103 protein-coding genes, 1 tRNA gene and 1 pseudogene (2 of these 105 only partly in view) are annotated in these 113,568 nt (G+C 66.4%); 46 read left to right on the top strand and 59 right to left on the bottom strand.

The genetic code is table 11. From position 1 onward, the window contains the following. The 3 genes and pseudogenes from CFB50_RS23190 to CFB50_RS23180 all read right to left on the bottom strand — a co-directional run. A pseudogene (locus tag CFB50_RS23190) lies at positions 1-271 on the bottom strand (cytochrome-c peroxidase); its annotated part reaches 212 nt to the left of the window's first position; the annotation flags it as partial. 92 nt (positions 272-363) lie between these two features. Then, positions 364-1,131 (bottom strand): Tat pathway signal protein, encoded by a 768-nt coding sequence (locus CFB50_RS23185; protein WP_089448400.1) that lies wholly within the window; start codon positions 1,129-1,131, stop codon positions 364-366. Between the two features lie 30 nt (positions 1,132-1,161). Further along, complete coding sequence (locus CFB50_RS23180; RefSeq protein WP_089447391.1) at positions 1,162-1,983, bottom strand: hypothetical protein; 822 nt, start codon at positions 1,981-1,983, stop codon at positions 1,162-1,164. Positions 1,984-2,373: 390 nt separating this feature from the next. Here CFB50_RS23180 and CFB50_RS23175 point away from each other — a divergent pair, with 390 nt between their 5' ends. Both CFB50_RS23175 and CFB50_RS23170 read left to right on the top strand, forming a co-directional pair. Continuing rightward, the gene (locus CFB50_RS23175; RefSeq protein WP_089447390.1) at positions 2,374-2,697 is read left to right on the top strand and encodes a cupin domain-containing protein; all 324 of its coding nucleotides are present in this window, start codon (positions 2,374-2,376) and stop codon (positions 2,695-2,697) included. A 128-nt stretch (positions 2,698-2,825) separates the two neighbouring features. Next, positions 2,826-3,551, top strand: a complete 726-nt coding sequence (locus CFB50_RS23170; RefSeq protein WP_069252887.1) for a glutathione S-transferase — start codon at positions 2,826-2,828, stop codon at positions 3,549-3,551. A gap of 167 nt (positions 3,552-3,718) precedes the next feature. Here the strand turns inward: CFB50_RS23170 and CFB50_RS23165 are convergent, their stop codons facing one another. The 5 genes from CFB50_RS23165 to CFB50_RS23145 form a co-directional block, all read right to left on the bottom strand. Beyond that, on the bottom strand, positions 3,719-5,251 hold the full coding sequence (locus CFB50_RS23165) for an amino acid permease (protein WP_089447389.1): 1,533 nt from the start codon (positions 5,249-5,251) through the stop codon (positions 3,719-3,721). A 102-nt stretch (positions 5,252-5,353) separates the two neighbouring features. Next, a complete protein-coding gene (locus tag CFB50_RS23160; protein ID WP_089447388.1) occupies positions 5,354-5,818 on the bottom strand; it encodes an Lrp/AsnC family transcriptional regulator in 465 nt (154 codons plus the stop codon). A 98-nt stretch (positions 5,819-5,916) separates the two neighbouring features. After that, a complete protein-coding gene (locus CFB50_RS23155; RefSeq protein WP_089447387.1) occupies positions 5,917-6,675 on the bottom strand; it encodes a dimethylarginine dimethylaminohydrolase family protein in 759 nt (252 codons plus the stop codon). A 209-nt stretch (positions 6,676-6,884) separates the two neighbouring features. After that, positions 6,885-8,135, bottom strand: a complete 1,251-nt coding sequence (locus CFB50_RS23150) for a DUF1479 domain-containing protein (protein ID WP_089447386.1) — start codon at positions 8,133-8,135, stop codon at positions 6,885-6,887. Between the two features lie 110 nt (positions 8,136-8,245). After that, positions 8,246-8,635: a VOC family protein gene (locus tag CFB50_RS23145; RefSeq protein WP_089447385.1), complete on the bottom strand. Its 390-nt coding sequence runs from the start codon at positions 8,633-8,635 to the stop codon at positions 8,246-8,248. A 71-nt stretch (positions 8,636-8,706) separates the two neighbouring features. Between CFB50_RS23145 and CFB50_RS23140 the strand changes: the two genes are divergently transcribed. Next, on the top strand, positions 8,707-9,684 hold the full coding sequence (locus CFB50_RS23140; RefSeq protein WP_089447384.1) for a helix-turn-helix domain-containing protein: 978 nt from the start codon (positions 8,707-8,709) through the stop codon (positions 9,682-9,684). Positions 9,685-9,774: 90 nt separating this feature from the next. On the opposite strand, the gene gltA is transcribed toward CFB50_RS23140, so the two are convergent. The 7 genes from gltA to CFB50_RS23105 all read right to left on the bottom strand — a co-directional run bounded on the left by gltA (position 9,775) and on the right by CFB50_RS23105 (position 15,705). After that, positions 9,775-11,076, bottom strand: coding sequence for a citrate synthase (gltA, locus tag CFB50_RS23135; protein ID WP_069251133.1), 1,302 nt, complete (start codon positions 11,074-11,076; stop codon positions 9,775-9,777). A gap of 66 nt (positions 11,077-11,142) precedes the next feature. Continuing rightward, complete coding sequence (locus tag CFB50_RS23130) at positions 11,143-11,412, bottom strand: FAD assembly factor SdhE (protein ID WP_039358259.1); 270 nt, start codon at positions 11,410-11,412, stop codon at positions 11,143-11,145. A gap of 6 nt (positions 11,413-11,418) precedes the next feature. Further along, a complete protein-coding gene (locus CFB50_RS23125) occupies positions 11,419-12,120 on the bottom strand; it encodes a succinate dehydrogenase iron-sulfur subunit (RefSeq protein WP_011355743.1) in 702 nt (233 codons plus the stop codon). Positions 12,121-12,141: 21 nt separating this feature from the next. Next, a complete protein-coding gene (gene sdhA / locus CFB50_RS23120; RefSeq protein ID WP_069251132.1) occupies positions 12,142-13,917 on the bottom strand; it encodes a succinate dehydrogenase flavoprotein subunit in 1,776 nt (591 codons plus the stop codon). Between the two features lie 3 nt (positions 13,918-13,920). Further along, positions 13,921-14,289 carry a succinate dehydrogenase, hydrophobic membrane anchor protein gene (sdhD, locus tag CFB50_RS23115; RefSeq protein ID WP_011355745.1) on the bottom strand — a complete coding sequence of 123 codons (369 nt, stop codon included), beginning with the start codon at positions 14,287-14,289 and terminating at the stop codon, positions 13,921-13,923. Positions 14,290-14,293: 4 nt separating this feature from the next. Beyond that, positions 14,294-14,710: a succinate dehydrogenase, cytochrome b556 subunit gene (gene sdhC / locus CFB50_RS23110; protein ID WP_069251131.1), complete on the bottom strand. Its 417-nt coding sequence runs from the start codon at positions 14,708-14,710 to the stop codon at positions 14,294-14,296. Positions 14,711-14,880: 170 nt separating this feature from the next. Next, positions 14,881-15,705 carry a GntR family transcriptional regulator gene (locus tag CFB50_RS23105; protein ID WP_039358249.1) on the bottom strand — a complete coding sequence of 275 codons (825 nt, stop codon included), beginning with the start codon at positions 15,703-15,705 and terminating at the stop codon, positions 14,881-14,883. A gap of 288 nt (positions 15,706-15,993) precedes the next feature. Between CFB50_RS23105 and CFB50_RS23100 the strand changes: the two genes are divergently transcribed. The 5 genes from CFB50_RS23100 (at position 15,994) to acnA (ending at position 23,163) form a co-directional block, all read left to right on the top strand. Further along, positions 15,994-16,980 carry a malate dehydrogenase gene (locus CFB50_RS23100; protein WP_069251130.1) on the top strand — a complete coding sequence of 329 codons (987 nt, stop codon included), beginning with the start codon at positions 15,994-15,996 and terminating at the stop codon, positions 16,978-16,980. 184 nt (positions 16,981-17,164) lie between these two features. Continuing rightward, positions 17,165-18,172 carry an HpcH/HpaI aldolase/citrate lyase family protein gene (locus CFB50_RS23095; RefSeq protein ID WP_089447383.1) on the top strand — a complete coding sequence of 336 codons (1,008 nt, stop codon included), beginning with the start codon at positions 17,165-17,167 and terminating at the stop codon, positions 18,170-18,172. Positions 18,173-18,403: 231 nt separating this feature from the next. Continuing rightward, on the top strand, positions 18,404-18,919 hold the full coding sequence (locus tag CFB50_RS23090) for a hypothetical protein (RefSeq protein WP_069251128.1): 516 nt from the start codon (positions 18,404-18,406) through the stop codon (positions 18,917-18,919). 22 nt (positions 18,920-18,941) lie between these two features. After that, entirely contained in the window at positions 18,942-20,393 is a 1,452-nt protein-coding gene (locus tag CFB50_RS23085; protein ID WP_089447382.1) for a bifunctional 2-methylcitrate dehydratase/aconitate hydratase, read from the top strand. Between the two features lie 52 nt (positions 20,394-20,445). Beyond that, positions 20,446-23,163, top strand: a complete 2,718-nt coding sequence (gene acnA / locus CFB50_RS23080; protein WP_089447381.1) for an aconitate hydratase AcnA — start codon at positions 20,446-20,448, stop codon at positions 23,161-23,163. A gap of 123 nt (positions 23,164-23,286) precedes the next feature. Here the strand turns inward: acnA and CFB50_RS23075 are convergent, their stop codons facing one another. Genes CFB50_RS23075 through CFB50_RS23065 form a run of 3 tightly spaced genes read right to left on the bottom strand, consistent with a single transcriptional unit; the run spans position 23,287 to position 24,475 of the window. Further along, the gene (locus tag CFB50_RS23075) at positions 23,287-23,724 is read right to left on the bottom strand and encodes a DUF1801 domain-containing protein (RefSeq protein WP_089447380.1); all 438 of its coding nucleotides are present in this window, start codon (positions 23,722-23,724) and stop codon (positions 23,287-23,289) included. Then, the gene (locus tag CFB50_RS23070; RefSeq protein ID WP_089447379.1) at positions 23,721-24,152 is read right to left on the bottom strand and encodes an SRPBCC family protein; all 432 of its coding nucleotides are present in this window, start codon (positions 24,150-24,152) and stop codon (positions 23,721-23,723) included. Before CFB50_RS23070 ends, CFB50_RS23075 begins: the two co-directional genes overlap by 4 nt. Continuing rightward, complete coding sequence (locus tag CFB50_RS23065; protein WP_041493622.1) at positions 24,152-24,475, bottom strand: ArsR/SmtB family transcription factor; 324 nt, start codon at positions 24,473-24,475, stop codon at positions 24,152-24,154. The genes CFB50_RS23070 and CFB50_RS23065 overlap by 1 nt, the downstream gene beginning before the upstream one ends. 643 nt (positions 24,476-25,118) lie before the next feature. Here CFB50_RS23065 and CFB50_RS23055 point away from each other — a divergent pair. Then, entirely contained in the window at positions 25,119-26,852 is a 1,734-nt protein-coding gene (locus tag CFB50_RS23055; RefSeq protein ID WP_089447378.1) for a S53 family peptidase, read from the top strand. Positions 26,853-26,957: 105 nt separating this feature from the next. On the opposite strand, the gene CFB50_RS23050 is transcribed toward CFB50_RS23055, so the two are convergent. The 5 genes from CFB50_RS23050 to CFB50_RS23030 form a co-directional block, all read right to left on the bottom strand. Beyond that, on the bottom strand, positions 26,958-28,376 hold the full coding sequence (locus CFB50_RS23050; protein ID WP_089447377.1) for an MFS transporter: 1,419 nt from the start codon (positions 28,374-28,376) through the stop codon (positions 26,958-26,960). Between the two features lie 221 nt (positions 28,377-28,597). Next, a complete protein-coding gene (locus CFB50_RS23045; protein WP_069251120.1) occupies positions 28,598-29,434 on the bottom strand; it encodes an ABC transporter permease in 837 nt (278 codons plus the stop codon). Between the two features lie 37 nt (positions 29,435-29,471). Further along, positions 29,472-30,728 carry an ABC transporter permease gene (locus CFB50_RS23040; protein ID WP_179254250.1) on the bottom strand — a complete coding sequence of 419 codons (1,257 nt, stop codon included), beginning with the start codon at positions 30,726-30,728 and terminating at the stop codon, positions 29,472-29,474. Between the two features lie 111 nt (positions 30,729-30,839). Then, positions 30,840-31,886 (bottom strand): ABC transporter substrate-binding protein, encoded by a 1,047-nt coding sequence (locus CFB50_RS23035; RefSeq protein ID WP_069251119.1) that lies wholly within the window; start codon positions 31,884-31,886, stop codon positions 30,840-30,842. 77 nt (positions 31,887-31,963) lie between these two features. After that, positions 31,964-33,070, bottom strand: coding sequence for an ABC transporter ATP-binding protein (locus tag CFB50_RS23030; protein ID WP_089447375.1), 1,107 nt, complete (start codon positions 33,068-33,070; stop codon positions 31,964-31,966). A gap of 108 nt (positions 33,071-33,178) precedes the next feature. Between CFB50_RS23030 and pdxR (CFB50_RS23025) the strand changes: the two genes are divergently transcribed. Then, positions 33,179-34,702: a MocR-like pyridoxine biosynthesis transcription factor PdxR gene (gene pdxR, locus CFB50_RS23025; RefSeq protein ID WP_089447374.1), complete on the top strand. Its 1,524-nt coding sequence runs from the start codon at positions 33,179-33,181 to the stop codon at positions 34,700-34,702. A gap of 36 nt (positions 34,703-34,738) precedes the next feature. Here pdxR (CFB50_RS23025) and CFB50_RS23020 read toward each other — a convergent pair whose 3' ends face one another. From CFB50_RS23020 to CFB50_RS23000, 5 genes are all read right to left on the bottom strand, one after another. Further along, positions 34,739-35,773, bottom strand: a complete 1,035-nt coding sequence (locus CFB50_RS23020) for a lipase secretion chaperone (protein ID WP_089447373.1) — start codon at positions 35,771-35,773, stop codon at positions 34,739-34,741. A 3-nt stretch (positions 35,774-35,776) separates the two neighbouring features. Then, entirely contained in the window at positions 35,777-36,871 is a 1,095-nt protein-coding gene (locus CFB50_RS23015; RefSeq protein WP_089447372.1) for an esterase/lipase family protein, read from the bottom strand. A gap of 228 nt (positions 36,872-37,099) precedes the next feature. Continuing rightward, positions 37,100-39,232, bottom strand: a complete 2,133-nt coding sequence (locus CFB50_RS23010) for a TonB-dependent copper receptor (RefSeq protein ID WP_089447371.1) — start codon at positions 39,230-39,232, stop codon at positions 37,100-37,102. Between the two features lie 82 nt (positions 39,233-39,314). Continuing rightward, positions 39,315-39,683, bottom strand: coding sequence for a DUF2946 domain-containing protein (locus CFB50_RS23005; protein WP_089447370.1), 369 nt, complete (start codon positions 39,681-39,683; stop codon positions 39,315-39,317). A 155-nt stretch (positions 39,684-39,838) separates the two neighbouring features. Then, positions 39,839-40,375 carry a cytochrome b gene (locus CFB50_RS23000; RefSeq protein ID WP_046549930.1) on the bottom strand — a complete coding sequence of 179 codons (537 nt, stop codon included), beginning with the start codon at positions 40,373-40,375 and terminating at the stop codon, positions 39,839-39,841. Positions 40,376-40,600: 225 nt separating this feature from the next. On the opposite strand from CFB50_RS23000, the gene CFB50_RS22995 reads away from it, so the two are divergent. Continuing rightward, a complete protein-coding gene (locus tag CFB50_RS22995; RefSeq protein WP_069252882.1) occupies positions 40,601-41,239 on the top strand; it encodes a Pr6Pr family membrane protein in 639 nt (212 codons plus the stop codon). Between the two features lie 48 nt (positions 41,240-41,287). Here CFB50_RS22995 and CFB50_RS22990 read toward each other — a convergent pair whose 3' ends face one another. After that, complete coding sequence (locus tag CFB50_RS22990; protein WP_089447369.1) at positions 41,288-42,022, bottom strand: peptidoglycan DD-metalloendopeptidase family protein; 735 nt, start codon at positions 42,020-42,022, stop codon at positions 41,288-41,290. A gap of 434 nt (positions 42,023-42,456) precedes the next feature. Between CFB50_RS22990 and CFB50_RS22985 the strand changes: the two genes are divergently transcribed. Next, positions 42,457-42,777, top strand: a complete 321-nt coding sequence (locus CFB50_RS22985) for a hypothetical protein (RefSeq protein ID WP_069251111.1) — start codon at positions 42,457-42,459, stop codon at positions 42,775-42,777. 122 nt (positions 42,778-42,899) lie between these two features. On the opposite strand, the gene CFB50_RS22980 is transcribed toward CFB50_RS22985, so the two are convergent. The 5 genes from CFB50_RS22980 to CFB50_RS22955 all read right to left on the bottom strand — a co-directional run bounded on the left by CFB50_RS22980 (position 42,900) and on the right by CFB50_RS22955 (position 47,931). Continuing rightward, positions 42,900-43,241, bottom strand: a complete 342-nt coding sequence (locus tag CFB50_RS22980) for a DUF4148 domain-containing protein (RefSeq protein ID WP_089447368.1) — start codon at positions 43,239-43,241, stop codon at positions 42,900-42,902. A gap of 199 nt (positions 43,242-43,440) precedes the next feature. Beyond that, positions 43,441-44,853: an NADP-dependent phosphogluconate dehydrogenase gene (gndA, locus tag CFB50_RS22975; protein WP_039358189.1), complete on the bottom strand. Its 1,413-nt coding sequence runs from the start codon at positions 44,851-44,853 to the stop codon at positions 43,441-43,443. 97 nt (positions 44,854-44,950) lie between these two features. After that, the gene (locus tag CFB50_RS22970; protein WP_069251110.1) at positions 44,951-45,592 is read right to left on the bottom strand and encodes a DUF938 domain-containing protein; all 642 of its coding nucleotides are present in this window, start codon (positions 45,590-45,592) and stop codon (positions 44,951-44,953) included. Continuing rightward, positions 45,589-46,485: an NAD-dependent protein deacetylase gene (locus CFB50_RS22965; protein WP_089447367.1), complete on the bottom strand. Its 897-nt coding sequence runs from the start codon at positions 46,483-46,485 to the stop codon at positions 45,589-45,591. The genes CFB50_RS22970 and CFB50_RS22965 overlap by 4 nt, the downstream gene beginning before the upstream one ends. 1,047 nt (positions 46,486-47,532) lie before the next feature. Beyond that, the gene (locus tag CFB50_RS22955; RefSeq protein WP_179254215.1) at positions 47,533-47,931 is read right to left on the bottom strand and encodes a lysozyme inhibitor LprI family protein; all 399 of its coding nucleotides are present in this window, start codon (positions 47,929-47,931) and stop codon (positions 47,533-47,535) included. A gap of 184 nt (positions 47,932-48,115) precedes the next feature. Here CFB50_RS22955 and CFB50_RS22950 point away from each other — a divergent pair, with 184 nt between their 5' ends. Both CFB50_RS22950 and CFB50_RS22945 read left to right on the top strand, forming a co-directional pair. Next, the gene (locus CFB50_RS22950) at positions 48,116-49,075 is read left to right on the top strand and encodes an LLM class oxidoreductase (protein ID WP_089447365.1); all 960 of its coding nucleotides are present in this window, start codon (positions 48,116-48,118) and stop codon (positions 49,073-49,075) included. 299 nt (positions 49,076-49,374) lie between these two features. After that, positions 49,375-51,855, top strand: coding sequence for a mechanosensitive ion channel domain-containing protein (locus CFB50_RS22945; protein WP_089447364.1), 2,481 nt, complete (start codon positions 49,375-49,377; stop codon positions 51,853-51,855). Between the two features lie 13 nt (positions 51,856-51,868). On the opposite strand, the gene CFB50_RS22940 is transcribed toward CFB50_RS22945, so the two are convergent. Continuing rightward, on the bottom strand, positions 51,869-52,702 hold the full coding sequence (locus CFB50_RS22940) for a CerR family C-terminal domain-containing protein (RefSeq protein WP_089447363.1): 834 nt from the start codon (positions 52,700-52,702) through the stop codon (positions 51,869-51,871). 92 nt (positions 52,703-52,794) lie between these two features. Here CFB50_RS22940 and CFB50_RS22935 point away from each other — a divergent pair, with 92 nt between their 5' ends. From CFB50_RS22935 to CFB50_RS22900, 7 genes are all read left to right on the top strand, one after another. Continuing rightward, positions 52,795-53,916: an HlyD family secretion protein gene (locus CFB50_RS22935; protein WP_089447362.1), complete on the top strand. Its 1,122-nt coding sequence runs from the start codon at positions 52,795-52,797 to the stop codon at positions 53,914-53,916. Beyond that, a complete protein-coding gene (locus CFB50_RS22930) occupies positions 53,909-55,495 on the top strand; it encodes an MDR family MFS transporter (protein WP_069251104.1) in 1,587 nt (528 codons plus the stop codon). The genes CFB50_RS22935 and CFB50_RS22930 overlap by 8 nt, the downstream gene beginning before the upstream one ends. A gap of 13 nt (positions 55,496-55,508) precedes the next feature. After that, positions 55,509-56,996, top strand: a complete 1,488-nt coding sequence (locus CFB50_RS22925) for an efflux transporter outer membrane subunit (RefSeq protein ID WP_089447361.1) — start codon at positions 55,509-55,511, stop codon at positions 56,994-56,996. A 329-nt stretch (positions 56,997-57,325) separates the two neighbouring features. Continuing rightward, positions 57,326-58,861, top strand: a complete 1,536-nt coding sequence (locus CFB50_RS22920; protein ID WP_089447360.1) for a catalase — start codon at positions 57,326-57,328, stop codon at positions 58,859-58,861. A gap of 77 nt (positions 58,862-58,938) precedes the next feature. Continuing rightward, a complete protein-coding gene (locus CFB50_RS22915; RefSeq protein WP_089447359.1) occupies positions 58,939-59,550 on the top strand; it encodes an ankyrin repeat domain-containing protein in 612 nt (203 codons plus the stop codon). 716 nt (positions 59,551-60,266) lie between these two features. Further along, positions 60,267-62,099, top strand: a complete 1,833-nt coding sequence (locus CFB50_RS22905; protein ID WP_089447358.1) for a S53 family peptidase — start codon at positions 60,267-60,269, stop codon at positions 62,097-62,099. Positions 62,100-62,233: 134 nt separating this feature from the next. After that, on the top strand, positions 62,234-62,542 hold the full coding sequence (locus CFB50_RS22900; RefSeq protein WP_256979208.1) for a hypothetical protein: 309 nt from the start codon (positions 62,234-62,236) through the stop codon (positions 62,540-62,542). A gap of 131 nt (positions 62,543-62,673) precedes the next feature. Here the strand turns inward: CFB50_RS22900 and CFB50_RS22895 are convergent, their stop codons facing one another. Beyond that, positions 62,674-63,324: a pyridoxamine 5'-phosphate oxidase family protein gene (locus tag CFB50_RS22895; protein WP_089447357.1), complete on the bottom strand. Its 651-nt coding sequence runs from the start codon at positions 63,322-63,324 to the stop codon at positions 62,674-62,676. Positions 63,325-63,637: 313 nt separating this feature from the next. On the opposite strand from CFB50_RS22895, the gene pdxR (CFB50_RS22890) reads away from it, so the two are divergent. Further along, positions 63,638-65,104, top strand: a complete 1,467-nt coding sequence (gene pdxR / locus CFB50_RS22890) for a MocR-like pyridoxine biosynthesis transcription factor PdxR (protein WP_089447356.1) — start codon at positions 63,638-63,640, stop codon at positions 65,102-65,104. 22 nt (positions 65,105-65,126) lie between these two features. On the opposite strand, the gene CFB50_RS22885 is transcribed toward pdxR (CFB50_RS22890), so the two are convergent. The 7 genes from CFB50_RS22885 to CFB50_RS22855 form a co-directional block, all read right to left on the bottom strand. After that, on the bottom strand, positions 65,127-66,677 hold the full coding sequence (locus tag CFB50_RS22885) for a phospholipase D family protein (protein WP_089448399.1): 1,551 nt from the start codon (positions 66,675-66,677) through the stop codon (positions 65,127-65,129). Between the two features lie 260 nt (positions 66,678-66,937). Further along, positions 66,938-67,013, bottom strand: a tRNA-Ile gene (locus tag CFB50_RS22880). 129 nt (positions 67,014-67,142) lie between these two features. Further along, on the bottom strand, positions 67,143-69,563 hold the full coding sequence (gene rpoD, locus CFB50_RS22875) for an RNA polymerase sigma factor RpoD (RefSeq protein WP_089427997.1): 2,421 nt from the start codon (positions 69,561-69,563) through the stop codon (positions 67,143-67,145). An 88-nt stretch (positions 69,564-69,651) separates the two neighbouring features. Beyond that, positions 69,652-71,529 (bottom strand): DNA primase, encoded by a 1,878-nt coding sequence (gene dnaG, locus CFB50_RS22870; protein ID WP_089447355.1) that lies wholly within the window; start codon positions 71,527-71,529, stop codon positions 69,652-69,654. Between the two features lie 69 nt (positions 71,530-71,598). Further along, positions 71,599-72,045: a GatB/YqeY domain-containing protein gene (locus CFB50_RS22865; RefSeq protein WP_089447354.1), complete on the bottom strand. Its 447-nt coding sequence runs from the start codon at positions 72,043-72,045 to the stop codon at positions 71,599-71,601. A 197-nt stretch (positions 72,046-72,242) separates the two neighbouring features. Continuing rightward, positions 72,243-72,455 (bottom strand): 30S ribosomal protein S21, encoded by a 213-nt coding sequence (gene rpsU, locus CFB50_RS22860; protein WP_006479415.1) that lies wholly within the window; start codon positions 72,453-72,455, stop codon positions 72,243-72,245. 107 nt (positions 72,456-72,562) lie between these two features. Continuing rightward, on the bottom strand, positions 72,563-73,783 hold the full coding sequence (locus CFB50_RS22855) for an NAD(P)/FAD-dependent oxidoreductase (protein WP_089447353.1): 1,221 nt from the start codon (positions 73,781-73,783) through the stop codon (positions 72,563-72,565). A 130-nt stretch (positions 73,784-73,913) separates the two neighbouring features. Here CFB50_RS22855 and tsaD point away from each other — a divergent pair, with 130 nt between their 5' ends. Further along, positions 73,914-74,954: a tRNA (adenosine(37)-N6)-threonylcarbamoyltransferase complex transferase subunit TsaD gene (tsaD, locus tag CFB50_RS22850; protein WP_089447352.1), complete on the top strand. Its 1,041-nt coding sequence runs from the start codon at positions 73,914-73,916 to the stop codon at positions 74,952-74,954. Positions 74,955-75,052: 98 nt separating this feature from the next. On the opposite strand, the gene folE2 is transcribed toward tsaD, so the two are convergent. The 4 genes from folE2 to CFB50_RS22830 form a co-directional block, all read right to left on the bottom strand. Then, complete coding sequence (folE2, locus tag CFB50_RS22845; protein WP_006486446.1) at positions 75,053-75,862, bottom strand: GTP cyclohydrolase FolE2; 810 nt, start codon at positions 75,860-75,862, stop codon at positions 75,053-75,055. 154 nt (positions 75,863-76,016) lie between these two features. Beyond that, positions 76,017-77,921: a 1-deoxy-D-xylulose-5-phosphate synthase gene (gene dxs / locus CFB50_RS22840; protein WP_069251093.1), complete on the bottom strand. Its 1,905-nt coding sequence runs from the start codon at positions 77,919-77,921 to the stop codon at positions 76,017-76,019. Between the two features lie 81 nt (positions 77,922-78,002). Beyond that, a complete protein-coding gene (locus CFB50_RS22835; protein WP_069251092.1) occupies positions 78,003-78,887 on the bottom strand; it encodes a polyprenyl synthetase family protein in 885 nt (294 codons plus the stop codon). Beyond that, positions 78,884-79,177 (bottom strand): exodeoxyribonuclease VII small subunit, encoded by a 294-nt coding sequence (locus CFB50_RS22830; RefSeq protein ID WP_006479428.1) that lies wholly within the window; start codon positions 79,175-79,177, stop codon positions 78,884-78,886. The genes CFB50_RS22835 and CFB50_RS22830 overlap by 4 nt, the downstream gene beginning before the upstream one ends. Positions 79,178-79,458: 281 nt before the next feature. Between CFB50_RS22830 and CFB50_RS22825 the strand changes: the two genes are divergently transcribed. Both CFB50_RS22825 and CFB50_RS22820 read left to right on the top strand, forming a co-directional pair. Beyond that, a complete protein-coding gene (locus CFB50_RS22825) occupies positions 79,459-80,565 on the top strand; it encodes an aromatic ring-hydroxylating oxygenase subunit alpha (RefSeq protein ID WP_089447351.1) in 1,107 nt (368 codons plus the stop codon). A 117-nt stretch (positions 80,566-80,682) separates the two neighbouring features. Continuing rightward, the gene (locus CFB50_RS22820) at positions 80,683-81,552 is read left to right on the top strand and encodes a sulfurtransferase (RefSeq protein WP_089447350.1); all 870 of its coding nucleotides are present in this window, start codon (positions 80,683-80,685) and stop codon (positions 81,550-81,552) included. Between the two features lie 54 nt (positions 81,553-81,606). On the opposite strand, the gene CFB50_RS22815 is transcribed toward CFB50_RS22820, so the two are convergent. The 3 genes from CFB50_RS22815 to polA form a co-directional block, all read right to left on the bottom strand. Then, positions 81,607-82,482, bottom strand: a complete 876-nt coding sequence (locus CFB50_RS22815) for a dienelactone hydrolase family protein (protein ID WP_089447349.1) — start codon at positions 82,480-82,482, stop codon at positions 81,607-81,609. A 390-nt stretch (positions 82,483-82,872) separates the two neighbouring features. Then, on the bottom strand, positions 82,873-84,207 hold the full coding sequence (locus CFB50_RS22810) for an NAD(P)/FAD-dependent oxidoreductase (RefSeq protein WP_089447348.1): 1,335 nt from the start codon (positions 84,205-84,207) through the stop codon (positions 82,873-82,875). Between the two features lie 270 nt (positions 84,208-84,477). Beyond that, on the bottom strand, positions 84,478-87,231 hold the full coding sequence (gene polA / locus CFB50_RS22805; RefSeq protein WP_089447347.1) for a DNA polymerase I: 2,754 nt from the start codon (positions 87,229-87,231) through the stop codon (positions 84,478-84,480). A gap of 1 nt (position 87,232) precedes the next feature. On the opposite strand from polA, the gene CFB50_RS22800 reads away from it, so the two are divergent. Both CFB50_RS22800 and CFB50_RS22795 read left to right on the top strand, forming a co-directional pair. Further along, positions 87,233-87,991, top strand: a complete 759-nt coding sequence (locus CFB50_RS22800) for a TIGR00730 family Rossman fold protein (protein ID WP_039358092.1) — start codon at positions 87,233-87,235, stop codon at positions 87,989-87,991. Between the two features lie 389 nt (positions 87,992-88,380). Beyond that, entirely contained in the window at positions 88,381-88,677 is a 297-nt protein-coding gene (locus CFB50_RS22795) for a hypothetical protein (protein ID WP_089447346.1), read from the top strand. 274 nt (positions 88,678-88,951) lie between these two features. Here the strand turns inward: CFB50_RS22795 and CFB50_RS22790 are convergent, their stop codons facing one another. Continuing rightward, positions 88,952-89,911 (bottom strand): GlxA family transcriptional regulator, encoded by a 960-nt coding sequence (locus CFB50_RS22790; RefSeq protein WP_089447345.1) that lies wholly within the window; start codon positions 89,909-89,911, stop codon positions 88,952-88,954. 95 nt (positions 89,912-90,006) lie between these two features. Here CFB50_RS22790 and CFB50_RS22785 point away from each other — a divergent pair, with 95 nt between their 5' ends. Together CFB50_RS22785 and CFB50_RS39595 are read left to right on the top strand one after the other, a co-directional pair. Then, positions 90,007-90,297, top strand: coding sequence for a hypothetical protein (locus CFB50_RS22785; RefSeq protein WP_089447344.1), 291 nt, complete (start codon positions 90,007-90,009; stop codon positions 90,295-90,297). Positions 90,298-90,320: 23 nt separating this feature from the next. After that, entirely contained in the window at positions 90,321-90,476 is a 156-nt protein-coding gene (locus CFB50_RS39595; RefSeq protein ID WP_174945185.1) for a hypothetical protein, read from the top strand. 424 nt (positions 90,477-90,900) lie between these two features. On the opposite strand, the gene CFB50_RS22775 is transcribed toward CFB50_RS39595, so the two are convergent. Beyond that, positions 90,901-92,427 (bottom strand): AMP nucleosidase, encoded by a 1,527-nt coding sequence (locus CFB50_RS22775; RefSeq protein ID WP_069252880.1) that lies wholly within the window; start codon positions 92,425-92,427, stop codon positions 90,901-90,903. Between the two features lie 129 nt (positions 92,428-92,556). On the opposite strand from CFB50_RS22775, the gene CFB50_RS22770 reads away from it, so the two are divergent. From CFB50_RS22770 to CFB50_RS22750, 5 genes are all read left to right on the top strand, one after another. Further along, positions 92,557-92,952 (top strand): hypothetical protein, encoded by a 396-nt coding sequence (locus tag CFB50_RS22770; RefSeq protein ID WP_039358086.1) that lies wholly within the window; start codon positions 92,557-92,559, stop codon positions 92,950-92,952. Between the two features lie 101 nt (positions 92,953-93,053). Next, on the top strand, positions 93,054-94,052 hold the full coding sequence (locus tag CFB50_RS22765) for a homoserine kinase (RefSeq protein ID WP_089447343.1): 999 nt from the start codon (positions 93,054-93,056) through the stop codon (positions 94,050-94,052). After that, complete coding sequence (locus CFB50_RS22760; RefSeq protein WP_089447342.1) at positions 94,043-94,852, top strand: BPSS1780 family membrane protein; 810 nt, start codon at positions 94,043-94,045, stop codon at positions 94,850-94,852. The genes CFB50_RS22765 and CFB50_RS22760 overlap by 10 nt, the downstream gene beginning before the upstream one ends. Before the next feature lie 186 nt (positions 94,853-95,038). Next, a complete protein-coding gene (locus tag CFB50_RS22755) occupies positions 95,039-95,491 on the top strand; it encodes a MarR family winged helix-turn-helix transcriptional regulator (RefSeq protein WP_089447341.1) in 453 nt (150 codons plus the stop codon). A 156-nt stretch (positions 95,492-95,647) separates the two neighbouring features. Beyond that, positions 95,648-96,067 carry an organic hydroperoxide resistance protein gene (locus CFB50_RS22750; RefSeq protein WP_011355825.1) on the top strand — a complete coding sequence of 140 codons (420 nt, stop codon included), beginning with the start codon at positions 95,648-95,650 and terminating at the stop codon, positions 96,065-96,067. A 113-nt stretch (positions 96,068-96,180) separates the two neighbouring features. Here the strand turns inward: CFB50_RS22750 and CFB50_RS22745 are convergent, their stop codons facing one another. Continuing rightward, positions 96,181-96,357, bottom strand: a complete 177-nt coding sequence (locus CFB50_RS22745; RefSeq protein ID WP_069251078.1) for a DUF3563 family protein — start codon at positions 96,355-96,357, stop codon at positions 96,181-96,183. 81 nt (positions 96,358-96,438) lie between these two features. Then, positions 96,439-97,548 (bottom strand): extracellular catalytic domain type 1 short-chain-length polyhydroxyalkanoate depolymerase, encoded by a 1,110-nt coding sequence (locus CFB50_RS22740; RefSeq protein ID WP_089447340.1) that lies wholly within the window; start codon positions 97,546-97,548, stop codon positions 96,439-96,441. Between the two features lie 248 nt (positions 97,549-97,796). On the opposite strand from CFB50_RS22740, the gene CFB50_RS22735 reads away from it, so the two are divergent. The 4 genes from CFB50_RS22735 (at position 97,797) to CFB50_RS22720 (ending at position 100,878) form a co-directional block, all read left to right on the top strand. Then, positions 97,797-98,495: a phosphatase PAP2 family protein gene (locus tag CFB50_RS22735; protein ID WP_089447339.1), complete on the top strand. Its 699-nt coding sequence runs from the start codon at positions 97,797-97,799 to the stop codon at positions 98,493-98,495. A gap of 137 nt (positions 98,496-98,632) precedes the next feature. Continuing rightward, entirely contained in the window at positions 98,633-99,433 is an 801-nt protein-coding gene (modA, locus tag CFB50_RS22730) for a molybdate ABC transporter substrate-binding protein (RefSeq protein WP_089447338.1), read from the top strand. Between the two features lie 10 nt (positions 99,434-99,443). Then, positions 99,444-100,121 carry a molybdate ABC transporter permease subunit gene (gene modB / locus CFB50_RS22725; RefSeq protein WP_069251074.1) on the top strand — a complete coding sequence of 226 codons (678 nt, stop codon included), beginning with the start codon at positions 99,444-99,446 and terminating at the stop codon, positions 100,119-100,121. Between the two features lie 55 nt (positions 100,122-100,176). Further along, entirely contained in the window at positions 100,177-100,878 is a 702-nt protein-coding gene (locus tag CFB50_RS22720) for a sulfate/molybdate ABC transporter ATP-binding protein (protein ID WP_089447337.1), read from the top strand. A 77-nt stretch (positions 100,879-100,955) separates the two neighbouring features. On the opposite strand, the gene CFB50_RS22715 is transcribed toward CFB50_RS22720, so the two are convergent. The 3 genes from CFB50_RS22715 to CFB50_RS22705 form a co-directional block, all read right to left on the bottom strand. After that, positions 100,956-101,792: a TOBE domain-containing protein gene (locus tag CFB50_RS22715; RefSeq protein WP_089447336.1), complete on the bottom strand. Its 837-nt coding sequence runs from the start codon at positions 101,790-101,792 to the stop codon at positions 100,956-100,958. A gap of 48 nt (positions 101,793-101,840) precedes the next feature. Beyond that, a complete protein-coding gene (locus tag CFB50_RS22710; protein ID WP_089447335.1) occupies positions 101,841-103,475 on the bottom strand; it encodes a CHAD domain-containing protein in 1,635 nt (544 codons plus the stop codon). A 126-nt stretch (positions 103,476-103,601) separates the two neighbouring features. After that, a complete protein-coding gene (locus CFB50_RS22705) occupies positions 103,602-103,985 on the bottom strand; it encodes a tautomerase family protein (protein ID WP_089447334.1) in 384 nt (127 codons plus the stop codon). A gap of 115 nt (positions 103,986-104,100) precedes the next feature. Here CFB50_RS22705 and CFB50_RS22700 point away from each other — a divergent pair, with 115 nt between their 5' ends. From CFB50_RS22700 to CFB50_RS22680, 5 genes are all read left to right on the top strand, one after another. Continuing rightward, positions 104,101-104,958: a LysR family transcriptional regulator gene (locus tag CFB50_RS22700; protein ID WP_039358052.1), complete on the top strand. Its 858-nt coding sequence runs from the start codon at positions 104,101-104,103 to the stop codon at positions 104,956-104,958. Positions 104,959-104,999: 41 nt separating this feature from the next. Continuing rightward, the gene (locus CFB50_RS22695; protein WP_089447333.1) at positions 105,000-105,923 is read left to right on the top strand and encodes a DMT family transporter; all 924 of its coding nucleotides are present in this window, start codon (positions 105,000-105,002) and stop codon (positions 105,921-105,923) included. 67 nt (positions 105,924-105,990) lie between these two features. After that, the gene (locus CFB50_RS22690; RefSeq protein ID WP_089447332.1) at positions 105,991-106,770 is read left to right on the top strand and encodes a sensor histidine kinase; all 780 of its coding nucleotides are present in this window, start codon (positions 105,991-105,993) and stop codon (positions 106,768-106,770) included. A 76-nt stretch (positions 106,771-106,846) separates the two neighbouring features. Then, positions 106,847-108,190 carry a hemolysin family protein gene (locus CFB50_RS22685; RefSeq protein ID WP_069251067.1) on the top strand — a complete coding sequence of 448 codons (1,344 nt, stop codon included), beginning with the start codon at positions 106,847-106,849 and terminating at the stop codon, positions 108,188-108,190. Between the two features lie 22 nt (positions 108,191-108,212). Beyond that, positions 108,213-108,797, top strand: a complete 585-nt coding sequence (locus tag CFB50_RS22680) for a thiamine phosphate synthase (protein ID WP_089447331.1) — start codon at positions 108,213-108,215, stop codon at positions 108,795-108,797. Positions 108,798-108,867: 70 nt separating this feature from the next. On the opposite strand, the gene CFB50_RS22675 is transcribed toward CFB50_RS22680, so the two are convergent. Continuing rightward, on the bottom strand, positions 108,868-110,520 hold the full coding sequence (locus tag CFB50_RS22675; RefSeq protein ID WP_089448398.1) for a DUF3459 domain-containing protein: 1,653 nt from the start codon (positions 110,518-110,520) through the stop codon (positions 108,868-108,870). Positions 110,521-110,829: 309 nt separating this feature from the next. Between CFB50_RS22675 and CFB50_RS22670 the strand changes: the two genes are divergently transcribed. Together CFB50_RS22670 and CFB50_RS22665 are read left to right on the top strand one after the other, a co-directional pair. Continuing rightward, a complete protein-coding gene (locus CFB50_RS22670; RefSeq protein ID WP_089447330.1) occupies positions 110,830-111,537 on the top strand; it encodes a class I SAM-dependent methyltransferase in 708 nt (235 codons plus the stop codon). Between the two features lie 125 nt (positions 111,538-111,662). Next, the gene (locus CFB50_RS22665) at positions 111,663-112,331 is read left to right on the top strand and encodes a glutathione S-transferase (RefSeq protein ID WP_089447329.1); all 669 of its coding nucleotides are present in this window, start codon (positions 111,663-111,665) and stop codon (positions 112,329-112,331) included. A 24-nt stretch (positions 112,332-112,355) separates the two neighbouring features. On the opposite strand, the gene CFB50_RS22660 is transcribed toward CFB50_RS22665, so the two are convergent. Then, positions 112,356-113,009 carry a DUF1345 domain-containing protein gene (locus tag CFB50_RS22660; RefSeq protein ID WP_089448397.1) on the bottom strand — a complete coding sequence of 218 codons (654 nt, stop codon included), beginning with the start codon at positions 113,007-113,009 and terminating at the stop codon, positions 112,356-112,358. 139 nt (positions 113,010-113,148) lie between these two features. On the opposite strand from CFB50_RS22660, the gene CFB50_RS22655 reads away from it, so the two are divergent. After that, positions 113,149-113,568 carry the 5' portion of a metallophosphoesterase gene (locus CFB50_RS22655; protein WP_089447328.1) on the top strand. It continues 312 nt past the right edge of the window, so only the first 420 of its 732 coding nucleotides appear in the window; it begins with the start codon at positions 113,149-113,151; its stop codon lies beyond the right edge, outside the window.

Below are 113,568 nucleotides of genomic sequence, written 5' to 3'. Positions count from 1 at the left end.
CCGGATACCACTTCGCGGGGTCGGTATCGCGCTGCACGTAGAAGCGCAGCGCGTCCTTCAGCGTTTGGAAACGGCCGTTGTGGAAGAACACTCGGCGCAGTGACGTGTTATGCAGCGAAGGCGTCTTGAACAACCCGCAGTTCGCGCGGTCCGCCACCTGGTCCTTCCGTACGGGGCCGCACAGCCCTAGGTCGTAGTAGTCGGGATTCGCGTTCGCGCGCAATTCGCGGTTACGCGGCACGCCGAGCGCCTCGAACGTGAAGTCGGTCAGCGCGTGGCACGCAACCAAAAACGAAAGGACATGACGATTCCGGAATTGAAGAGGTGGATGAACGGGAAATGCTCCGCGAACGTCCGGCGGCTTCAGCCGTTCGGGTATTCGCGCTTGATCAGGTCGAGCCGCAGCATGCCCAGCTGCACGCCGACGTTGCTCAGCAGGTAGAGATCGCGGCGCCGCAATGCGGGCATCTGCGCGGACACGTCGTAAAGCGACGGCAGCGTCAGGCCCGCCGGCACCGCGGCCTGCATCCCCGCGGCATTCGACACGCGCACGGCAAGCGACGCCTGATCCGTATGGGTGACGACACCGACGTTGCCGAGTGCCGCAGCCGGGCCGGCCTGCTTGACGATCGCGGCAGCGACGCCGTCTGGCGTCGGTATCGGGCTGCCGGCGGCCAGGGCCGGGGTCGCGATCGACGTCACGCCGGCCGTCAGCCCGTATTTCGACGCGAGCACGCTCGCGACTTCCTGCTGCGCGAAGATCCGCACGGCAACCTTCTGGCGCAGCAGGAACACGGCGCCGGCAATCGCCTCGTTCACCGGGCCCGGCACCGGCGCGGCACCGGACGACGCCGCAGCGCGACTGCCGAAGCTGAATGCGGCAATCGTGTTGATCGCCGTGTTCTGGACGGTCGGCGGCATCCACGAGAAAAACGTATCGAACAGGTAACCGGTCTCGTCGGTGGCGGCTGCGCGGTCGTTCAGTTCGTTCGTCAGCTTGCCGAGCATCTGGCGTTGCAGTTCGGCGTCTGAAACAGGCGCGTCGCTCGCGAAGGCCGGCGTATTGGCGGCACCGGTCGCGGCCAGCGCGGAAGCGGAAACGGAAGCGAGAAAATGGCGGCGGGTCTGCATGGTCATCGGAATCGGGAGAAAGAAAGCGCGTCAGCCCTTCGGGAACGCCTGCATCGTCGCGCCGATCGCGCGGCCGAGCATCTGCGCATACATGTCGTGCACGAGGTACAGGCTGCGGTTACGCGTCCACGGCTGGCCCGACTGCGGGTCGTAAAGCGTCGGCAACGCCACCTCGGCAACCGCGGCCGCCTTCATGCCGACCTGTTGCGAGGTCTGGATGCAGCGCTTCGCGTGATCCCGATGACCGACCACCGCGACGCTGCCCATCGCGGCCGCGCCGCCCGCACGCGACACGGCCTCGGCGGCCACGCCCGCCGTACTGAGGTACACGATCGTGCCGTCGCTCGCGATCACGGGCTCGATCGACGACAGCACGTCGGCGCCCATCCCGTATTTCGACACGAGAAAGCGCGCAATCTCCCACTGCGCGTAGACCTTGACCGGTTTCAGTTGCCGAATACGGTAGACGGCGTCCGCGAGCGCTTCGTTGACGGGCCCCGGATCGGGCAGCGCGGACTGGTTGCCGCCCGTGCTCGACGTATTGCCGCTTGCCGCGTTCGGGCGATTGCCGAAGCTGTACGCGACGATCGCGCCGACCTGGGCCGCCGGCATCGACGGCAAGTCCCAGGTAAAGCCGACGTCGGTCAGCGCCGGCTGGATCGCGCCGACCGTCGCGGCATCGCCGAGCTGCCTATTCAGCTTCGCGGACATTTGCACGGCCAGCGCCGCGTCGGTCACGGGTGCCGACGTAACGTCGTCGCCACCGCACGCGCTCAGCAGCGGCACCGCCGCGACGGCCGGCGCGGCGGCCAGGAATTTTCTGCGTGAAGCAGCCAGCGGATTCAGTTTCATAAGAAATACGAAATGATGCGAATAACGTCGACGGGATACCTCGGCGTCGCATTCACGGTCACGGGAAATGGCAATCGGGCGGGTCGCGCAGGTGGGCGACGGACGGCAGTGCCGCAGCGCGGATCGAATCGCTGCGTCTCTGTCGATTGACGAGGCCGGATCGTAGTCGGTGTTTATTAAATTGCGGTGAAGCTCACGATAGAATCCGCGCAATCGCATCGTCGTTTCACGGATGGACACCGCTGTTTCATGTATGGCGAGCGCCCGCGTGACTCGTTCCACGGATGGCGATCGCGCGTCCCGCGCGCCGTATGACGCCCCGGCATTTCGCGCTACGATGGCACGACCCGTATGGCCCGATCCCCACGATCCAGACCCGGAGCCCCCGCCATGAAGCTCGGCCTGAACGAATCGCTCGCCCGCCTCGACGAAGAAGGCACGCTCTTCACGACGCTGTTTCGCCACGGCACGCTCGACGTCGAGCTGTACCGGCCGTGCATCGAGGACAAGCAGAAGCCGCATACGCGCGACGAGGTCTACGCGATCGCCACGGGCACGTCGCGCTTCGTCGTCGACGGACGCGAATGCGAAGTCGCGGCCGGTGATGTGTTGTTCGTCCCGGCACACGCCGAGCACCGCTTCATCGGCTTCTCCGACGACTTCTCGACGTGGGTGTTCTTCTACGGCCCCGAAGGCGGCGAGCGCGGCGCGTAACGCACGACGCACGCGGCACTTTTCCTGCGATCGCCTAGACTGTCTATTCGCAGCGGGTGGCGCGCGACGCGTGGCCGCCCGGTCGTCACGATGCCGGTGGCAGCCGGCTCAACGAACGGGAAAACAGCATGCGATACGAACTGTATTACTGGCCCGAGATCCAGGGCCGAGGCGAGTACGTGCGGCTCGCGCTCGAAGCGGCCGGAGCCGACTATGTCGACGTCGCGCGCGAATCGGGCCGCGGCATGGGCGTGCCGGCCATGATGCGCATGATGGACAGCACGAAGGCGGAATGCGTGCCGTTCGCGCCGCCGTTCCTGAAGGCCGGCGACGTCGTCATCGGGCAGACCGCGAACATCCTGCTGTTTCTCGGCGCGCGGCTGGGGCTCGCGCCCGACGACGAAGCCGGCCGGCTGTGGGTGCACCAGCTTCAGTTGACCGTCGCCGATTTCGTCACCGAGATCCACGACACGCACCATCCGATCGCAAGCGGCCTCTACTACGAGGATCAACAGGCGGAAGCCGCCGAGCGTGCCGCCGATTTCCTCGAAAACCGGCTGCCGAAATTCCTCGGTTACTTCGAGCGTGTGCTCGACCAGAATCCGCACAAGAGCGGCTACCTCGCCGGCAATGCACTCAGCTATGCGGACCTGTCGATGTTCCAGTTGATCGAGGGCCTGCGCTACGCGTTTCCGAAAGCGATGAAGCGTGCGGAGCGGAAGATCGCGGCGCTGGTTGCACTGCACGACCGTGTTGCACTGCATCCGCCTGTCGCGCTCTATCTCGAGTCGGAACGCCGCATCCCGTTCAACGACATGGGCATCTTCCGGCACTATCCGGAGCTGGACAAGTAACGCCGGCACGGCATCCGCACCGCTTCCTTCATGCAGGGCGGCGGATGCCCGCTGCTCACGCGGCGACCGGCGTCTCGTGCAGATGACGCCACACGCTAGCCGCACGCATCGGAGCCCGCCGGACAAAACATGCCGGCTCCCGTTATCGCGCTTTCGGTACCAGGCAGTCAGTGCGACTGCCCGTGCTGCGTGGCCGCTGCATCGACGGTCTCGACCGAGCGCGTCAGCCACGGCCCGATGTCCATCTCCTCGTAGCGCACGAGCCGGCTCTTGCGCGCACGGCGATACGCCCACCAGATCGCGACGAACAGCGGAATCCACACGTAGATCGACAGCACTTCCATCCAGTCGATGCGGGCCGCGAAGAACGCCTGGTAATCCTGCCCGAGCGAAATCACGATGCAGATCGCGATCGCGAACAGCGGCCCGAACGGGAACCATTTCGCGCGGTACGGCAGCTGATCGAGCCGGTAGCCCTGCTTCAGGAACCCCTTGCGGAACCGGTAATGGCAGACCGCGATGCCGAGCCACGCGATGAAGCCCGTGATGCCGACCGTGTTCAGCAGCCACAGGTAGATGCTCTGGTTGTTGGTCAGCGACGTGAGGAAGCACAGCCCGCCGACGGCCATCGTCGCGTACAGCGCGTTGCGCGGCACGCCGCCCGGCGACAGCGTCGCGAACATCGCCGGCGCGCGCCCTTCCGCCGCGAGGTTGTACAGCATCCGCGTCGCCGCGTAAGTCCCGGAATTGCCGGCCGACAGCACGGCCGTCAGGATCACGAGATTCATCGCGCCGGCCGCAAGCCGGAAACCCGCGTGGCTGAACACCAGCGTGAACGGGCTCACGCCGATATCGGTCACGTCGCTCTTCAGCAGGTTCGGGTCCGTGTACGGCACCAGCAGCCCGATCACGAAGATCGCGAACACGTAGAACAGCATGATCCGCCAGAAGATCTGCTTCACCGCACGCGGGATCGTCTTGCGCGGGTTTTCCGATTCGCCGGCCGTGATCCCGACCAGCTCGGTGCCGAGAAACGAGAAGCCCGCGATCAGCGCGACGCTCATCATCGCGTGCACCCCGCCGACGAACGGTGCGTCGCCCGTCGTGAAGTTGCGCAAACCGACCGGATGCCCGTTCCCGATCAGGCCGGCGGCGATCAGCAGCCCGGCCGCGATGAACGCGACCACGGTGACGACCTTGATCAGCGAGAACCAGTATTCCGATTCGCCGAAACCGCGCACCGAGAGCGTATTCAGCAGGAAGATCAGCACGAGGAAACCCGCGCCCCACCAGATGCCGGGTACGGTCGGAAACCAGTAGCGCATCACGATCTGCGCGGCGACCAGCTCGATCGCGATCGTCACGGCCCAGCTGTACCAGTAGGTCCAGCCGAGCGCGACGCCGAAGCCTTCGTCGACGTACTTCTCGCCGTAGATCGCGAACGAGCCCGATACCGGCATCAGCGCGGCCATCTCGCCGAGGCCCGTGACGACGAAGTACACCATCAGCCCGATCGCGATATACGCGGCGATCGCCCCGCCCGGCCCCGCCTGGGCAACCGACGCACCCGACGCGACGAACAACCCCGTGCCGATCGAGCCGCCGATCGCGATCATCGCGATGTGGCGGCCCTGCAGACGGCGCTTCAGCGTCGTTCCGGACGGTGCGGCCGTCTCCGCTGCCGCTTGCAAAGCATCCATAGTGTTCACCCTGGTTCGATTGGAGCCTGACAATTTGCTTCGGAATGCAAATCGTCAGGCCCGGTCATTTGCGTCGAAACCGGCCCTTCCCGGCCGGCCGCATCACACGACGCTGCGCTTGATCGCCTGCAGTTCGGCCGTCGTCACGATCTTCTCGATCCGGAACCGCGGGCTTTCCAGCCACACGTTCGCGATCCGCCGGTACTCGTCGAGATCCTCGCACGCGAGCCGCACGAGAAAATCGAACGTGCCGCTGACGAGCCAGCAATCGAGCACGGCCGGATTCGTCCGCATTTCGTCCTCGAACGGCGCCTGCGAACGCCCGTGGTCTGCCAGCGTGATCTGCGCGATCACGACGATCGGCTTGGTCGCGCGCGGCGCCTTGATCACGGCACGGTACCCTTCGATCACGCCGAGCGCCTCGAGCCGCTCCACGCGCGCCTGGCACGGCCGCGGCGTGAGGTTCACGAGTTCCGACAGCTTCCGGTAGGAAATCCGCCCGTCGGTGCGCAGGATGTCGAGGATCCGGAGATCGATCTTGTCGAGCTGCATCTTCTTGTCGGTCATCCGCGTTCGCTCCGGTCGGGTCGTGGCTGGTGCGCGGAACGTCTCCTGTACCGCGCGGGGGCCACATTATCCGGCCGAAGCGGCCGCGCGCCAATCGGCTAGAACCGCAGCGACAGGCAGGTCAGGCCGCCGTCCATCTTGCGGAACTCGCTCGTATCGATCACGTGCAGCGGCAGCCCGAGCGACGCGATCGCGTCGTGCACGCGCGGGTAGCCGGCCGGGGTGATCAGCGTGCCGTTCACGCGCAGCGTGTTGCCCGCGTATTCGTCGGCGGCCGAGATCGCGATCCGGCGATAGTCGGCGAAGGCCGGATGCCCGGCCAGCGCTTCGGTCACGAGCAGCGTGTCGTCGCCGAGCGCGTTGACGACCGACTTGAGATGCAGGCCGGCGCCCACCGGCACCGCGACGACCGAATAGCCGTAGCGCGATACGAGCGATTCGAACGCGGCGATGCCTTCGGCGTCGGTACGGCCCGTCAGGCCAATGTAGAAGCGCTTGCCGACCTGCATCACGTCACCACCGTCGAGGCGGCCGTCCTGCATCGGCAGCAGGTCGCGATGCGCGGCCAGCGCCGCTTCGATATGCACCGTCTCGCCACGCCGCGCCGGCGCACCGGGGCGCGTGATCACCGCGAATTCCGGCGTCACGACCGCGGTGTCCTCGACGAAGTGCGAATCGGGGAACGCGTCCAGCGGCGGCAGCTCGGTCAGCTGGACGCCGAGCGTGCGCAGCGCTTCGCAGTAAGCATGGAACTGGGTGAGCGTCTTGTCGTAGTCGGGCGCGCCGAGTTCGGCGGTGGTCAGGCCCGCGCCACAGGACGGCGCGGGGCGACGAACGATCGCTTGCGTGAATTGCATCGACTCCTCCATGGTCAGCGCCGCACCCGTGCTTCACACGGGGCGGCTGCGTTGTGTCCGGACCATTATCGGAAGCCAAATTGCGCAATTCGCGTCGATTTCGGCGGCGCCGACAGCCGATTGCGTCGAATTGCGCGCGGCGCGCAGCGGATTCGGCAGCCCGCCGTTCGCCGCCTGGCGAGCCGCCGCTTTCACGGGCGGCACGCTTGCTACACGCCCGCCCCGAACCCCATCTGCGAACGACCGAGCGCCGTGAGATCGTCCTCCCCGCCCCGCCCGTCGAATTCGACCTCGAAATGATCGGCCGGGAAATCGGGCGGGCTTTCGCCGCGCAGGAACGCAGCGCGCTGGCGCTGCAGGTACGCGTCGTTCTTCGCGCAACCGGGCGCGGCCGCGATGTACATCACGTTGCTGTCGCCGCTGCCGCGGTGCGCATCCTCGACCGCGTGCACGACGTCGCCGTGCCAGAACACCGCGTCGCCCGGCTCCATGTGCGGGATCGGCACCAGCGCGTCGAGCAGCAGCGCGTGCCATTCGGGCCGGATCGACAGCGCGCGGCCCGGGCGCGCGCCGCAGAGGTCGTCGTCGGCCACGTCGTCCTGCAGCGCACGCAGCACGACGTAGGCCATCGCGTTCGCCACCGGGATCAACTGCAGCGTGCCGTCGCCGGGCCCCTGCGGCGTCAGTGCGGTCCAGCCCTGGAACGTGCGGAACATCGAGCACACGGCCGGCGACGGAATCTCCTCGACGTCGGGACGGAACGCCGCATCGAACGGATCGTAATCGCGCCAGCGGCCGGCCAGCACGTGACGGTAGACCTGCCGGAAATTCGCGCCGAGCCAGCGCTCGACCGAACCGCCGTCGACATGCGGCGACAGCCCGAGCGACGTCGAGCCGGGCGGGCGGCGGCGAATCCGGTCCGCATAGGCCGGCACCTGGTCGGGATCGAAGTGCGTGCGGCCGCCGTCCGCGTGCCGCCACAGGCGGTTCAGGAACACGCGCGCCTGGGTCAGGGCCGGCGACTGGCGCGCGGCCACCTGCGGCTTCGACCAGTAGACGCCGTAGATCTGCGGCTTGCCCGACGCGAGGTTGCCGAAATAGCGGTCCTCGGCACGTGCGTGCAGCCGCTCGGTGAAACGGTTCGCGTTCAGGTACGCGCCGATCTCGTCGTTCCAGTCGCACGCCTGCTGCGGATCGAATACGCCACGGATCACGACCGCGCCATGCGTGCGGATCGCGGCAATCGCGTGCGGATCGACGGCCCCGCCCGCGATGTCCGCGAACGGCACCACCGGAATCACGTCATGACCATGCGCATGCGCACGCCGAATCGCGTCGACCTGCCGCGCGATATCGCCCTCAAGTTCGCGGAACGTGGCCGCATAACCGGGCAAGTCGGCGCACAGCGCCCTTTTCGCGTCGCGAATCGCGGCAGGCAGGTCGTCAATCGTCAGTTGCATCGTGGTCTCCTCGCTGACAGGTGTCGTGATGTGCTGTCAGCGTACGGCCGGCGCGCGGTCGCGATTACCACTATCCAGCCAACTATCGATACAATCCGGACAACCGTGTGTCACTCCGGACGATGGCAGACCACGCACAGCTTGTTGCCGTCCGGATCGCGGAAATACGCGCCGTAGTAGTCGCGGTGATAGTCCGGCCGCAGGCCCGGCGCCCCTTCGCAGGTGCCTCCGTGAAGCAGCGCGAGCGCGTGACAGCGATCGACGTGCGCGCGGGTCTGCGCAACGAACGCGATCGTGTGGCCATTGCCCGGTTCGGGCGCGCGGCCGTCGAGCGGCTGGCCGAAGAAGAACAGCGGCCGGTCGGTGTCAGGCGGCATCCAGCCCGACCAGCCGTCCGGCTCGCGGAATTTCAGGCGCAGCCCGAGTTCCGCGAACAGCGGCGCGTAGAAATCGTAGGCGCGCGCGGTGTCGGACACCCCCACGCAAACATGTGAAAACATGGCATCGCTCCGTCGTGACGATCGCCCACGATCATGCCACGGTGCGATGCCGCTCTCCCCCGGAGGCCGCGATGAAACCGCAGTACGAGCACGTGACGTTCGCCCCCGGCTGTTCGATCCGCGTCTATCACCGTCAGCTCGCGCGCATTCCGTTCGAATGGCATCACCATCCCGAATACGAGCTGACGCTGACGCTCAACAGCCGCGGCCGGCGCTTCATCGGCGATCACGTCGCGCACTACGCGGACGACGACCTGGTGCTCGTGCCGCCCAACCTGCCGCATACCTGGTCGTCGAATGCACGCATCGATCGCGATGCGCCCGAAGTCGCGCTCGTCATCTGGTTCGACGGCGACTGGGCGCGGCGCCTGGCCGACTGTTGCCCCGAATACGTACCGCTGCGCTCGCTGTTGCGGCGTGCCGCACCGGGCTTGCGCTTCGACACGGACGCGGCCCGCGCGATGCGCGCAAGGTTGCCGCAGTTGCTCGATCCGTCGCCGCGCACCCGGCTCGCGGCGGCACTCGACACGCTCGCCGATCTCGCGGAAGCCGGCAGCGAACCGCTCGCCACCGCACACGCGTACGACCGGGCCGACGGCACGACCCCGCCCGCCAACGTCGCCGCCCCGGAAGCCGAACGCCTCGACCGCGTGCTCGATGCGATCGACCGGCACTTCCACGAGCCGTTGCGCATCGACGCGCTCGCCGCCACCGCGCACATGTCCGAACGCACTTTGCAGCGCCTGTTCGTCCGGCATCTCGGCGAAAGCGTCGGCCGCTACGTGCAGCGGCTGCGGCTTGCGCACGCGTGCCGTCATCTCGTCGGCACCGACTGGCCGATCGCGACCGTGGCCGCGCGCTGCGGCATTCCGAATGCCGCGAACTTCAATCGCCAGTTCCTCGCCGCACGCGGGATGACGCCCGGCGCATACCGGCAATTCTTCGTGCAGCACGGCCACGCGCCCGATGACGACGCACCCGCACTCGACACGCGCCCGCCGTCGCTTGAGCGCTGCGCCGGCCCGGGCGAAGCTCGGCCGCACAAATGAAAACACCCCGACGGGATGACCCGTCGGGGTGTCGTGGCGTTGCGATCGCCCGACGCGAGCGGCCAGCCGGCCGTTCGCGCCGCGCACGACTTAACGTGCGTTGAGCGGCTTCGCTTCGCGCGGCGTATCGCCGATGAACAGCTGACGCGGACGGCCGATCTTCTGTTCCGGATCGCCGATCATTTCGTTCCACTGTGCGATCCAGCCGACCGTACGTGCCATCGCGAAGATACACGTGAACATCGACGTCGGGATGCCCAGCGCGCGCTGGACGATGCCCGAGTAGAAGTCGACGTTCGGGTACAGCTTGCGCGACACGAAGTATTCGTCTTCCAGCGCGATTTTCTCGAGCTGCATCGCGAGCTTGAACAGCGGGTCGTCGTGCAGGCCCAGTTCGTTCAGCACTTCGTAGCACGTTTCGCGCATCAGCTTCGCACGCGGGTCGTAGTTCTTGTACACGCGATGACCGAAGCCCATCAGCTTCACGCCCGAATTCTTGTCCTTCACCTGCTTGATGAATTCGGGGATGTTGTCCGGCGAACCGATCTGCTCGAGCATGTTCAGCGCGGCTTCGTTCGCACCACCGTGCGCCGGGCCCCACAGACAGGCGATACCGGCAGCGATACAGGCGAACGGGTTCGCGCCCGACGAGCCGGCCAGACGGACGGTCGACGTCGATGCGTTCTGCTCGTGGTCGGCGTGCAGGATCAGGATGCGGTCGAGCGCGCGGACGAGCACGTCGTTGACCTTGTACTCTTCGCACGGGTTCGAGAACATCATGTGCATGAAGTTCGCGCTGTACGACAGCGAGTTCTTCGGATACACGAACGGCTGGCCGATGCTGTACTTGTACGCCATCGCGACGAGCGTCGGCAGCTTCGCGATCATGCGGATCGCCGACACGTCACGGTGACGCGGATCGTTGATGTCGAGCGAGTCGTGGTAGAACGCCGACAGCGCGCCGACTGCAGCGACCAGGATCGCCATCGGGTGTGCGTCGCGACGGAAGCCACGGAAGAAGAAGTGCATCTGCTCGTGCACCATCGTGTGCTTCGTGACGGTGTCGACGAATTCCTTTTTCTGCGCTGCGTTCGGCAGTTCGCCCTTCAGCAGCAGGTAGCAGCTTTCGAGGAAGTCCGCGTTTTGCGCGAGGTTGTCGATCGGGTAGCCGCGGTACAGCAGCTCGCCCTTGTCGCCGTCGATGTACGTGATCGCCGAATTACAAGCTGCCGTCGACATGAAGCCCGGGTCGTACGTGAACTTGCCGGTCTGGCCGTACAGCTTGCGGATGTCGATCACGTCCGGGCCCATCGTGCCCTTGTAGATCGGCAGTTCGACGCTCGGCGAGTTGTCGCTGAACGATAGCGTGGCTTTAACATCAGACGGAGTCATGGCACATCCTCAATCGAAATAAAGAAACGGGATTCGATAACGGGCACAACGCGTTACACCTTGGCGTTACACGTTGCGCAGCATCTCCAACAGCCGGTGAATATCCGGGCTGTCTAGGTCGCCTTCTGGTTCCTTGCGCGCGAGGAGCAAGTCCATCAGGTCGTTGTCGCTCAGATCGAGCAGGCGCGACAACGCGCCTACGTCTGCATCGGTGAGGTCATGCTCGTATCTGCTGAAGAAACGCTCGAAAATGATGTCGTTCTCCAGCAGACCCCGCCGCGCACGCCAGCGAAGGCGTGCGCGACGGTGCGGGTCGGATTGATGCGAATCGCTCATCTCGACTTAAACAGCGCGGCGGACCATCAGTTCCTTGATCTTGCCGATCGCCTTCGTCGGGTTCAGGCCCTTCGGGCAAACGTCGACGCAGTTCATGATCGTGTGGCAACGGAACAGACGGTACGGGTCTTCCAGGTTGTCGAGACGCTCGCCGGTGGCCGTGTCGCGGCTGTCCGCGATGAAGCGGTAAGCCTGCAGCAGGCCGGCCGGGCCGACGAACTTGTCCGGGTTCCACCAGAAGCTCGGGCACGACGTCGAGCAGCTCGCGCACAGAATGCACTCATACACGCCGTCGAGCTCGTCGCGCTCTTCCGGCGACTGGAGGCGTTCCTTCTCCGGCGGCGGCGCGTCGTTGATCAGGTACGGCTTGATCGAGTGGTACTGGTTGAAGAAGTGCGTCATGTCGACGATCAGGTCACGCACGACGGGCAGCCCCGGCAGCGGACGCAGCACGATCTTCTGCGGCAGGTCGTTCAGGTTCGTCAGGCACGCGAGACCGTTCTTGCCGTTGATGTTCATCGCGTCCGAACCGCACACGCCTTCACGGCACGAACGGCGGAACGACAGCGTCTCGTCCACGGCCTTCAGCTTGACCAGTGCGTCGAGTAGCATGCGCTCGTGCTCGAGCTCCAGTTCGTACGTCTGCATGCGCGGCGCTGCGTCCTTGTCCGGATCGTAGCGGTAGACTTCAAAAATGCGTTTTGCCATTTCGGATTCCTTTGACTCGGCTTAGAACGTGCGCGGCTTCGGCGGCACGGATTCGACCGTCAGCGGCTTCATTTGAACCGGCTTGTAGTCGAGGCGATCGCCTTCGCTGTACCACAGCGTGTGGCGCAGCCAGTTGTCGTCGTCGCGGTGTTCGTAGTCGCTGTGCGCGTGTGCGCCACGGCTTTCCTTGCGCGCTTCCGCCGACACCATCGTCGCGCGGGCCACTTCGATCAGGTTCTCCAGCTCGAGCGCTTCGACGCGCGCGGTGTTGAACACCTTCGACTTGTCCTTCAGGTGGATGTTTTCCACGCGCGCCTTCAGGCCGGCCATCTGGTCGACGCCTTCCTTCAGCAGCTCCGACGTGCGGAACACGCCTGCGTGCTTCTGCATCGTCGCGCGGATGTCGTTCGCGACGTCCTGCGTGTACTCGCCCGAGCTCGACTTGTCGAGCTTGTTCAGGCGCGCCAGCGAGAACTCGCCTGCATCGGCCGGCAGCGGCTTGTGTTCCTTCTGGTTCTTCACGTGCTCGACGATGTGGTTGCCGGCCGCACGGCCGAACACCACGAGGTCCAGCAGCGAGTTCGTGCCGAGGCGGTTCGCGCCGTGCACGGACACGCACGAGCATTCGCCCACTGCGTAGAAGCCGTTGACCGGATCCTTGTGACCGCGCGACGTGCCGACGACCTGACCGTGGATGTTGGTCGGGATGCCGCCCATCTGGTAGTGGATCGTCGGGACGACCGGGATCGGTTCCTTGATCGCGTCGACGTTCGCGAACTTCAGCGCGATTTCGCGGATCGACGGCAGACGCTTCATGATCGTCTCGGCGCCGATGTGCGACAGGTCGAGCAGCACGTGATCCTTGTTCGGACCCACGCCGCGGCCTTCCTTGATTTCCTGGTCCATCGAACGCGACACGAAGTCACGCGGCGCCAGATCCTTCAGCGTCGGCGCGTAGCGCTCCATGAAGCGCTCGCCGTTCGCGTTGCGCAGGATACCGCCTTCGCCGCGCACGCCTTCGGTGATCAGCACACCCGCGCCGGCCACGCCGGTCGGGTGGAACTGCCAGAACTCCATGTCCTGCAGCGCGATGCCCGAACGCGCCGCCATGCCGAGGCCGTCGCCGGTGTTGATGAACGCGTTGGTCGATGCCGCGAAGATCCGGCCTGCGCCGCCCGTCGCGAACAGCGTCGTCTTGCCTTCCATGATGTAGACGTCACCCGTCTCCATCTCGAGGGCCGTCACGCCGAGCACGTCGCCGTCCGCGTCGCGGATCAGGTCGAGCGCCATCCATTCGACGAAGAACTGCGTCTTCGCTTCGACGTTCTGCTGGTACAGCGTGTGCAGCAGCGCGTGACCGGTACGGTCGGCGGCCGCGCAGGCGCGCTGGACCGGCTTCTCGCCGTAGTTCGCGGTGTGGCCGCCGAACGGGCGCTGGTAGATCGTGCCGTCCGCGTTGCGGTCGAACGGCATGCCGAAGTGCTCGAGTTCGTACACGACGTTCGGCGCTTCACGGCACATGAACTCGATCGCGTCCTGGTCGCCGAGCCAGTCGGAGCCCTTGATCGTGTCGTAGAAGTGGAAGTGCCAGTTGTCTTCGCTCATGTTGCCGAGCGACGCACCGATACCGCCCTGCGCGGCCACCGTGTGCGAACGGGTCGGGAACACCTTCGACAGCACGCCGACCGACAGGCCCGCGCGCGACAGTTGCAGCGCTGCGCGCAAGCCGGAGCCGCCTGCGCCGACGATCACGACGTCAAACTTGCGGCGCGGGAGGGAAGTTTTGATTGCAGCCATTCTTTACACTCTCCAGAGAATCTGCGCGGCGTAGCCCGCACATGCGAGCAGCCAGACGATGGTCAGCGATTGCAGCAGCAGGCGCACACCGACGGGCTTCACGTAGTCCATCCAGATGTCGCGCACGCCGACCCATGCGTGGTAGAAGAGGGAAAGCAGCATCACGAAGGTCGCGAGCTTCATCCATTGCGCGGCGAAGATCGAGGCCCAGCCTTCGTACGAGAAATCGTGCGCGCCGAAGAACAGGACGAGCAGAATGACCGTGTAGACCGCCATGATCGTGGCGGTGATGCGCTGCGCAAGCCAGTCGCGCAGGCCGTAATGTGCGCCGACGACGAGGCGCTTCGAGCCGATTCGGTTATTGGCTGCCATTTTCTTAGAATGCTCCGAACAGTTTGAGTGCCATGGCGATCGTCAGCGCGATCGAGACGACAAAGACGACGACTGCCGTCCGCTTGCCGCCTTCCTTCGTGACGGCGTCGTGGTTGACGTCCATCAGCAGGTGGCGAATGCCGGCGCAGAAATGGTGGAAGAAGGCCCACGACAGTGCGAGGACGATCAGCTTGACGATAATGTTGGAGAGGAACTGCTTGAAGACTTCGAAGCTGAGCTCGGAGGTGAGGCTCTGGTCGAAGAGGAACAGCAAGAACGGCAGGAACAGGAACAGCAGCGCGCCGCTGACTCGATGGAGAATCGACAAAGTCGCTGCCAGCGGCATGCGATATTTCATCGTGATATCGGCGAGTCCGATGTTCCGGTATTCCGGCCTCGGCTTTCTTACTGCATCAGTCATGCTAGACCCCTACTATGTTGTCACACTAATCCGCGATTTTAGCGCCTTTTTATATCGCGCTGCAGCGAAAGTCTGCTCTGGATAGTTGCGCGAACAAGAACAAAGGCGGCCCGAAACGTGCTTCGCGAACGTGGGGAACGCGAACGCACTCGGCTTGAGCCGATACACCGTCAACTCAAGTCATTCTGATAGTAGTACCCGGTTGTGACATACCAGCCGCGACGCACTTCCACCGGCCGGTCTCCGTATGTATAGGACACACGCTCGACCGACAGCAACGGGAAACCTGCCGGCACGTGCAGCAGGTCGGCCACCGCCGGCTCCGCCGCTACCGCGCGGATCTTTTCCGTCGCGCGGATCATCCGCGTGCCGAACTCCGTCTCGAACATCGCGTAGAGCGGCCCCTTGTACTCGCTCAGCCGCTCGAACGTGAGCCCGCGGAACATCGCGCCCGGCAGCCAGATCTCGTCCAGCACCGTCACTTCGTTCTCGAACTCCAGCAGGCGGCGCACCTGCACGACGGGATCGGCCGGCTTCAGGTCGAGTTGCCGCGCGATCTCGGCCGGCGCGCGCAGGCGCCGGCATTCGAGCAGGCGGCTCACGTGCGGATGCTCGGCACCGTCGTCGGCCAGCAGCCGCAGGAAGCGGAACTGCGCACGATCTTCATTGTGCGTTGCAACAAAAGTGCCCTTGCCCTGCCGCCGGACCACGAGGTTTTCGGCGGCCAGCTCGTCGATCGCCTTGCGGACGGTGCCCTGGCTGACCTTGTAGCGGGCCGCGAGCTCCACCTCGCTCGGGATGATCTCGCCCGGCTTCCACTCGCCGGTTTCGAGACTTTGCGTGATCAATGACTTAATCTGCTGGTATAACGGGCTGAACGTCGGCGACGGAGCCGCCGCAGGCGAAGGTGCGGGATCGCTCGCGCCCGGCTGCCCTGGGCCGCCTGCGCCGGTCTGATTCGCGGTATTCGCCTGGTTCGATGTCATGGCGCGCATTTCATCACAAACCGCACTTTTAAGTCCACTCAATTTCCGCAAAACATCTGTCTTATATAAGACATATGATACCGTTTGACTTTGAGCCGGACGGCTCCTACACTCCGGGTCGAGCAAGGGTTCGCGGGTGCAAAAGCGCGTCCCCGGCTACGTGCCACGGCCGTCTCCAGGTTCACCGCGTCTGCCATCGCGAGTCCTCCGCCCTGCTTCAATGCAACACTCAGCACAACGCGCATAGAATGGCGTTTTCGCGAGTGTCCAACGCTTCACCCGTCCTGGAGATTTTCAATGGCTAAGCCCGCAAAGCGCGTTGCCGTCACCGGCGCCGCAGGTCAAATCGCTTACTCCCTGCTGTTCCGCATCGCGAACGGCGACCTGCTCGGCAAGGACCAGCCGGTCATCCTGCAACTGCTCGACCTCCCGCAAGCCCAAGGCGCCGTCAAAGGCGTCGTGATGGAACTCGACGATTGCGCGTTCCCGCTGCTGTCGGGCGTCGTGATCACCGATGATCCGAAGGTCGCATTCAAGGATGCCGACGTCGCACTGCTGGTCGGCGCACGTCCGCGCTCGAAGGGCATGGAGCGCAAGGACCTGCTGTCGGCAAACGCCGAAATCTTCACGGTTCAGGGCGCTGCGCTGAACGAAGTCGCGAGCCGCGACGTGAAGGTGCTGGTCGTCGGCAACCCGGCGAACACGAACGCCTACATCGCGATGAAGTCGGCACCGGATCTGCCGAAGAAGAACTTCACGGCCATGCTGCGCCTCGACCACAACCGCGCGCTGTCGCAGCTCGCAGCGAAGTCGGGCAAGCCGGTCGCATCGATCGAGAAGCTCGCCGTGTGGGGCAACCACTCGCCGACGATGTACCCCGACTTCCGCTTCGCGACCGCCGAAGGCGAATCGCTGCTGAAGCTGATCAACGACGACGTGTGGAACCGCGACACGTTCATCCCGACCGTCGGCAAGCGCGGCGCGGCGATCATCGAAGCGCGCGGCCTGTCGTCGGCAGCGTCGGCAGCGAACGCAGCGATCGACCACGTGCGTGACTGGGTCCTCGGCACGAACGGCAAGTGGGTCACGATGGGCATCCCGTCGGACGGCTCGTACGGCATCCCCGAAGACATCATCTACGGCGTGCCGGTCACCTGCGAAAATGGTGAATACAAGCGCGTCGAAGGCCTGGAAATCGACGCGTTCTCGCGCGAGAAGATGGACGGCACGCTGGCCGAGCTGCTCGAAGAGCGCGATGGCGTCGCCCACCTGCTGAAGAACTAAGCATCAAGCACCTCGCCGGGCGGCCCTCGGGCAGCCCGGTTTCGGCCCGGGCCGGCATGCCGCCGGCCCGGCCGACCGATCCGATCCGCGCCCGTTTTGCCGCCCCGCGCTTGCCGCACACAGGCCCAGAACGCGTCCGAATCCGATTTTCTCCACGTTGACCCGCTTCCCTGACGTAGACGAGATGGCCGCGCTCACTCCCGCACAAGTGCTGTACGACGGGGCGTCCCCGCCCGCGATCCTGCCCTGCTGTGATCATTACGCGGGCAGCGAAAAGCTGATGCGCAAGTCGCTCGCGCTGCAGGCCGAGCTGGGCCCCGTGTTCGACATCACGCTCGACTGCGAAGACGGCGCCGCCGTCGGCCAGGAAGCCGCGCACGCGGCGCTCGTCACCGACATCCTCGGCAGCGACGAGAACCGCTTCGGCCGCGTCGGCGTCCGCATCCACGACTTTTCCCACCCGCACTGGCGCGACGACGTACGCATCGTGCTGCGTGCGGCGCGCGCCCCCGCCTACATCACGCTCCCGAAGATCGCGAGTGCCGCCGACGCAGCCGAAATGACCGCGTTCATCGAAGGCACGCGCCGCGAGCTCGGCATCGCGCAGCCGATTCCCGTCGACGTGCTGGTCGAGACGCACGGCGCGCTCGCGCAGGCGGCCGCCCTCGCCGCGCTGCCGACGGTCGGCACGCTGAGCTTCGGGCTGATGGATTTCGTCTCCGCGCACCATGGCGCGATTCCCGATTCCGCGATGCGCTCGCCCGGCCAGTTCGAGCACCCGCTCGTGCGCCGCGCGAAGCTGGAAATCGCCGCGGCCTGCCACGCGCACGGCAAGACGCCGTCGCACAACGTGACGACCGAGGTGCGCGACATGAGCGTCGTCGCCGCCGATGCACGCCGCGCGCGCGACGAATTCGCGTTCACGCGGATGTGGAGCATCCACCCCGCGCAGATCCGCCCGATCGTCGACGCATTCGCGCCGCGCACCGACGAGGTCGCGCTGGCCGCCGAGATCCTGCTGGCCGCGCAGGCCGCCGACTGGGGCCCGACGCGCCACGGTGATACGCTGCACGATCGCGCGAGTTACCGGTATTACTGGTCGGTGCTGCGCCGCGCGCGGGCCACCGGCCAGCCCGTGCCGGCCGAGGGCGCGCCGCTGTTCGGCCCGGCCGCCGAGGGCAGCGCGGCGTAAGCCGCGCGCCGCCGGCCGATACACGAGTTTCATGCATTCGACGAGGCGCGAACCGGATAGAGGTTTGCGAAACGACAAAAAACGTAACGGAGCCCGAAAACCTGATATACACGCGGCCAAATAGGTGAAAATAGCGGCCGCTGCGCGCTTTCGGGGCGCGTGCAGTTTCAAACCGGCCGGCGGCGCAGACTGCCGGCCCTTGTCAACTGATTATCGAAAGGTTCTGACTCCATGAAGAAACTCCTGATCGCTACCGCCATCGGCGCCTTGTCCGCCACGATGCTGGTGTCGGCTCCGAGCGCGTTTGCCCAGGGTACGACCACGACGACCGCGAAGAAGGCAACGGCCAAGCGCCCGGCGCCGGCCAAGCGCATCATCCCGCGCAGCAAGAAGGCACAGGCACGTGCCGCAGCCAAGGTTGACACGGTGCCGGACGGCGCAGTCAAGTGGTCCTGCAAGGAAGGTCTGTCGTTCGACCTCGCCGGTGACATGAAGCGCGACCAGGTCGTCACGGTTCACTGGGCGAAGAAGAACTACAAGCTGCCGCGTCAGGCCACGACGACGGGCGCCGACACGTTCTACGATCCGGCCGCAGGCTTCAAGCTGGTCGTGATCCCGACCAAGGCGATGCTGTTCTCCGACGCGAACGGCGGCGAACGCCTCGCGGACGAATGCGTGACGCCGGAAATGGCGCAAGGCACGCCGGCACCGACGCAGTCGAACGAGCTGAAGCCGGCAACGAACTAAGCGCGTTCCCATCGGCCCCTCGATGTCCGCCCCGGTCTCCAACGTCCGCCCTGCTCCGGATACGGTACTCGTCGATATCGTCGACTACGTGCTGAATGCCGGCATCGACAGCGCGCTCGCGCTGGAGACGGCGCGTCATTGCCTGATCGACACGCTCGGCTGCGGACTCGAGGCGCTGTCCTACCCTGCCTGCACCAAGCTGCTCGGCCCTGTCGTGCCCGGCACGATCGTGCCGAACGGCGCGAAGGTGCCCGGCACGTCCTTCCAGCTCGATCCCGTCCAGGCCGCCTTCGGCATCGGCGCGATGATCCGCTGGCTGGACTTCAACGACACCTGGCTCGCCGCCGAATGGGGTCATCCGTCCGACAACCTCGGCGGGATCCTGGCGACGGCCGACTGGCTTTCCCGCACGGCCGTCGCGGCCGGCCGGAAGCCGCTCACGATGCGCGACGTGCTGGTCGCGATGATCCAGGCCCACGAGATCCAGGGCTGCCTCGCACTCGAGAATTCGTTCAATGCGGTCGGGCTCGACCACGTGCTGCTCGTGAAGGTCGCGTCGACGGCCGTCGTCGGCCGGCTGCTCGGGCTCACGCGCGACGAGCTGATCAACGCGGTGTCCAACGCGTTCGTCGACGGCCACGCGCTGCGCACCTACCGCCACGCGCCGAACACGGGCTCGCGCAAGTCATGGGCGGCCGGCGACGCAACCTCCCGCGCGGTGCGCCTCGCGCTGATCGCGAAAACGGGTGAAATGGGCTACCCGTCGGCGCTCACCGCCAAGACCTGGGGCTTCTACGACGTGCTGTTCGACGGCAAACCGTTCCGCTTCCAGCGCCCGTACGGCACGTACGTGATGGAAAACGTGCTGTTCAAGATCGCGTTCCCCGCCGAATTCCACGCGCAGACGGCCGCCGAGGCCGCGCTACAGCTGCACGCGCAGCTCGCTGCCGCGGGCCGCACGACCGACGACATCAGCCGGATCACGATCCGCACGCACGCGGCCGCGATCCGCATCATCGACAAGCAGGGCCCGCTCGCCAATCCGGCCGACCGCGACCACTGCATCCAGTACATGGTCGCCGTGCCGCTGCTGTACGGCCGGCTGACCGCGGCCGACTACGAAGATTCGGCCGCCGCCGATCCCCGCATCGACGCGCTGCGCGCGAAGACCGTGTGCGTCGAGGATCCGCAGTTCACGAAGGATTACCACGACCCGGACAAGCGCTCGATCGCGAATGCACTGACGATCGAGTTCACGGACGGGTCGAAGCTTGCCGAGGTGGCGGTCGAATACCCGCTCGGCCACCGGCGGCGCCGGGCCGAAGGCGTCCCGCTCCTGGTCGAGAAGTTCCGGACCAACCTTGCCCGCCGCTTCCCGGCAAAGCAGCAACAAGCGATTCTCGACGTGTCGCTGGACCAGGCAAAGCTCGAAGCGATGCCGGTCGATGAGTACGTCGATCTGTACGTGATATAGCCGTCATTTACAGGACACGTAGTTTCCTAGCCTTAAACCCAGGAAAATCACCATGGCCCACAATCTCCACAAGACCCTCAAGGAATTCGACAGCGGTTCCGGCAAAGGCAAGTTCTACTCGCTGCCGCAGCTGGGCAAGGAACTGAAGACGAAGATCGAACGCCTGCCGGTGTCGATCCGTATCGTGCTCGAGTCCGTGCTGCGCAACTACGACGGCAAGAAAATCACCGAAGAGCACATCGCGCAGCTCGCGAACTGGAAGCCGACCGAGAAGCGCGTCGACGAGATTCCGTTCGTGGTGTCGCGCGTCGTGCTGCAGGACTTCACGGGCGTGCCGCTGCTCGCCGACATCGCGGCCATGCGCGGCGTCGCGGAGCGTACCGGCAAGAACCCGAAGAAGATCGAGCCGCTGGTCCCGGTCGATCTCGTCGTCGATCACTCGGTGCAGATCGACTACTTCCGCCAGAAGGACGCGCTCGACCTGAACATGAAACTGGAATTCCAGCGCAACAACGAGCGCTACCAGTTCATGAAGTGGGGCATGCAGGCATTCGACACGTTCAAGGTCGTGCCGCCGGGCGTCGGCATCGTCCACCAGGTGAACCTCGAATACCTCGCGCGCGGCGTCCACAAGAAGACGGACGGCGGCGACACCGTGTACTACCCGGACACCCTCGTCGGCACCGACAGCCACACGACGATGATCAACGGCATCGGCGTGGTCGGCTGGGGCGTGGGCGGCATCGAGGCCGAAGCCGGCATGCTCGGCCAGCCGGTGTACTTCCTGACGCCGGACGTCGTCGGCGTCGAGCTGAAGGGCAAGCTGATCGAAGGCGTGACGGCCACCGACCTGGTGCTGACCATCACCGAAATGCTGCGCAAGGAGAAGGTCGTCGGCAAGTTCGTCGAATTCTTCGGCGAAGGCACGAAGTCGCTGTCGCTGCCGGACCGCGCGACGATCGGCAACATGGCGCCGGAATACGGCGCGACGATGGGCTTCTTCCCGGTCGACGAAAAGACGATCGAGTACTTCGAAGGCACGGGCCGCACGAAGGCGGAAATCGCCGCGTTCGAAAACTACTTCAAGGCGCAGAAGCTGTTCGGCATCCCGAAGGCCGGCGACATCGACTACACGAAGGTCGTGACGCTGGATCTGGCAACGGTCGCGCCGTCGCTGGCCGGCCCGAAGCGCCCGCAGGACCGCATCGAGATCGGCAACGTCAAGTCGACGTTCACCGACCTGTTCTCGAAGCCGGTCGCGGAAAACGGCTTCGCGAAGAAGGCCGAAGATCTGGCCACGCAATACACGACGAGCAACGGCGTCGACGTGAAGAACGGCGACGTGCTGATCGCCGCGATCACGTCGTGCACGAACACGTCGAACCCGAGCGTGCTGCTGGCCGCCGGCCTGCTCGCGAAGAAGGCGGTCGAGGCCGGCCTCACGGTCGATCCGAAGATCAAGACCTCGCTCGCGCCGGGATCGCGCATCGTCACCGAGTACCTGACGAAGACGGGCCTGCTGCCCTACCTGTCGAAGCTCGGCTTCGAAGTCGCGGCCTACGGCTGCACGACCTGTATCGGCAACGCGGGCGACCTGACGCCGGAGTTGAACGAAGCGATCACGAAGAACGACATCGTCGCGGCAGCCGTGCTGTCGGGCAACCGTAACTTCGAAGCGCGCATCCACCCGAACATCCGCGCGAACTTCCTCGCGTCGCCGCCGCTGGTCGTCGCCTACGCGATCGCCGGCAACATCACGCGCGACCTGATGACGGAACCGGTCGGCAAGGGCAAGGGCGGCCGCGACATCTACCTCGGCGACATCTGGCCGACGAGCGAAGAAATCCACGCGCTGCTCAAGTTCGCGCTCGACCCGAAGAAGTTCGAGGACAACTACTCGAAGCTGACCAAGAAGGGCGACCTCTGGAGCAAGATCGAGGGCGAATCGGGCCAGGTCTACGACTGGCCGAAGTCGACGTACATCGCCGAGCCGCCGTTCTTCGGCAACGACTTCTCGATGGAACCGGCTGCGTCGATCCCGACGGTCAAGGGCGCGCGCGCACTCGGCATCTTCGGTGACTCGGTCACGACCGACCACATCAGCCCGGCAGGCTCGATCAAGGAAGACTCGCCGGCAGGCAAGTGGCTGAAGGAAAACGGCGTGCAGAAGGCCGACTTCAACAGCTACGGCTCGCGCCGCGGCAACCACGACGTGATGATGCGCGGCACGTTCGCGAACGTCCGGATCAAGAACCTGATGATCCCGGCGAAGGCAGACGGCACGCGCGTCGAAGGCGGCCTGACGATCCACCAGCCGAGCGGCGAACAGCAATCGATCTACGATGCAGCAATGCAGTACGTTGCCGCCGGCACGCCGACCGTCGTGTTCGCGGGCGAAGAGTACGGCACGGGCTCGTCGCGCGACTGGGCCGCGAAGGGCACGCAACTGCTCGGCGTGAAGGCCGTGATCGCACGCAGCTTCGAGCGCATCCACCGCTCGAACCTGGTCGGCATGGGCGTGCTGCCGCTGCAGTTCAAGGGCGCGGACAGCGTCCAGTCGCTCGGCATCACCGGTGAAGAGACGTACGACATCGAAGGCCTCGGCGACGACTTCAAGCCGCAGCAGGACGTCACGCTCGTGATCCATCGCAAGAACGGTGAAACGCAGCGCGTGCCGGTGCTGCTGCGCATCGATACGCCGATCGAAGTCGACTACTACAAGCACGGCGGGATCCTGCCGTTCGTGCTGCGCTCGCTGCTCGCAGCGTAAGCGCCCTGCACCTTGCAGGTGCCGCAGCCGCCTCGCGGGCGGTTGCGGCCGATTTGGATGCCCGACCTCGTGTCGGGCTTTTTTTGCCTGCGCGCTACGCTGCGTGACCGGTCGTGCAGCGCGTCATGCCGCCTTGTCGGCCCGCGCCTTCGTGCCTGTGCCCGCTCGCCGGGTGTTCTTCTTCAGATGCGTGCGGTTGTAGTCGATCGCCGCGCGCACCAGATTCTTCAGTGCCCGCTTGTCGAGCTTGTCGCCTTCGAAGAAATCGATCGCGCGCCGCGCATTGCCGTCGAGGCCGTCGTTAAAGAGCTTGTCGGGATCGGGCAGCTGCGCGCCGTGCATGAAGGTCAGCTTCACCTTGCCCTTGTGCGCATTCGCCACCGCGATCATCCCGTCGCACGACCATACGGGGCTGCCCATCCATTTCCATTCCTCGACGATGCCCGCCTGCGCGTCGAGGATCGTCTGGCGCAGGTCGGCGAAGGTCTTGCCGCGCCAGTCGGCGATGCCGGCGATCAGCGCGTCGATACGCTCCGACGGCGTGAGATCCGTTGTGCTCATGCGCGCGCCTCCGTGCCTTCGTCGGGGCGCGCCAGCACCTGTTCGAGCGAGTCGAAGAACCGGACCCAGCCGTGCTGCGCACCGCGGTACGCCTGCTCCTGGTCGGTACGGAAGCCGACCTGCTCCATCCGCAGGTGCGTGCCGTGCGGCGTCGGCGTGAGCGTCCACGTGACGACGCTTTCGAGGCCGTACGCGGCCCACGTATAGGACAACGCATGCGGCGGCTCGATCGTCAGGACCGTGCAGTCGACCGAGCCCCAGTCCGCACGGAAGCTGAAGGCGCGGCCCGCGACGGGCTCGAAGTCGCTCTTCATCAGCCACGCCTCGATCAGGTGCGGTTGCGTGAGGGCGCGCCAGATCTTCTCCGGCGGATGAGGCAGCTCCCGGTCGACGACGACGGAGCGCGTTTCGGTGGTGGCCTGGTTCATTACTGGTCCATCCTTTTCAGAAGATCTTCGAGGGCATCGAACCGGTTCTGCCAGAAGCCCGCCATCTGGCTCGTCCAGTCGATCAACGGGGCCAGCGCTTGAGGCTGTGCGCTGTAGTGCGTCTGCCGGCCTTCGTGACGGTCGCTCACGAGCCCGGCCTGCTTCAGGACGCCCAGATGCTTCGAGACGGCCGGCTGCGAGACGCCCGCATGGGCCGTCAATGCGGCAACCGTCAGCTCGCCGTCCGCGCACAGCCGCTCGAAGAGTGCGCGGCGCGTGGGATCGGCAAGTGTCCTGAAAAGCATGTCGTGTGCGTTCTGCATGTCCAAATCCATAACCCGATGGTTATGGATTGAAGCATATCCGCTGATCGACGCACGTCAAGGCGGAATTTCGCGAATGACGCCGCGCGATCTTGCGCGGGCCCGCCGTCCGCCGCGCCGGGGTGTGGACGTCCCCGGATTCGAGCCTTTCCTCTAATCCGCAATTGCCGCATGCGATCCGTAAGTCGCCTGCAAGACTGCCGGAAGCACCGTTCCACAGTTCGGGAAACGTTTGCGATCGACCGGCCCCTTTCTTGTGCACGCGCGAATCCGTTCCTGCCGCGTCGCTTCGTTTGACCACATAGTGCGACGCGGCACGCGGCAACGACCGGTCGCGCGCGATGCGTTCACGCGGCGATCCGCTCCGCGATCGCGCACGTTCCGGCGTCGCGACGAGCGACTCGTGCGTGCGAGCGTCGCGCATTGCCGCGCCGTCGTATCGCGAACCGGTTCCGCTCGCCGCTGCCGCAATCGCCTGCGCGCATGACGCAGCGCATGCGCGCACCCGCGCCGATGTCAGAACTGACAGCTATGGAAAATGGCAGCTACCTGAACGGCAGCGACGCCCTACGCTCGTCACCGCTCGCGACCCCACAAGGGTCGAGGGCTCCAGCAACGTCGTCTCTCCTAAAAAGGACTCCCGATGAAAAGGAACGCCTGGTTTGCCCTGCCCCTGCCGTCGCCCCGCCGCCTTGCGTGCGTGGCACCGCTCGTGTTCGCCGCCGCTGCGGCGCATGCGGCGACGGACTGGGTCGACACCCATACGAAGGCCTTTCTGACCGGCACGCAGTTGATGGCGCGCAGCGCGGCGCCGTCGCTCGAACTCGCGGCCGGCGAAACGACCGACGTCGTCGTCAGCCTGAAACTGCGCAATGCCGCGCAGCTCAAGCAACTGTCGCGCGACGTGAACCGGCCGGGCAGCGCGCATTACCGCCAGTACCTTACGCACGAACAGTTCCTCGCCAACTACGCGCCGACCGAAGCGCAGGTGAAGTCGGTCGTCGACTATCTGCACAAGAGCGGCTTCGTGAACGTCGAGGTCGCACCGAACCGGCTGCTGGTATCCGCACGCGGCACGGCCGGCACCGTGAAGACCGCATTCAACACGTCGCTCGTCCACTTCGAATACGCGGGTCACTCGGGCTTCGCGAACACGTCGACTGCGCAGGTGCCGCGCGCGCTCGGCGACGTCGTCGGCTCGGTGCTCGGGCTGCAGAGCGTCGCACACGCGCGGCCGCTGCTGCACATCGGCAACGTGTCGAAGCCGCAGGCGCTCGCGGCCGGCACGGCGACCGGCCACTATCCGAAGGAATTCCCGGGCCTCTACAACGCGACCAGCGTGCCGACCGCCGCCGGCGTGACCGTCGGCATCATCACGATCGGCGGCGTGTCGCAGACGCTGCAGGACCTGAAGCAGTTCACGTCGAGCAACGGTTACGGCACGGTCTCCACGCAGACCGTCAAGACGAACGGTACGGGCGGCAGCTACACCGACGACCAGGACGGCCAGGGCGAGTGGGATCTCGACAGCCAGTCGATCGTCGGCTCGGCCGGCGGCCAGGTCGGCAAGCTCGTGTTCTACATGGCGGACCTGAACGCCACCGGCAACACGGGCCTCACGCAGGCGTTCAACCGCGCGGTGTCGGACAACACCGCGAAGGTGATCAACGTATCGCTCGGCTGGTGCGAGACCGACGCGAGCGCGGACGGCACGCTCGACGCCGAGGAACAGATCTTCACGACCGCCGCGGCGCAAGGCCAGACGTTCTCCGTTTCGTCTGGCGACGAAGGCGTGTACGAGTGCAACAACCGCGGCTATCCGGACGGCTCGAACTACACGGTGTCGTGGCCGGCATCGTCGCCGCACGTGCTCGCGATCGGCGGCACGACGCTCTACACGACGTCGTCGGGCGCCTTCTCGAACGAGACGGTGTGGAACGAAGGGCTCGACGCCAACGGCAAGCTGTGGGCGACGGGCGGCGGCGTCAGCACGATCCTGCCCGCGCCGTCGTGGCAGTCGGGCAGCAACCGCCAGTTGCCGGACGTCTCGTTCGACGCCGCGCAAAGCACGGGTGCGTACATCTACAACTACGGCCAGTTGCAGCAGATCGGCGGCACGAGCCTCGCCGCACCGATCTTCACCGGCCTCTGGGCGCGCCTGCTCGCAGCGAACGGTACGGGCCTCGGCTTCCCGGCCGGCAAGTTCTACGCCGACATTCCGTCGAACCCGTCGCTCGTACGCTACGACGTGGTGTCGGGGAACAACGGCTATCAGGGGTATGGCTACAACGCAGGCACCGGCTGGGATTACACGACCGGCTTCGGCAGCCTGAACATCGCGAACCTCAACCAGCTGATCAAGTCGGGCGGGTTCTAAGCGAAGCGTGAAGGCCGGCGCGTGGCGGTGGTGGCCGCGCGCCGGCTCGAAAATTTCCCGCGATCGTCGTTCGGTAATCGGCCTGCGCCGCAACCGCGCGCCACCCTACTCCGTCGCCCGCTCGCTTACGCGCTCCGGCGCGGCCGGCACACCGGCCCGATGCGACGGCGCAAAGAGCCGCAATCCGCTCGCGACGCTCGCGGCCCCGGCGAAGCCCGCGCCGAGCATCAGCGCGAGCGTCGGCCCATGGCGTCCCGCGATCCCGAACGACAGCGCGACGAGCGCCGCGCCCGTCGCCTGCCCGATCAGCCGCGCGGTCGCGATGATCCCGCTCGCGCCGCCGCTGCGCTCGGGCGGCGCACTCGACATCAGCGCTTTCAGGTTCGGCGACTGGAAGAAACCGAAGCCCGCGCCGCACAGCATCATCCGCCAGCCGATGTCGATGACGCGGGGCGCCGCCGGCAACGCGGCGAGCGACACCATGCCCGCGCTCAGCAAGGCCAGACCGATCGCGCCGAGCAGGCCCGGCGGATAGCGATCCGACAAGCGCCCCGCGATCGGCGCGGCGAGCGCGACGATCACCGACCACGGCGTCATCAGAAACCCCGTCTCGACCGCGTTGCGATGCAGGACGGTTTCGAAATAGAACGGCAGCGACACGAACGCGAGCCCCTGCGCAGCGAACGCGCACACCGCGGTCAGCGCGGACAGCGTGAACACCGGCCGGCGAAACAGGTCGACTGGCAGCATCGGCGCCGGGTGCCCGGCCTGACGGCGGATCAGCAGCCAGCCGAAGGTGAGCGCGACCGCCGCCGCCGCGAACACGATGGAAAGCGGCCCGCGCTGCGCGAATTCGCCGAGCGCGAAGATCAGCGATGCGAACGTGATCACGTTGAACAATGCGGCGACCGGATCGAACGCATGCTTGCCGCGCGCAGTCTGCGGCAGCGACGGAATCGCCACGGCAAGCGCGAACACGCCGAGCGGCACGTTCACCGCGAACAGCCACGGCCATGCGGCGACCGACAGGATCAGCGACGCGATGGTCGGCCCCACCGCGAACGACACGCCGACCACGAGCGCGTTGAAGCCGACGCCGCGCCCGAGCCGGTGCGCGGGAAACAGGCCGCGGATCAGCGCGACGTTCACGCTCATGATCGCGCTCGCGCCGAAGCCCTGCACGATCCGCGCGGCCGTCAGCATCGGCAGCGTCGACGCGAGCGAGCAGCCGAGCGACGCAACCGTGAACACCGCGAGCCCGGCGATATACACGCGCTTGTGGCCGACGATGTCGCCGAGCGACGCGAACGGCAGCAGCGTCGCGACCATCGCGAGCTGGTAGGCGTTGATGATCCATACGGACGCGGCCGGCGATGCATGCAGGTCGGCGGCGATCGCGGGCAGCGCGGTGTTCGCGATCGCGGTGTCGAGCGTCGCGAGCGCGACGGCCAGCAGCACGGCGGACATCGCACGCCAGTTGACGGCCGGCTCATGCGCGCCGGCGGGGGAAGCGAATTCGGACAAGATGAGGCTCGGCTGACGAGCGACGCGTTGCGCCGCGTCGCGGATTGGACTCGCGGCGGCGTTCCGGACGCACCGCTCGGAACGCGCGCCACCGCGCCCCGTATTGTTGCAGAGCCCCATCGAACGTGCAGGCGGCCGCCTCGTCAGTCAGCGAAATGAAAGCAAGTGCGTTGCCGAGCAGGACGCGCGGCAACGCAGGCGCGGCAGGCTGGCTCGCCGCGTCAGGTCACTGCGCGCCGCGCATTGCGGCCGCGCAGCCATTCGAGCGCCAGCAGCAGGCTCGTCGAGAAGATGATCAGGATCGTTGCGAGCGCAGCGATCGTCGGGCTGATGTTCTCGCGGATGCCCGTGAACATCTGGCGCGGCAGCGTCGTCTGGTCCGCGCCCGCGAGGAACAGCGTGACGACGACTTCGTCGAACGACGTCGCGAACGCGAACAGCGCGCCGGACATCACACCCGGTGCGATCACCGGCAGCGTCACGCGGAAGAACGTCGACACCGGATTCGCGCCGAGCGACAGGCTCGCGCGCACGAGGTTCTGGTTGAAGCCCTGCAGGGTTGCCGCAACCGTCGTCACGACGAACGGCACGCCGAGCGCCGCGTGCGCGGCGATCAGCCCCGTGTAGGTGTTCGCGAGCCCGAGCGGCGCGAAGAAAAGGTACATGCCGACACCGACCACGACGACCGGCACGATCATCGGCGACAGCAGCACGGCCATCAGCAGCGCCTTGCCGCGGAAGTCGGCCTTCGTGAGACCGATCGCGGCAAGCGTGCCGAGCACCGTCGCGACGACGGTCGCCGACGGCGCGACGATGAAGCTGTTCTTCGCGGCCATCCGCCACTCGTCCGATGCGATCAGGTTCTCGTACCAGCGCGTCGAGAAGCCCGGGATCGGATAGACGAGGAACGTGCTCGACGAAAACGACAGCGGCACGATCGCGAGCACCGGCAGGATCAGGTACAGCAGCGTCAGCACGACGAGCACGCGCAATGCGACGTACCACGCGCGTTCGACGAACGACATGTGCGGCGCGAACAGCGGCCTGGCGAGTTTCATGGTCCGAATCCCCTTCCCGTTTCGTAGTGCGCGGCGCTCAACCGAGGCTCACGTTGGTGCGCGTGAAGCGCCCGTACACCGCGTACAGCACGAGCGTTGCTGCAAGCAGCAGCCCGCCGAGCGCGCACGCCATGCCCCAGTTGATCGTCACGTTCGTGAAGTACGCGACGTAATAACTGACCATCTGGTCGTTCGGTCCGCCGAGCAGCGCGGGCGTGATGTAGTAGCCGATCGCGAGAATGAACACGAGCAATGCGCCCGCGCCGACGCCCGGGTAGGTCTGCGGCACGTACACGCGCCAGAACGCGGCGAACGGATGGCTGCCGAGCGAGACGGCCGCGCGCTGGTAGGTCGGCGGGATCGACTTCATCACGCTGTAGAGCGGCAGGATCATGAACGGCAGCAGGATGTGCGTCATCGAGATGTACACGCCGATGCGGTTGAACAACAGCGTCAGCGGATGCGAGATCAGCCCGCTGCCGATCAGCGCCGTATTGATGAGCCCTTCGCTCTGCAGCAGCACGATCCACGCGGCGACACGCACGAGCACCGACGTCCAGAACGGAATCAGCACGAGGATCATCACGAGGTTGGCACGCCGCTCAGACAGCGTCGAGATCCAGTACGCGAGCGGATAGCCGAGCAGCAACGCGAACAGCGTGACGGCGACGCCGATCACGAACGTGCGGCCGAAGATCGCGAGATAGATCGACTGGTCGGGGTCGGCCTGCACGATGTGGCCGAAGCCGTCCTGCTTGTGGTCGAGCGCGGCGAGCAGGTAGAACGGCGAATACGCACTGCCGTTCTTCGCGATCGCCTGCCAGTATGCGGCATCGCCCCAGCGCGAATCGAGTTCGACCAGCTTGTCGCGCGTCTGCGCGGGTGTCAGTGCCGCGTCGTTGTCGCCCTTCAGCGGCATCGCACGCGCCGTCTTCGCGACGAGCGAGCGATAGCCGGGAATCTCGGTGTTCAGGCGTCGCGCGAGCGCACCCATCGCCTCGCTGTCGGCCACCTTCGTCATGTCGGCCGCGAGTGCGACATACGCGGCGGCGGCCGGCGGCGCCTTGCGGTCCCAGCCCGACAGCGCCCTGACCGTGTTCGGCAGCGCTGCGGCGATCTCGGGGTTCTGCACCGCACGCGTGAGCAGCGTGCCGATCGGCACGACGAAAATCAGCAACAGGAAAATCGCGAGCGGCGCGACCAGCAGCAGTGCCATCGTGCGCTTGCGGGCCTCGGCGGCCTTCAGCTCGCGCTTAAGCGCGGCGTTCGACGGCGAGGAAGGCGCGATCGTCATCGTATTCAACGGTTCTCTCCGGCCGGGCACGATCCGGCGGAAGGCCGCGCGACACGATCGACGCGTCGCGCGGCCGGTTGCATCACGACACCCGTGAGGATGCCTGACCGGTTACTTCGTTGCCCACGCGGCGAAGCGCTGTTCGAGCTCGTCGCTGTGGTCGGTCCAGAAGCCGATGTCCTCCAGTACCGCGTTCTTGCCGTTGGCCGGCGAGTTCGGCAGGTTCGCGAGCGTCTTCGCGTCGAGCGACTTGATCGCCGCGACGTTCGCCGGGCCGTACGCGATGTGCTGCGCATATGCCTGCTGCGGCTTCGGCGTCAGCGTGTACGCGATGTACTGCTCGGCCAGCGCCTTGTTCGGCGAACCCTTCGGAATCGCCCAGTAGTCGAGGTCGTAGATGCTGCCGTTCCACACGACCTTCAGGTTCTTGCCTTCCTTCTGCGCGGCGTCGATGCGGCCGTTGTACGCGGTCGACATCACGACGTCGCCGGCGACGAGGAACTGCGGCGGCTGCGCACCCGCTTCCCACCACTGGATGTACGGCTTCAGTTCGTCGAGCTTCTTGAACGCGCGATCCTGGCCGGCCTTCGTGCCGAGCACCTTGTAGACGTCCTTCGTCGCGACGCCGTCGGCCATCAGCGCGAATTCGAGGTTATAGCGCGCGCCCTTGCGCATGCCGCGCTTGCCGGGGAATTTCTTCACGTTCCAGAAATCGGCCCAGCCGGTCGGTGCCGATTTCAGCTTGTCCGCGTTGTACGACAGCGCCGTCGACCACACGAAGAAGCCGACGCCGCACACCTGCGGCGATTCCGGAATCAGGTCGGATTTCTTCGCGATCTTCGACCAGTCGAGCTTCTCGTACAGCCCTTCGTCGCAGCCGCGGTTCAGGTCGCCCGATTCGACTTCGACCACGTCCCAGTTGACGTGCTTCGCCTCGACCATCGCCTTCACTTTCGCCTGCTCGCCGTTGTATTCGACGGCCGTGACCTTGTTGCCGGTCGCCTTCTCGAACGGCTGGTTGAACGCGGCCTTCTGTGCGTCGCCGTTCGCGCCGCCGAAGTTGACGACCGTGAGTTCGGCAGCCGATGCCGATGCGCCGACGACGGCGAGCGCCAATGCCAGCGCGGTGCGCCGTGCGGTAATGCGTGCTCGGTTCATGGTGGTTCCTCTCCTCTCGTGGTGGAAGTGGGCAGTTGTTGTTGACGACGTGCTACGGAAAATCGGGAAAACCCTGCTCAAGCGAACACGCGCAGGTGTTCGGGCGAGAACGCGAGCGCGACCGGTGCGCCGGGCGAGAACGCATCGAGCGCGCCGGTGCCGAGCGGCACCTTCACGAAGCATTCGTCCTGGCCGGGCAGCGCGCAGCGCATGCGCACGTGGTCGCCGAAATAGATGAGGCTGCGCGCCTCGCCGCTCAGCTGGTTGGCGGCCGAGCCGTTCGCATGCCCGTTCGCGCCGTGCGCGGCGAGGCTCATGCGTTCGGGGCGGATGCACGCGACGGCCGGCGCCCCCTCGGCTGCATCGCCGATGCGGCGGCCGACGAGCTTGGTGCCGTCGTCGAGCCGGAATTCGCAGAATTCGCCGTCGACGCGCGCGATGGTGCCGCGCAGCCGGTTGCTGTCGCCGATGAAGTTCGCGACGAATTCGTTGCATGGCGATTCGTACAGGCGGTCCACGGTGTCGAGCTGCTGCACGATGCCCTTGTCGAACACGGCGACGCGATCGGACATTGTCAGCGCCTCGCCCTGGTCGTGCGTCACGTACACGAAGGTCACGCCGAGCTTTTCGTGCAGCGCCTTCAGTTCGTACTGCATGTGTTCGCGCAGCTGCTTGTCGAGCGCGCCGAGCGGCTCGTCCATCAGCACCAGCTTCGGCTCGAACACGAGCGCCCGCGCCAGCGCGATGCGCTGCTGCTGGCCGCCCGACAACTGCGCGGGATAGCGTTTCGCGAAGCGCTCCATCTGCACCATCTTCAGCGCGTGCGCGACGCGTTCCACGCGCTCGGCCGCCTGCAGCTTGCGCACGGTCAGCGGATACGCGACGTTCTGCTCGACCGTCAGGTGCGGAAACAGCGCGTAGTTCTGGAACACCATGCCGATGTTGCGCTTGTGCGGCGGCACGTTGTTCAGCAGCTCGCCGTCGAGGCGGATCTCGCCGCCGGTCGGGAATTCGAAGCCGGCCAGCATCATCAGGCAGGTGGTCTTGCCCGAGCCCGACGGGCCGAGCAACGTCAGGAATTCCCCGCGGTGGATATCGAGGTCGAGCGATTTGACGACCAGCGTTTCGCCGTCGTAGGTCTTCCGCACGCCGCGAAAGCTGACGATCACATCATCGGACTTCATCGTGGCTGTCCCCTTGCTTCGCGACAATTGATTTTGAGATGCGAGCCACTATACGGTGCCCACGGTTCTACAATAGGGAACCATTTCAATATTACTAGTAGGACCACTTTGGATACCGTGATCCTCGCCGACTGGCTCTCTGCCCGCCTCGACCGCGGTTCGCCCGAGCCGATGTACCGGCAGCTGCTGCAGCAGATGCAGCAGGCCATCCTGACCGGGGAATTGGGGCCAGGAACAAAGCTACCGAGTTCGCGCACGCTCGCGGCCGACCTGTCGATCGCGCGCAATACCGTGCTGCACGTGTACGACCAGCTGACGGCCGAGGGCTACGTGCTGACGACCACCGGCAGCGGCACCTATGTCGCCGACACGCGGCCGGACGCCGCCGCGATCCACGTGCCGGGCGCCGCGCCGCCGCCGTCGAGCGCCGGTGAACCGCCGCTGCCGGACGCGCAGGGCGGCCTGTCGATGCGCGGCCGGCGACTGATCGAGCACGCGGGCGTATCGCGGCGCCAGTGGGGCGCGTTCATGCCGGGCGTGCCGGACGTGTCGGAATTCCCGAGCCGGACGTGGAGCCGCCTGCAGGCGCGGCTGTGGAAGGAAGCGAATCCCGAGCTGCTGACCTATGCGCCGGGCGGCGGCTACCGGCCGTTGCGGCGGGCGCTCGCCGATTACCTGCGGGTCGCGCGCTCGGTCAAATGCTCGCCGGACCAGCTGATCATCACGACGGGCATCCACCAGTCGATCGATCTCGCGGTGCGGCTGCTGTCCGACATCGGCGATCGCGCATGGGTCGAGGAGCCGTGCTACTGGGGCGTGCGCAGCGTATTGCAGGCGGCCGGTCTCACGCTGACGCCGGTGCCGGTCGACCACGAAGGGCTCGACCCGCGTGCCAGCGACATGCAGCATCCGCCGCGGCTCGTGCTCGTCACGCCGTCGCATCAGTACCCGCTCGGGATGGTGATGAGCCTCGCGCGACGCCGGATGCTGCTCGAATACGCGCGCCAGCACCGCTGCTGGATCATCGAGGACGACTACGACAGCGAGTTCCGCTACGGCAGCCGCCCGCTCGCATCGCTGCAGGGGCTCGACGACGGCGGCCGCGTGATCTACGTCGGCAGCCTCGGCAAGATGCTGTTCCCGGGGCTGCGGATGGGCTACATGGTCGTGCCCGAGCATCTGGTCGACACGTTCCGCACCGGGCTGTCGGAGCTGTACCGCGAAGGCCAGCTGATGCAGCAGGCCGTGCTCGCCGAATTCATCATGGACGGCCACCTGACTTCGCACGTCAGACGAATGCGTACGCTGTACGGCGAGCGCCGGCAACTGATGATCGATGCGATCCGCGCGCGCTTCGGCGACGCGCTGCCCGTGATGGGCGACGAGGCAGGCCTGCATCTCGTGCTCGGCCTGCCCGACGCGTGCGACGATCGCGCGGTCACGCAGAGCGCGTTCGATGCAGGCGTGATCGTGCGCCCGCTCACCAGCTACTACAGCAGCCTCGACACCGCGCGGCGCGGCCTGCTGCTCGGCTATGCGTGCGTCCCGCACGAAAGCATCGGCCCCGCGTTCGACACGCTCGCGAACACCATCGAGCGACACCTGCCGCGGGACCTCACCCGCGCGGCATAGCGGCGGTCATGCGCCGCGCCGCCCGCGCCTCCCGCATTACCGGACGCTGCCCGCCCCGCGATCGAGCGATGCCGCGCGCACGGCTTCGCCGGGCTTCGTGAACACGCGCTGCCGCAGCGCGGCGATCTGCGCGTCGCGATCCTGCGGCGTCAGGCCCGCCGACTCGATCTGCGCACGCTGCGCCGCATAGTCCGCGTAGCGGCTCTGCCACGACGCGTCATCCTGCTGCAGCTGCGCGACGCGCGCGGCGGCTTCGGGGCCGAGCGTCTGCGTCAGTTGCGCGCGCATCGCATCCGGCGTCGCCCCGCTCTTCTGCAATTGCGCGATCTGGTCGATCGCCGCCCGCTGCCGGTCGATGCGTTGTTGCGCAGCGCGTTCGTCGGCCGGCATCTGCTGTTCGAGCGCAGCGAGCCGCTCTGCCTTCTGCGCATCCGTCAGCGTCGAATCCTGCGTGATCTTCAGCCGCGCGAGGTCGTAGTGCTGCCGCCACTGCTCCGCCCCGAAAAATGGCTGGCTCCAGTCGCCGAGCGTGCGATATGCAATCGACGCACGCTGGTCGAGCGCGAGCTGCAGCGCGCCGAGGTCGGACTTGTCGACCGCGCCGGCATCGCGAAGTTTCGCGAGTGCGTCGAGATAGGCGCGATAGCGGTGCCATACGTCGAGCGCCTCGGCCTGCGCAACGGTGCCGTCGAGTTGCGCGGCAATCTCGCGCACGACCAACGCATCGAGCGCGGACGCGCTCAGGTCGCTCTGCGCGGCCAGGCAGTAGTCGAAGAAATCCCGCACGACGCGCGACTTCGCGAGATGGCCGCCGGCATCGAGTGGCAACCGGGGCGCGCTGGAGCCGGCGAGCGACGGCGGCAGGCCCGCGCTTGCCGGCACGGCGGCCTGCGGCGATGCGGCAGTCAATCCGCCTGCCACCGGCGCATCCGGCGCATCGCCGCCAGCACCCGTCCCGCGATGCCAGCCCGCAGCGCTCCACATCGCCACGCCGGCAATCGCCGCCAGCCCCACGACGCCATAAATCATGGCGCGCCGCGCCAGCGGCGCGCGTCCTTCACGTACCGTCATCGATTACACGCCCGCCAGCTTCAGCCGGTTCGCATGCGTGCGGATCACCGCGACCGGATCTTCCGCATACGCGCCGCGCACGCCGAGCAGCTGGTTGATCTCGTCGAGATGGTTCCACTTGTAGCTCGTGCTCAGCACCTTGCCGTACAGCGCACTGCACTTCGACACGACCCCGTCGTTCTGCCCGGAGCCGCGGTTGATCATCACCGTGCCCGTGCCGAGCAGCGCGAGCGTCGACGCGTCGAGTGCGTTCGCCGGATCGACGACCGGAATGGTGCTCGTGTCCGTGGCGCCCGTCACGCCCAACACGGAGAGCGTCGGCTGGATCGCCGTGCCGCCCCATGAATACAGCAGGTGCGTGTTGCCGCCGACGGTTTCGGTCGGCGCACCGGTCTGGCAACTGCCCGGCGCACCCAGGCCCGCACTCGGGTAGTTCTGGTTGTACGTGGCGGCCCGTGCGGTGGTCAGCGTCTGCAGTGCGGCGAGCGCGTCCTGGTTCGTGTTGTGGGTGCTGCTCGTCAGGATCCCGAACACATTGACGAACGCGGCGATCACCGATGACGAAAGCCCGGTCGGATCGTATGCAAGCACGCCCTGCACGAAGTCGGCGAACTCGGAGCCGCGATGCGGCGTGCCGATCGTCGTCACCGACGCGACGAGATCGGGCGCGACGGCCGCGACATAGCGCGACGAGAGGCCGCCCTGGCTGTGGCCGACGAGATTGACCTTGGTCGCACCCGTCGCCGCGAGCACCGTCTTCACGTAAGCGAGCAACTGTTCGCCGCGCCCGTTCGGGCCGTCGTCGCTCTGGTACCCCGACAGGTTCGCGACGTAGACGGTCGCACCGTTCTGTTGCAGGTCTTCCTGGATCCCGTACCAATAGTCGAGCACACCGGCGTACTTGTCGGTACCCGTCAGCCCGTGCACGAGAATGATCGGATAACGCGTCGCCGCGTAGCCATCGGCGGGCGCGGTCGCCGCCATCGCCGCGTGCGTCGTCGCGAGCGTCATTGCCACAGTCGTCCCCGCGAACGGCGCGATGCTCATCGCGCATGCCACTGCCCCTGCCACCACCCTGGAACGCATCGTATTGGCCATGCATGTTCTCCTGATTATTGTGCTGCCGGTGCGAATGAAGCCGGATCGACACGCACTATGCGTCGCCAACATCGCGACCACCATGTGAGTCGAATGCGGGAGTGAATCACGAGTCGCGAACGTTTGCGCCCTGACTAGACACGGTTCTCTAATCGGTTGACGCGCCCCGCCCGTTCGGGCGGGGCCGCGTTCATCCGTGCGCATGCTGCAATGCACACGTGCGATGCGTTACAGCTTCGCACTCACGCGCACCCACGCGGTCCGGCCCGGCTCCATCACCGGCGAGTTCGCCGGGTAGCCGAAGCCCGCATTGCCGGCGAGGTTCAGGTGCTCGGTGTAGGCCTTGTTCAGCACGTTGTCGACGCCGACCGAGATCTGCACGGTCTTGCTGACGTTGTATTGCGTATGCAACGAGAGCACACCGAATCCGGCACTCGGGCCGAAGTCCTTGCCGACCACATTGCCCTCGTTCAGTGCATAGCGATGCTGCGGCGCAACGATGCGCCACAGCCCCCCTGCCGACCACGCGCCACGCGTGTATTCGAGCCCGAAGCGCGCCTCGAGCGGCGGCATCTGCGGCAACGGATCGCCGGTTGCCACGTTGCGCCCCCACGCATACGCGAGCGACGTCTCGACGCGCAGCGGCGAAACCGGTTTCCACGACACGCCCGCTTCGCCACCCATGATCTGCGCGTTGACGTTGGTTGCCTGCGTGGTCGGGCCCATCATGCCGGCCGCGTAGTTGAACAGGATGAAGTCCTGAACATGACCCGCATACGCCGACACCCATGCATCGAGCCGGTCGCTCTTGTATTGCGCGCCGATGTCGAGCTGCGTGGTCTTCTCCGGCTGCACCGCCGAGAACGCGTTGATCGAACCGGCCGGCCCGCGCGTCGCGGAAAACAGCTCCCAGTAGTCGGGATAGCGCTCCGTATGGCCGACGCCCGCGTACCACGTGACGGGCAGCGACGCGAGATCGCGCTCGTAGCGGACGAAACCGCTCGGCAGCACGCGCGTGCGATCGTCGTCGAAGGTCGGGTTCGGCTTGCTCTTCATCATGCCGCTCGTCGTCGCGCGCTTGTCGCGTGCGCTCGCATAGTCGACGCGCGCGCCGCCGATCACGCGCGACACGTCACTTGCGTACCACGTCAGCTCGCCGAACACGCCTGCGTTCCACATCGTCGCCTGCGCATCCCACGGCTTGTCGCCGTAGTTCTGCCGCCCCATCGCCGAGCGCGAGTCGAGCCGGTTCGATTGCGCATCGACGCCCGTCACGAGCTTGAAGTCGTCGGCAAGACGGAACGTCGCGGCCGCGCGCGCGCCGAACGTGCGACGCCGCACTTCCGACGCCATCCGCATCGGCATGCTGCTGGTCGGGTCCGGTTGCCGCAACGTGGTGTTGTCCATCACGTGATCGGCTTCGTTGTAGTACACGCGTGCCTCGATCCGGTCGAGCACGTCGCCGAGATGCTTCTTGTCGAACGACAGGCCGAACGTCTCGCGGCGGAAATGCGCGCCGTCCATCCCGCGCCCCGCGTAGCGCGCATAGCCGTCGCCGGTGCCGGCGGTCAGCTCGACGCGCGTGTGGTCGTCCGGCGTCCAGCCGAGCGCCGCATCGGCATTCCACTTGTCCCACTGCGACGGCACGGTGTTGCCGTTGCCGTCCTTGTAGTCCTGCGAATGCGCGTGGTTCGCGGTCACGCGGCCATAGACGTCCGGCGTGCCGGCCGTCACGTCGATGTTCTGGTCGTTGCGGCCGAACGACCCGCCGACCAGGCTGCCTTCGAAGCGCATGCCGGGCTTGTCGAAGCGCGGCGTCACGCGCTCGAACATCACGGTGCCGGCCGACGCGCCGGGACCGTACAGCACGGTCTGCGGCCCCTTCACGACGGTGACCTTGTCATAGCTTTCCGGTGCGATATACGACGTCGGCGCATCCATCCGGCCCGGACATGCACCGAGCGTCGACATCCCGTTCGCCAGGATGTTCAGCCGCGAGCCGAACATCCCGCGCAGCACGAGGTCGCCGTTGGTGCCGCCGCTGCGGATCGACGTGAAGCCGGGGATCGTTTTCAGGTAATCCGCGCCGTCGCTGGCGGGCAGCGGCTGGCGCGGGGTCTTCGGATCCGTGACGACGACGAGCGGCGTCAACAGCGGCGATGCGACGACTTCGATGGCCGGCAGCGGTGCGGCCGTATCGTCGGTCGGCGCGCCGGATGCGCGCGCCGTTTCGGCGGCCGCGGCGCTCGCGGCCAATGCGCCGACAGCGAGCGCGGGAACGGTGAGTTTCAGCACGCGCGGCATACGCCGCGCACAGGCATTGCGTGACGCCCGCGGCGCACGCAACTGGAAAATGGTCATGATCGAAAGCCCGAGTGACGCCCTCCACGCGGCCTCGACGGGCCGCACGGATATCGGCGATGAATGGAACGGAAACAGCGCGTCAGGCGCGCTCGGGCGGGGCGCGTGGGTACGCGCGCGGATAGCGGTCGGCGCGCGCCGCGACGGCAGGCGGCGCGACGGCGGAGACGGAAACGACGGGAACGGAAGCGAGTGCCGCGGCGGCAGGCCCGCCGATCGCGGGGCTGTGCGCGAAGAAACCGCAGTAGCCGCACGCATCGAGATGCAGCGCATGATCGTGCATGCGGCCCGCATCGGGCGACGGGTGCGCGCCATGCTCCGTACTGCAGACGATTGCGTCGGGCGTGGCCGCCTGCGCGACGCGCCACTGCGACACCAGCGGCGCCGCGATCGCGAACCAGATCGCGAGCACGCCAAGCCAGGCGGTCAGGTGACGATGTCGGTGCAGCATGCTCGGCAACGAGTAAGCGGAATGTAAAAACAGCCGAGATGTTACAGAATGTTCAACGCGATGGCCAGCGCGGATGGCGGTAAACGAACCGGGGGCGCATGGTTGTCAACACAACCATGCGCCCCCGTCTGCTGCATGCTTCCGGAACGTGCCGCTCAGGGCGCCATGCGCCGCAGCACGTCGTCGCGCCGGATGAAATGATGGTAAAGCGCGGCCAGCGCGTGCAGGCCGATCACGAAGTAGAACGCGTTGCCGATCAGCTCGTGCGCTTCCTTGATCGTCGGCCGCAGCGCCTTGTCGGGGCCGAACAGCGTGAACGATATGCCGAGCCAGTCGAGCGACACCGGCTTGCCGCCCAGGTTGATCATCATGATGCCGAGCAGCGGCTGCGCAATGATGAACACGTAGAGCGCGACATGCGCAAGCTTCGAGAGCCAGCGCAACAGCGCCGCTTGCGGAATGGCCTGCGGCACACGGCTGACGGCTCGCCACAGCACGCGCAGCACCGACAGCACGAGCACGAGCGTGCCCGCGGTGAGATGCACGTTCATCCAGAACACCCGGCTGTCGCTGCCTTTCGGCCCGCGGATCTCGATGGCCAGGTAGGCCAGCGCCACCAGCAGGAAGACGGCCCAGTGGAAGAAGATCGCGGGCGAGCTGTAGCGCGTCTGTTTCGCGAGGATGTTTCTCATGCTTCGTCTCGTGTTGTATGCGGGGATGGGCGCATGCAGCCACCGGCCGGCGCCCGGCAAAACTGCCCCGATTGTAGCCGCACGGGCACCCGGTTTTGCACGACGCGCGCAAATATCCGACGAATCGTCCACGCACGCCGCGCAGCGCACCATATGGAAAGTCCGCATCGCGCGCCCGAACGGCTGTGGCACGATGAAGCTTTGGTGCGACGGCGCGCGGGCATCATGAGCAAGGCGTTCTTCGTTGCGGCCTATCGGCTGACCGCCGCGTTGCTCGCGGTATCCACCACGCTGCACAGCATCGCCGACTACTGGCACCTGCCGGGCTTTCATCTCGGCAACTACCTCAGCTACTTCACGCAACTGAGCAGCCTCTACGCAGCCGCGATGCTCGCCGTCGGGCTCCGGCGCATCACACGCCCCGGCTCGGCCCGCTACGAATCGATGCGCGGCGCCGCGGTGCTGTACATGCTGATCACCGCGATCGTCTACGAACTCCTGCTCGCGCGGCTCGATGCGCTGCACCACGTCACGCCGGCGTTCAACAACTGGGTGCTGCACCGGATCGTGCCGATCGTCGTGCTGTGCGACTGGCTGTACGTGGAGCCGCGCCTGCCGATCCCGTGGCGCAGCGCGTTCGCGTGGCTCTGCTTCCCGATCGTCTATCTCGGCTATACGTTCGTGCGCGGCTCATTCGAGAACTGGTATCCCTACCCGTTTGTCGATCCGCGGCCGCACGGCTACCTGCCGGTCGCGATCCAGTGTTCGCTGATCGCGCTCGGCGCGGCGGCGCTCGCAATGGGTATTCGCTGGCTCGGCAATCACGCGAGACAGGCCGGCGCGGTGACGCTCAGGAAAGGATGAAGGCGGGAGCGTGTGCGCCGCCCGGCGCACACGGGATGAAGCGGACGATCAGCCGCCGTTGCGCGGCAGGAAGTTCATCGGATCGACGACCTTGCCGTTCTGGCGGACTTCGAACTCGAACGTCGAACGGCCGCTCGCGTCGGTGCCCATTTCAGCGACCGGCTGGCCCTGACGCACCGCGTCGCCTTCGTTGACGAGCAGCTTGCCGTTGTGTCCGTAGGCCGTGATGAGCCCGTTCTCATGCTTCAGGATCACGAGCGGCCCGTAGGCCTTGACGCCGGACCCGGCGTATACCACGCGCCCTGCCGCCGCGGCCCGCACCGAATGGTCGGGCCCGGACGCAGCGATCACGAGGCCGCGCGTCTTGCCGGCCGAGAACGGCGTCGCCACGACACCGGTGGCCGGCCACGCGAGCGAGCCCGGCTGCGCGGCCGCCGCGGGTGGCTGCCCGAGCGACGTCGCGGCAGGCGGCGGCGCGACGCGCAGCACCTGACCGGGATACACGGCATCGGTCGGCGCCATGTGGTTCCAGCTGGCCACGTCCTGGACACGCTGCCCGAAGGCGTTCGCGACGCCCGCAAGCGTATCGCCCGGATTCACGCGGTAATAGCCGGCGATCACGCCCGGCGTCGCGGCCGACGTGGGTGCCGACTGGCGCGCCGGCTGCCAGCTGTCGGTCCACGGCGTCATCGTGCAGCCCGTCAGCGCGATGGCTGCGGCAACGAGCGCCGCCTGCGGCAGCCAGCGCGTCAGCGCATCGTGGATGGGAATAGTTTCTCTCAAGGGTCCTCCCGGATTTGCGTCGTTGCGCCGCCCACCGCCCCCCGGCGCGCGACGCACGATGTCCGGCCGAACGGCCGGGCCAACCAGTATCCGACCGCGCTCGCGGCCGGCAGTTTCCACAGCGGGACGTGGGTGCGAATGGGCTCATCGGCCCCTTTGTCGCGTCGTCCCGATCGGCAAAGATACCATTTGTGGCGGTCAAGGCCGCGTCAGGTGCCTGATCCGGCAACAATCTTGCGCGTCGCATCCGCACGCCGGTGGCCTGCAAAACACGCCGCGCCGAGCCGCGCGGGCCGTCGGGCGGGCCTGCAGCGGCTCTTCCGCATGCCGTGCCACCCTCGCGGGCAGTCTCGATCCCGTCACATTCTCCCCGTCGATCGCCACCTATACTCGGTGATGCACTGCGCGATCCAACGACAACGAGGAGCATGACAATGAACAACGCGACGTTTCTTTCCGTGCAGCTCGACGCCGACGACTTCTCCGGTTCCAGCGGCCTGGTCGAATTGCTCAACCGGCACCTGCTGTTCGCGACCGACGTAGCCGAGGCGGCCGATGCGCTCGTCCAGCTGGCAAGCGTCGCGCATATGACCGGCGCCACGCGCCACAGCGTCGAGCTGCCGATCCTCGCGATCGAGCGGCTGCGCGATGCGCTCGACACGTTGAGCGGCTACGACGAAACGTGGCTGCAGGTGCTGGAACCGGCCGAAGCGCTGTTCCGGGATATCGGGCGCCGCCGGCACGCGCTGCACTGAACTGAATGACGGCTGGCGCGATACGCGCGCCGCCAATGAAAACAGCCCGCCGTTCCGCATGACGGAACGACGGGCTGTTCGTACTTCCAGGGTCGGATCAGGCCGCCGGGGCGGCCAAACCATTAACGACCCTTGTAGATCGGGGCGTCGTCAGCGATACGCTTGACTTGCCAGCCGGTCTTGGCCTTGGCCGGCGCGCCGGATTCCTGTGCGGCAGCCGGTTGCGCGCCGTAGCCGGTCGTGTCGGCAGCGGCGACGTTCTGTTGCGGGTTCAGGCGGGCTTCAGCTGCCTGGATGCCTTCCGGGTAGTTCGTACGGTCGCTGCCCAGCTTGTAGCCAGCCTGTTGCACGGCGACCAGGTCGGCCTTCACTTGTGCACGGGTGACGGGCGCGTTCTGGGCGAACGAGACGGCGGGAACGGCGAGGACGGCAGCTGCGGCAAACGTTGCGATCAGCGATTTCATGATTACCTCCGGGATTTTTTGCTCCGCCACACACACCATGTCTGCAGCGATGGAACAGAGTTTAGTCCCGGCAGCACCTAGGGAAAACCATGAAAGAACGAAAACACTGTTTCCCCGGAGCCAACAATGTCGGCATCCGGAATAGAAAAACCCTATTCAAAGAATAGATTTTCGCAACAATGCCGCCCCCGCCAGCCGATCAGGACCAGTTCGCGTGGAAGCTGCCCGGCTTGTCGGTACGCTCGAACGTGTGCGCGCCGAAGAAATCTCGCTGCGCCTGCACGAGGTTCGCCGGCAGCCGCTCGGAACGGTAGCTGTCGAAGTACGCGACCGCCGACGCGAACGCCGGTACCGGCACGCCGGCCTTCACCGCAGCGACCACGACATCGCGCAGCGACGCTTGGTAATTCGCGGCGATGTCCTTGAAGTACGGATCGAGCAGCAGGTTCGCGAGCGCCGAATCCTTCGCGTACGCGTCCGTGATCTTCTGCAGGAAGCGCGCGCGGATGATGCAGCCCGCGCGGAAGATCTTCGCGATCGTCCCGAGATCGAGGTTCCAGCCGTACTCTTCCGACGCCGTGCGCAGTTGCGCGAAGCCCTGCGCGTACGAGATCACCTTGCTCAGGTACAGCGCGCGGCGCACCGCTTCGACGAACGCGGCGCGATCGCCTTCGAACGGCGCGGCGGCCGGGCCCGACAGGACCTTGCTGGCCGCGACGCGCTCGGTCTTCAGCGACGACAGCACGCGCGCGAACACCGATTCGGTGATCAGCGGCAGCGGCACGCCGAGATCCAGCGCATTCTGGCTCGTCCACTTGCCGGTGCCCTTCTGCGCGGCGCGATCGAGAATCACGTCGACCAGGTGCTTGCCGGTTTCCTCGTCCTTCTTGCCGAAGATCTTCGACGTGATCTCCATCAGGTAGCTGTCGAGCTCGCCCTGGTTCCACTCGGTGTACACCGCGCCGAGTTCGTCGTTGGTCAGGCCCGCGACGTCCTTCAGCACCGCATAGCTTTCGGCGATCAGCTGCATGTCGCCGTATTCGATGCCGTTGTGGACCATCTTCACGTAGTGGCCTGCACCGTCCGGGCCCATGTACGCGACGCACGGCTCGCCGTCCGACGGCGCCTTGGCCGCGATCTGCTTGAGGATCGGCTCGACGAGGTCATACGCATCACGCTGGCCGCCGGGCATGATCGACGGGCCGCGCAGCGCGCCCTCTTCGCCACCCGACACGCCGGTGCCGATGAAGTGCAGGCCCGATTGCGCGAGTTCCTGATTGCGGCGGATCGTGTCGGTGAAGTGCGTATTGCCGCCGTCGATCAGCACGTCGCCCTTCTCGAGCAACGGCTTGAGCGATGCGATCGTCGCATCGGTCGCCTCGCCGGCCTTCACCATCATCAGGATCCGGCGCGGCGTTTCGAGCGACGCGACGAACTCCTCGAGCGTATAGGTCGGCACCAGATTGCGGCCGGGGAATTCGGCGATCAGTTCGTCGGTTTTCTCGCGGCTGCGGTTGTACACCGACACCGCGTAACCGCGGCTCTCGATATTGAGTGCGAGATTGCGGCCCATCACCGCGAGCCCGATCACACCGATTGCTTGTTTGCCCATTAGTCAATTCTCCGGAAAAAACGGGGCGCGACCCGAGCCGGGTCGCGCGCACAGGCGAAAGGATAGTGGAAACCCGGCGGCGATGCGCGCTTCCGTGTCATTGCTCCGCGTGCGGCAGCCGCCGGAACACGACGCTCAGGTTGTTCGCCGGCATCTCGACCACCTCGATGCAGTCAAGGCCGCGATCAAGGCCGAGCGCGACGACGGTCTCGAGATCGCGCACGCCCCACGACGGGTCGCGGCTGCGCAGTTGCAGGTCGAACGCTTCGTTCGACGGCGCCGTATGCCGGCCCTCGCGGCGATACGGCCCGTACAGGAACAGCACGCCGCCCGGCCGCAGCAGGCGCGACGCGCCCGCGAACAGCGCGTCGGTGCAGGCCCACGGCGAGATGTGAATCATGTTGATGCAGACGATTGCATCGAGCGCGTCGACCGGCCACGACGCGTCGCGCACGTCGAACGCGAGCGGCCCCGCAACGTTGGCGAGGCCCGTATGGGCAACCCACGCGGCGATCGAACGCCGCGCCTGCGCATCGGGATCGCTCGGCTGCCAGTGCAGGCCCGGCAGCGCCTGCGCGAAATGGACCGCGTGCTGCCCCGTGCCGCTGGCGATTTCGAGCACCCGACCGCTCGCGGGCAGCACGCGGCGCAAGACGTCGAGGATCGGCCCGCGATTGCGTTCGGCCGCCGGCGCCGACAGCCGCTCGGACGGATCGGGCGAAGATGCCGGGCCGGTCACGACGCAAGCTCCGGTGCGTGGCCCGCCAGGCCAAGCCGCGCATTCAGCGCGTCGAGCGCGGGTGCGCAGCGCGCCTCGACCTTCAGCGTCAGCATCGGATCGGCGCGCGTATGGCCGAGATTGAGCGCGGCGACCGGCTTGTTCTGCGCCTGCGCCCACACGCAGAAGCGGTAGCCGGAATACACCATCAGCGACGAGCCGACGACCAGCAGCGCATCGGCCGCATCGAGCGCCTGCGACGCAAGCGCCACACGCTCGCGCGGCACGTTTTCGCCGAAGAACACGACCGCCGGCTTCAGCAGCCCGCCGCACGCGGGGCACGCCGGAATGCGGAAGGTGTCGAGCGCGGCCCATTCGAGGTGCGCGTCGCCATCCGCGGCCGGCTCGGCCTCCGCGCCCAGCAGTTCGGGATTGTCGGCCTCGAGCATGACCTGGATCGTCGCGCGCGCGTGATGCGCGCCGCAACCGAGGCACGTAACGCCGTCGATGCCACCGTGCAGTTCAATGACGTCGCCGCTGCCCGCGCGCTGGTGCAGGCCGTCGACGTTCTGCGTGACGAGACGCTCGATCCGTCCCGCGCTGCCGAGCCGCGCGAGTGCCACGTGCGACCCGTTCGGCTGCGCGCGACCGACGACGGGCCAGCCGATCATGCTGCGCGCCCAATAGCGCCGCCGCGCAGCATCCGAGCCGAGGAATTCGTGGAGCTGGATCGGCGGCGAGCGCATCCATTGGCCGTTGCGGTCGCGATAGCCGGGAATGCCGGAATCGGTGCTGATGCCCGCGCCGGTCAGCACCAGCAGGCGCGGATGACGTTCGACGAACGTGTGCAGCGCATCGAGTGCGGCCGGATCGACGTCGGCGGTTGAGGGATCGTTCTGAGCTGTGTCGTTCATGTTGGCAACGCGTGATCGGGCGCGCCAGCAAGCCGTGCGCCCGCACGGGCGGCCAGGCACGCCAGCACATGATACAGAACGCCGCGCGATCGAGCCGATGGCCGCGTCGCACATCGGCGCACAAAAAAAGACGCCCATCCGCCACTCGGCGATGGGCGCTTCAACAATTGATCCATCGGGGTAGTGGATCAACTGACAGCACAATTTGGCGGCGTCCGCCCTGCTGCGACTGGTGAACGCTTCCCCTGGACTCCATGTGTTCCGCGATACCGAATGCATCGATGCGCTGCCGGCTTTCCGGTGCGTTCCGGTTCGGCCCCGTCGCGCCGCCGCGATGCACGGCACGCACACGCCTGCGCCGCACGACGACTCGCGTTGCGCGCGGCAGATTGACGATCCGGGATCCGGGCCGGGCCATCCGCAGGCATTCACGGTTCATCCCCGACGGCCGACTGGCACCAGTCGGCCTCGTGCGTCATGCCTGCACGTCGTCGTTCAGAACAAACCCGATTGCTCGGATGGAACGGAAAGCCGCGCGCTTACGTCGCCTCGATAAACGGCGAAGCGAATAGCCCGGCAGGTCGGCGATTCATGTTTGCAACACGACACGTTGCGATTCGGTCTGTTTTCATTCTCTTGTCCCCGTCTCCGATACATCCGACCCACTGAAGCGATCGCCGGACCGACTGCGTCCGCGGCCGCGCTCACGGCCTGCATAGATATGCAAGGAGCGCACCATGCTTCACGCCGCAAGGCCGCGCGGGTCGAAATGGGGCCATCGACGCGAATCGCGCACCGCCAAAAAGCGCGAACGTTTCGAAACTGAAACGCATGCCGGATCGGCTGCCGTCGGCCGGGCGAACCGTCACGCCGCACCCGCCCGGCCCGGGCGGACAGCGCGACGTTGCCTCTGCGCGTGACCGTCGAGCGACTTACAATCGGCCCACAGTGCCGCACCGCGCGTCACGACGCGTGGCGTCGCGCTTCGGTCTTACATTGCGCGGCACGACGCTGCGTGTGGCGTAGCACTGGGGCCAGGGCGACACCTCAACGAAAGGCATCGATCACCTTGACGCGACGCTCGGTTTCGTCGACGAAGCAGCTGTCGACCTCCACGAGCCCGAGCGTGCCGCCCACATCGGGCTGCCGCGATTCGGCACACTTCGCGTCCCGCGCCTTGAGCCAGCGGCGCTCGTCGTTGCGCAGTCTCGCGTGGCCCTGCGCATCGAGGCTCGCCATCTTCGTCTTGTAGACGGCATTCAAGCGCTTGTCGGCTGCGTCGTATTTCAGTCGGAGGCAATTGCGAATGTCAGCCGTGTAGCCCGTTTCCTCGGCGGTCTTGCAAATAGCGGCGCGCTCCGCATCGTCCGCGAGCGCGTCCGATGCGACCGCGAAAAGCATCGTGCTCGCCGCCAGACCGATCGCCATGTGTTGAAGCGTGTTCATCCGGATTCGTTGTTTTCCATGACGGAAGGCACCGATTATGCCGGCCCGTTGCCCGCATGACCTGCGTTGCGTCGACGTCGACTGGTCACTGCGCATGCCATACCGCGCAACCGTCGTGCAAACACGCTAGCATTCGCACACGCAACGTCGCGCGTTCGCTTCGCGCCGCATCCAAGGACTCGACATGACCACGCCCGCCCCTGCCCGCCCCGACGTCGCGCATCGCGTCTTTTCGGACGGACGGTTGTCGATCGGCCTCACGCTTCCGCTGCTGCGCACCGGCCATATCGTCGCCGACTTCGACGAGCAGCTCGAACTCGCGGCGCTGGCCGACACACTCGGCTTTCGCGCGCTGTGGATTCGCGACGTGCCGCTGAACAGCGCCGACTACCCCGATCCGGTCGGCCACCTCGACCCGTGGGTCCTGCTCGGCGCACTGGCGTCACGCACGCGCCGGATCGCGCTCGCCAGCGGTGCGATCGTGCTGCCGCTGCGTCATCCGCTGCATATCGCGAAAGGCGCGCTGTCGGTCGCGACGCTGTCGGGCGGCCGCTTCATCCTCGGGCTCGGCTCAGGCGACCGGCCGCCCGAATATGCGGCGTTCGGTGTCGACGCAGAGACGCGGCGCGACCGCTACCGCGCCCACTGGGACGTCGTCGCGGCCGCGCTCGGCGTGCCATCGCGCGTACTGCCCGACGAAGTGCCGCCCGATGCGCCCGAATTCACGCTGCTGCCGCGCGGCGCCGACGCCGTGCCGATGCTGGCGGTCGGCTCGGGCGGACAAAGCGTCGACTGGATCGCACGGCACTCGCTCGGCTGGATGACGTACCACCGCGATCCGGACACGCAGCGCGCACGCTATTCGATGTGGCGCGCGGCGGTCGACCGGCTCGCGACGCCCGCCTTTCGCGCGTTCGGCGTATCGATGCGGCTCGACCTCGTCGCGGATCCCGATGCGCCGGCCACCGCATTGCCGCTCGGCTATGCAACCGGACGCCGCGCATTGATCGACATCCTGCGGGACATGCGCGCGGCGGGCACGCATCACGTCACGCTGAATCCGGGCGCGGACCGGCCCGTGCGCGAAGTCATCGAGGAAATCGCGGAACACGTCCTGCCGGTTTTTCACGACGAACCGGCATGATTCGGCAGGATTCCAGATTAATTCGACCCGACGCGTGCGCGGCTCATCGTTGTCGACGAGCAGGCATTACAAATATCTTACGCACCGACCATTGAAACACCCCGACCTATCCGGCGACCTACAATCTGCGTCGGACCAATGACTGTGCACACGCGCCGCAAGCGCCCGCGCCGCGTCGGGTATGCCCGATTCGAATGATCGTCGACGGAACTATTCGGTTCCGCTCGCGATCATGTTAACTTCCGTCCATCGTTCAGCCTGGCGGGCCGCGCGCCGATGCGCGCCCGCATGCCTACTCCATGCGACATTTCCTCCTCGGCTGGCTGCTGGCCGCCGTCGTCTCGGCCGCCCATGCGGCCGCTCCCGCCCCGGCCGCCGCGTCGGCCGCTTCCGGCACCGCGCCCGCGCTGACGCCACAACAGGCGCAGCAGGCACTCAATGTGCTCGAAAATCCACGCGAGCGCGCGCAGGTCGAAACGACGCTGCGTGCGATCGCGGCCGTCGGCGTGCTGAGCGCACCCGCGATCGCGGCGAGCGATGCGGCTGCGGCCAGCGCCGCGTCGGCCACCGCGACCCCGGCCGCACTGACGTCGAACGGGCTCGCATCGATGCTCGTCCGGCAGGGATCGCGCTGGACCATCGAAATCGGCGGTGCGCTGAAGGAATCGCTGCACTCGCTGCTCGACGTCGGCTCGGTCGGCAGCTGGTGGCATGACAAGCTGGTGCGCGCCGACGAGCGCGCGAATCTTGCACACGCGCTCTGGATCATCATCGCCGTGCTCGTGCCCGCGCTCCTCGTCGAATGGCTCGCGAAGCGGCTGCTGCGACGCGCGCTGGCCGCAGTGGCCGCTCGGCGCGCCGACACGTCGCGCCGCACCGCGCCCGAATCCGCTACACCCGACTCCGCGACGCTCGACGACGACGACGCACCACCGGGCACAGCCGCCCCGCCAGATGCGCCCGACACCCCGAACGCCGCGCCCGCATCGTCGCAAGGCCGCGGCCACGCGCGCCGCCACACCACGCTGCTGCACCGGATGCCGCGCGCGCTCGTCAGCCTTGCGTTGCGTGCCGTGCCGCTGCTCGTGTTCGTCGGCGTCGCGAGCCTGACGATGTCGCTGATCGGCGATACGGACGCCCCGGTCGAATCCGCGCTCGAAGCGCTGATCGACATCTACGTGATCTGCCGGCTCGTCACGATCGTCAGCCGGCTGTTCTTCCAGCCCGATGCGCGGCAATTGCGGTTACTGCATATCAGCGACGCATGGGCCGACTTCGCGCAACGCTCGATCGCGCGGATCGTGATCGTGGTCGGCGCCTGCACGGCCGCGGTCGAGATCGCCGCGAGCTTCGGCCTCAGCGACGCCGCTCACGTCGCGCTGCTGAAAGCCGTCGCGCTCGTCGGGCACCTGATGATCTCGGCGCTGATCCTCCAGTGCCGCCTGCCGGTCGCCGCGCGGATCCGCGCGGCCGGCGAGGATCGTCCGTCGTTCACGATGATCGCCAACGCGCTCGCGGACGCGTGGGCGCCCGTATCGGTCTTCATCGTGATGGCCCTGTGGTTCGTGTGGGCGCTCGACGTCCACAACGGCTACCGCGTGCTGATCACGCTCGGCGGCCGCTCGATCGCCGTGATGATCGGCATGCGGATCGTGTCGATCGTCGTGTTCGGCGCGCTCGCGCGGCTGTTCCAGGGCCGCGACGAAGACCGCACGCTCGTCCATGCGCACGCATACCGCTACTACCCGCTGCTGCGCCAGTTCGTGTCGGGCGCGATCGGCATCGTGACCATCGTGCTGCTGCTGCAGATCTGGGGCGTGCCGATCTTCCGCGCATTCGAAACCGGCACGATCGGCCACCGGCTCGCGTCGGCCCTGATGACCATCGCCATCGCGGCCATCGTCGCGCTCATCGTGTGGGAAGCCGCGAACATCGCGATCGAGCGCCGCTTGCAACGATGGACGCGCGAAGGCAATCTCATGCGCGCGGCGCGGCTGCGCACGCTGCTGCCGATGCTGCGCACGCTGCTGTTCGTGATGATCGCGCTCGTCGTCGTGCTGACGGGCCTCAGCCAGCTCGGCGTGAACGTCGGCCCGCTGCTTGCCGGCGCCAGCATCTTCGGTGTCGCGCTCGGCTTCGGCTCGCAGAAGCTCGTGCAGGATTTCATCACCGGGATCTTCCTGCTGATGGAAAACGCGATGCAGGTCGGCGACTGGGTCACGCTCGCCGGTGTGTCGGGCACGGTCGAGTACCTGTCGATCCGCACCGTGCGGCTGCGCGCCGGCGACGGGTCGTTGTACACGATTCCGTTCAGCTCGGTGACGACCGTCAACAATACGAATCGCGGGCTCGGCAACGCGGCCGTCAAGATCAGCATTGCCTACGGCGAGGATATCGATCGCGCGATCGCGACGCTGAAGGAGATCGGTGCCGCATTGCGCGACGATCCGAAATACCGCGACGGCATCCTGTCGGACTTCAGCTACTGGGGTATCGACCAGGTCGACGGCGCGACGCTCGCGCTGGCCGGACAGATGCAATGCACGGACTCGACGCGCTGGAGCGTGCAGCGTGAATTCAACCGGCGGATCGCGGAGACGTTCCGCGAGCGCGGCATCCGGATCGCCAATCCGCAGCGCAGCGTCGTTGCGTACGCGGACGGATCGCGGCCGGTGGTCGATGACGAAAACGGCACCCACGGCGGCAACGGCCATGCTGCCGAAGTGACGGCCCGGCCGCGGTCGCCGGCCGCCCCGGAGCACAAGCCGGACGGGGGCTGACGGCGCGCCGCGTTCAACGCGCGGCGGGCTTGCTCCCGCGCCGCGGCCCTTTCGCGGCGGGCGTCGACGCTCCCGCCTTCGCCGTACGTTTCGCCGTCGCACCCGGCTCCCGCTTCGCGCCGGCTTCAGGATCGGCGGCCAATGCGTCGCGCTGCGCGTGCCATTGCTGGAGCAGCACCCGCGTCTGCTCGGCAATCGTGTCGATCAGCAATTCCGCGCGCTCGCCTTCGAATGCCTCCCATTCGAGCAACTGCAGCGCCGAACGCTGCGCGATGTGGAACACCGTGATCTGCCCGAAGAGGCTCAGCGCACGCAAGCGCGTGACGGGATCGTTGGCCGGCCGCCCCGAGATGCGACCGATCAGCTCGGCGCTCACGTCGTTCAGCGGCTTGCGCATGCGCTTCATCAGGATTTCGCTCGCGCTCGCCGGCTCCTGGCCGCCTTGCTCGCGTGCAAAGAACATCCGCTGGTTCATCGTCTTCGGCGCCGTGAACATCCGGTCCGACAGCGCGCGCAGCAGCCCGACGAACGCATCGATCAGCACGTCGACCTCCGCGTCCGCATCGAGCATCGCCCACGCATGGCCGACCGACGGCGCGAACACTTCCCAGCCGTGCTCCGCGATCGTCTCCACGCACGCGCGGTACACGCCTTCCTTGTTCTCGAAGTAGTACTGGAGCGCCGGCGCGTTCACGCCGGCCATCGCGGCGATCTCGCGTGTCGATGCCCCCGCGAACCCGCGCTCGCCGAACAGTTCGATCGCCGCCTCGATGATCCGCTGGCGCGTTTCGTCGCCACGGGCGTAGCCGCCCGCCGACGTACGGCGCAGCTTCTTCGCTTCGTTCATGCCTTCCTCGTCATTCGATCGACCGACATTCTACTTGACACAATTTTATCAACTGGAATAATTCTTCCACTTGGAATAAATTGGATGCCAGCATGTCGACGCTGCAAGACTCGCCACAGAAAGCAAATCGTCAGGAAAACGGAACAACCCCACGCAACAGCAACGGCACGAAACGGCGCGTCCTGCTCGTCGTCGCCGTGCTTGGGGTGATCGGCGGCGCCATCTGGCTCGGCCGATGGTGGACGGTCGGCCGCTTCATCGAAAGCACCAACGACGCGTACCTGCAGGCCGACAGCATGACCGCCGCGCCGAAGGTCGCCGGCTACGTGACCGATGTGTACGTGCGCGACAACCAGGCCGTGAAGGCCGGCGATCCGCTCGTGCGGCTCGACGTCCGCCAATACCAGGTCGCGCTCGCACAGTCGCTTGCGACCGTCGACGCGCGCCGCGCCGACATCGCACGCGCCGAGGCCGACATCCGCCAGCAGCATGCGAATCTCGAACAGGCCGACGCACAGGCGAAGGTGTCGCGTATCAATGCGCAGCACGCCAGCGACGAATACGCGCGCTATGCGCCGCTCGCCGCGACCGGCGCGGAAACGCACGAACGCGTGGCCGACCTGAAGAGCACGCGCGATCAGGCGGCCGCGACGCTCGCCGCGAACAATGCGTCGATCGCCGCCGCCCGCACGCAGATCGCGTCGTTCACCGCGCAGCTCCAGCAGGCGCGCGCCCAGCTCGAAGCCGCGCAGGCCAGCGCCGCACAGGCGCAGCTCGACCTCGACAACACGATCGTGCGCAGCACCCTCGCCGGCCGCGTCGGCGATCGCACGGTGCGCGTCGGTCAATACGTGCAGCCCGGCACGCGCCTGCTGACCGTCGTGCCCGTCGACGCGATCTATCTCGTCGCGAACTTCAAGGAAACGCAGATCGGCAACATGCGCATCGGCCAGCCCGTCGAACTGCACGTCGACGCGCTGCCGGACGGCGCGCTGTCCGGCGTCGTCGACAGCTTCGCTCCCGGCACGGGCGCGCAATTCGCGCTGCTGCCGCCCGAGAATGCGACCGGCAACTTCACGAAGATCGTCCAGCGCGTGCCGGTGCGCATCCGCCTCGCCGCGGACGCCCGCGCGCAGCGCATGCTGCTGCCGGGGCTGTCGGTGACGGTCGACGTCGATACGCGCCCGGCCCGCGACGAGACGCATCATGGCTGAACCGTCCGCCACGATGCCCATGCCGCCGCACGAAGGCCGTGCGAGCGTGACCGACTGGATCGCGGTCGCGGCCGGCGCGCTCGGCGCGCTGATGGCGACCCTCGACATCTCAATCACGAACTCCGCGCTGCCGCAGATCCAGGGTGAAATCGGCGCGACCGGCACCGAAGGCACGTGGATCTCGACCGGCTACCTGATGTCGGAGATCGTGATGATTCCGCTCGCCGCGTGGCTCACGCGCGTGTTCGGGCTGCGCAATTTCCTGCTGACGAACTCCGCGCTGTTCATCGCGTTCTCGATGATGTGCGGCTGGTCGCATTCGCTGCCGATGATGATCGCCGGCCGGATCGGCCAGGGCTTCACCGGCGGTGCGCTGATCCCGACTGCACAAACCATCATCCGCACGCGGCTGCCGCTGTCGCAGTTGCCGGTCGGCATGACGCTGTTCGGCCTGATCGTGCTGCTCGGGCCGCTGTTCGGCCCGGTGCTCGGCGGCTGGCTCGCGGAGAACGTCAGCTGGAGCTGGTGCTTTTTCCTGAACCTGCCGGTGTGCCTGTTGCTGATGGCGCTGTTGATATTCGGGCTGCCGTCGGACCGCCCGCAATGGCATTCATTCCTGAACGCGGACTGGCTCGGGATCTTCGGCCTCGCGATCGGTCTGAGCTCGCTCACCGTCGTGCTCGAGGAAGGCCAGCGCGAACGCTGGTTCGAATCGCAGATGATCGTCACGCTGAGCCTCGTATCGCTCGCCGGGATGATCCTGATCGCGTTGTCGCAGATCTTTGCGAAGCGGCCGATCATGCGGCTGTCGCTGATGCGCAACCCGCGCTACGCGAGCGTGATCGTGATCGTTTCCGCAGTCGGTGCCGGGCTGTACGGCGTGTCCTACCTGCTGCCGCAGTTCCTGGCGATCGTCGCCGGCTACAACGCGGAACAGGCGGGCGCGATCATGCTGCTGTCGGGGCTGCCCGCCTTCCTCGTGATGCCGATCCTGCCGCGCCTGCTCGGCAAGGTCGATTTCCGCATCCTCGTGATCTCGGGGCTGCTGCTGTTCTGCCTGAGCTGCATGCTCGACATCAGCCTGACCGCGCAGAGCGTCGGCCACGACTTCGTCTGGTCGCAACTGATCCGCGGCGTCGCGCAGATGCTCGCGATGATGCCGCTCAATCAGGCCTCGATGGCGGCCGTCGCGCGCGAAGACTCGGGCGATGCGGCCGGGCTCTACAACATGGCGCGCAATCTCGGCGGCTCGATCGGACTCGCGATCATCGGCACCGTGATCGACCGGCGCACGACCTTCCATACGGCCGCGCTCCGCGAATCGGTGACGGCGAACTCGCTGATCGGGCAGGACCGGCTGTCGGCCTATGCGGCCAACTGGTTCTCGCACACGGGCGACCTCGCGTATTCGAACATGCGCGCGCTCGGACAGCTGGCGCAGCAGATCCAGATCCAGGCGATCGTGATGACCTATTCCGAAACCTTTTACCTGCTGGGCCTCGCGCTGCTTGCCTGCGTGCCGCTCGCGCTGCTGCTGAGAACGCCGCGCGGGCCGCAGCCGATGTCGTCCGGCCACTGAACCGTCTTACGCGATGAAACCCTTCTCCCTGCCCCGCCGCCCCGCGCTCACGCTGTGCGCGGCCGCGTGCCTGCTCGCCGGCTGCACGGTCGGCCCCGACTATCGCGGCGCGCCCGCCGCACCGGATGCGCCGACCTTCGTGCGCGCGCCGGCCTCCGGCGTCGACCCCGCCGCGCCCGCGCCGAGCGCATGGTGGCGCGCGCTCAACGATCGCCAGCTCGACGACCTGATCACCGCCGCACTCGCGTACAACCCCGATCTGCACGCCGCACAAGCCCGCTTGCGCGCGTCGCGCGCGCAGCTCTCGCAACAACGTGCGGCCCAGTTGCCGAAGTCGTCGGCCACCGTCGCCGCCATCCGCATGCGCGAGCCGGACGTCAGCGCGCTCGGTTCGCTGCTACCGTCGAACGGTTCGAGCCAATCGGGTGGCACCTCGCCGTCGCTGGGTGGCTCGGGCCCGCTGCAGCTCTATTCGGCAGGCTTCGACGCCACCTGGGAAATCGACCTGTTCGGCGGTACGCGCCGCGCGGTCGAAGCAGCATCTGCGCAAGCGGAAGCGGTCGACGCCGATCTCGCCGACACGCAGGTGTCGATCGCTGCCGAAGTCGCTAACGCGTACATCGACCTGCGCGATCAACAGCAGCGGCTTGCGCTGTCGCGGCGCACTGCCGAGCTGCAGCAGACGATGCTCGAACTCACGCAGCAGCGTCGCGCGCGTGGCGTTGCCGCGGATGTCGACATCGAACGCCTGACGACGCAAGTCGAAAGCACGCGCGCATCGCTGATCCCGCTCGACGCGCAGGTGACGGAATCGCTCGACCGGCTCGCGATCCTGACGGGCCGTGCGCCCGGTGCGCTCGACGCGGCGCTGTCGACACCGGATGCGCCGCTGCCGACGCTACCCGGCAGCGTCGCGATCGGCGATCCGGCCACGCTGCTGAAACAGCGCCCCGACATTCGCGCGGCCGAGCGCCGGCTCGCTTCGAGCAATGCGCAGATCGGCGAGCACGTCGCCGATTATTTCCCGAAGGTGACGTTGCTCGGCGATCTCGGCTTCAGCGCGACGGACCCGGGCCACCTGTTCCGAAAGCAGAACTTCACCTGGGTCGGCGCGCCGTATCTGCAATGGAACATTCTCGATTTCGGGCGTACGCGCGGTGCGGTGCGCGCGGCCGAAGCATCGCGAGACGAGGCGGAAGCGAATTATCAGAAGGCGGTGCTCGGTGCCTTGCAGGACGCCAACACGGCATTGCAGCGTTACGGGCACCAGCGCGAGCATGTCGTTGCGCTCACCAAGGTGCAGACGTCGGCCGTGCATTCCCGATCGCTGATGGACGAGCGTTATCGCGCAGGCGTCGCATCGATGATCGACCTGCTCGATACGCAACGCGAAGCGTTGTCCGCGCAACAGAATGTGATCGCCGGCCAGGCCGAGCTGATCAAGGACTACGTGTCGCTGCAGAAGAACCTCGGGCTCGGTTGGCAGGCGGGCGCGGGTTGATACCGAGTTGATCGGTGCCGCGCAGCCGGGTTCGTCGAGGCTGCTGCGGCACCGATGCCAGACATCCGGATCGCAAAAATTCACGCAAGGCATCGCACGTTCGATGAGTCGGCGTTCGACGCTTGCTGATCGCTTCACGGCACGCGACGCAACAACTCATTGCGCGCGCAACAATATTCATCGCCTGCGCCGATGAGAACCGCGCTCACGCCGTATTGACGCCGTCGCTATCGGAAACATATCGAATATCAATTAGCCAATCGTCTGACGATCTCTTCTAATTCAGTCGGCTTCCCCACCACCGATCGGATTCAAGGAGTTCCATCGTCATGTCCTCATCCTCCCGTCGCGTGCTGAGACACGCAGTCGCCGCGATCTGCGTTGCACTTTCCGCGTCCCCCCATGCCGCCGAACTCACGCGAGACACGGGCGCCCCCGTCGGCGACAACGAGAATTCGCAGACGGCCGGCCCTGCCGGCCCCGTGCTCCTGCAAGACTCCGCACTCATCGAGAAACTGCAGCGCTTCGATCGCGAACGCATTCCGGAACGTGTCGTGCATGCACGCGGCACCGGCGCATTCGGCGAGTTCGTGCCGACCGCCGACATCTCGAACCTGACGAAAGCGAAGGTCTTCACACCCGGCACCCGCACGCCCGTGTTCGTGCGCTTCTCCACCGTGATGGGCTATCGCGGGTCGCCTGAACAGGCGCGCGATCCGCGCGGTTTCGCGGTGAAGTTCTATACGCAACAGGGCAACTGGGACATGGTGGGCATCAACTGGCCCGTGTTCTTCATTCGCGACGGCATCAAGTTCCCCGACTTCGTTCACGCGAACAAGCCGAGCGCCGTGACCGGCGTGCAGGACCCGAACCTCGCATTCGACTTCTTCGCGCACACGCCCGAAGCGACGAACATGCTGACGATGCTGTACACGAATGCGGGCATGCCCGATTCGTATCGTCACATGGACGGCTTCGCGGTACACGCGTTCAAGTTCGTCAATGCGCACGGCGACGTGCACTACGTGAAATTCCACTGGAAAAGCCAGCAAGGCGTGCACGGCCTGCGTCCGCAAGACATCAACGCATCGATCGGGCGCGACTGGAACATGATGACGAACGACCTGTATGGCGCGTTGAAGCAAGGCGACTTCCCGAAGTGGGATCTGTACGTGCAGGTGCTCACGCCGCAGGACCTGAACCGTTTCGACTTCGATGCGCTGGACGATACGAAGGTCTGGACCGGTGTGCCCGAGCGCAAGATCGGCACGATGACGCTGAACCGCGTGCCCGACAACTACTTCCAGTCGACCGAGGAATCGGCGTTCGCGCCGTCGCGACTCGTGCCCGGCATCGAGCCGTCCGAAGACCGGATGCTGCAGGACCGGCTGTTCGCGTACGCCGACACGCAGATGTACCGGCTCGGCGCGAACTACATGGACCTGCCGATCAACCGGCCCGTCGTGCCGGTGGTCAACAACAACCAGGACGGCAAGATGAACGCCGGCGACCGCAAGGGCGAGGTGAACTACGAACCGTCGACGCTGCATGAACTCGCGCCGGATCCGCAATACAAGCCCGTGCGCATGACGCTCGGCGGAACGACGCAGCAGGAAGCGATCCACAAGACGCTGCGGTTCCGCCAGGCCGGCGAGTACTACCGCGGCCTGTCGCAGCAGGACAAGGACGACCTGATCACCGCGCTGTCCGGCGATCTCGGCAAGGTGACGAACGCGCACAACCAGTACGCGATGCTGTCGTACTTCTACAAGGCCGATGCCGATTACGGCACGCGTCTCGCGCAGGCCGTGCACGCCGACGTCGGGCAAGTGCAGGCACTCGCAGCGAAGCTGAGCGAGAACTGATCCCGCGACTCCGGTCGCCGTCGACGTGCGGGGTTACGCCTCGCACGTCGACCCTACCCACCCATCAGGACATCCTCATGCAATCCGAACGCCTGACGCGCGCGATCCGCTCCACCGCAACAGTCCTGGCGCTGGCCGCGCTCGCCGGTTGCGCGCACCTTCCCGACCGGCCGGCGTATACGCCGGCCGACCCTGCCGCGCTGCGCCGCTACGACGGCGAATGGTTCGACGCCGCCCGTGTCGGACGCGTCGACATCCTGCGCGCATTGCACGACGCCGGCTACCCCGTCGATGCCACCGACAGCCATGGCTTTACGGCCGTGATACTCGCGTCCTACGACGGCCAGCCGGCAGCGCTCGACTACCTGCTGTCGGCCGGCGCAAACGCATGTGCCGGCGACCGCCACGGCAACACGGCGCTGATGGGTGCCCTCTTCAAGAACGAACCCGACATCGCGCGGCGCCTGATCGAGACGCAATGCCCGATCGACCAGACGAACGGTGCCGGGGAAACCGCGCTCGGATTCGCCACGCTGTTCAATCGCTTCGACCTGATTCCGCTCCTCGTCGCGCGTGGTGCGAACCCGAATCATGTCGATCGGCGCGGTCAGTCGCTGCTGCAGCTCGCGCGGTCGCACGACAACACGGAAGCCGTGGACGCGCTGCGGCATGCAGGTGCGAGGCAGTAGCCTCATGCCCTGCTTCCTGATGCCCGCGGACTCGCGTTGCTTCACGGCATCCGGCGATTCGAGTCATGCCTCGAACACGATCGGCCAATTGCACCCATTACGCGTCAAACCAGAAACGATCGGCAAATCGAATTCCGCATTACTTTCTTTGGCGGCCTCGAATATTACAAATTACTGCCAATATTTTCAAAAACATTGCACTTATTCGCTTTAATTTAGTTTCATATAATCAAAAAAAGTTTGACACCTCGCTTTCATTCTTGATACCGTCCGATGCAAGCAATCTGACGAATTGCTCACTACGCAGTCGCATCCGCTCTACGTTTTTTCGCTTCCGCCGCACCGCAGTGCTCGCCGCCGGCCGTATCGTTCGCGCGCCGGCGCACGCAACATCCCGATGCATCTCATTGGACAACTGCCATCCGGCAGCGGGCCGAAGGATCGAATCAAATGAGCAGGACAACGAAACTGTTGCTCTAGCAATCCCGCCCGCGTCACGTCCGGCGCAGTTGCGCCGTGTCGCGGCGCCGCCTTCCCGTTACCGCGTTTTCCGTATTTCGCCCCCGGAGAAAAGACACCTTTCCGGATCGGGCGAAAGGCCCTGTCGCGTCCGTGCCATCCGCACGCGTGCGACAGAAATCGGCGGTGCATGACCCGCACCGCTGTCGACCGTTGTTGTACGTGCAGTTCGATGTTCAACCGGAGGGGTAATTCAAATGAATCAGGTTGCAGACAAGAATCAAAAGCACAATCGCTTCGTCAAACTCGCATTCGCCGCCGCAGCAGCCGCATCGTTCGGCATGGCGACCGCCCACGCCGCGCCTGCGGCCGGCTGGACGGAAACGCACACCAAGGGTTTCCTGCCGCTCGTGCAGCAGAGCGAAGCCGGTACGGCCGGCGCGCCCGCCGCGAGCACGGCCGCCGCGGCAGCAGCAGCCGTCGAGATGGCGCCGGGCGAGTCGGTGGACATCGTGCTCGGGCTGAACCTGCGGAACGAAGCGCAACTCGACCAATATCTGCACGACCTGCATACGCCTGGTTCGCCGCACTACCGGCAGTTCCTCACGCCGGCGCAGTTCGCGTCGCAATATGCGCCGACCGACCAGCAGGTCGCTTCGGTCGTCGCGCATCTGCGCAAGGAAGGCTTCGTGAACATCGTCGTCGCGCCGAACCGTCTGCTGGTCTCCGCGTCCGGCACCGCGGCCACCATCAAGTCCGCGTTCCGCACGACGCTCAAGCGCTTCACGCGCAACGGCCGCAGCGTCTACGCGAATACCGACGCCGCGCAAGTGCCGAACGCCATCGGCGGCGTCGTGGGTTCGGTGCTGGGCCTGCAGAACGTCGAGCTGATGCACACGGGCGCGGGTAGCCAGCCGCAAGGCAACACCAGCAACCTGACGATTCCGGCCGGCGCATCGGCCGTGCCGCACAACCCGACCGAATTCTCGTCGATCTACGGCGGCGACGGCACGCCGACCGCCTCGCAGACCACCGTCGGCATCATCTCCGAAGGTGACCTGTCGCAGACGGTAAGCGACCTCAATACGTTCGCCGCAAACAACGGCCTCGGGACGATCAGCAGCAGCATCGTGAAGACGGGCCCGTCCGGCAGCTCGTACACCGACACCGACGGCACCGTCGAATGGAACCTCGACAGCCAGTCGATCGTCGGCACGGCCGGCGGCAGCGTGAAGCAGGTCGTGTTCTACGTCGCACCGTCGATGACGCTCACGGCGATCACCGCCGCGTACAACAAGGCCGTGACCGACAACGTCGCAAAGGTGATCAACGTGTCGCTCGGCGTGTGCGAATCGTCCGCGAACAGCACCGGCTCGCAGGCCACCGACGACACCATCTTCAAGCAGGCAGTCGCGCAGGGGCAGACCTTCTCGGTATCCGCCGGCGACCATGGCGCGTACGAATGTGCGAGCGGTACGCCGTCGCGCTCGACCTACACGGTGAGCGAGCCGGCAACGTCGCCGTACGTGATCGCCGTGGGCGGCACGACGCTGTTCACCAATACGTCGACCAACGCGTACAACAGCGAGATCGTCTGGAACGATCCGAGCTGGCAGCCGGGCACCGTGTGGTCGACGGGCGGCGGGTACAGCAAGTACGAAGCCGCACCGTCGTGGCAATCGTCGAGCCTCACGGGGTCGACCAAGCGCGCACTGCCTGACGTCGGTTTCGACGCGGACCTGCGTACCGGCGCGATTCTCGTCGTCAACGGCCAGACGTCCGACACGCTGTGGGGCTCGGGCTACCTCAACAACGAAGGCGGCACGAGCCTCGCCGCACCGATCTTCACGGGGATCTGGGCGCGCCTGCAGTCCGCGAACAACAATGCGCTCGGGTTCCCCGCGTCGAGCATCTACAAGTACTTCCCGAGCAACACGGCGCTGCTGCACGACGTCACCTCCGGCAACAACGGCAGCGGCACCTACGGCTACAAGGCAAAGGCCGGCTGGGACGCGACGACGGGCTTCGGCAGCGTGAACATCTCGAAGCTGAACACGTTCATCCAGAGCACATCGGATTTCGCACGCTGATGGAAAGATGACCGCCCCGGTTCCGCATGCGCACTACAGCGCATGCATGGAACCGGATGTGATCGCTCGAACAACCCGCGTGGGCCGCAAGGCCTTCGCGGCCTGGCGCGATGCGCGAGGAGCGGCAGCAGGCCATGCAGCAGGCGCACGCCGCGCAGGAAAATCGTGCGGCCGCCCAACAGCACAATGCGGTACGGCAGCAGCAACGCGAGGAAATGCAGCAACACAATGCGGAGCAGCAACGGCAGCGCGACGCCATGCAGCAACGCAACGAGACTCAGCAGCAAGTGCACAAAGAGGCGCCACCGCACAACGAAGCGCAACCGCAGGAACACGCGGCAGCGCAACCACGGCAGCCGGCCCCCGAGCACGCGCCCGCCCCGCATCCGCACCCTGCGGAGTCGCGTCCGCCACACGAGACGCATGAGCATCGCCCCGAGTGAAATGCACGCGGTGACGGCAGCGCGGCATGCGCACTGCCGGCCGGCGAAACCGCGTCCTGTTGCCGTCCGAACGCAGCACGAATTCCGCGCGCCACCGCTTTCAGCGAAACCGCACGGCCTTGCCGTGCAACTTACTCCTCCCAGTTCCGGACATAATCCGGCACCGGCACGTTGCCGTCGGCATGAACCGGCCTGCCGCGCGCCATCTTCAGCGGCAGGATCCCCGTCCAGACAGCGAGTGCGAGATCTTCGTCCTTGTCGGACGGCATTGAATCGCTGACCTTTACCGCTGCTTCCGCAAGCGCAATCCGCAGCACGCTGGTCGCATTGATTTCCTTCTCGTTGCCGGGCCGCGCGTCATGCTTGCGACCCGGAGCGATCTTGTCCATCAATGCATCCAGCGCCACCAGCTTGTCCGCACTACGCTCCACCATCTCGAACCGCCCGTAAATCACCGCGGATCGATAATTCATCGAATGGTTGAAGGCCGACCTGGCCAACACGAGACCGTCCAGCAACGTCATCGCGACGGAGGCCTGTGCACCCGCAGCCAGCGCCTTGATCATCCGGCTGCCGTTCGACCCGTGAATATAGAGGTGATCGCCCCGTCTCCAGTGCGCGGTCGGGATGCAGTGCGTGTCGTCGCCCGAACCGAATGCGATGTGGCACACGTAGGCCTCGTCCACGATGCGATGAAGGATCTCGCGATCGTGGTTTGCCAGCTCCGGCAGGCGGCGAATGGTGGTGCGGGATGTGGCGGAGATGACGGTCTGGTCTTTCATGTTTCGTTTTCCTGTTTGCACGCTCTTGCGCGCATCGAGCGGCCCGCGTTTCGGCAACGCGCGGGCATTCACTCGAAATATATTTGCACTACGAAGTTAATGGCATCGAACGCTACAGCTTGCACGCGCGAATGACCGGTCGATCGGCCCATCGACAGTCGCTTGCCAAATCGATCAAAATACGCGCACGCGCCTATCCGTGACGATCGCTGGACATGCCCGCGCACCGGCCGGCACCACGAGAACGTGAACGATACGATGCGCGTCGAATCTTCAAAAGAACCAGCTCACCAAAAAATTCTGGAACCAGCCCATGGATCTCGCGCTGCTCGTCTCATCGCTTTCCAGACAGGACGGCACGACACGCCACAGCCAGCAGGAAGCCCTCTACCGGAGCCTGCGCAATTTGCTGCTGGACGGGCACCTCCCGCCCGGCACGCGGCTCGTGTCGACGCGCGTGCTCGCGGCCGAGCTGGGCATCGCGCGCAACTCGGCGGTCTATGCGTACGAGCGTCTTGCCGAGGAAGGTTTCGTGGCGGCCACGCGCAACGGGACGATCACGCTATGGGACGGGTGCGGCCGTTCTGGCGCAGGTCCCGAACGCGGCCCGGCCCCGGTTCGATTGTCCGAGCGCGTGCACGGGCTGGAGAACGCCGATCCCGAACCCGAACGCATGCTGCCGTTCGTTCCCGGCCTCCCTTCGCTCGATGAATTCCCCGTCGCCCAATGGCGCCGTTGCATCGAGCGCGCGTGGAGAGCCATCAAGCCCGCGCAGCTCGCCTACGGCCCGGTCGAAGGGCTGCCCGAATTGCGGCGTGCCGTGGCCGCCTACATCCGGGTCTCGCGCGGCGTGCGCTGCGAAACAGGCCAGGTATTCATCACCGACGGCACGCAAAGCAGCCTCGAACTGTGCGCGCGCATGCTCGCGAATCCCGGTGAATATGGCTGGCTCGAGAACCCCTGCTACAACGGCGCCCGAACCGCATTCCGGTCGACCGGCCTGGATCTCGTGCCGATCGAGGTCGACCACGAAGGAATGGCGCCAACCGAAGAACAGTGGCGCACCCGGCCGCCCCGGCTGATCTATACGACACCGTCGCACCAATACCCGCTCGGCGCGCTGATGAGCCCCCGCCGGCGTGCGGCGCTAGTCGAGCACGCACGTGCGTGCGGCGCGTGGATCATCGAGGACGATTACGACAGCGAGTTCCGCCACGGCGGCCAGCCGCTGCCCGCGATCCAGGGCCTCGATGCCGACGCACCGGTCTGCTATCTCGGCACCTTCAGCAAGACGATGTTTCCCGCCCTTCGACTCGGCTTCATGGTGGTTCCGCCGACTCTGGTCGAACGCTTCACCCGCACGCTGCGCGAACTCGTCCATCGCGGCCACTCGGCCGATCAACTGGCGATGGCCGAATTCATCGACACCGGCCTCTTTGCGCGACACCTGCGCCGGATGAGGGCGCTGTACGCCGCGCGGCGGAGCAGTCTCGAAGCCGCACTCGCCCGCCACCTCGGCACGGTGCTGAGCGTTCGCGAAAGCCCGGGCGGCATGCATCTGTCGGCCGATCTCGCGATGCCGCTGCACGATACCGACGTCGCCCGCGCCGCAGCCGCGCATGGCCTGCTGCTTCAGCCGCTGAGCAGCTATCGGGTCGGCGACGGCCGGCCGTACAACGGCTTCGTGCTGGGATACGCCGGGCTGAGCGACACGACGATCGAGACCGCGACGATGCAGCTCGCGGCCGTCATCGAACAGCACGGCCGCACGCGCGGCTGAATGTCGCGCGCGGCAGCGCCGCTCACAGTTGCGATTCGATCGGAAACAGCCCGAGGAACCAGACTTCCATCCGCCGCGCGGCCGACACCTCCGGTTCGTGATCGAGCTCGGTGACCTTGCCGTCCGAATCGGTCTGAATCCACTTGAGCTGCCCTTTGCCCGCCGGATCGGTCCTCGGCTCGACGCGCCACGCGATTCGATCGAGCCGTGCTTCCAGATCGTTGGCCACCTGCGACGCAATCGCCGGACTCTCGCAGTAAACGCCGATCTCCGTGTTGAGGTTCAGCGAGCGCGGATCGAGATTCATCGACCCGATGAAAATGCTCTTGTGATCGAACACGTAGGTCTTCGCATGCAGCGACGCACGCGACGACCCGATGATGACCTGCTTCGAGATACTCTTGTCGCCCGACGGCCGCCGCTCGTAAAGCCGCACGCCTGCGGCCACGAGATCGCTTCGGTAGTGCCGATAGCCCGCATGCACGGCCGCCACGTCGGTCGACGCAAGCGAGTTGGTCAGCACCGTCACGCGCACGCCGCGCGCCGTCAGTGCGCGCAGCCGCTCGACGACCTCCTTGCCCGGCACGAAATACGGCGACACGATCAGCAGGTCATGTTCGGGCTGCAATGCGAGCGCCCGCAACTGCGGCATCAGGTGCCCGTCGCTGTCCTTCGGTGCGTGCGCGATCTTCGACGGATCGTCGTACAGCACCGTCGCGTGCCCCCACGACAGTTCCGTGCCCTGCCCGTGAACGATCCGGTCGAGCCGCTGCCGAGCCTCGAGCACGTATGGATTGTCCTCCATCGCCCTCAGGTAGTCGCGCAACCGTTCACGCTCGCGGTCCAGCCCGCCCGGTGCCGCGTCATGCCCGACCAGCGCACTGATCGGATACGCGTACGGGGAATTCCAGAACGTATCGAATTCGGTCGAGATGTTCTTCACGACCGGGCCGTGAACGACGACATCGAGATCGCCGAACTCCAGCATCGACGATGCGCCGAAATACTCGTCGCCGATATTGCGGCCGCCGACGATCGCCGCCTGGTTGTCCGCGATCATCGCCTTGTTGTGCATGCGACGATTGACGCGCGAGAACTCCAACACCGTGCCGATCTTCTTGAACCGGCGCGTGGCGACCGGATTGAAGAGCCGGATCTCGATGTTCGGATGCGAACTGATCTCGAGCAGCTTGCGGTCGTCCGCGTTCGTGCCGAGATCGTCGAGCAGCGCACGCACGCGCACGCCGCGATCGGCCGCACGAATGATCGCGTCGGCCAGTTCGTGCCCGGTCAGATCGTCGTGCCAGATGTAGTACTGAAGGTCGAGCGAGCGGTCCGCGCGATCGGCCAGCAACACGCGCGCATCCAGTGCGTCGACCGGATCGGTCAGCAGATGAAACGCGTCCTGCCCCGGATGCGTGCTGGCCTGCTGCTGGAACGCGACACCCAGCCGCGTATTGTCCGTATCGGTGTACGCGTGCGTCGGCGCGCGCTCGGCCTGCGGCGGCAGGCTCGCGCATGCAACGAGCGCCAGCAACGAAAGAAGCGCACCCCACGAACGCAGCATGGTCATGATTGCCATCCCACTCCCGGCCGAAGTCTGTTTATTCTTGCCGCCGAATGGATCGCGGGGCTGTCTGGTTTTCCTTCGACCGCAACCGGTGTCGCGCGTGGAACGGCCGCGCTACAGCATACTTCGATTGACGACGGCGCGGCACTTTCCCGGTACTTTCCTGATCACGACATGGGTCACGCGTCCACGCAAAGAAAAACCCGCGACGCATGAAGCCATCGCGGGTTTTCGGCATGCCGCGCAATCGCGCGCATGAAATCTGGTGGGCCCGGCGGGGTTCGAACCCGCGACCAATCGATTATGAGTCGACTGCTCTAACCGCTGAGCTACAAGCCCTGATGAGAAGCGAAGCGTGTCACACGCTGCCCCGACGAAGAAGCCGGGCCGGCATTGTAACAACAAAGGAGAGAAACGCCACCGGCATCACGCGGATGCCGGCGGCGTTCGCAGGAGAGACGCTGGAAATCAGTTCCCTTCGAGGAACGACTTCAGCTTGTCGGAACGGCTCGGGTGACGCAGCTTGCGCAGCGCCTTGGCCTCGATCTGACGGATCCGCTCACGCGTGACGTCGAACTGCTTGCCGACTTCCTCGAGCGTGTGATCGGTGCTCATCTCGATACCGAAGCGCATCCGCAGCACCTTCGCCTCGCGCGGCGTCAGCGAATCGAGCACGTCCTTCACGACATCGCGCATGCTCGCATGCAGCGCGGCATCCGCCGGCGCGACCGTGTTGGTGTCCTCGATGAAGTCGCCGAGATGGGAATCGTCGTCGTCACCGATCGGCGTTTCCATCGAGATCGGCTCCTTCGCGATCTTCATGATCTTGCGGATCTTGTCTTCCGGCATCTCCATCTTCTCGGCGAGCGTTGCCGGATCCGGCTCGAGACCGGTTTCCTGCAGGATCTGCCGCGAGATGCGGTTCATCTTGTTGATCGTCTCGATCATGTGAACCGGAATACGGATCGTGCGCGCCTGGTCCGCGATCGAGCGCGTGATGGCCTGGCGGATCCACCACGTCGCATAGGTCGAGAACTTGTAGCCGCGACGGTATTCGAACTTGTCCACCGCCTTCATCAGGCCGATGTTGCCTTCCTGGATCAGGTCGAGGAACTGCAGGCCGCGGTTCGTGTACTTCTTCGCGATCGAGATCACGAGACGCAGGTTCGCCTCGGTCATTTCGCGCTTCGCCTGGCGCGCCTTCAGTTCGCCGGCCGCCATCTGGCGGTTGGTTTCCTTCAGGTCCTTCAGCGGCAGCACGACGCGCGCCTGCAGGTCGAGCAGGCGCTGCTGCTGTTCGCGGATCGCCGGAATGTTACGCGACAGCACCGCGCTGTACGAATGGCCTTCGGCCATGATCTTCTCGGCCCAGTCGAGATCGGTCTCGCTGCCCGGGAAACGCGCGATGAATTCCGAGCGCGGCATGCCGCACTTGTCGACGACGATGTGCAGGATCTGGCGTTCGACCTGACGCACTTCGTCCACCTGCGCACGCAGCGTGTCGCACAGGCGTTCGACGGTACGCGCGGTGAAGCGGATCGTCATCAGTTCGGTCTGGATCGTTTCCTGCGCCTTCAGGTAGGCCTTCGACTTGTAGCCTTCCTTTTCGAATGCGCGACGCATCTTGTCGAACCACTCGCTGATTTGCGAGAACTTCTCGAGCGAGGCACGCTTGAGGGCTTCGAGCTGGGCGGCGTTGGCCGATGCCTGCGCGGCACCGTCATCTTCCTCCTCTTCCTCTTCTTCCTCTTCCTCTTCGGCTTCCTCGTCCTCGTTCTCGATGGCTTCCGCTTCCTTCGCGGAGAAGCCGTCGGTATCGGCGGAGTCCGAAGCATTCGGGTCGAGCAGGCCGTCGACGAGCTCGTCGACGCGGATCTCTTCGTTCGCGACGCGTTCGGCCATCGCGAGGATGTCGGCGATCGTCGTCGGGCACGCGGAGATGGCCATCACCATGTGGCGCAGGCCGTCCTCGATCCGCTTCGCGATCTCGATTTCGCCTTCGCGCGTGAGCAGCTCGACCGTGCCCATTTCACGCATGTACATCCGGACCGGATCGGTCGTGCGGCCGAATTCCGAATCGACGGTGGACAGCGCGACTTCCGCTTCCTCTTCGACTTCATCGTCCGACGACGCGGCGGGCGCGTTGTCGTTCAGGAGCAGGGTTTCCGCGTCCGGCGCCTGCTCGTAGACCGCCACGCCCATGTCGTTGAACGTGCCGATGATGCCTTCGAGGGCTTCGGTCTCGGTGAAGTTGTCCGGCAGGTGGTCGTTGATTTCGGCGTACGTGAGGAAGCCGCGCTCCTTGCCGAGCTTGATCAGCGCGCGCAGTTTCACGCGGCGCTCTTCGAGCTCCTCGGCCGTACCCGGCGTGCTCGTCGCGAACGCTTCCTTCAGTAGCGCCTTCTCCTTGGCGCGACGATCTCGCACCTTGGATTTGCCCGGTGCAGCCGCTGCTGCTGCGGGCTGCTCGTCGCTCTGATTTGCGTCGTCTTCGACGGATACTTCGTTCAGCTTTTTGGTCATGGAGTTCGCCGTACCGGCTATATCGACTCGCGGCTGCTGGACGACAGCCGGTTGAACCGTGGGTGCATGAGTAGTACGTACTGCCGTTTCGTCCGCGGCGGCAGTCGTGTCCCTTGCGCTTTTCGCACTTGCCCGCTTCGCCGCCGGCTTGGCCGGCCCGGAGTCGGGTCTGGCGGCAGCCCGTGTTCTGGCTGCCGGCGCCGGCGCAGCCTGAGCAGTGCCGGCCGCGGTTTTCTTTCCTGCTGGGGCTGACGTGGCGGAAGACGTTGTCCTGGTGGAAGAAGCAGACTTGGCCGCTGTGACCTTTTTGGTCGGCTCCGTCGAGCCCTTGCCTGTTGCTTTCTTTCCGCCTGTCGTCTTTGCCATCGCGATTCTCGCCTCTGCTTAGAAAACAAACCGCTGGAAACCTTATATTATAGCACGCTGGGGAGCCCTCTCTAAGCTCTCCAGCCGCCTACAGCCCGAGCCGACGCTTCATGTCGGTCCGCTGCTGGTTCAATTCCGTCAATTCGGCCAATTCCTCGGGTGTGAAGGTAGATTGCCGCGCCAGCCTGTCGAGCCGGTCGCAGCAAGCGTCGTAACGCATCTTGAGCACCGCCGCCTGCAGTTCCTCCCCCGCGATCCGTTCCTGTTCACGCTGCCGCTCGGGCACCGTCTCGTCCTCCGGATTCTGTAACAGCAAGTCGCGGACGTTTTCATCATAGTCCAGAATTTCGCGGAAGATTTCCTCGTAAGTCGCTCCATTCGAGGACGTCCGCAGGACATCCGACAGCAGCCGGAACTCCGCGCCTTCGCCCAGCGCGCGCGCATGATCGACGACTTCCGCGAACAGCTCGCCGATGCGCGGCAATGCGCGCAGGGTCGCCAGCTGCTCATCGTCGAGCTGCGACGCGATGCGCGGATGCATCACCAGCGTGCGCAATGCACGCTTTTCGCTGTCCGTCACGCGGCGCCGCTCGCTGCGCGCAGGCGCCTGGCGCGGCGGTGCCGCGATCCGCGTATCGACGTCGGACAGCGCCGCGACCTCTTCGAACGGAATGTCGAGGCGGTCGGCGAACATGTGCATGATCTGCGCGCGCAACGCGTTCGCGGGCAGCGCCTGCAATAACGGCTTCGCATCGAACAGCGCCTTCGCGCGGCCTTCCGGCTGATCGAGCGCCTTGCCGGAAATTGCTTCGTTCAGCAAAAATTGTGACAGCGGCATCGCACGCTCGACCTGCTCCGAGAACGCCGCCTCGCCGAACTCGCGCACATAGCTGTCCGGATCGTGCTCGGACGGCAGAAAAAGGAACCGGATCGTGCGGTTGTCCCCCGCATGCGGCAGGCATGCCTCGAGCGCTCGCCGGGCCGCTCGCCGCCCGGCCGAATCGCCGTCGAAACTGAAAATGACCGTATCGGTCTGGCGCAGCAGCTTCTGCACGTGAATCGGCGTGCACGCGGTGCCGAGCGTCGCGACCGCGTTCGGGAACCCGAGCTGGGCGAGCGCGACGACGTCCATGTAGCCTTCGACGACCAGCACGTACTTGCGCTCGCGAATCGCGAGCCGCGCCTCGAACAGGCCGTACAGCTCGCTGCCCTTGTTGAACAGCGGGGTTTCAGGCGAATTCAGGTACTTCGGCTCGCCGCTGCCGAGCACGCGGCCGCCGAAGCCGATCACCTGCCCCTTCACGTTGCGAATCGGGAACATGATCCGCTCGCGGAACCGGTCGTAGCGGCGCGCGACGCCCTGCGCATCGGTCTTCTCGCTGACGATCACGAGCCCCGACTCGACGAGCGACTCGTCGCGATAATCCGGGAACGCGGCTTCGAGGTTCTGCCAGCCGTCCGGCGCATAACCGAGTCCGAAGCGCGCGGCGATCTCGCCGGTCAGGCCCCGGTTCTTCAGGTACTGGATCGCGACGGTCGCGCCGCGCAACTGCTTGCGGTAGTAGTCACAAGCAGTTGTCATCGCATCGGACAGCGCGGTCGCGACCGATTTCGACACCGGCGCCGGATAGTCGCCACCACCGCCTCCGCCACCACCGCCGCCACGCATCGACGGCTCGTGCGGCACGGTCAGGCCGACGGACTGCGCGAGCTCCTGCACGGCCTCCGGGAACGTGAGCCCCGCATGTTCCATCAGGAAGCCGATCGCCGTACCGTGCGCGCCGCAACCGAAGCAGTGATAGAACTGCTTGGTCGGGCTGACCGTAAACGACGGGCTTTTCTCGTTATGGAACGGGCACAGCCCCATGAAGTTGGCGCCGCCCTTCTTGAGCTGCACGTACCGGCCCACCACGTCGACGATATCGACGCGGTTCAGCAAATCCTGCAGGAACGAATGCGGAATCACCGTGGGATCGAGCGAAAAAAAGACAATACGACACCCCGGCGCACGCACGGCGCGCCGGGGAAACAGGTGTTACTTCGTGAGCGCGGCCTTGACCAGCGCGGAAATGGCCGTCATGTCGGCGCGGCCGGCGAGCTTGCCCTTCAGCACGCCCATCACCTTGCCCATGTCCTGCGGGCCGGCGGCGCCCGTCTGCGCGACCGCGGCCTGGACTTCGGCGGCCACCTCGGCCTCCGACAGCTGCTCGGGCATGTAGCCGCTCAGCACGACCAGCTCGGCCTGCTCCTTCGCGACGAGGTCGTCACGATTGGCTGCCTGGAACTGGCTGATCGAATCCTTGCGCTGCTTGATCATCTTGTCGATCACGGCCGTGATGCCCGCATCGTCGAGGGTGATCTGATCGTCGACTTCGCGCTGCTTGATCGCGGCCATCAGCAGGCGAATCGTTGCCAGGCGCTCGCTTTCCTTCGCGCGCATCGCGGCCTTCATGTCTTCGCTGATCTGCTCTTTCAAACTCATCTTTCACCCGGGAAGGAAACGTGAATCCGACGCCCGGCAAAGGGCGTCAACACAAAAACCCGCTTGGGACAATGTCTCAAGCGGGTTGCTCGAATCCGGCATCGGCGGCTCGCCCGATCATGCTCGGCCTTTCGCGATCACCTGATCGCACGGAGTCGCCGGTGCGCCGCTCAGCGAACCGCGCGGCGCCCAATCGTTCAGTACAGCTTCTTCGGCAGTGTCTGGCTGCGGATACGCTTGTAATGACGCTTCACTGCAGCAGCCTTCTTGCGCTTGCGCTCCGCGGTCGGCTTCTCGTAAAACTCGCGCGCACGAAGCTCGGTCAGCAGACCGTTCTTCTCGATCGTACGCTTGAAGCGACGCATTGCAACTTCGAACGGCTCGTTCTCTTTAACGCGAATGATCGTCATGATCCGACACGAATAAAGGTTTGCAGGGAAAGACTACCGAGTATAGCAGAGCGATTGCCTAAAGGCACGGGGCCTGGTCCCGCCAAAACGGCCCCGGCCCGGCCCCGTCAGGCGCCGCGCGCATACTCCGCCGCCGCCTGCCCGGCCGCCGTGCCGGACGCCCACGCCCACTGGAAGTTGTAGCCGCCGAGCCAGCCCGTCACGTCCACCGCCTCGCCGACGAAGAACAGCCCCGGTACGCGCGCGCTCATCATCGTCGCCGACGACAGGTCGCGCGTGTCGACCCCACCCTTCGTCACTTCGGCCTTCTTGTAGCCCTCGGTGCCGTTCGGCGTCAGCGTCCAGCCGGACAGCGCGTCGCCGATCTGGCGCAGCGTCTTGTCGGGCAGGTCCGCGAGCCGCGCGTCGGCCGCGACGCGATGCGTGTCGAGCCACGCATGTGCGAGGCGCGACGGCACCCAGTCCGCGAGCAGCGAACCGATCTGGCGCTTCGACGTGCGCTTCGCATCGATCAGGTCGGCCACCGTGTCGCGCTGCGGCAAGAGATCGACGCGAATCGGGTCGCCGGGCTGCCAGTAACTCGAGATCTGCAGGATCCCGGGCCCGGACAGGCCGCGATGGGTCAGCAACAGGTCCTCGACGAATTCGCCGCCGCGCTTCTTGTCGCCGGTCGATACGCGCACTTCGAGCGATACGCCGGACAATGCCGCGAACGGCTCCCAGTCCTGCTGCGCGAACGTCAGCGGCACGAGTGCCGGCCGCGTATCGATGAGCTTGTGACCGAACTGCTTGGCGATCCGGTAGCCGAAGTCGGTCGCGCCGATCTTCGGGATCGACAGGCCGCCGGTCGCGATGATCAGTGCGCGCGCACCGATCGTCCCCGCCTGCTGCGTGTCGAGCGTGAAGCCGTCCGACGGCGCGTGGCGCACCGCGTCGACGACGACGGGCCGGCGCCACGCGATGCCGCCCGCGTCGCACTCGTGCTTCAGCACGTCGATGATCGCGTCGCTGCCGTGGTCGCAAAAGAGCTGGCCCTTGTGCTTTTCGTGCCAGGTCACGTGATGGCGCTTGAGCAGCCCGAGGAAGTCGCGCGGCGTATAGCGCGCCAGCGCCGAGCGCGCGAAATGCGGATTCGACGACAGATAGTTGTCGGGGCCGGCGTACAGGTTCGTGAAGTTGCAGCGGCCGCCGCCCGAGATGCGGATCTTCTCGGCGAGCCGCGGCGCGTGATCGATCAGCACGACGCGGCGGCCGAGCTGCCCGGCAACCGCGGCGCTCATCATTCCGGCGGCGCCCGCGCCGATCACGGCGATGTCATAAGTTTCCATGGCGCGGATTGTACCTGCCCGGCATCCGGCCCGGGCCGCTGCCAGCGGGGGCAGGCCCTCGCCTGCTATACTTTCCGGTTACGTTGACCTTCCTGCGGCGCGCCCGACAAGGCGCGCCCTGCCCGCACCCATGCTCGTTCTCGGCATCGAAAGCTCCTGTGACGAAACCGGCCTTGCGCTCTACGACACGCAGCGCGGCCTGCTCGCGCACGCGCTCCACTCGCAGATCGCCATGCACCGCGAATACGGCGGCGTCGTGCCCGAGCTCGCGTCGCGCGACCACATCCGCCGCGCGCTGCCGCTGCTCGAGGAAGTGATGGCGCAAAGCGGCACGCGCCGCGACGACATCGACGCGATCGCGTTCACGCAAGGCCCCGGCCTTGCCGGCGCGCTGCTGGTCGGCGCGAGCATCGCGAATGCGCTCGCGCTCGCCTGGAACAAGCCGACCGTCGGCATCCACCACCTCGAAGGCCACCTGCTGTCGCCGCTGCTCGTCGACCAGCCGCCGCCATTCCCGTTCGTCGCGCTGCTGGTATCCGGCGGCCACACACAACTGATGCGCGTGACCGACGTCGGCGTGTACGAGACGCTCGGCGAAACGCTCGACGACGCGGCCGGCGAAGCATTCGACAAGACGGCCAAGCTGATCGGCCTCGGCTACCCGGGCGGCCCGGAAGTGTCGAAGCTCGCCGAAACCGGCACGCCGGGTGCGGTCGTGCTGCCGCGCCCGATGCTGCATTCGGGCGACCTCGACTTCAGCTTCAGCGGCCTGAAGACCGCCGTGCTCACGCAGATGAAGAAGTTCGAAGCGGCGAAGATCGAAGGTGAAGCACTCGAACGCGCGAAGGCCGACCTCGCGCGCGGCTTCGTCGACGCGGCCGTCGACGTGCTCGTCGCCAAGTCGCTCGCCGCGCTGAAGAAGGCGAAGCTCAAGCGCCTCGTGGTCGCGGGCGGGGTCGGCGCGAACCGCCAGTTGCGCGCTGCGCTGTCGGCCGCCGCGGCCAAGCGCGGCTTCGACGTGCACTACCCCGATCTCGCACTCTGCACCGACAACGGCGCGATGATCGCGCTCGCGGGCGCATTGCGGCTCGGCCGCTGGCCCGAGCAGGCGAATGCCGACTATGCATTCACGGTGAAGCCGCGCTGGGATCTCGCATCGCTCGCGCGCTGAGCCGCGCCACGCACGCGCCGCAATGTCGCATCGGCAAACAGAAAGGCCGCTCGATTTTGAGCGGCCTTTCTTCATCGGCGCGACAAAACGCCGCGGCGTTATGCAGCCTGTCGCTTGTCGCGTTCGATCAGCGCATACGCGCTGTGATTGTGGATCGACTCGAAGTTCTCGGCTTCGAGCACGTACGCCACCACGCGCTCGTCCGCGTCGAGACGCTGCGCGACGTCGCGCACGAGATCCTCGACGAACTTCGGATTCTCGTACGCACGCTCGGTGACGAACTTCTCGTCCGGACGCTTCAGCAGGCCCCACAGCTCGCACGACGCCTCTTCCTCGGCGATGCGGATCAGCGCCTCGACCGGCAGGTCGGCCGCGAGCTCCGCGTCGATCGTCACGTGCGAACGCTGGTTGTGCGCGCCGTACTGCGAGATCTTCTTCGAGCACGGGCACAGGCTCGTCACGGGCACGAGCACCTTCAGGAACAGGCGCGTGTCGCCGTTGCGGCTTTCGCCCGCGAGCGTCACTTCATAGTCGAGCAGGCTCTGCACGCCTGACACCGGCGCCGTCTTGTTCACGAAGTACGGGAACGTGACCTCGATGCGACCGGCTTCGGCTTCCAGCTTCTCGAGCATCGATGCGAGCATCGCGCGGAAACGCTCGACCGTCAGCGGCGCACGGTTCTCTTCGAGCAGCGCAACGAAGCGCGACATGTGCGTGCCCTTCTGGTCGGCGGGCAGGCGGACATCGAGGTTCCAGACACCGACGGTCGGCTGCACGTCGCCGCTTTCGGTGCACACCGTCAACGGATGCCGGACCGCCTTCACGCCCACACGCTGAATCGGAATCTGGCGGGTATCCACCGTGCTCTGCACGTCGGGCATCACGAAGGCGGGATTCATCTGGTTCATCTTGTTCAATCCTTGTAAGCCGCGCGTTCGACGACGCGCACGCCGCGTCATGCGGCAGCCGGAAAAGCAACATGGGCCCGCAGGCCCATGTTTTCCGCATCAATGAAGACCGGTTGCGCCAGTCGCACCGACGCCGCCCGCGGGCGGCGCCAGCTTATGCGACGCGCTTCGCCTGACCGGCGACATCGGCCGCCGGATTCAGAAAGCGTTCGCGAATCGATTTCGCGATACCCGCGCCGTCGAGGCCGCATTGCGACAGCAGCTTCGCGGGGTCGCCGTGATCGATGAACAGGTCAGGGAGGCCCAATTGTAGTACGGGTCGGATAACCCCACTCTCCATCAGGGCTTCCACGCAGGCCGAGCCCGCGCCACCCATCACGCAGCCTTCCTCGACCGTGACGAGGTAGTCGTGCGTCTCGGCGAGCTCACGCACGAGCGCCGCATCGACCGGCTTCACGAAGCGCATGTTCGCGACGGTTGCATCGAGCTCCTCGGCCGCGGCGAGCGACGGTGCGACCATCGTGCCGAACGCGAGGATTGCAACGCGCTTGCCTTCCGGCTGCGACGTCTGGCGACGCACTTCACCCTTGCCGAGCGGGATCTCGGTGAATTCCTTCACCGTCGGCACGCCCGTGCCCGCGCCGCGCGGATAGCGCACTGCGGTCGGGTTCGGCTGCTGCAGCGCCGTGTGCAGCATCTGGCGGCATTCGTTCTCGTCGGACGCAGCCATGATCGTCATGTTCGGGATGCAGCGCATGAACGCGAGATCGTACGCGCCCGCATGCGTCGCGCCGTCCGCGCCGACGAGGCCCGCACGGTCGATCGCGAACACGACCGGCAGGTTCTGCAGCGCGACGTCGTGGATCAGCTGGTCGTATGCACGCTGCAGGAACGTCGAGTAGATCGCGACGACGGGCTTGAGGCCTTCGGTTGCCATGCCGCCCGCGAACGTCACCGCGTGCTGCTCGGCAATGCCGACGTCGTAGTAGCGATCCTTGAAGCGCTTCTCGAACTCGACCATGCCCGAGCCTTCGCGCATCGCGGGCGTGATGCCGACGACGCGCGTATCGCGCTCGGCTTCGTCGCACAGCCACTCGCCGAACACCTGCGTGTACGTCTTCTTCGCGGGTGCGGTGGACGGCTTGATGCCTTCGGCCGGATTGAACTTGCCGGGGCCGTGGTAGAGCACGGGATCCGCTTCGGCAAGCTTGTAGCCCTGGCCTTTCTTCGTCACCACGTGCAGGAACTGCGGGCCGCGCAGTTCGCGGATGTTCTGCAGCGTCGGGATCAGCGAATCGAGATCGTGACCGTCGATCGGGCCGATGTAGTTGAAGCCGAACTCTTCGAACAACGTGGCCGGCACGACCATGCCCTTCGCGTGCTCCTCGAGCTTGCGCGCGAGTTCGAGCACCGGCGGCGCCACGCTCAGCACGCGCTCGACGCCCGCGCGCGCAGCCGCATAGAAGCGGCCCGACATCAGGCGGGCGAGATGGCGATTCAGCGCGCCGACCGGCGGCGAGATCGACATGTCGTTGTCGTTCAGGATCACGAGCAGCTTCGCATCTTCCGACACGCCTGCATTGTTCATCGCCTCGAACGCCATGCCGGCCGTCATCGCACCGTCGCCGATCACGGCGATCGAGAAGCGGTCGTCGCCGTTCAGCTGGCTGCCGATCGCCATGCCGAGCGCGGCCGAGATCGACGTGCTCGAGTGCGCGGTGCCGAACGTGTCGTATTCGGATTCGCTACGACGCGGGAAGCCCGAGATGCCGTCCTGCTGGCGCAGCGAATGCATCTGGTCGCGGCGGCCCGTCAGGATCTTGTGCGGGTAGGTCTGGTGGCCCACGTCCCAGACGATCCGATCGTTCGGCGTGTTGAACACGTAGTGCAACGCGATCGTCAGCTCGACCGTCCCGAGGTTGGACGACAAATGGCCGCCCGTCTTCGACACACTGTCGAGCACGAACGCGCGCAGTTCATCCGCGAGCGGTTGAAGTTGGCGACGATCGAGGCGGCGCAAATCCGCCGGGTCGTCGATGGTTTTCAGCAAGTCGTACATCGTCGTTCCATTGTAGGAAATCAAACGCGCCCGCATTCTGTTGCACGCACCGTAGCAGGTGCGCGGCGGCGGGCTTTCGCGTCAGCTGACCCGGTTCACTACCAGGTCGGCAAGTTCGGCCAGACGCTGTGCGCGTGCGCCGAACGGTTTCAGCGCGTCGTGCGCTTCGGCGCGCAGTTGTGCTGCGAGCTCGCGCGACGCTTCGAGGCCGAGGATCGATACATAGGTCGGCTTGTCGTTCGCCGCATCCTTGCCGGCCGTCTTGCCGAGCGTCGCCGAATCGGTCGTGACGTCGAGAATGTCGTCGACGACCTGGAAGGCCAGACCCACGGCCCCCGCGTATACATCGAGCGCAGCCATCGTTTCCGCGGACGGCGTCTCGCCGGCCAGCGCGCCCATCCGCACGGCCGCGCGCAGCAGTGCGCCCGTCTTCATCCGGTGCATCGTCTCGAGCTGCTCGCGCGTCAGCTTGAGGCCGACGCTCGCCAGGTCGATCGCCTGCCCGCCGGCCATGCCGATCGAGCCGCTTGCCAGCGCCAGCTCGCGCACGAGCGCGGCCTGCTGCACCGGCGACAGCGCAGCGGCGTCGGTCAGCGCAACGAACGCCTGCGACTGCAGCGCGTCGCCGACCAGCAGTGCCGTCGGCTCGTCGTACTGCACGTGCACCGTCGGCTTGCCCCGACGCAGCGCGTCGTCGTCCATGCACGGCATGTCGTCGTGCACGAGCGAGTAGACGTGGATCATCTCCAGTGCCGCCGCCGCCGCATTGCGCGCCGCTTCCGTCGCGCCGGTCAGTTCGCCTGCTGCATGGCACAGCAGCGGGCGAACGCGTTTACCGCCGCCGAGGACCGCATAGCGCATCGCCTCGTGGAGTTTCTCCGGCACCGCGGTTTCAGCGGGCAAATAGTGGCCGAGTGCGTCCTCGACACGGTCAAGCACGGACCGCATCCATTGTTCGAATGTCATAGATCGTCGTCTTCGCCGTCCGTGGCGGCCGTTCCGGACGAAAGCGGCTTCAGCGTCGCGCCGTCGAGCACGCGAACCTGCTGCTCCACTTTCTCGAGCTGCTGTTGGCAAAACGCAACGAGGGTCGCACCGCGGCGATACGCCGCCAGTGAATCCTCGAGGCTCAACGCGCCGCCTTCCATCCGGGCAACCAGCGTCTCGAGTTCCGCGAGCGCCATCTCGTAATTGTCCGGCAACGGTTCGGTGCCATTACCGGGCGGCGTGGCGCCTGGGGATGCGGTTTTCGCCATGGACGAGGGTGTCAAATTTCAAAACAAGTCGGACATTCTACGGCAAAAGAGAATTTTCCGACCTGCCGACTTGGGCTCCCGGGTACATCCGGGTACATATTCCGGCCCCATCTTCGACACACATTGTGCGCCTTCGGATTGCCGCCCGACAAAAAATTGACACAAATCAGGCACTTAATCCTAGCCTTGCGAGGCGAACCGGGTATAATTCCCCGTTTCCCTAAATCGATTTTTCGATGGTTGGGTTGTTCACTGCTTTCACGCTAACACCGGGAGTGGGAATGTCCAATCTGAGCGATGCGCTTCAGTTGAAGTCGGCTCACAGCCAGCTTCCAGTCACTGCATACTTCGATGAGGCGCTACTCGAGCGCGAGATCGAAACCCTCTTCAAGAAAGGACCTCGTTACGTCGGGCACGAGTTGATGGTGCCCGAGGCGGGGGATTATTTTGCGCTGCCGTCCGAGAAGGAAGGCCGCGTGCTGGTCCGCAACCAGGCGAACCAGGTCGAACTGCTGTCGAACGTGTGCCGCCACCGGCAGGCGATCATGCTCAACGGGCGCGGCCATACGCAGAACATCGTGTGCCCGCTGCACCGCTGGACGTACGACCTGGAAGGCCAGTTGCTCGGCGCGCCGCACTTCCTCGACAAGCCGTGCCTGAACCTCGGCAAGAGCCCGCTGCAGAACTGGCAGGGGCTGCTGTTCGAGGCCGAGGGCCGGAATGTCGCGCGCGACCTCGCCAACCTCGGCACGAAGCATCACTTCGACTTCTCCGAGTACCTCTTCGATCACGTCGAAGTGCACGAGTGCGATTACAACTGGAAGACGTTCATCGAGGTCTACCTCGAGGATTACCACGTCGTCCCGTTCCACCCGGGCCTCGGCAGCTTCGTGTCGTGCGACGACCTCAAGTGGGAGTTCGGCGACTGGTACAGCGTGCAGACGGTCGGCGTGCACAACGCCCTCGCGAAACCGGGCAGCGCGACTTACCAGAAATGGCACGAGCAGGTGCTGAAGTTCCGCAACGGCGTGCCGCCGGAGTTCGGCGCGATCTGGATGGTCTACTACCCGGGCCTGATGATCGAGTGGTATCCGCACGTGCTCGTCGTGTCGTGGCTGATTCCGCAAGGCCCGCAAAAGACGACCAACATCGTCGAGTTCTATTACCCCGAGGAAATCGCGCTGTTCGAACGCGAATTCGTCGAGGCGGAACGCGCCGCCTATATGGAAACGGCCGTCGAGGACGACGAGATCGCGATGCGGATGGACGCCGGCCGCCGTGCGCTGATGGCACGCGGCGAGTCACAGGTCGGCCCGTACCAGAGCCCGATGGAAGACGGCATGCAGCACTTCCACGAGTTCCTGCGCCGCCACCTCGGCGACATTTGACAACTGGTGCGGCGCTTTGACGCTGCGCGGTATCCGGCAGACGAAAAGACGGGCTTCGGCCCGTCTTTTTTTGTTTAGACTTGGAATGTCAGGCCATTCGCACTCCAGGGAGCCGTCATGCCACACACTCACTACACCACGCTCATCTCCGCCGCCAATCTCGCCGAGCGCCTGGCGGCGGCGCCCGGCAGCGTCGCGCTGTTCGACTGCCGCTTCGATCTCGTCGATCCCGCTGCCGGTGAAGCCGCCTATGCGGCCGGCCATATCCCCGGCGCCCAGTATCTCCATCTCGACCGCGACCTGTCGGGCCGCAAGACGGGCACCAACGGCCGCCATCCGCTGCCAACCCGCGACGCACTCGCCACGCTGCTCGCGAGCCGCGGCCTCAAGCAGGGCCAGCAGGTCGTCGCGTACGACGCGCAAGGCGGCGCCTATGCGGCGCGCCTGTGGTGGCTGCTGCGCTGGCTCGGGCATGATTCGGTTGCCGTGCTCGACGGCGGCCTGCAGGCCTGGGAAGCAGCCGGCCAGCCGCTGACGGCCGACGTACCGCACCCGGCCGCTGGCGATTTCCACGCGGCCGCGCCGCTCGAATCGACAGTCGACGCGGCAGCCGTGCTCGCCAACGTGAACGCACCCACGCGTGTCGTGATCGATGCGCGCGCACCCGATCGCTACCGCGGCGAAAACGAAACGATCGATCGTGTGGGCGGCCACATCCCCGGCGCGCGCAACCGCTTCTTCAAGGACAACCTGACCGCCGACGGCCGCTTCAAGACCGGCCATGAACTGCGCGAGGCGTTTTCCGCCGTGCTGGCGGGCACCGAACCGAACCGCGTGATCCTGCAATGCGGCTCCGGCGTCACCGCATGCCACAACGCGCTTGCACTGGAGGTTGCGGGCCTGCACGGCGCGTCGCTGTATCCGGGCTCGTGGAGCGAATGGAGCTCGGACCCGTCGCGGCCGATCGCAACCGGCCCGACACCGTAAGCCCCGGCGCGGCGCAGCCACAACGAAGCGGCGGCATGTGCCGCCGCTTGCCGTTTACATCACGCCGTACTTGCGGAGCCACGCGATCGCACGCTTCCAGCTCTCCTCCGCATCCGCCTTCACATAGCTCGGCCGGTAATCGGCAAAGAACGCGTGACCGGCATCCGGGTACACGACGATCTCCGATTCGCGTGCGAGCTTCGAGTCGCTCGTCTGGATTGCCTTGCGCATGTCGGCGAGCGACGCCTGCGTGATGTTCGCGTCCTTCTCGCCATACAGCCCGAGCACGGGCACCTTCAGCAACGATGCATGATCGACCGGGTTGAACGGCGTCATCTCGTCGGTCTTGCCTTCGACGAACCCGTACCATGCAACGGCCGCACGCACGTGCGGATTGTGCTCCGCATACAGCCAGCTCTGGCGGCCGCCCCAACAGAACCCGACCACGCCGAGACGCGACAGGTCGCCGCCGTTCTTGCCGGCCCACGCGACGGTCGCATCGAGATCCTCGGTCACCTGCCGGTCCGGCACCTTGCTGACGATGTGGTCGACCAGATCCTTGATCGTCGGATACTTCTCCGCATTGCCCTGCCGCGCGAACAGGTCGGGGGCGATCGCAAGATAACCGAGCTTCGCGAAGCGGCGGCAGACATCGGCGATGTGCGCGTGCACGCCGAAGATCTCGTGGATCACGATGACGACCGGCAGGTTCGTCTTGTCCTTCGGCTGCGCGCGATACGCGGGCACGCTCGCGTCGCCCGAGCGGATCTCGACGGTGTCGACGTCCAGCCCTTCGCTGTCGGTCGTGACCGTCTGCGCCGACACGGGCAGCACGGCCGCCGCGAAGGCTCCGCCCAGCGCGGCCTGCATGAACTTGCGGCGCGAGAACGGAACGTGGGGAACCAGGCTGTCGACTTCGGGTTTCAACATGAATGCACTCCTCGATTGGGGGCCGCCGTCACGATCACGGACACGGCATGACGGGGCGTCGCGCCGGCGCCCGGCGCGGATGTCGCGGCGGTTGGCACCCCGCCGCAAACGGAAACCCGGACAAGATGCCCAATAATCCGTTGTCGCGTCAACTGTCGGATATGTAAGACTCGATTACGGCGCGTTGATCCGGCCCGTCGAATCGCGATGCAACAAGCCGCATGCCGATCGCCGTTGCGCGACCGGATGCTTGCCGATTGAAACGAAAACCACGCGGTCGATGTTGCCCGTCACACGCGGGCACGGCAGCCCGGCTGCCCACAAAGAACAACGGGCGGAGACGACGCACGACATGCGCACTCCCCGCCCGCCTCATGCGCGAACGCGCGCTCAGTGCAGCTTGACGCGCGGCAGCGTCGTGCGCCGCAGCCAGTGCGCGACCGTGTCGAGCATCATGCGCGGATAGCCGTGCAGCGCAGCGATGTGCATCCGGTACAACGACATGTACATGAAGCGCGCGAACAGCCCTTCGATCAGCATGTTGCCGCCGATCAGCCCGCCCATCAGGTTGCCGACCGCGCTGAAATGGCCGAGCGACACGAGCGAGCCCAGGTCGCGATAGGTGAATTCGGGCAGCGGGCGCCCATCGAGCCGACAGCCGATTGCCTTCAGCAGGAAGTTCGCCTGCTGGTGCGCAGCCTGCGCGCGCGGCGGCACGTTGCGCTCGTTGCCGGGCCATGCGCATGCCGCACAATCGCCGAGCGCGAACACGTTGTCGTCGGTAAAGGTCTGCAGCGTGCGGCGCACGTCGAGCTGGCCGAGCTTGTTGACCTGGAGGCCATCGAGATTGGCGAGCACGGACGGCGCCTTGATGCCCGCGGCCCAGACCGTCAGGTCGGCCCGCACCGTCTTGCCGCTCGCCGTATGGACGGCCCCGGGCGCCACCTCGGTCACGCGCTCGGCGAGCATCAGCCGCACGCCGATCTTTTCGAGCAGTTCGGCCGTCGCCGACGACACGCGCTCCGGCAATGCCGGGAGAATCCGCGGCCCCGATTCGATCAGCACGATGCCGACGTCGTGCCGCGGGTCGAGCTTGTGCAGCCCGTAGGCCGACAACACCTGCGCGGTGTTGCGCAGCTCGGCGGACAGCTCGACGCCGGTCGCGCCGCCACCGACGATCGCGACCTGGATGCGCGGCTCGGCCGCCTCACCCGGTGCGGTCGGCACCGGCGCCTGATGTTCGGCGCGCATGCACGCGGCGATCAGCCGCTTGCGGAAGCGCTCGGCCTCGCCAACGGTATCGAGCGCGATCGCGTTTTCCGCCGCGCCCTGCACGCCGAAGAAGTGAGTCGTGCTGCCGATCGCGATCACGAGCGTGTCATATTCCAGCTCGCGCGCCGGCAACAACTCCTCGCCGTCGCTGTCGTTGATGGGTGACAGCGTGATGCGCTTCGCCGCGCGGTCGAGCCCGGTCAACCCGCCCTGCTGGAACTCGAAACCATGCCAGCGCGCCTGCGCCGCATATTCGAGCTCCTGCGTGAACGGGTCCATGCTGCCGGCCGCGACCTCGTGCAGCAGCGGTTTCCAGATGTGGGTCGGATTGCGGTCGACGAGCGTGACAAGCGCACGCGCAGAACGATTGCCGCGCGCGCCGTAACGGTCGCCGAGCCGCGTCGCCAGTTCCAGGCCGCCCGCGCCTCCGCCTACGATGATGATCCGATGCATCTGTTCCCCCTTTGCGATTCGAAACTGCTGCCGCCGGACAACGCGAACGCGATGCATTCGCGCGACCCGATGGATTAACCGGTTCGGACATCATCGATGTGCAGTTCGAAGCACTTCAATGCGCCCAACCCGGAACGCGGGGTGCGCATGCCCCCGAGTCAATGACATGCATTGTCCGGGAGCTTGCGCATTGACCACAAGCAAACCATCTCGATATTCAGCATCCCTGCAACAATATGCCGCAGGAATCGGGAACCGTGCAGCGGTGCGTCAGTGTGCCTCTTCCCAGTTCGCGCCGGCACCTACTTCGGCCACCAGCGGCACCTTCAGCTTCGCCACGCCGCACATCATTTCCGGCAGTTTCTCGCGCACCAGCGACAGTTCGCCGTCGGGTACCTCGAGCACCAGTTCATCGTGCACCTGCATGATCATCCGCGACGCAAGCTTGTCGCGCGTGAGCCAGTCGTCCACCGCGATCATCGACAGCTTGATCAGGTCGGCCGCCGTGCCCTGCATCGGCGCATTGATTGCCGCGCGCTCGGCCGCCTGGCGGCGCGGGCCGTTGCCGCCGTTGATCTCGGGCAGCCACAGGCGGCGACCGAAAACGGTTTCGACGTAGCCCTTCTCCTTCGCAACCGAACGCGTGTCTTCCATGTACTGCGCGACACCCGGATAGCGGGCGAAATAACGGTCGATATAGAGCTTCGCCGCATCGCGCGTGATGCCGAGGTTCGACGCGAGCCCGAACGCGCTCATCCCGTAGATGAGCCCGAAGTTGATCACCTTCGCAATCCGGCGCTGGTCGGAATTGACCTCCAGCGGCGTCACGCCGAACACCTCGGCGGCCGTCGCGCGATGGATGTCCTCGCCCTGCGAGAACGCGCGCAGCAGCGACGCGTCGCCCGAGATATGCGCCATGATCCGCAGTTCGATCTGCGAATAATCGGCCGACACGATCCGGTGGCCCGGCGAGGCGATGAACGCCTCGCGGATCCGCCGCCCCTCGGCCGTGCGCACCGGAATGTTCTGAAGATTCGGATCGTTCGATGCCAGGCGGCCCGTGACCGCGACGGCCTGCGCGTAGTTCGTGTGCACGCGGCCCGTTGACGGGTTCACCATGCGCGGCAGCTTGTCGGTATAGGTCGACTTCAGCTTCGACAGCCCGCGATGCTCGAGCAGCAGCTTCGGCAACGGGTAATCTTCGGCCAGCTTCTGCAGCACTTCTTCGTCGGTCGACGGTGCGCCGCTCGGCGTCTTTTTCACGACGGGCAACTGCAGCTTTTCGAAGAAGATCTGCCCGATCTGCTTCGGCGAGCCGAGATTGAATTCGCCGCCCGCCAGTTCATACGCCTGCCCTTCGAGCTCGATCAGGCGGGTCGCGATTTCGGCGCTCTGCGCCTGCAGGCGCGCATCGTCGATCAGCACGCCCGTGCGCTCCATCTTGCGCAGCACGAGCGACACGGGCATCTCGATCTCGCGGTACACGTGCAAGAGGCCCGGTTCGCGCGCGACCTGCGGATACAGTGCGTGATGCAACTGCAGCGTGATGTCCGCATCTTCGGCCGCGTATTCGGCGGCCTGCGTGAGCGCGACTTCGTCGAAGCCGATCTGCTTCGCGCCCTTGCCGGCCACGTCTTCGTATTTGATCGTCTTGACACCCAGATGACGCAGCGCAAGGCTGTCCATGTCGTGCGTGCGATGCGATTCGACCACGTACGATTCGAGCAGCGTGTCGTGCTCGATGCCGTTCAGCGCGATGTCGTAGTTCGCGAGCACCTGCGCGTCGTACTTCAGGTGCTGGCCGACCTTCTTGCGATCGGCCGATTCGAGCCACGGCTTCAGGCGTGCGAGCACCTCATCGAGCGGAAGCTGTTCGGGCATGTCGGGGCCGCGATGCGCAACCGGCAGGTACGCCGCCTTGCCCGGCTCGACCGAGAACGACAGGCCGACGAGCCGCGCGAGCATCGGGTCGAGCGCGGTCGTCTCGGTGTCGAACGCGGTCAGTGCGGCCGCGTCGATCTTCGCGAACCACGCATCGAACTGTTCCCAGGTCTGAATCGTGTCGTATTCGCGCACGACGTCGGTCGGGATCACCGGGGCCGGCTCGCCTTCCGGCGCATCGGCGCCGTTGCCTTCGGCCTGTGCGCTCTCGACTTCGCGCAGCCACGTCTTGAAGCCGTAGCGCGCGAAGATGTCGCGCAGCAAGTCGCGTGCTTCGCCGTCAGTCTTCAACGACGTTTCGATCGATTCGAGATGCGGTGCGAGATCGCAAGCCGTGTCGACAGTCACGAGCTGGCGGCCGAGCGGCAGGAAGTCGAGCGCGCGGCGCAGGTTGTCGCCGACCACGCCCTTGATCTCGCCCGCGTGTTCGATCACGCCGTCGAGGCTGTCGTACTGCGACAGCCATTTGACGGCCGTCTTCGGCCCGCACTTCTCGACACCCGGCACGTTGTCGACGGTGTCGCCGATCAGTGCGAGGTAGTCGATGATGCGCTCCGGCGGCACGCCGAACTTTGCGATCACGCCGTCGCGGTCGAGCGTCTCGTTGGTCATCGTGTTGACGAGCGTGACGTGGTCGGTGACGAGCTGCGCGAGATCCTTGTCGCCGGTCGACACGATCACGTTCATCCCGTGCCGCTCGGCTTCGCGCGCGAGCGTGCCGATCACGTCGTCGGCCTCGACGCCTTCGACCATCAGCAGCGGCCAGCCGAGCGCGCGCACCGCGCCGTGGATCGGTTCGACCTGCAATGCGAGGTCGGGCGGCATCGACGGACGGTTTGCCTTATAGTCGGCATAAAGGTCGTCACGGAACGTCTTGCCCTTTGCATCGAACACGCAAGCGCTATACTCTGCACTGACTTCCTTGCGCATACGGCGCAGCATGTTGATGATTCCGTAGAGCGCTCCGGTCGGCTCCCCGCCAGGGCCACGCAAATCAGGCATCGCATGGTAAGCCCGATACAGATAGCTCGAACCGTCAACCAATAGCAGGGTCTTACCTTCCAGATTTCGTTCTTCAGGCATTATGAACAAGAGAAAAGTGATTCCGAGTCTGCGTTCGCTCGCAGATCAAGAACGCGCGACGGCCAAGAAGGCGCGCGCATCGTGGCAGATGTTCACGATTATGGCAGAGTTTATCGAGGCGACCGAGTACCTGTCGGAGATCCGCCCGGCTGTCAGCATCTATGGTTCTGCCCGCCTCAAACCCGATACGCCGCACTACAAGCTCGCCGCGCAGATCGCGCGCAAGCTGTCCGACGCCGGCTTCGCCGTGATCTCCGGCGGCGGCCCCGGCATCATGGAAGCGGCGAACAAGGGCGCGCACGCCGGCAAAGCGCCGTCGGTCGGCCTGAACATCGAGCTGCCGCACGAACAGGCCGGCAACCACTATCAGGACATCTCGCTGCGCTTCCGCCACTTCTTCACGCGCAAGGTCACGTTCGTGAAGAATTCGGATGCGGTGATCGTGATGCCGGGTGGCTTCGGCACGCTCGACGAACTGTCGGAAGTGCTCACGCTGATCCAGACGAAGAAGTCGCGCCTCGTGCCGATCATCCTCGTCGGCAGCGAGTTCTGGAAGGGGCTGCTGCAGTGGTTCCGCGACCAGCTGATCCCGATGGGCCTCATCAATCCGGAAGACATGGACCTGATGCAGGTGATCGACGATCCCGACCAGGTGCTCGACGCGGTGCTCGCGTTCTACGAGGACAGCGGCGAGGAAGAAGGTTCGGACGATGAAGGCCATCCGCCGCGCCCCGAAGAAGACCGGATGTTCTACCTGTAATCCATCCGTGACGATCGCCGGCCCGACGGCCGGCGCGCCCCTCCCGCGCGGCAGACGTGGCGATTCCGCCACCTGCCGCGTGTCACTTTGTAACGCGCCATTAATCGCGCTTCGTGGCCGCGCGCCATCGAATGTCAAATCCGCGCAGCGGGTGCCGTGCGGCGCGCGCCATCATCCGCGCACGTTGCGCCGCCATTGTCAAATGACACGGCCTGACGCCCGCATCCGGCACCTGCCGGCCGCTAATCCTCCGTAACAACCCCGCCTCGCGTTTTCCGTCGCGCGCCAGCACACTGCATGTGTCGGTGCGGCGTTTCCCCCGGTGGAACGGTCCCCCTCGCTTCCATCGCGTCGCGCCGGCCTCTTACAACGACATCACGGAAAAGAACATGCAACGCTCGCTGATCGCCCTTGCCTTCGCCGGCCTTGGCCTTTCGCTGTCCGGCCTCGCCCACGCCGTCAACGTCGACGTCAACATCGGCACGCCCGCACCGGTCGTCGTCGCGCCCGCGCCCGTCGTGGTCGCCCCGGCGCCCGCCGTGATCGTCGGCTGGCATGGCGACCGCTACTGGGACGGCCGTCGCTACTGGGAACGCCGCGAGTGGGAAGATCACGAGCGTCATCACGGCCACGGCGATCGCGGCTATCACTGCCCGCCGGGACACGCGAAGAAGGGTGAATGCTGAGCGACCGAGCGCGGCATTCATCGGCCCGCACACTGACGCGAAAAGAAGAAGGTCGCACGCAAACTTCCGTTCGTGTGCGGCCTTTGTCGTTGCAGACCCGGCTGCACAAGATTCATCGCGGATTTACCGGGGAACGCGGAGCGAATCTCAAGAAGGATGGATTCGGCGTCGCGCTTTGCCGGGCTTGCTCGGCGCGGTGTTCCCCGGCCTTTTGCTGCCCGACAGGCTTCGCAACTCGCAGGCCGACTGCGCGCGCGGATCTTTTGACGAACCGTCAGCGCAGATCGGCGCGAAGGTCACGCACACCGCGTCCTGTCCTCTGACGCAGGAGCGCACCCAACGTCGCCCCGTCGACGTAGCCCACCTGAGCGGCCACGGCTTCCAGGTCCATGCCGCCATGGAGAAGCGATTGGGCGTGCTCCACGCGCAGGTCCTGGAAATACGACAGCGGGGATTTTCCGAGTATGGCTTGGCATCGCCGCTGCAATGAGCGCGTACTGGTCCCTACCGCGGAAGCTGCGTCCTGCAGGGAGAATCCGTCCTTGAGATGATCCCTTGCCCAGCGCTCGAAACGCAGGACGAGAGGATCGGCCTGCGCCAAATGGTTGGGGATGATGTATTGCGCCTGCGATGAACGCAGGTCGGCGAGCAGATATCGCGAGACCATAACGGCCAACTCCGGACTCGCTTTGCGAATCAGCCAAAGCGCAAGGTCCAGATGCCCCATCGCCGCGCCGGCTGTGACGCCGATATCGGTCGGCACCAGCATTCGCGACTCTTCGAGCCGCACCTTGGGGAAGCGTTGCCGGAACAGCGGCGCAAGCCACCAGGTCGTCGTCGCCTCGCGATCATCGAGAAGACCTGTTTCGGCGAACACGAACGTCCCGATACACGACGTGGCGATCTTCGCGCCCTGCTCATGCCACCTCCTGAGCTCCCCAACGGCCTGCTTTACGTCAGGCCGCTCGAGCGCCGGAATCAGAAGCTCCGGTGTCGAGGTCGCCAGGGCGGGAAGGATCACCCAGTCCGGCATCAACACCGACGTGATGGGCTGCACGGGGATCACCAGCCCGCCATGGGTCCGCACCTTCTTGCGTACGCCCACGACGCTGATTTCAAACGGTCGTTGCCGGCCCTCCCGGGCCGCGAAACCGTTCGCGAGCCTAAGCGCATCGAGCATCGCCGTGTACCCGGTGTCGAACACTCCATCGAGCGCGATCAGCGTAATTCGCATGGCGTAAACGACCTAAAAGTTGGCATTTACGACTGTACCTTCTTTCGAGGGCGGGGACTAGACTCAGCCTCGTCGATTCAACAAGGAGACGACAGATGAAAGTTTTCGCAATCGGAAAGGGCGTGAAACCGATCACGGACGAAGTTCGGCAGCAAATCATGCCGAAGGAAGTCCCCCACACGCTCAAGCTCTACCTCGAAGGCAAGATCGAGCAGTTTTACTTTATCGACGGAAACCCGGGGGTGGTTTTCCTGATGAGCGCCGAATCGGTCGATGAAGCCAAGGCGATTGTGGGCGCGATGCCCCTCGCGGCCGAGGGCTTTCTCGACTTCGAGTTCCTGCCGGTCGGCCCGCTCAAGCCCCTCGGTATGCTGCTTCAGGGCTAACAGACCCGATGGCGCCGTCAATCATGCTGCCCATTTTTGACGGCGCACCGGGCTGCTTTGATGCGGCAGCAACCGCTGCTGACGATGAAGTCGACAACGGAGCTTCGCTACCCGGCCCCTGGTTGTCGGTCGACGCCCCCTCAATGGCCGCGTGTGAAACGAACCTGCCCTTCCAGTGACGACTCTGGCGAAGGGGGCAAGCGAGCGCATCTGGCCGATCGCCAACGGACTTCCTCGCGCCTTCCCGGACATCCACGATGAAAAAAAACCGCCGGCACCCAAGTGTCTGGCGGTTTTTTGCTGCTGACCGGCTGCTCGTCGGACGTCAAACTGCGCGTCCATGATACCGAGCGTGGCGGCAATCTTGTCGCGCGTCGACTTACGCAGCTTCTCGCTGCTTTCCTGTCGATCGTACGCGGACTGACTGATGCCGAGTCGCGTCGCGACTTCGACCTGCGTCAGCCCGAGATATTTGCGCCACGCGCACAGGGGCGTCGCCCCGTCGACCGTTGTGCTGACGACCCGACCCGCCGCATTGATGCGGGCAAGTTGGACGCGGACGCTCCCCGACTCCGCCGGGGAGCGTCACACAGCGATCGCTCGTTACTGAAACGCCACTTCCGCAAAGCTCCGCAATTTCCGGCTATGCAGCTTGTCGAGCCCGTTCGTGCGCAGGATCTCCATCGCCCTCACGCCGATCTGCAGATGCTGGTCGACCTGCCCGCGATAGAACGTGTCGGCCATGCCCGGCAGTTTCAGCTCGCCGTGCAGCGGCTTGTCCGACACACACAGCAGCGTGCCGTACGGCACGCGGAAGCGGAAGCCGTTCGCGGCGATCGTCGCGCTTTCCATGTCGAGCGCGATCGCGCGGCTCTGCGACAGCCGCTGCACGGGTTCGCGATGGTCGCGCAGCTCCCAGTTGCGGTTGTCGACGCTCGCGACCGTGCCCGTACGCATCACGCGCTTCAGCTCGACACCATCAAGTTGCGTGACGTCGGCCACCCCGCGCTCGAGCGCGAGCTGCACTTCGGCCAGCGCCGGAATCGGCACCCACAGCGGCAGGTCGGCATCGAGCACGTGATCCTCGCGCACGTAGCCGTGTGCGAGCACGTAATCGCCGAGACGCTGCGTGTTGCGCAACCCCGCGCAGTGACCGAGCATCACCCACGCGTGCGGACGCAGCACCGCGATGTGATCGGTGATCGTCTTCGCGTTCGACGGGCCGACGCCGATGTTGACCATCGTGATCCCGCTGCCGTCCGCGCGCTTCAGGTGATACGCGGGCATCTGCGGCAGGCGCGGCGGCGCGGCGCCCTCGGCCGGCTCGCTGCCGAGGTTCGCGTTGTAGGTGACGACATCGCCCGGCTCGACGAACGAGCTGTACTGGCTCCGGTATGCACGCACCTCGGGATCGTCGCTCTCCGTCATCACCGTACGGCCCAGCTTCACGAACTCGTCGATGTAGAACTGGTAGTTCGTGTAGAGCACGTAGTTCTGGAAATGCGTGGGCGACGTCGCCGTGTAGTGGCGCAGCCGGTGCAGCGAGAAGTCGACGCGCGCGGCCGTGAACAGCGCGAGCGGATGCGGCTCGCCCGGCGCCGGCTCGAACGTGCCGTTGACGATGCGATCGTCGAGATACGACAGGTCGGGCGTGTCGAAGATGTCGCGCATCGCGAGCAGGCGGTCGCGGTCGAGCTCGCCCTCGAGATGGATGCCTTCCGGAAACGCGAAGTGGATCGGAATCGGCTGCGACGACACGCCGATCTCGATCTTCACATGGTGGTTCTTCGCCAGCAGGCGCAGTTGCTCGCGATAGTAGTTTGCGAAGAGATCGGGGCGCGTGACCGTCGTCTCGAATACGCCGGGGCCCGCGACGAAACCGTACGAGCGGCGCGAATCGACATGCGTGTTGACGTCGGTGCGAATCCGTACGAACGGGTAGCACGCGCGCACGTGCTCGGTAATCGATTCGTGGCGGCGATAGCGCGCGAATGCGTCGCGCAGGAAGCCCGTGTTCGTGTCGTAAATCGCGGACAGCCGCGCGACGGCGGCGATCGGATCGTCGAAAGCCTCGACCGGCGGGCTCTCGGGCGTCAGCACTCGGTGCCGGCGGCTCAAATCGTTCTTCATTTTCATCACCTCGTCTGATCCGACGACATTACCACGGAACCCGGTCGCCTTTATGGCTGCCCCTACGCACGCGAGGGCCGGATGGGGCGCAGTATTTGCTAAAATCGGTGGGTTCACTGGAGACTCATCATGAAGCCGCTCATTCTCGTCGCCGCTGCCGCCGCGTTTGCCGCCGCCAGCGTCGCTTACGCCGCCGGCGGCACGCCTGACGCCGACGCGCAGGCTCGGGCCGAGGCCAACGAGGCCGCCGGCCTGCCCGATCTCCGCAAGATCAACCGGCCGGGCGCCGAAGTCACGTCGAAAGTCGACTTCGCCGACATCCGCCGCACGCCGAGCTTCCACGAAAAGAGCAAGAACGGCACCGAAGTCACCGAGTACCGCGATCGCGGCAAGCCGGTCGAGATCGACGTGAAGTCGAACTTCGGCACGCGCTACCAGATGAGCTCGACGCCCGACACGTCGCCGAAGCCGCACGACGCGGGCATCCCGATCACGCGCCTGCCGTCGCTGAACCTGCGCTACTGATTCCAGGGCGCGCGGCACCGAACGCCGCGCGCCGCCTCCCTTCACCTGATGTCGCGACGCACGCCGCCCGCGTGCCGACACCTTGACCTGACGCATCCCGCATGGCCGTTTTCACTGCTGTTTCCGACTCCGATCTCGCGCAATGGATGCGCCACTACGAACTGGGCGACGTGCTTGCGTTCCGCGGCATTCCGTCCGGTATCGAAAACAGCAATTTCTTCCTGACGACGACGCGCGGCGAGTACGTCCTCACGATCTTCGAAAAGCTCACGGCGCAGCAACTGCCGTTCTATCTCGACCTGATGCGCCACCTGGCCGGCCACGGCGTGCCGGTGCCGGATCCGATCCCGCGTGACGACGGCGCGCTGTTCGGCGAGTTGCACGGCAAGCCGGCCGCGATCGTCACGAAGCTCGAAGGCTCGGCCGAACTGGCGCCGGGGGTCGAACACTGCATCGAGGTCGGGCAGATGCTCGCGCGCCTGCACCTCGCCGGCCGCGACTATCCGCGCAACCAGCCGAACCTGCGCAGCCTGCCGTGGTGGCAGGAGAACGTGCCCGCGATCGTGCCGTTCATCACGGACGAGCAGCGCGCGCTGCTGGAAGGCGAACTCGCGCACCAGGCCAGCTTCTTCGCGTCGGACGACTACGCGGCGCTGCCGGCCGGGCCATGCCATTGCGACCTGTTCCGCGACAACGTGCTGTTCGCTCACGCAGCGCCCGGCATCGGCCACGACGTGCGGCTCGGCGGCTTCTTCGACTTCTATTTCGCGGGCTGCGACAAGTGGCTGTTCGACGTCGCGGTCACGGTCAACGACTGGTGCGTCGACCTCGCGACCGGCGTGCTCGACGTCGCGCGCGCCGACGCGCTGCTGCGCGCGTACCAGACGGTCCGGCCGTTCACGGCCGAGGAGCGCCGCCACTGGAGCGACATGCTGCGCGCGGGCGCGTACCGCTTCTGGGTGTCGCGCCTGTACGACTTCTACCTGCCGCGCGCGGCCGAGATGCTCAAGCCGCACGACCCCGGTCATTTCGAACGCATCCTGCGCGAGCGTATCGCGCATACGCCCGCGCTTCCCGAGATCCAAACCGCATGCAACTGATCGAAGTGCCCGCCAAAACGGGCTATGTCTGGTTCCGTCAAGGCGTCTGGCTGTTCCGCCGGAACCCGCTCGCGTTCATCACGCTGTTCTTCACGTACCTGCTGGCGATCACGCTGATATCGATGGTGCCCGTGATCGGCTCCGCGCTGCCGCTGGTATTCATTCCCGGCGTCGCGGTCGGCTTCATGGCCGCGTGCCGCGACACGGTGGCCGGCAAGCCCGTGATGCCGACGATCCTCGTCGACGGCTTCCGCTCGTACGGCACCGTCGCAACCCAGCGGCTGCTCGTGCTCGGCGTGATCTACGTCGCGTCGATGGTGATCGTGTTCGCCGCTTCGTCGTTCGTGGACGGCGGCGCGCTGTTCCACGTGATGATGGGCGCGGCCGACGAAGCGAACACGACGCCCGAGACACTCGCCGCGCAAGGCACGCTCGGTGCGCTGTTCTTCGCGACGCTGCTCTATCTGCCGGTCGCGATGCTGTTCTGGTTCGCGCCGGTGCTGGTCGCGTGGCATGACGTCCCGCCCGCCAAGGCGCTGTTTTTCAGCGTCGTGAGCTGCTGGCGCAATCGCGGCGCGTTCGTCGTGTACGGCGTGCTGTGGTTCGCCGTTGCGCTCGGCACGTCGCTCGCGCTGTCGCTGCTGCTGCAGGCGCTCGGCGCCGGCGCCTATGCGCTGACGATCATGATGCCGGTGACGATCATCATCGTCACGATGCTGTACTGCTCGTTCTACGCGACCTATCGCGGCTGCTTCGGCGTACAGGAACCGGGCGCGACGACCACCACGTCGGGCCGCTGAAGTCTCTGCGGCCGGCGCGCGTCGCCGGCCCGCCGTTCTCCGCGCCGGGTGGCCTCCCGGCGCTCCTCCCTTCCCCCGCCTCCGTCAGCCACCACTCGTCGCCGATCGCCCCTGTTCATCCCGACCTTTTGCGCGCAAAATAATTTGCGTACAAATTGTTAGCGCGTTCGCCGCGCCGCCCGAATCATGGACCGCCTGCCTCCGCTGCCCCAGACACTCGACGAGCAACTCTGCTTCGCGCTCTACTCGACTTCGCACGCGATGACGAAGGCGTACAAGCCGCTGCTCGACAAGCTGTCGCTGACCTATCCCCAATATCTCGCGATGCTCGTGCTGTGGGAACGCGACGACATCGCCGTCAAGGACATCGCCGCGCGGCTCGACCTCGACCCGGCCACGGTCACGCCCCTGCTGAAGCGGCTGGAGGCGCTCGGCTACGTCGAGCGCGTGCGCAACGCGGCCGACGAACGCATCGTGAACGTACTGGTGACGCCGGAAGGCCGTGCGTTGAAGGAGCGCGCACGCTCGGTGCCCGCCGATCTCTTCTGCGCGATGCAGCAATCCCCCGACTTCCTGGTCAGGCTGCGCGCCGATCTTCAGCAGTTGCGCGACGCACTCTCGGCTGCCAACGAACGCTGACAGGCGGGCTTCGATGAACCGGCCCGGTACTGCCGGGTCTTTTCTTCAAAAATTCATTTGCACACAAATGATTTGTGTTCTATTGTTTGTACGTGGCCGGCGACACCCCGTTCGACCGGGCCGCTTTTCCTCCCTTTTCCAGACAGGAGCTGCACGATGAACATTCTGTACAAGACCAGCGCCACGAGCACGGGTGGCCGCGACGGCCGCGCGGTATCCGCTGACAACAAGCTGGAAGTGAAGCTGGCCGCGCCGCGCGAACTCGGCGGCACGGGCGCGGAAGGCACGAATCCGGAGCAGCTGTTTGCCGCAGGTTACTCGGCCTGTTTCCTGAGCGCGATGAAATTCGTCGCCGGCCAGGACAAGAAGGCACTGCCGGCCGACACGCAGGTCACGGCGGAAGTCGGCATCGGCCCGAACGACGCAGGCGGCTTCGGGCTCGACGTCGAACTGCGCGTATCGTTGCCGGGGTTCGACAAGGCCGACGCGCAAGCGCTGGTCGAAAAGGCGCACCACGTGTGCCCGTATTCGAACGCGACGCGTAACAACGTGCCGGTGCGCCTGACGGTCGTCTGACGCGACACAAGGCCTGGAATGCAAAAAGGGCGCGTGCGGCATGGTGCCGCACGCACCCTTTTCTGCTGCGTGACTCGCCGGAACGGCGGACCTGGCTGCCCGCCCTGCGCTTCTTAGCGCGAACCGAACGTGTACGGGCGGTTCATCGCCGCTTCGCGGTCGATCTTGCGCATGCGGAATTCGAGATCATAGATGTCGGTCGCTTCGGCCAGGTACGCGTCGGCGCGCTCTTTCGAGGCCTTTTCAGCGTTCTTGGTCAGCATAAGGAAGAGGTGGCTCAGCAGGTACATGGTTGATCTCGCAATCCAAAGGTTCTTTCACTAGGGTTTTCCCGAATTATAGGGAAAACCCTAGTCTTTGGCCAGCGTCGATCAGACGGTGCGTCGTTCGGTCGCCACAGTGCGGCGCTGGGTTTCGAAAAAGGCCCAGATCATCGCGCTCGCATCGGGGCCGACCGCCGCGTGGAACGGCACAGCTTCGTCGCCGCCGGCCCACGCATGGTCGAGCCCTTTCACATGACAGAGCCGCACGACCGGCTCGCCGTCGCGGCAGACATCGGTGATCTGCGCGCCCGCGTCGCGCGTCTCGACCCGTTCGCCGCCGCGCAACGCGCCGCGGCTGTCGGCAAGCCCGTTCAGGCGCATGAACTGCACCGTCAGCTGGTCGGCATTCTTCGGCGCGACCACGTGATCGCCGTCGCCCTGGACGACCAGCGCCGGCATGCCGGGATACGCGGCGGCATCGACCAGCGCATCGACGGCCGCCGCCGGGTTCTGGCGCACGCCGCGCCGCATCACGTCCATCGCGGTAATGCCCGAGGTCGCCTCGCCGAGCGCAGGGCCCGAATGCAGCGCCACCGCCGCGAAACGGTCCGGATGGTGCAGTGCAAGAAGCGACGCGAGACCCGCGCCGGCCGACAACCCCGCGACATAGACACGCGACGCGTCGAAACCGTGTTCGTCGACGAGCGCGTCGACGAGCGACGCCACCGCGTTCACCTCGCCGCGGCCCGCGCGGTCGGTGTCTTCATACCAGTGCCAGCAGCCGTGCGCGTGCGCGCGCAGCGACTGCTCCGGATACAGCACCGCAAAGCCGTGCTTGTCGGCCAGCAGGTTCATCCGCGTGCCTTGCACGAACTCGTCGACGGACTGCTGGCAGCCGTGCAGCATCACCACGAGCGGCATCGCGCCACGCCGGCGGCCAGGCGGCACGTAGAGGCCGTAGGCAAGATTCTGGACGAGGCGCCCGAGCGCGGGGGCCATCGGATGTTCGCCACGCGTCCACTCGCCGGCCGCCCATGCGGCCGCGCGTGGTCGCACGCGCGATTCGCGCGGCGGGGACAGATCGGATACGGCGGTGGAGGCCGCGGCCTCGAGAGCATCACGTGTGATGCGCTGCGCTTCGCGCGCCGAGCGCTTGGCGGCCGGAGACAGCATGCGTTTCATGCCGCCCAGCCACACCTTGGTCAGACTTTTGGTCATCGATCAGGCTCGCAGTCAGGAAAAATAGGGGCACCACAGCGGATGCATCGTTCGTCTTTGTGCAATGCACCATAACATTGTTTCTCGGATTTTTCCTGCATGCGGATAGTTCCCGGCCGCGCAAAAAACGGGGCTCATGCGCACGCGGCGCTATACTGGGGCTTCGCCGCTTGTATCCGTTGTAGTCGTTCTTTCCGGCTCGCGCGTTGATTTAAGCATCCTCCCCGCCTTCGTTCGTCCCCTTCCCGATGTTCGACCTGTCGTCTCACCTGTGGATCATGATCACCGCGTTCGGCGGCGCCGGCCTGACCTTGCCGCTCGCGATCACGATCGCCGTCTGGCTCGCGCTCGGCTACTCGTGGCAGCGCGCGGCCGCGTGGCTCGGCGTGCTCGCGGCCGCGATCGGCGTGGTCGCGCTCACGAAGATCGCGTTCCTCGGCTGGGGGATCGGCATCCGCAAGTGGGATTTCACGGGGTTCAGCGGCCATGCGATGCTGTCGACGTCGGTCTATCCGGTCGCGATTTTCCTGGCGCTGATCCGCACCCGCGCGCCGGTGCGAATCGCCGGCATCGCGCTCGGGCTCGCGGCCGGCGTCGCGGTCGGCGTATCGCGCGTCGCGCTCGACGCCCATTCGCCGTCCGAATCGATCACCGGCTGTATCGTCGGTGCGATTGCCGCGATCGCGTTCATCGCCGGTTCGTGGCGCGCGGTGCCGCACCGCTGGTCGGTGCCCGCGGTCGTTGCGAGCCTCGCGCTCGTCACCGTGGCGCTGCACGGCATCACGGTGCCGTCGCACCGCTGGGTCACCAAGGTGGCGCTGCAACTGTCGGGCCACGAGCGTCCGTTCGTCCGCGCGCGCTGGAAGGCCAACCCGAACTACCGCCCTGCTTCGCAGCCGTCGTCGCTGCAGCGCACCCAATCGTCGCCGCAAACGCTCCGTACGTGACCGGCCACCCGGCCGCCGCGTTCGCCACTTTTCACGTCTGACCATTACATGCTCGCCGCCGCATGAGCGGTATGCCGAGCGTTATAACCCGCCCTATATTACGATTACGGTTTCCACCCATTCAAAACGAATCCACCATGCGCTCAACCGTCCGTCCGCTTCGCCGCACCCTGCTTCGCCTGCTGCCGATCGCCACGCTGGCCGCTGCCGGTATCGCGTTCAGCGCGCCCGCGTCCGCTGCCGACGAACTGGTCGTGTCGGCGGCCGCCAGCCTGACGAACGCATTCAAGGCCGTCGGCGACGCGTACGAGAAGCAGCATCCGGATACCAAGGTGCTGTTCAACTTCGGCGCGTCGGACGTGCTGATGCAGCAGATCGCCAAGGGCGCGCCGGCCGACGTGTTCGCGTCGGCCGACCAGAAGGCGATGGATCGTGCGGCGGACGAAAAGGTGATCGTGCCCGGCACGCGTCGCGATTTCGCGGCGAACTCGCTCGTGCTGATCGTGCCGGCGGACAGCAAGGCCGCCGCGCCGACGTCGCTGAACGACCTGACCGTGCCCGGCGTGAAGCGCATCGCGTATGGCGACCCGGCATCGGTGCCGGTCGGCCGCTACACGGAAGGCGCGCTGCGCGCGGCCGGCGTGTGGGATGCCGTCAGCGCGAAGGGCGTACTGGCCGCCAACGTGCGCCAGAGCCTCGACTATGTCGCGCGCGGCGAAGTCGATGCGGGCTTCGTGTTCGGCACCGATGCCGCGATCATGCCGGGCCGCGTGAAGGTCGCGCTGACGGTGCCGACGAAGGCGGCCATCACCTATCCGATCGCCGTGGTCAAGGACAGCCGCCACGCCGCGCAGGCGCAGTCGTTCATCGACTTCGTCGCGTCGCCGCAGGGCCAGGCCGTGCTGTCGACGTTCGGCTTCAAGCCCGCGGGCAAGTGAGCGTAGCGCGATGCAAGACGCCTGGGTACCGCTGCTGCTGTCGTTGAAGGTTGCCGGCTGGGCAACCGCGCTCGACATCGTGCTCGGCGTCGCGGCCGCGTTCATGCTCGCGCGCTGGCGCTCGCCGCTGCGCGACGTCGTCGATTCCGTGCTGACGCTGCCGCTCGTGCTGCCGCCGACGGTACTCGGGTATTACCTGCTCGTGCTGCTCGGCCGGCGCGGCGTGTTCGGCGCGTGGCTCGACACGCTCGGCATCGAGCTCGTCTTCACGTGGCAAGGCGCGGTGATCGCATCGATGGTCGTCGCGTTTCCATTGATCCTGAAGTCGGCACGGGCTGCATTCGAAGGTGTCGATCCGCACCTCGAACGCGCGGCGCGCACGCTCGGGCTCGGCGAAGTCGCGGTGTTTTTCCGCGTGACGCTGCCGCTTGCCACGCGCGGCATTCTCGCGGGTGCGCTGCTCGCGTTCGCGCGCGCGCTCGGCGAGTTCGGCGCGACGCTGATGATCGCGGGCAACCTGCCCGGCCGCACGCAAACGCTGTCGGTCGCGATCTACGCGGCCGTCCAGGCCGGCGACGACAATACGGCCAACTTCCTCGTGCTGGTGACGTCGATCACCTGCGTGCTCGTGCTGCTCGCGACCGGCTGGCTCGTGCCGTCGCGTGCCCGGCGGGACCAGCTGACATGAAGCGCTCGCCTCGTTCATCGTCTTTCGCTATCGAGCGGCTTCGACGGAGGCACGCATGAGCCTCGTCGTCGACATCCGCAAGACCTACGCAAACGCCGAGCGCCGCTTCACGCTCGACATGTCGTTCACGGCAACGACGCAGCGCGTCGTGCTGTTCGGGCCGTCCGGTGCGGGCAAGAGCATGACGCTGCAGGCGATCGCCGGCCTGCTGTCGCCCGACGAAGGCACGATCACGCTGAACGGCGAAGCGCTGTTCGACGCCGCGCGCCGCATCGACGTGCCGACCCGCGAGCGGCGCGTCGCGTACCTGTTCCAGGATTACGCGCTGTTTCCACATCTGAACGTGCGCCAGAACATTGCCTTCGGGCTCACGTCGGGGCTGCGCAACCCGCGCGCGAAGATCGTGCCGCCGGAAGTCGCGTACTGGCTGCAGGCGTTCGATCTCGAGGCGCTCGCGGGGCAGTATCCGTCGCAATTGTCGGGCGGGCAGAAACAGCGCGTCGCGCTGGCACGCGCACTGGTCGCGCAGCCGCGGATCCTGCTGCTCGACGAACCGTTCGCGGCGCTCGACGGCGCAATGCGCCAGCGCATGCGTCACGAGCTCGCCGAGCTGCAGGCGCGGCTCGATATCCCGATGGTGCTGATCTCGCACGATCCCGACGATGTCGCCGCGTTCGGCGACCAGGTCGTGCAGTTGAGCGAAGGACGCGTGCAGGCGACTCCGCCGCACGCCGAGTGGCCGACGCGCGTCACGTGAGCGCGCGAGGCCGTGGTCGTGGCAGGCAGTTGGAGCCTGAGAGAAGCCGCGCGTAGCGGCATATGCTGAAAGCGTCGTCAGCCCGTCACCGCAAGAATCACGCTCGACGCCTTGAACAGCGCGATCGCCCGTCGTCCTGCGTCGAGTTGCAACGCCTCCACGCTGTCGTTGGTCACGACGGCCGTCAGCGTCCCGCCGCCGTCGAGCGCCAGCGTCACCTCGCTGTTCACCGCGCCCGCGGCAACGGTTTCCACGCTGCCGCGCAATTGATTCCGTGCGGACACTTTCAGCTCGGGCTCGCCATCGTCGACCGCGAGCACGACCCACGACGCCTTCACCAGCGCGCAGGCGTCCGTGCCGACCTGCAGGCCGAGCGCATCGGCGCTCTCGTGCGTCAGCACGGCAACGATCGGCTGTCCGCCGGGCAGCGTGAGCGTGACTTCGTCGTTGACGGTGCCGCGCACGATCGATGCGACCTTGCCGAACCACTGGTTGCGCGCGCTGGTCTTCATCCCGATCCGGCCGATCAGCGCCCAGTCGACGTCGAACCCGGCTACGGCCGCGCTCGCGGCCTCGATGAACCGGCGATGCTCGCGCTCGATCGTGCGGAACGCGGCGATCAGCGAAGTGGCGCGCGGCGTCAGCGTCGTACCGCCGCCGCCCTTGCCGCCCGTCGAGCGTGCGACGAGCGGTTCGCCGGCAAGATTGTTCATCGTGTCGACCGCATCCCACGCGGCCTTGTAGCTGAGGCCGACGGCCTTCGCCGCGCGCGTGATCGAACCGGTGTCGCCGATCGCCGCGAGCAACGCGATGCGCGTGGCGCCGCCGAGCGTCTGCTCGCCGGCGCGCAGCCACAGCTCGCCGCCCAGTTCGAGCGGTTCGGCGGACGGGGAAGAATGCGGTGCGTCGGTCATCGGGATGCGTGCGGGAATCGGGCGGCCATTATAGTCAGCGCGCGCCGGTCAACCCGGCTTGCCGTCGAGCCTCGGCGGCCGCAGGCTGGCCAGCAGCGTCTCGGCGTCGCGCGCCGCGCGCTGCTCGAGCGCCGCGCCGTAGCCACGCACGAACCCGAGCTGGTACGGCGGCGCAGCCAATTTTTCGAGATGCTGCAGCGCGACCATCGTGTCGTTCGCTTCGCCGAGCACGCTCTGCACGCGCGTGAGCGTCTTGACCGTCTCGGTGCGCGTGCGGCGCGACGCCAGCGATGCGAAGAATTCGAGCGCATAACGCAGCCGCTTCGCATCGATCCGCACCTGATGGCGCGCGGCCGTGTCGAGCGACGTCAGCGACGGCGACGCGTACAGATGACCGAACAGCCGCCGCACGCGCTTCGTCGCATGGCGCCGCAGCGACGGCGCGTCGCCGTCTTCGGCCGTCGGCAGCGCAAGCGAGCTCAGCCACTCGAGCCAGCCGAGCGCCAGCCGCGCATAGCGAGCCGAATGCAGCGCCTGCCGTAACTCGACCCGCGCGGCCGCGCACTGCGCGCGCGCGGCGTCGAGCGTGCCGTTCCACTCGCCGTCGCCGCCGTCGGCCTCGATCAGCGCGGGCAGGCTTTCGGTCGCGAACACGTCCCAGTCGCGCACCGTGCCGAGCAGCGAGGCAAGCCAGCGCAGGTCGACACCGAGCGTGTCGCGCCACTGGCGGTCGGCAAAGCGCGGGAAGAAGCGCATCAGCGTGCGCAGGCGGCGCAGCGCGACACGCATCTGGTGCACGAATTCGGGATCGTCGTTCTCGAGCACCCCGCTCTCGTTGCCGAGCCATTGCGCGGTGATGTCGCCGGACAGCGCGAACAGCGCGGCGCGCTGCGTGCGCACGCCGGTCAGGTCGACGGGCTTGGCCTTTATGGGCGCGTCTGCGGCCGGCTCGGCCGCGCAGGCGCGATCGATCACGCTCGTCAGTTGCACGAATGCGGGCCACGCGCCGCTCAATTCGCGCGCCGCGGCAAACAGCGCATGCAGCGCGGCGGTACGCGCGGGCAGCGTCTCCCAGTCAGGCGCCGCAAGGCGCAGCTCGACGACGCGGCGCTGCGGCTCGCTGCCGCGATGCAGCGTGACGTCGTCGAGGGTCATCTCGACCACGACGCCGCTGTCGTCGGCCCAGCGCCCGCGCCGCCGTTCGCTGACGAGGCGCAGCGCCGACGATCCCGGCTGCACGCTCGGGGCCGGGGGCACCGCGGCGTCGGGTGCGACGCCATCCACTTCATCTGCCGGTGCATCGGCGTCGGCCGCGGCAGCCGCCTCGGGCACGGGCAGCGGCATCGCGACGGCGATGCCCGCATGCTCCGCGTCGAACAGTTCGCGCGCCGTGACGCCGGGCGCAAACGCCTTCGTGCGCGACGCGACCACACGTCTTCCATGTGCATTCGACTCGACCCAGGTCCACCAGCTCGCGCCGGGGCTCAACTCGGCCTCCTCGATCTGGCAAGGCTCGATCGTCACGCGCTCATGGCCGCGGCGCATCCGGACCTGCGGGCAGATCCGCCACGCGCGCACGAGTTCGGCGCCGAAATCACGCTGCGCCCCCCGGGCGCGACTCGCGGCCTTGACCGGCCACCCTTCCAGCGACAGCGACAACACGATTTCCAGCACACGCGACATGGAGGCTCCTGCACATGAAGAATCGCCGGCGCATCGTCCGCGCCGGCGTCATCCGTGAAGCTGCTTCCATAGTACACGTCGTCAAAACTCGCAGGCGACGATCTGGCCCTGTCGCGCTGTCGCAGGTCAACCGGCGTATTGCGCGAGCCCGTTACCGAACGACCAATCCTCCTTCAGCACCTCGACAAGACTGATGAATACGTCCTGCTGCCGCACGCCCGGCTGCTGCGCGAGATTGTCCGCGATCGCCCGGTACAACGCCCGCTTCTGCTCGAGCGTGCGTGTGTTGTTCGCAGTGATCTGGATCATCACGAGATCGTCGCTGCGTTCGATATCGAGGTAGTGACGACCGAACACGAAGTTCTCGGCCGCATGCTCGGTGACGACCATGAAGATGTCGTCCTCGGGCACGTTGAACGTGTGCATCAGCGCGCGATGCACGCCGTCGACGAGCGCCGCACGGTAGGCGGCCGGCTTGCCTTCGCGGACTGCGATACGGGTGAATGGCATGGTCCTGCTCCTGTCGGTGAAGTTGACGTTGAAGAACGGAAACACAGCGTCAGGTTAGGCGCGCCGATCTATAATGAACAGTCATCGATGAATATTTCATCCATTTACATTGAAAATGAAAGTCCTTGATCTCGATGCCGTCCGCGCGTTCGTGCTGGTCGCCGATCTGGCCAGCTTCACGCGCGCCGCCGATGCGCTCGGCACCACGCAATCGGCCGTCAGCCTGAAGCTGAAGCGGCTGGAGGCCCATCTCGGCAAGCCGCTGCTCGCGCGCACGCCGCGCGTCGTCAAGCTGGCCGCCGACGGCGAGAATTTCCTGCCGGCCGCCCGCGCGCTGCTCGATGCGCACGATCATGCGCTGGGCGCGATCTCGGCCGGCACGCACCGGCTGTCGCTCGGCGTCAGCGAGCACGTCGCCGTGCCCGACCTGCCGGCCGTGCTCACAAGCCTGCATCGGCAGGATCCGGGGTTGTCGCTCGAAATGCACCTCGGAACCTCGACGAACCTGCTCGCGCAATACGACGAACGCCGGTTCGATGCGGTGATCGTGCGGCACGAGCCGGGCGAAGACCCGCCGCGCGAAGACGGCACGCTGCTGTTTTCCGAACCGCTGGCCTGGCTCGCCGCGCCGGACTGGGTGCCGCGCGCGGGCGAGCCGCTGCCGCTCGCGGTGCTGGCCGGCCCGTGCGGTGTGCGGGCCGCCGCGCTGCGCGCGCTCGACCATGCGGGGCGGCCGTGGCGCGAGCGCTTTACGGGCGGCGGCGTGGCGGCGGTCACGGCCGCCGCCGCCGCGGGGCTCGCCGTCTGTCCGCTGGCGCGGCGGGTCGCGCCGCGCACGCTGGTCGACGTCGGCGCGAAATTCGGGCTGCCGCCACTGCCGCTGTCGCAGGTCGTGCTGTATTCGCGCGTACGCGACGCACGTGCCGGCGCCGCGTTGCGCAGGTTTGCCGACAGCCTTGCAATCTCGGCGTAAACTTACGGGTTTCGCCGCCCGCAATCTCCAGAAGAATTCCGATGAAGCCCGACGCCCGCAAGCACCTCCGTGCCAACCTGCTGATGCTCGCCGCCGCCGCGATCTGGGGTTCGGCTTTCGTCGCCCAGCGACTGAGCCTCGACGTGATCGGGCCGTTCCTGTTCACGGGGCTCCGTTTCCTGCTCGGCGCGCTGGTGCTGGTGCCGCTGCTGATGCTGAACACGGCGTCGCGCACGCAACTCGCGGCGATCCGCCGTGAGCCGACGCTGCTGTTGCCGGGCCTCGCGCTCGGCGGGCTGCTGGCGGTATCGATTTCGCTGCAGCAGATCGGCCTGCAGTACACGCGCATCGCCAACGCGGGCTTCATCAGCTCGCTGTACGTCGTGATCGTGCCGCTGATGGGCGTGTTCGCCCGTCACCGGATCGGCCCGGGCACGTGGTTCGGCGCGCTGCTCGCGGCAATTGGCCTGTATTTCCTCAGCATCAACGAGCAATTCTCGGTGCTGTACGGCGACTGGTTCCAGCTCGCCGGCGCCGTGATCATCGCCACGCACGTGATGGCCGTCGGCCATTTCGCGAAGCGCCACAATCCGCTCGTGCTCGCGTTCATGCAGTTCGTCGTGTGCGGCGTGGCATGCCTCGCGGTCGGCCTCGTCATCGAGCCGGTCAGCGGCGCGATGCTGCGCAACGCGCTGCCGACGCTGCTGTACGGCGGCCTGCTGTCGGTCGGGGTCGGCTATACGATGCAGGTCGTCGCGCAACGCGACGCGGCGCCCGCGCACGCGGCCGTGATCTTCAGCATGGAAGGCGTGTTCGCGGCGATCGCCGGCTGGGCCGCGCTCGGCGAAACGCTGACGCTGCGCGCGCTCGTCGGCTGCGCGCTGATGCTGGCCGGCCTGCTCGCGTGCCAGCTGCTGCCGAACGGCGACGCCCGGAAAAAGGACGAAGACGCGCTCCCGGCGTGACAAGCACCGTCCCTATAATGGCGGTTCGCGTGACTTTCACGCCAACCGCTTCCGACAGGCCAGCTCCGTGACGTCCATTCCCGTCGATCCCGCCGCCGACGTGCTGCGCGAACGCGCAGCGCATTACGCCACCCAGGCGGCGCTGTTCCTGCGCGACCAGGCGCTCTCCACCGCGTCGCACGACCTGCGCAGCCCGCTGAACGCCATGCATAGCTGGGCGTACGTGCTCGAACGCCAGCTCGCCAACGCCGATCCGAACCTGCAGCGCGCGCTCGCGGGCATCCGCACGGGCATCGACCAGCAGGTCGCGCTGATCGACGACGTGCTCGACGCGCCGCGCGCCGAAACGCGCACGCTCGCCCTCAGGCCGCGGCCGTTCGCGCTGCGCGCGCTGTTCGACGAAACGATCGCGCTCGCGCGTTTCGCGCTCGCCGACGCACGGCAGGTCACGCTCGACGCGACGCCGCCGGACGGCGACCCGTCGTTGACCATCGACCGCGAACGCATCGCGCAGGCGCTCTGGACGATGCTGACGGCCGCGGTCGAAGCCAGTGCCGCCGGCAGCCGCGTGACGTTTGCGTGCGCTCGCGACGGCATGCAGTTCACCGCGCGCGCCACGTGTACCGTCAACGCGGACGCGCTCGCCGATCCCGCGCAACCGCATGCATTCGAATCGTTCGCACGACGCGAGATGCTGCGCGAGCGCGACGCCAAGCGCGTCGCCTGGACGCTCGCGCTTTGCCAGCGCGTCGCGCTCGCACACGGCGGCACGTTCTCGCACGACGCGTTCGCCGATGGCGCCACGGCCACCATCACGCTCTCCGTTCCCGGTGAGGTGCCGGTGTAAGCAATCGGCCGCCCGACACATTACATATTCCTTTCCGGCTCTATACTGATGGGCCTGTCATAACCGGAGTGTTTCTTTGTTACAGATCTTCGCGCTCATCGGCGCGTTGTTCCTGGTGGCCCTGAACGGGTTCTTCGTTGCGGCCGAATTCGGCCTCGTCAAACTGCGCGCCACGCGCGTCAAGACACTCGCCCGCAAGCACGGCCTGCGCGGCCGCATCCTCGGCATCGTGCACGGCCGACTCGACGCGTATCTTTCCGCGTGCCAGCTCGGCATCACGCTTGCGTCGCTCGGCCTCGGCTGGGTCGGCGAACCGGCCTTCGCGCAACTGCTCGGCCCGCTGCTCGACCTGATCGGCGTGGAGTCGGAACGCGTCGTGCACCTGATCTCGCTGGTGTTCGCGTTCTCGCTGATCTCGTTCCTGCACATCGTCGTCGGCGAGCTGGCGCCGAAATCGATGGCGATCCGCCAGTCGGAGAAGGTCGGCCTGTGGGTCGCGCTGCCGCTCTATGCGTTCTACTGGGCGATGTATCCGGCGATCTGGGTGCTCAACAACAGCGCCAACGCAGTGCTGCGGCTCGCGGGGCTCTCCGCCGACCACGGCGGCGACGCCCACTACTCGACCGACGAGCTGAAGCTGATCCTGCGCAGCCGCCGCAGCACGGCCGGCAATCCGGCCCAGCCGGCGCGCGGCACGTACAGCAACGACGAGTGGAACACGCTCGCGCATTCGCTCGATTTTTCGTCGATGACCGTGTCGGACCTGATGCGGCCGGCCCACGAAATGATCGGCCTGCGCCGCGACCTGCCGCTGCCCGACAACATGGAGATCGTCGCGCGGCACCGCTTCAGCCGCTATCCGCTGTTCGAGGATGCGTCGCGCGAACAGGTGAGCGGGCTGATCCACCTGAAGGACCTGCTGCTCGCGCGTCACGCGGGCGCGGCGCTGGAAGACCTGTCGGACTACGTCCGCCCGGTGCAGTACGTGAGGCCCGACACGCCGGCGCTCGACCTGTTCCGCCGCTTCCGCAAGGGCGCGCCGCACTTCGCGCTGGTCGGCAACAAGGGCGAGAAGCCGATCGGCTTCCTGACGCTCGACAACCTGCTCGGCGCGCTGGTCGGCCAGATCCACGACGAGTTCCGCCAGGGCGACGCCGACTGGAGCCGCCTCGACGACGGCACGCTGATGGGCAAGGGCAGCCTGCCCGTCGTGTCGCTCGAACAGGCGCTCGGCATCGACATCGACGAAGGCCGCGCGGAATCGGTCGGCGGCCTCGTGATCCAGGCGCTCAGCGACCTGCCGACCGAAGGGCAGCGCGTGTCGTTCGACCGCTTCGACGTCGTCGTGAAGAAGATGAACGGGCCGCGCATCGTGCTCGTGCGCGTCTACCCGAAGATCTCGAAAGAGGCCGACGAATGACGGCCGCGCTTCGCCGCACGCGATGAACGCCACGCTGCCGCGCTGCTGCGTGATCACGCCGGAGCCGGCGTCCGTGTCGGCGGCCGATTGCGCGGCGTTCCTCGATCGGCTGTCGGCCGTGCTCGCGCGCGGCGAGATGCTCGTGCAACTCCGTGTGAAATCGCTCGACGCAACCGCGTTCGCGCGACTTGCCGCCGAAGCGTTCGCACGCTGCGACGCGGCCGGCGCGCACCTGATGCTGAACGGGCCGATCGATGCGGCCGGCGTGATGCGGCTCGACGGCGCCGGCTGGCATCTCGACGGCACTGCCTTGCGCGCCGCCACGCAGCGGCCGTTGCCGGCCGGACGCTGGGTGTCCGCCGCCTGTCACACGCGCGACGACCTGCTGCTGGCCGCGCGCGCCGGCGCGGATTTCGTCACGCTGTCGCCCGTGTTGCCGACACTCAGCCATCCCGGTGCGCCGACGCTCGGCTGGGCCCGGTTCGGCGCGCTGGCGGCCGAGGCCGCCATGCCCGTCTTCGCGCTCGGCGGCATGACACGTACCCACCTCGACGATGCACGCCGCCACGGCGCCTACGGCATCGCGGGCATTCGCGGGTTCTGGTAGTTCGGAGATTGCCTGCGGTGCAGCCGGGCGCAGATGCGCCCGGCCTTTCGAACGCATACCTACTCGGTCATCATGCGTTCAGGTTCGGACGCATTCCGCGCCAGGTGCCGTCATCGATGCGACGCGCATCGTGCGTGAGCGCATACCGGTTGACGTCACCCGTCAGCCACGCGACGAGCGCATACGGCGGCAACACCCCTTCATCGACCCGGTCGCGCGCACGCGCCGGCGTCTCGAACACCACTCGCCCTCTCGGCGCATCGAACGGCACCGCGTCGGGCGACAGGTTCAACGCGATCGTCAGCGTCTCGTCGTCGGCGAGCCACCATGATGCGAGCAGCGCGTCGGCATCGCCGTCGCCGTCCGACTTCAGCGCACGCGCCTCCTGCGGCCGGCAATCGGACAATCGCGGCGAGATCAGCTTCGCGCGCACCGCGAGCGCCGACTGCACGAAATGCGCGCGATCGATATCGTGCGCGGTTTCGTCGAAGATCAACGGGATCTGCGGCGTGAGCAGCGACAGCGCAAGTGCGGCCAGACCGGCCTCCTGCCCGTGGTCACCCTGCCCGCTGTCGCGCCACGCGCCATCGGACAGCACCAGCGACGTCAACGACAGCCCGCTGTCGGCAGCCATGCCGCCTCCCGACCCGGCCGGCTGGAATGCGGCCCCGGCCGCGGTCAGCGCGCGGGCGAGCGTGTGGATCGACTGGTGCGTGGAAATGCCTTCGTGGCCCGACGTATCGCGCCCCGTCAGCCGGTGCAGCGCGCGTTCGCCGCACCCGTTCCACTGCGCATCGAAATGGGTATCGGCAAGATGCGCCGGATGCCGCTCGCTGCCGAGGACGAGATGGATCAGCCGGTCCGCCGGCACGGCCGCGCGCACGCGATCCGCGATCTCGCGCAGCCACGACACGCCGATCCGGTCGGCTTCGCGCAGGCGCAGCCCGTCGCAACGGTATTCGTCGATCCAGTACAACGCGTTGTCGCAGAAGAAATCGCAGACTTCCGGATGATCGAGCGCGAGCGGCGACGCCTGCAGCGGATCGTCGCGCGTATGGAAGAACGGTGCCGCGTAGTGGCGCAGCGCATCGGTGCCGCTGCCGAAGCGCGCGTAGTCGAGTTCCAGCAGCACCGCGAGACCGTAGCCATGCGCGGCATCGATCAGCGCCTTCAGCGCGTCGGGGCCGCCTTCGGCCGCGAGCGGCGCGAACGGCAGGCTGTCGTGCGGCGATGCGAGCAACTCCAGCGCGGTCACGCCGAGTCGCGCGAGTTGGGGCAGGCGCCGGCGCACGGCGTCGAAGCCGCCTACCGCGTGCGGGCGGATCGCATAGAGCGCGATGTCTTCCCACGCGCGCCCGCGCCAGAACGTGTTGCGCCACGTGAACGCGCGCGGATCGATGACCTCGCTCGGACCGTTGAGCCCTTCGGGTTGCGAACGCGACGCAGGATCGGGAATCGATACCGCATCGTCGAGGCGATAGCGGTAACGCGCACCCGCGCCGCAATCGGTAAAGACTTCGAACCAGTTCGTGCCGGCGGCGGCCATCGGCACGAGCGACGGGCCAAAGCCGGTATCGAGTTCGAGCTGGACCTGCGTGCTGCCCGGCGCCCACACGCGAAAATGCGTGCGCGGCGTCGCGCAGAGCGCGCCACAGGGCTGGGCGCCGAACGGCAAGCAGTGAATGTGGTGCTGCGCATACGGATCGTGCGGACAATCGGACATCATGCGCTCCTCGTGCGTACCGAGCGGCATGGCCGCGCCAGCGGGGCGCGGCGCATCGGGGCCCGGCATGCGACGGCCAGGCGGGGGGAGAGAAACGAGTATGCGCCGGATTCGCTACCGCGATGCATCGTTCCCGGACATTATTAAATACGAATCGACCCCTGGAAAACCCGTATTCCGGCAGGCGCCGGCGAGTCGGGTAGCAGCCATACCGGAATGGCTGCTCGCCTTGTTGCACCGGCCGCGCACACTTACGCTCTGCGCCATGCTCGCGGACACGTCGTCCGCGCCCGACCCGAGGAACCCGCCATGTCGCTTCCCGCCAGCGCCGCCAAATTCGATCCGGCACGCGCCCACGAATACGCCGAGCAATCCCGCATCGCGCTCGCCGGCTACGATGCCTGCCACGAACTCACCGCGTGCATGCTCGCGTCGGCGATCGCTGCGCCCGAGGCGCGGATCCTCGTCGCGGGCGCGGGCGGCACCGGGCAGGAAATCTGCGTGGCGGCCGCGCTCGAGCCGGGCTGGCAGTTCACGGCCGTCGACCCGTCCGAACCGATGCTCGCGCTCGCGCGCTCGAACGTCGAGGCCGCGGGTTTCGGCGCACGCACGGCATTCGTCGGAGACGGTGTCGATGCGTTGCCCGACACGCCCGCGTTCGACGGCGCGACGTTGATCGGCGTACTGCACCACGTCCCCGGCGACGAAGCGAAGGCGGCGCTGCTGCATGCGATCGCGCGGCGCCTGAAACCCGGCGCGCCGCTCGTGCTCGCCGGCAACCATCGCCGCTATGCGGACCATCCTCGCCTGCTCGATGCATGGCAGCAGCGCTGGCGCATGAAAGGCGCGACGCCCGACGCGGTGCGCGCGCAACTCGCGAAGATCCTGCAGGGCGCCGATCCGCCGGCGTCCGAGGAAGCCGTGTTCGGCCTGCTGCGCGACGCCGGCTTCGATGCGCCGCTGCGCTTTTTCGCGAGCCTGTTCTGGGGTGCGTGGATCGCGGTGCGGCGCGCGTGAGGGAGCGGCGCGGACGGCCAGACGCGGTCAGCCAGACGCGGCTCGTCACGGCGCGCAACGCGTTTCGCGTACGCGCCCTACGCGCTGGGTATGATGTCGTTCCCGCCCCCACTTCCGGCGTCGACATGCTCACCGTCCATCACCTGAACAACTCGCGCTCGCAGCGCGTGTTCTGGCTGCTCGAAGAACTGGATGTGCCGTACGAGATCGTGCGCTACGCGCGTGATCCGAAGACGATGCTCGCGCCGCCCGAGTTGCGCGCGATCCATCCGCTCGGCAAGTCGCCGGTGGTCACCGACGACGGCCGCACGCACGCCGAATCGGGCGCGATCATCGAATACCTGGTCGAACGCTACGGCAACGGACGCCTGGCGCCGCCGCCCGGCACGCCGGAGCGGCACCACTACACGTACTGGCTCCACTACGCGGAAGGGTCGGCGATGCCGCCGCTGCTGCTCAAGCTCGTCGCGCTGCGGATCGCACACGCGCCGATGCCGTTCTTCGCCCGGCCGATCGCACGCAAGATCGCCGACACGCTGCAGTCGAGCTTCGTCGATCCGCAGATCGCCCTGCATCTCGGCCATGTCGACGACACGTTGAGCCGCACCGGATGGTTCGTCGGCGACGGTTTCAGCGCAGCCGACATCCAGATGAGCTTTCCGCTCGAAGCCGCGACCGCGCGCGGGGGCGGCAGCCGCTATCCCGCGATCGCGCGCTTTCTCGATGCGATCCATGCACGGCCCGCGTACCAGCGGGCGCTGGAGCGCGGCGGCCCGTACGACCTGCTCAAGTAACGCTGCGAATGACCGTGGCCCGCGTCAGCTCAGCAGGCCCGCCGCGACGTTGATCGATAGCCCGAGCACGGCCATGTTGAAGTAGAACGACAGGATCGACTGCGCGAGCACCGAGCGTCGCGCGGAGCGGTTCGCCAGCGACACGTCGGCCGTCTGCGACGCGACCGCGATCGTGAACGCGAAATACAGGAAATCCCAGTAATCTGGCTCGGGGTTCTGGTCCGGGAAGCGCAGCGCTCGATCCTTGGTCGGCGAGCCGTAATAGAGCCGCGCATAGTGCAGCGTGAAGATCGTCGGGATCAGGAACCACGCGCCGAACAGCGTCGCGCCCGTGATCGCGTAGTGGCTGAGCCCCGCGCTGAAGCCGACGCTCTTCGCAGTCGCGAGTTCGATCGCGATCGCGGCAACGCTCGCGACGGTCGCTAGGCACACGACGGTCAGTACGGTCGTCGCGTTTTCATCCTCGCGAATCGCGATTTCGCGCACCTGATGATGATGCGCGGTGATCATGCGCACCCACATCAGCACGAGATACAGCCAGATCGCGCAATCCCAGCCGATCAGCGCACGCACGGTCGGACGCAGCGAAAACGGCAGCAGCACCGCGCACAGCAAGCCGGCGACGAACGCCGCGACCATGCGCGGCCGGTTGCGTAACACCTGCGGATAAAGCGTCATCATGTGATTCCGAAAGCAAATGGAAAGGGGTCGGCCGGCGCGCGGGACAGACCGCCGCGCCGTACCGGCGGGTATTGCCCCGATTATCGTCATTCCATCGTGACGTGGCGATGGGGGCGCGAGCGCCTAAGATATTGGGATGACTGCCACCGCCCCCCTCTGCCGCCACCCGGCGAACGCGGTCGGCCGCGACTTCGTCGTCGGCGACCTGCACGGCTGCGTGGATGTGCTGCGCGCGCTGCTGCACGACATCCGCTTCGATCCGGCCCGCGACCGCCTGTTCTCGGTCGGCGACCTCGTCGACCGCGGCCCGGCCTCCGAAGCCACGCTCGACCTGCTCGACCGCCCGTGGTGCCACGTCGTGCGCGGCAATCACGAGGAAGTACTGAGCCTCGTGGCGCGCGGCAAGCTGTCGCCCGACGCGTGGCGCGGGATCGGCGGCGACTGGGGTGCCGACCTGCCGCCGGAACGGCTGCACGCGCATGCGGCACGCGTCGACGCGCTGCCGCTGGTGCGCGTGATCGGCGACGGCCCCGGGCGCTTCAACGTGCTGCATGCG

The organism is Burkholderia sp. AU33423, from assembly GCF_002223135.1.
Lineage (GTDB): Bacteria > Pseudomonadota > Gammaproteobacteria > Burkholderiales > Burkholderiaceae > Burkholderia > Burkholderia lata_D.
This window is presented reverse-complemented; position numbering and strand designations above follow the sequence as displayed.

Excerpts from the sequence above, each read along its gene's own strand:
- CFB50_RS22670 (WP_089447330.1), top strand. The coding sequence starts at position 110,830 with ATGTCGCTTCCCGCCAGCGCCGCCAAATTCGATCCGGCACGCGCCCAC.
- CFB50_RS22795 (WP_089447346.1), top strand. The coding sequence starts at position 88,381 with ATGCAACGCTCGCTGATCGCCCTTGCCTTCGCCGGCCTTGGCCTTTCG.
- modB (WP_069251074.1), top strand. The coding sequence starts at position 99,444 with ATGCAAGACGCCTGGGTACCGCTGCTGCTGTCGTTGAAGGTTGCCGGC.
- CFB50_RS23095 (WP_089447383.1), top strand. The coding sequence starts at position 17,165 with ATGGCCGCGCTCACTCCCGCACAAGTGCTGTACGACGGGGCGTCCCCG.
- CFB50_RS22895 (WP_089447357.1), bottom strand. The coding sequence starts at position 63,324 with ATGAAAGACCAGACCGTCATCTCCGCCACATCCCGCACCACCATTCGC.
- CFB50_RS23090 (WP_069251128.1), top strand. The coding sequence starts at position 18,404 with ATGAAGAAACTCCTGATCGCTACCGCCATCGGCGCCTTGTCCGCCACG.
- CFB50_RS23010 (WP_089447371.1), bottom strand. The coding sequence starts at position 39,232 with ATGACCATTTTCCAGTTGCGTGCGCCGCGGGCGTCACGCAATGCCTGT.
- CFB50_RS23070 (WP_089447379.1), bottom strand. The coding sequence starts at position 24,152 with ATGAACCAGGCCACCACCGAAACGCGCTCCGTCGTCGTCGACCGGGAG.
- CFB50_RS39595 (WP_174945185.1), top strand. The coding sequence starts at position 90,321 with ATGCTGCCCATTTTTGACGGCGCACCGGGCTGCTTTGATGCGGCAGCA.
- CFB50_RS23045 (WP_069251120.1), bottom strand. The coding sequence starts at position 29,434 with ATGAAACTCGCCAGGCCGCTGTTCGCGCCGCACATGTCGTTCGTCGAA.
- CFB50_RS22985 (WP_069251111.1), top strand. The coding sequence starts at position 42,457 with ATGAACAACGCGACGTTTCTTTCCGTGCAGCTCGACGCCGACGACTTC.
- CFB50_RS22940 (WP_089447363.1), bottom strand. The coding sequence starts at position 52,702 with ATGAACGAAGCGAAGAAGCTGCGCCGTACGTCGGCGGGCGGCTACGCC.
- CFB50_RS23175 (WP_089447390.1), top strand. The coding sequence starts at position 2,374 with ATGAAGCTCGGCCTGAACGAATCGCTCGCCCGCCTCGACGAAGAAGGC.
- sdhD (WP_011355745.1), bottom strand. The coding sequence starts at position 14,289 with ATGGCAGCCAATAACCGAATCGGCTCGAAGCGCCTCGTCGTCGGCGCA.
- CFB50_RS22920 (WP_089447360.1), top strand. The coding sequence starts at position 57,326 with ATGTCCTCATCCTCCCGTCGCGTGCTGAGACACGCAGTCGCCGCGATC.
- CFB50_RS22665 (WP_089447329.1), top strand. The coding sequence starts at position 111,663 with ATGCTCACCGTCCATCACCTGAACAACTCGCGCTCGCAGCGCGTGTTC.
- CFB50_RS23075 (WP_089447380.1), bottom strand. The coding sequence starts at position 23,724 with ATGAGCACAACGGATCTCACGCCGTCGGAGCGTATCGACGCGCTGATC.
- CFB50_RS22830 (WP_006479428.1), bottom strand. The coding sequence starts at position 79,177 with ATGGCGAAAACCGCATCCCCAGGCGCCACGCCGCCCGGTAATGGCACC.
- CFB50_RS22925 (WP_089447361.1), top strand. The coding sequence starts at position 55,509 with ATGAAACCCTTCTCCCTGCCCCGCCGCCCCGCGCTCACGCTGTGCGCG.
- CFB50_RS22680 (WP_089447331.1), top strand. The coding sequence starts at position 108,213 with ATGAACGCCACGCTGCCGCGCTGCTGCGTGATCACGCCGGAGCCGGCG.
- CFB50_RS22980 (WP_089447368.1), bottom strand. The coding sequence starts at position 43,241 with ATGAAATCGCTGATCGCAACGTTTGCCGCAGCTGCCGTCCTCGCCGTT.
- CFB50_RS23150 (WP_089447386.1), bottom strand. The coding sequence starts at position 8,135 with ATGCAACTGACGATTGACGACCTGCCTGCCGCGATTCGCGACGCGAAA.
- CFB50_RS22950 (WP_089447365.1), top strand. The coding sequence starts at position 48,116 with ATGACCACGCCCGCCCCTGCCCGCCCCGACGTCGCGCATCGCGTCTTT.
- CFB50_RS23165 (WP_089447389.1), bottom strand. The coding sequence starts at position 5,251 with ATGGATGCTTTGCAAGCGGCAGCGGAGACGGCCGCACCGTCCGGAACG.
- CFB50_RS22705 (WP_089447334.1), bottom strand. The coding sequence starts at position 103,985 with ATGCCATTCACCCGTATCGCAGTCCGCGAAGGCAAGCCGGCCGCCTAC.
- CFB50_RS22900 (WP_256979208.1), top strand. The coding sequence starts at position 62,234 with ATGCAGCAGGCGCACGCCGCGCAGGAAAATCGTGCGGCCGCCCAACAG.
- CFB50_RS22710 (WP_089447335.1), bottom strand. The coding sequence starts at position 103,475 with ATGTCGCGTGTGCTGGAAATCGTGTTGTCGCTGTCGCTGGAAGGGTGG.
- CFB50_RS23055 (WP_089447378.1), top strand. The coding sequence starts at position 25,119 with ATGAAAAGGAACGCCTGGTTTGCCCTGCCCCTGCCGTCGCCCCGCCGC.
- CFB50_RS23035 (WP_069251119.1), bottom strand. The coding sequence starts at position 31,886 with ATGAACCGAGCACGCATTACCGCACGGCGCACCGCGCTGGCATTGGCG.
- pdxR (WP_089447356.1), top strand. The coding sequence starts at position 63,638 with ATGGATCTCGCGCTGCTCGTCTCATCGCTTTCCAGACAGGACGGCACG.
- CFB50_RS22735 (WP_089447339.1), top strand. The coding sequence starts at position 97,797 with ATGTTCGACCTGTCGTCTCACCTGTGGATCATGATCACCGCGTTCGGC.
- CFB50_RS22750 (WP_011355825.1), top strand. The coding sequence starts at position 95,648 with ATGAACATTCTGTACAAGACCAGCGCCACGAGCACGGGTGGCCGCGAC.
- CFB50_RS22765 (WP_089447343.1), top strand. The coding sequence starts at position 93,054 with ATGGCCGTTTTCACTGCTGTTTCCGACTCCGATCTCGCGCAATGGATG.
- CFB50_RS22855 (WP_089447353.1), bottom strand. The coding sequence starts at position 73,783 with ATGGAAACTTATGACATCGCCGTGATCGGCGCGGGCGCCGCCGGAATG.
- CFB50_RS23000 (WP_046549930.1), bottom strand. The coding sequence starts at position 40,375 with ATGAGAAACATCCTCGCGAAACAGACGCGCTACAGCTCGCCCGCGATC.
- gltA (WP_069251133.1), bottom strand. The coding sequence starts at position 11,076 with ATGACTCCGTCTGATGTTAAAGCCACGCTATCGTTCAGCGACAACTCG.
- CFB50_RS23180 (WP_089447391.1), bottom strand. The coding sequence starts at position 1,983 with ATGAAACTGAATCCGCTGGCTGCTTCACGCAGAAAATTCCTGGCCGCC.
- CFB50_RS22785 (WP_089447344.1), top strand. The coding sequence starts at position 90,007 with ATGAAAGTTTTCGCAATCGGAAAGGGCGTGAAACCGATCACGGACGAA.
- CFB50_RS22740 (WP_089447340.1), bottom strand. The coding sequence starts at position 97,548 with ATGACCAAAAGTCTGACCAAGGTGTGGCTGGGCGGCATGAAACGCATG.
- polA (WP_089447347.1), bottom strand. The coding sequence starts at position 87,231 with ATGCCTGAAGAACGAAATCTGGAAGGTAAGACCCTGCTATTGGTTGAC.
- CFB50_RS22715 (WP_089447336.1), bottom strand. The coding sequence starts at position 101,792 with ATGACCGACGCACCGCATTCTTCCCCGTCCGCCGAACCGCTCGAACTG.
- CFB50_RS23020 (WP_089447373.1), bottom strand. The coding sequence starts at position 35,773 with ATGACGGTACGTGAAGGACGCGCGCCGCTGGCGCGGCGCGCCATGATT.
- CFB50_RS22810 (WP_089447348.1), bottom strand. The coding sequence starts at position 84,207 with ATGCATCGGATCATCATCGTAGGCGGAGGCGCGGGCGGCCTGGAACTG.
- CFB50_RS22905 (WP_089447358.1), top strand. The coding sequence starts at position 60,267 with ATGAATCAGGTTGCAGACAAGAATCAAAAGCACAATCGCTTCGTCAAA.
- CFB50_RS22955 (WP_179254215.1), bottom strand. The coding sequence starts at position 47,931 with ATGAACACGCTTCAACACATGGCGATCGGTCTGGCGGCGAGCACGATG.
- CFB50_RS22720 (WP_089447337.1), top strand. The coding sequence starts at position 100,177 with ATGAGCCTCGTCGTCGACATCCGCAAGACCTACGCAAACGCCGAGCGC.
- tsaD (WP_089447352.1), top strand. The coding sequence starts at position 73,914 with ATGCTCGTTCTCGGCATCGAAAGCTCCTGTGACGAAACCGGCCTTGCG.
- CFB50_RS23145 (WP_089447385.1), bottom strand. The coding sequence starts at position 8,635 with ATGTTTTCACATGTTTGCGTGGGGGTGTCCGACACCGCGCGCGCCTAC.
- folE2 (WP_006486446.1), bottom strand. The coding sequence starts at position 75,862 with ATGAACCAGATGAATCCCGCCTTCGTGATGCCCGACGTGCAGAGCACG.
- CFB50_RS23125 (WP_011355743.1), bottom strand. The coding sequence starts at position 12,120 with ATGGCAAAACGCATTTTTGAAGTCTACCGCTACGATCCGGACAAGGAC.
- modA (WP_089447338.1), top strand. The coding sequence starts at position 98,633 with ATGCGCTCAACCGTCCGTCCGCTTCGCCGCACCCTGCTTCGCCTGCTG.
- CFB50_RS22995 (WP_069252882.1), top strand. The coding sequence starts at position 40,601 with ATGAGCAAGGCGTTCTTCGTTGCGGCCTATCGGCTGACCGCCGCGTTG.
- acnA (WP_089447381.1), top strand. The coding sequence starts at position 20,446 with ATGGCCCACAATCTCCACAAGACCCTCAAGGAATTCGACAGCGGTTCC.
- rpsU (WP_006479415.1), bottom strand. The coding sequence starts at position 72,455 with ATGACGATCATTCGCGTTAAAGAGAACGAGCCGTTCGAAGTTGCAATG.
- CFB50_RS22865 (WP_089447354.1), bottom strand. The coding sequence starts at position 72,045 with ATGAGTTTGAAAGAGCAGATCAGCGAAGACATGAAGGCCGCGATGCGC.
- CFB50_RS23065 (WP_041493622.1), bottom strand. The coding sequence starts at position 24,475 with ATGCAGAACGCACACGACATGCTTTTCAGGACACTTGCCGATCCCACG.
- CFB50_RS23130 (WP_039358259.1), bottom strand. The coding sequence starts at position 11,412 with ATGAGCGATTCGCATCAATCCGACCCGCACCGTCGCGCACGCCTTCGC.
- CFB50_RS22815 (WP_089447349.1), bottom strand. The coding sequence starts at position 82,482 with ATGTTGAAACCCGAAGTCGACAGCCTGGTTCCCCACGTTCCGTTCTCG.
- CFB50_RS22835 (WP_069251092.1), bottom strand. The coding sequence starts at position 78,887 with ATGACATTCGAACAATGGATGCGGTCCGTGCTTGACCGTGTCGAGGAC.
- CFB50_RS22935 (WP_089447362.1), top strand. The coding sequence starts at position 52,795 with ATGTCGACGCTGCAAGACTCGCCACAGAAAGCAAATCGTCAGGAAAAC.
- gndA (WP_039358189.1), bottom strand. The coding sequence starts at position 44,853 with ATGGGCAAACAAGCAATCGGTGTGATCGGGCTCGCGGTGATGGGCCGC.
- CFB50_RS23155 (WP_089447387.1), bottom strand. The coding sequence starts at position 6,675 with ATGCAATTCACGCAAGCGATCGTTCGTCGCCCCGCGCCGTCCTGTGGC.
- CFB50_RS22675 (WP_089448398.1), bottom strand. The coding sequence starts at position 110,520 with ATGTCCGATTGTCCGCACGATCCGTATGCGCAGCACCACATTCACTGC.
- CFB50_RS23140 (WP_089447384.1), top strand. The coding sequence starts at position 8,707 with ATGAAACCGCAGTACGAGCACGTGACGTTCGCCCCCGGCTGTTCGATC.
- CFB50_RS22820 (WP_089447350.1), top strand. The coding sequence starts at position 80,683 with ATGCCACACACTCACTACACCACGCTCATCTCCGCCGCCAATCTCGCC.
- CFB50_RS22660 (WP_089448397.1), bottom strand. The coding sequence starts at position 113,009 with ATGACGCTTTATCCGCAGGTGTTACGCAACCGGCCGCGCATGGTCGCG.
- CFB50_RS22790 (WP_089447345.1), bottom strand. The coding sequence starts at position 89,911 with ATGCGAATTACGCTGATCGCGCTCGATGGAGTGTTCGACACCGGGTAC.
- CFB50_RS23160 (WP_089447388.1), bottom strand. The coding sequence starts at position 5,818 with ATGACCGACAAGAAGATGCAGCTCGACAAGATCGATCTCCGGATCCTC.
- CFB50_RS22965 (WP_089447367.1), bottom strand. The coding sequence starts at position 46,485 with ATGAACGACACAGCTCAGAACGATCCCTCAACCGCCGACGTCGATCCG.
- CFB50_RS22745 (WP_069251078.1), bottom strand. The coding sequence starts at position 96,357 with ATGTACCTGCTGAGCCACCTCTTCCTTATGCTGACCAAGAACGCTGAA.
- CFB50_RS23100 (WP_069251130.1), top strand. The coding sequence starts at position 15,994 with ATGGCTAAGCCCGCAAAGCGCGTTGCCGTCACCGGCGCCGCAGGTCAA.
- CFB50_RS23170 (WP_069252887.1), top strand. The coding sequence starts at position 2,826 with ATGCGATACGAACTGTATTACTGGCCCGAGATCCAGGGCCGAGGCGAG.
- sdhC (WP_069251131.1), bottom strand. The coding sequence starts at position 14,710 with ATGACTGATGCAGTAAGAAAGCCGAGGCCGGAATACCGGAACATCGGA.
- CFB50_RS23105 (WP_039358249.1), bottom strand. The coding sequence starts at position 15,705 with ATGCGCGCCATGACATCGAACCAGGCGAATACCGCGAATCAGACCGGC.
- CFB50_RS22760 (WP_089447342.1), top strand. The coding sequence starts at position 94,043 with ATGCAACTGATCGAAGTGCCCGCCAAAACGGGCTATGTCTGGTTCCGT.
- CFB50_RS23005 (WP_089447370.1), bottom strand. The coding sequence starts at position 39,683 with ATGCTGCACCGACATCGTCACCTGACCGCCTGGCTTGGCGTGCTCGCG.
- CFB50_RS22915 (WP_089447359.1), top strand. The coding sequence starts at position 58,939 with ATGCAATCCGAACGCCTGACGCGCGCGATCCGCTCCACCGCAACAGTC.
- CFB50_RS22775 (WP_069252880.1), bottom strand. The coding sequence starts at position 92,427 with ATGAAGAACGATTTGAGCCGCCGGCACCGAGTGCTGACGCCCGAGAGC.
- CFB50_RS22770 (WP_039358086.1), top strand. The coding sequence starts at position 92,557 with ATGAAGCCGCTCATTCTCGTCGCCGCTGCCGCCGCGTTTGCCGCCGCC.
- CFB50_RS23185 (WP_089448400.1), bottom strand. The coding sequence starts at position 1,131 with ATGCAGACCCGCCGCCATTTTCTCGCTTCCGTTTCCGCTTCCGCGCTG.
- CFB50_RS23085 (WP_089447382.1), top strand. The coding sequence starts at position 18,942 with ATGTCCGCCCCGGTCTCCAACGTCCGCCCTGCTCCGGATACGGTACTC.
- CFB50_RS22930 (WP_069251104.1), top strand. The coding sequence starts at position 53,909 with ATGGCTGAACCGTCCGCCACGATGCCCATGCCGCCGCACGAAGGCCGT.
- CFB50_RS23030 (WP_089447375.1), bottom strand. The coding sequence starts at position 33,070 with ATGAAGTCCGATGATGTGATCGTCAGCTTTCGCGGCGTGCGGAAGACC.
- dxs (WP_069251093.1), bottom strand. The coding sequence starts at position 77,921 with ATGTACGACTTGCTGAAAACCATCGACGACCCGGCGGATTTGCGCCGC.
- CFB50_RS22695 (WP_089447333.1), top strand. The coding sequence starts at position 105,000 with ATGAAGCCCGACGCCCGCAAGCACCTCCGTGCCAACCTGCTGATGCTC.
- CFB50_RS23015 (WP_089447372.1), bottom strand. The coding sequence starts at position 36,871 with ATGGCCAATACGATGCGTTCCAGGGTGGTGGCAGGGGCAGTGGCATGC.
- CFB50_RS22825 (WP_089447351.1), top strand. The coding sequence starts at position 79,459 with ATGTCCAATCTGAGCGATGCGCTTCAGTTGAAGTCGGCTCACAGCCAG.
- CFB50_RS22755 (WP_089447341.1), top strand. The coding sequence starts at position 95,039 with ATGGACCGCCTGCCTCCGCTGCCCCAGACACTCGACGAGCAACTCTGC.
- CFB50_RS22945 (WP_089447364.1), top strand. The coding sequence starts at position 49,375 with ATGCGACATTTCCTCCTCGGCTGGCTGCTGGCCGCCGTCGTCTCGGCC.
- CFB50_RS22800 (WP_039358092.1), top strand. The coding sequence starts at position 87,233 with ATGAACAAGAGAAAAGTGATTCCGAGTCTGCGTTCGCTCGCAGATCAA.
- CFB50_RS22885 (WP_089448399.1), bottom strand. The coding sequence starts at position 66,677 with ATGACCATGCTGCGTTCGTGGGGTGCGCTTCTTTCGTTGCTGGCGCTC.
- rpoD (WP_089427997.1), bottom strand. The coding sequence starts at position 69,563 with ATGGCAAAGACGACAGGCGGAAAGAAAGCAACAGGCAAGGGCTCGACG.
- sdhA (WP_069251132.1), bottom strand. The coding sequence starts at position 13,917 with ATGGCTGCAATCAAAACTTCCCTCCCGCGCCGCAAGTTTGACGTCGTG.
- CFB50_RS22700 (WP_039358052.1), top strand. The coding sequence starts at position 104,101 with ATGAAAGTCCTTGATCTCGATGCCGTCCGCGCGTTCGTGCTGGTCGCC.
- CFB50_RS23040 (WP_179254250.1), bottom strand. The coding sequence starts at position 30,728 with ATGACGATCGCGCCTTCCTCGCCGTCGAACGCCGCGCTTAAGCGCGAG.